This is a genomic window from Martinezella dioscoreae (assembly GCF_009176305.1).
GTDB lineage: Bacteria > Pseudomonadota > Alphaproteobacteria > Rhizobiales > Rhizobiaceae > Rhizobium > Rhizobium dioscoreae.
The window spans coordinates 461374-574976 of record NZ_BLAJ01000004.1 but is presented as its reverse complement, the minus strand read 5'-3'; the positions used below and the strand labels follow the sequence as shown (position 1 = coordinate 574976).

Genomic DNA, 113603 nt, shown 5'->3' with positions numbered 1-113603 from the left:
CGGCATTTCTTTCGTTAGCTCGTCAAAAGACGGCTTCCGCCCTTTTGCGGCCATCAGCAGGTCAAGTTCGATCGAGGATGGACCGAAGCGGATGAAGAGATCTTCGGCGCTGCGGTCGTCGAGGTCATACTTTTTCTGAAAATCGGTGAGCGTATATGCTGAGCCTCTTAACGGTCGACGTCGCTCGAAGCGCCGTTGCTTTTCCATATGCGCGGTCTCCTTAGTTGCGTTGTAGATCAAATCGATCTGGATGCAGAAGGTTCCCGCGCGGAGAAGATATTGCGAAGAGCAAGCAGGAATTGATCGTGCCGCCCCTTCCAAGCTTTTGAAATTGGATTGCTTTAGCGCGGGCTGCGTGTCCGGGAACAAATGATCAATAAGCACGGTTTGTTCGCACCGCGACCGACAAGATGCGCGGTCCGGTTCTGCAGGAGGCAGTCATGAGCGGCTATCAGATGGACGACAAAAGCTCTGTCGTCGAACCTTCAAAACCACGTCTGTTGGAAATCCTGGGACCAGGCTTGGTCACCGGCGCCTCGGACGACGACCCAAGCGGGATCGCGACTTACTCACAGGCCGGAGCGCAGTTCGGCTACGTCGCGAGTTGGACGCTGGTGTTCACCTATCCGCTAATGGTGGCGGTGCAGATGATCAGTGCCCGCATCGGCCGAACGACGGGCCGAGGTTTGGCGGGCAGCATGGCGAAATGTTATCCGCGCTGGGTGGGCGTCAGTGTCACCGTTCCGCTCCTGATTGCCAATGTCATCAATCTCGGCGCCGATCTCGGCGCGATGGGGGATGCGGCACATTTGCTGTTGAATGGCAATTCGCTCATTTACGTCGCGGCTTTCGGTGTGATCTGCATCCTTCTCCAGGTCCTCCTGAAGTATAAACGTTACGTCGCCGTCCTGAAATGGTTGAGCCTGGCGCTCTTGTCATACATTGCGACCCTCTTTGTGGTGCGTGTCGACTGGTTGGCCTTTAGCCGCGGTCTCCTGCTCCCAACCATCAAGGCGGATCCGAATTACTGGTCAATGATCGTCGCGATCTTCGGAACCACCATCAGCCCCTATCTCTTCTTCTGGCAAGCATCTCAAGAAGCCGAGGACCTCAAGGAGAAGCCTCGTGAAGAACCTCTCGTCAAGCATCCGGCGGAGGCGGAGAAGGCAAATACACGGATCACACTGGATACGCTCGTTGGCATGGCCGCTTCCAATATCGTCGCACTCGCGATCATCACGACGACCGCCGCGACCCTTAACACAGCAGGCTCAACGAATATCGAAAGCTCCGTCGACGCGGCGAAAGCGATCGAACCACTGGCCGGACCGTTTGCCAAGATCATCTTTGCAATAGGCATTATGGGGACCGGTCTTTTGGCAGTGCCCGTTCTTGCAGGTTCAGCTGCGTATGCGATTGGCGAGGCGGCTCGTTGGAAGGTCGGCCTATCTCGCGACCCCAGCGAGGCCAAGGCTTTCTACACGACCGTCGGTCTGGCGACTATCGTTGGCATGCTTTTGAACTTCACCCCCATCCCGCCGATGAAGGCCTTGTTCTGGAGTGCGGTGATCAACGGCGTGGTCGCCGTTCCCGTCATGGTGATCCTCATGCTGATCGCTTCCAATCGCGATGTCATGAAACAGTTCGTCATCGGCAAGGGCCTGCGTGCTGTCGGCTGGGCGGCGTGTCTAGCGATGTTCGTTGCCGTGATAGGAATGGCGGCAACTGCGTTTTTTTGATCGCTGCTGGGAACCAACATGTCCAAAGCCTGTTTGAAGCCGCGAGACCAATGAAGGTCTCGCAATCAAACAAGAGGAGAAACATCATGGCTTCCCAAGGTGGGTCCCACGAACAGCACGTCAAAGCCGGCCAGCAGAGCCACAAGAACGCCGACAAGGATACCAACACGAAGCACGCTTCGTCTCGTAACGAGCAGTCGGGCGGCACCCGTGGCGGTAGCCACGAACAGCATGTGAAGGCTGGCCAGCAAAGCCACAAGAATTCCTGATAGAGCTCGCTAGGGAGGTCCGCATGGCGGACTTCCTTTCAATCCTTATTCGATGGAGGACATCCATGGCATCCGAAAAGACACTCAACGACCTCTTTCTGGAAACGCTGAAAGACATCTATTACGCGGAAAAGCAAATCCTCAAGGCCCTGCCGAAGATGGCGCGCGCAGCGCAAGCGCAGGAAGGCAAGGACGGCTTTCTCCACCATCGCGATGAGACCCAAGGTCACGTCGAACGCCTGGAACAGGTATTCGAGCTCCTTGGAAAGCCAGCGCGCGGCAAGACCTGCGAAGCGATCCAGGGCATCATCGCGGAAGCTGACGAAATCATCGAAGAGTTCAAGGGAACTCCGGCACTCGATGCAGGTCTGATCTCCTCGGCGCAGGCCGTCGAGCATTACGAGATCGCCCGCTATGGCACTTTGATCGAATGGGCCAAGCAGCTCGGCCTGAAGGATGCGGTACCTCTTCTCCAGCAGACGCTCGCGGAAGAAAAGGCGACGGATCAGAAGTTGACGAAGCTGGCGGAAACAGCGGCCAATGCAAAAGCCAAAAAGGCGGCATAGGACTACAGCCGGCACTTCTTCTTCGGTGCGTTGCCCCCTGGCAGCGCACCGCCTGAGGTCGAACATGACGAACTTTTATTTCGCAACGAAAGATCGCGAGACAGTGCTTGATGATGACGAAGGCCAAGATCTCCCGGATCTCATATCAGCCGTTGATGAGGCGAAGCGAATACTGGCGGAGATGGCGTTGGATGGTATCCCGAACAAGAACGGCGAATGCCTTGCTGTCGAAGTCGCCAGGAGTGACAAGATTCCGGTAGTGCGGCTCACTCTGACAATGGAGATCACGTACCTGGCTCTCAAGGATGAGGGAACCTGACTATATACGGGCGAGCCGCTGGTCGCCAGTTGTTGCAATCAGATTATTTCAACCCCGCCGTGCATCGCGAGGAGCAATCGCGCCGCTCTTTGCCTGAAATCCATCTCCCACTGAATTGCGGGAACAATGGGCCCTTCGCGTGGTTCGCATCGGCAGTAACGAAAGGTTTGAACATGAACAAGCTTATCAGCATCACATTTGTCGCGATGGCTTTTGCGACGGGATCGTTCGCGCAAAGTGAGAAACCAACCACATCGCAGACAACGCCCGCCGTCAACACTGACCGCAATCCCGGGGCTCCGATCGCCGGCAAAAACAGCTTCAGTCAGAAGCAGGCGAAATCGCGCTTCGAAAACGCCGGATACAGGAATATTCGTGATCTGAAGCTCGATAGCCAGGGCGTCTGGCGTGCAAGCGCCGACAAGGATGGCAGACCAGTCGGCATCTCCCTGGATTTCCAGGGTAACGTGACAATGGCGAAATAACCCACAACAAAGCGAGAAGCATCCAATGCAAACGGTTACTGGACTTTATGACAGCTATGATAATGCCCGCACGGCCGTAAAGGCCCTTGAGGATGCCGGTGTCGCGTCTGACGAGATCAGCATCATCACGAACAAGGCCGATGGCGTCGATGTCGAAGGGCAAGGCAGCTACGGCGCGGAAGGCGCCGGCACCGGTGCGGGCATCGGTGCCGTTGCAGGTGGCGCCGGGGGCCTGCTCGCCGGCCTCGGCATGATCGCCATCCCCGGAGTGGGACCGGTCGTTGCAGCCGGTTGGCTTGCTGCGACGGCCGCCGGTGCAATAGCGGGCGCTGTGGCCGGTGGAGCGGTGGGGGGGATTATTGGCGCGATGATCACGGAAGGCATTCCCGAAGAGGATGCGCATTTCTATGCAGAGGGTATTCGTCGCGGCGGATCGCTGGTCGCTGCTCATGTCGAAGACAGTCGCGTAGCGCAGGCTCAATCGATCCTTGCCGCGTCTCGTCCGGTCGACATTGCACAACGGCGCGCGAGCTATGTGGAGCAAGGATGGACCGGCTTTGACGAATCGGCACCTCCTTACACGTCGGAACAGATCCTGGCCGAGCGCGAGCGCAATCGCGCGCACCGCCTCTAGAGCAATTACAGGAAAAGTGTGTAGCGGTCTTTCGCCCGCAATTGCGTGAAAAGATAGGGCGGTTCAGGGATTCCGCGAAAAGCTGAACCGCTCTAGGAAGCTGATCAACGGGCGGTTCAAGCCTCTTCCGGCGGTCTCGTTCGGGGAAGAACATCGGCTGGAATTCGCAGTGTAATCTTCAATCCCGCCGGATCCCAATCACGACTGATTGCACCTTGGAGGGATGCAATCGTCGCGCGCTCGAGCTGGGAGCCGAAGCCGCCCGGCCCCTCGGGTTGGTTGACCGATGGACCACCTATTTCAGTCCAGGTCAAAACAAAATCCGGATCGTACCGCACTTCGATCTCAATACGGCCCGCCGGCGCGGAGAGCGCGCCGTATTTCACTGCATTCGTTGAGAATTCGTGGAGCAGAAGCGCGAGCGATGTCAGCGTCGTTCCGCAGACTGGCACATCCTGGCCGCGAATGGAGGCCCGTTCGATGTCGGCGCCTTGGTGGGCGGCGAAAAGGGCTTTAACGAGTGTAAATAGCGACGTCTCGCGAAACTGAACGGCGGTGAGGCCGATGTCTGGCAGCGTCAGTTCATAGGCGATCGCCAAGGTATTTACCCTTGCACGGATGTCGCTCGTTAGTTCCTTGACGGTTGTTGCCGTGCGCTCGCTTACTCCAATGACCGCACTCATGATGGCGAAGATATTCTTGATGCGGTGGCTCATTTCCCGCAGCAACAGCATCTGGCGTTGGGCCGCATGCTTGCGTTCGGAAATGTCGCGCGCGATTTTTGATGCACCGACAATGGCGCCGCTGCTGTCGCGAACGGGCGAAACCGTCAGGGAGATGTCGAGCGGACTTCCATCCTTGTGGCGACGGACGGTCTCATAGTGCTCTATTCGCTTTCCCTCGCGGATGCTGGCGAGAATCGTGTCTTCTTCATGCCGGCGATCTTCCGGGATGATGATGGTGATATGCTGTCCGACCGCCTCTTCTGCGCTGAAGCCGAAAAGCCGTTCGGCGCCGCTGTTCCAACTGGTAATGAAGCCATCAAGGGATTTGCTGACGATCGCGTCATCCGAACTTTCGACGATGGCTGCAAGCAGAGCTTGAGCTGAGGGAGTATCGCCGCCGCCCCGTGGAGTCGCAACAGCGGAGGGTATCGATATGGATATTCTTGGTGCTCTATAAGGGGTATCTGTTGACGGCGTGGACCGATCAGTCTTCCCAGGCATCTCCACCTCCCATTTTTCGGCAGAAAAGGTCACATGCCGTTGCCGATGCTCCTGTGGCGCCTATGTAGAAGTCATGCCAGCGAGATTTTATCTCGCAGATGATATTTGTGCTCCGCATTCCTGAGTCGATATCATTTAAGTAAAGCCTTCAGCTCTTCAGCCGAAGGGCGCTGCCGCATTTCAGGGACGGTAATAGCTACTGGCTTATAGGCGTCATCCAACGAGCGACCGCGTAGTGTAAAATAGGCCAAATTGCGAGCTTTGCCACAAAATCCGCTCTTCTGTCTGCTAGCGTACATTCCTTGTGACGCAGCTCCAAGAAGAGTAGCTTCTTTCATGTTGCCCGGCTGCAGCTCAGACGGCAAGGCGTGCATGCCATGCTCTTGCCTAACCAGGAGGAAGCGCTGTCATGCCAGCCCCCCACCAGTCCAATATGCAAAACAAACTGCTCTCCGTTCTTCCGTCGGCGGATTATGAACAGATTGCGCAAGAGCTTGAATATGTGGCGCTTCCGCGCGGCACGCTCATCGGAAAAGCCGGCCAGTCGATCGACTATGTTTATTTTCTGACATCCGGCATCGGATCAATCGTCGCCGTGACACCGGAAGGCCGCCGCGCCGAGGCGGGCGTGTTCGGCTTTGATGGCTATGTGCCGACATCGGCCGTTGCTGGCACCGAATTTAATGCTCATGATGTTATTGTGCAGCTCGAAGCGGAATCCTATCGGATGAACTATGGATCGTTTCGTCATTTCATGGATCGGAATCGAAATTTCAACAAACTTATAATCCGTTCCATCGAGGCCTTCGCCGTCCAATTGGCCTACACCGCTATTTCCAACGCTCTTCATGACGTGAACGAGAGATTGGCGCGATGGCTGCTGATGTGCCACGACCGAGTATCGGGCAACGAGATAGCGCTGACGCATGAATTCATATCCCTAATGCTTGCGGTGCGGCGACCAAGCGTCACCACCTCGCTGCATATTCTCGAAGGCAATCGCTTCATCACAGCGGAGCGCGGCAGCATCACCATTCGAAATCGAGCCGCTCTCGAGGAGTTTGCCCATGACGCTTACGGCAAGCCGGAAGAGGAATATCGGCGTTTGATGAAGGATCTCTTTTGATCGCGGCGGCAATGGCGCCAGTGGTGCTGGCGGTGGACAAGTGCTGAAGGAGCCTGCATGACACGCTACTTCTTTCATATTCGCCGAAATGGCGAAACCGTCCGCGATGGCGAAGGCGATGAATTTGCCACCATCGATGATGCGCGTTCGAGTGCAATAAAGGCAGTGCGGGAACTCGTCGCCGCGCGGATCAAGAATGGCCAGATGGTCCCCGATGAGCATATCGAGGTTCACGACGAGACCGGTAAGCTGCAGTTCTCGGTTTCATTTCATGCGGTCGTTCGCGACCATTTGAAATAGCGCTCCGTCAGAAATCACCGATAAGGCGACGATATTCCTCTTCCGGCTTGCCATAGGAGCCGCCAGTAAATTCTTCTAGTCCTCTTCTGTCGCGGATCGTAATGCGGCCACGCTCGGCCCTGATGAGCTTCCTTCCCTCAAGAACGTGCAGGGCCGTCGTGATGCTCGGCCTTCTGACACTCAGCATCGCGGCGATGAAGTCATGTGTTAAAGCAATCTCGTCGCCATCCACCCGGTCATGGCACATGAGCAGCCAGCGGGCGAGCCGTTCGTCTACCTGATAGTTTGCGTTGCAAAGGGCCGTATAGGAAATCTGTGTCGCAAAGGTCTGAATGAAACGCGCCAAAAGGTTGGAGAAAACCGGATTTTCCGGCAATGCTGCAAGGAGCGCATGCAGCGGCAACCGTACGCCCTGACCGTCCATTTGCATGAAGACCTCGTGGATGCTGATCGTCCCACCGACGCCGGCCGGCATCGGCAAAAAACCTTCGCGCCCCACCATGCCGGCTTCGGCGCGCTGGCCGTCAGGCGAAATGGCAACGACGGAGCTAATTCCACTCGAAAGGAAATAGACATCGTCGATCAGGCAATCGGCTCCGGCAATGTTGAAGCCGCGCTCGAGATCGATCTGCTCCAACTGCTTGCCGATGTTGCGAAATTCATCTGCGGGCAGGCGAGCGAGAAGCCGGTTCGTTGTCATTAAACGTTCTAGGTCGAGCATGGCTCTCGCGAAAGATCGAGCATGGGAATTGGGTCCTCGCCGGCCTGCCCTTAGCTTTGTGGGCGGATCATGATTCTATAGCACCCTGATGTTGGGGATGATTTTGCGTACGCTGGCGGACGTTCGTCGTGCACCAAGTTCCATGGCTGTTTCCGAGCGAGCGTTATCTTGGCGAATGAAGCGATCGGAGGAGGCTAGACCCTTAGGTTGGAAAGGGCGACCCTAGCGAGAATGGTGAAGGATGGCGCTGGACTGAATGACGAGTACGGCTACGATCCCGACACGTTGCTTGCCTTGCGTTTCTCCCACACTCATCGGGATGCATGCGTTCGCCGCGGCCAACGTTCGGTGACAGAAGTCATCGGCAAGTATCACGGCCAGCCCGGCGCATTTTTCGCAACCCTCGCCGCTCACGAAGTTTGTCGCATGAGGTGAACTCGTGATGGCTGCAGATGGTAGCCAAAGAGGAACATTCTGATGGCTGTGCAATTTTCCTTTCAGTTCACAAGAACTAAAATGCAAAGGAGAATGCTATGAGAACGAGACTCATCGTTTCAGCGGTTGCCGCCTTTGGCCTTCTCGCTGGTTCAGCCTTGGCGCAGTCTTCCACGGTCACTGGAGCCGCGGGCGGCGCGGCCACTGGAGCGGTTGTAGGGGGTCCTGTCGGTGCTGCAGTTGGCGGTGTTGCCGGAGCGATTGCCGGTACCGCGATCGATCCGCCGCCACAAAAAGTGATCACCTATGTTCAGGAGCAACCACTGCCTCCAACCGAGACTGTCGTGCAGGACCAGATTGTCGTCGGTCGAACTCTCCCAGAGACCGTTGCCATCACACCGGTTCCGGACAACCCGACATATGGCTACGCTGTCGTGAACCATGAACGCGTCATCGTCCAACCGAAGACGCGTAAGATTGTTCGCATCGTTGAATAATGCCGAGAGGGCCTCCGAAAGAGGCCCTTTTGGCTAAACCAGGCAAGTACATTGTCAAGTCTTGGCCGACACGGACTTGAATGTGACATGGCGCATAGCGCCCTTGTGATAAGCGGCAAACCACATCCAACTTCAGCGTTTGTGAACTCCTCCGCAGTTTGGCGATCATGGTCTCGCGCATTCCGCGGCGCAGTCGGAACATTTTTGTGGCGATATCGTTCGGCGGGGAAAAGGGAACACCCGCCATGATGCCGTTTCGAAGAATCTCGCACTGTCTCAGAATCGTCGCCATGGCCGCCGCTATCTTCTTAAAGGTGGCGGCTGAGCCATGCATGTCCTGAAGAGACTAGTGCTGGCTACATGATCGAACGGAGCGGTCCGCGTGAGGTTCAGACAGAAGGCACACCGCGGCCGTGTTGTTGTTCCGTCGCGCATTGTTGTGCGCTAGTTCCTGATTACTTTGCAGGCGGACTACTCATCAGGGAAGCCGACAATCTCGTGGCCCGAACGATCCAGCCGAGTCCTCTCCTCCTTATCAGGGCGTTGGATCCGCCGCCTCGATCTTCGTTTGGTTAAGAGAATCGAACCAAATCAGAAGGAGATCGACATGAATATCACCAGGAAGATCGCATTTGCAGCGGTCATCACCATGGCAGCCTTCGCGCTGAAACCTGCCGGCGCAGCGGCGCAGATCGCCTATCCGGAGACGTGTAAATCCGAGGAGATGCAGATGTCGTCGGCGGGCATGCAAATGCCTGGCGACATGACCGACTACCAGAAAGCGGCCATGGACGGAATGAAGAGCATGAATTCCAACATGATGCAGGGAATGATGAAGAAGGATGCGGACGTGTCCTTCCTTTGCGGCATGATCGCTCACCACATGGGTGCGATCAGCATGTCGCAGGTCGAACTCAAGTACGGCCATAATAAACTGGCGCGGCAAAAGGCTCGCAAGATCATTAACGATCAGACGAAGGAAATCAAACAGATGAGCGGCTTGCTCCACAGCGAAGCCAAGTAAGGAGGATGCCAATGCACCACGTTTCAGCCGAAATGAAGAGCTGCATCGAAGACTGCCTCGCGTGCTACGGCGAATGCCTGTCCACTGCGATGGGACACTGTCTCCAGGCTGGAGGAGAGCACACCAGTCCGCCGCATTTCAAGCTCATGATGGCCTGTAGCGAGATATGCCGGACGGCCGCGCATTTCATGCTGATAGGCTCTCAACATCATCGCCACGTCTGTCGTGAATGCGCGGAGATCTGCGCTCAATGCGCGGATGATTGCGAACGGATCGGTGACATGCAGGATTGCGTTAAAGCCTGCCGCCGCTGTGCGGACAGTTGCCATCGCATGGCGTCATAGAGAAGAAGGCCCTCGTACCATCTTCGCATCTGACAAGCGGGTCGACGTTGCATCTTTGCGCCGGCCCGCCGATTGAAGCGTCGCTGTGGTAGATGTGGGTCGGGCTCGCAACACCTCCATCCCATGATGCGGCTTCGTCAATTTCGCTAGAAAACGTCGATGCGATCAAGCTCTCCATTTAGTAGCGGAGTGATTTGAAATGCGAGCGGTAGCCGTTACCATTTCCGCAGCAGGATACGACATGACGGCGCAGATTATAGCGGAATGGGCAGCACAACGGTTTCGAGGTTCTCGATCCGTGGACGTATCGTCGGCCTATGTCACTGATATCGTCTACGATCGCCGTGCCTGATTATTGACGTCTGCTACGACATCTCAGATACCGGCATACCATTCGTAGCCACGATCTTCCCAGAACCCGCCGTTACCACCCCACAAATCATCAAACCGGTCACGGATTTCGATGCGCATGACGTATTTGGCGTGTTTGTAACCAAGATGACGCTCGACGCGCAGCCGCAAGGGAGCGCCGTGTTCGACTTCCAGATCCTTCCCGTTAAGGGAATAGGCGAGGATCGACTGCGGATGAAAGGCGTCGATGAGGTCAATACTCTCGTAGTAGCGACCGCTGCCATCGAGTGTTTGTTCCAGTTCATCTGCGCAATAAAAGACGGCGTAGCGAGCGCCTGGCCTCAAACCCGCAGTCTGCAGGATAAGCCCGAGAGGAACGCCCTGCCATTTCCCGATGGCGCTCCAGCCTTCGACACAGTCGTGGCGGGTGATCTGGGTGCGAGAAGGCAGCTTCTTTAGGTCGGCCAACGAAAATTCCATCGGCCTATTGACCATGCCATCGATCTTGAGCCGCCACTCGGCAAATTGAGTTTCGACCATCTGGATATATTCGGCGCTGTTTGGCTGAATTGATCCATTCGGATGAAAGCTCGGTGAAATATCTGCGTCGGTATATTCTCGAGCAAGCGTCTGCGGCGAAACTATGAGCCGCTGTGTGCCCATGGTCAGCCGTTCAGCCAGAGCGAGCACCTTCTGAACGTGCTGGTTCTGAGAAATGTCATCGCATCCCGTCAGGCCCACGGCGCCCAGACTGGCGGCCGAGCCAATGAGAAAACGGCGCCGGGTGAAGATGGAGCTCATCGGTCGGCCTCCTCGTTGATGATAGCGTAGCGGCCGGTCACCATCGAACGCATGTTGTTCCAAAGCCCGGAGAGAATGACCATCGCGATATGCACGACGACGAAGGCCACCAGGCTCCAGGCGGTGATGAAATGAATGGAGCGGGCCGATTGGCGACCACCCAAAATATCGAGCAGGAAGGGGTAACCGGCGTCTATCGCCGGTGACATGGTCAATCCTGAACCGATCATCAGCGGCAGCAGGATGAAGATTACGATGAGATAGGTCAGCTTTTGCAACGCATTATAGTGCCGCGCCTTTTCCCCCTGCGGGAAGCGCAATCGGGCATGATCCTTGATTTCATGCCAGATGTTCCCGGGCTTGATGTCTTGAATCGTCGGCGCCAGATCGCGGCGGAAATGACCGCCGATGAGGCTGTAGGTCATGTAAACGAGCCCATTGATGACAAACAGCCAGGCGAAGAAGAAATGCCAGCGTCGGCCAGCCGCAAGATCCTGGTAGCTCGGTATGGTTGCCCAGGCCGGAAATGCGCGCGGCATCATTTCGCCGTCGGCCGTGGAGGCACCGAGTATGCCGGTTGTGGTGATCGAGAGACGGCCGATGCGCACTGTTCCGGTGATGTTGTCGCCATCCTGATTGCTGGCGATTTCGAACCATGACGGATCTTCAACAGCTCCGTAGTTTCCCCAATGTAATTGTGGATCGGCATTGAAGATCTGCATGCCACTCATCAGCAGCAAGGTCAAACACAGCACATTGATCCAGTGCGTTATCCGCGTAAGAGCCGAATGACGGCGAATGAAGATCTTGGCCGGGGGCGGGGGCGGCGCTGTGCCGATCTGCTCGATGCTTGTCATGGGTAATTCTCCTGACGTGCCGCCAAAAGGCGGTGTCCGAAATCATATGCTGCAACGCTATCGCCGCTCATTGAGCTGCCCGGATGCGATCGGCAACCGGGCAGCCCCGTGGTGGCGGCATCGATGCGTCACATTGGCGGGATGACGCCGTTTATGCCGACCACGACACGGTCGGATTCAACCGTATTGTCTCCATCGGTTGTGCCGTTAATGATGACTCCTGCGCCGGGCTTGATGTCGTCCTTCGTCGCCTTACCGAAGGTGACGACCGGCGTGCCCGGCGGGATCGAGATCTTTTTCTCGCCGCCCTTATAGGTGAGCGACAGGGTGGGGCCGTTGACAGAGGTGACGGCGCTGGCAACCGTCGCATTGGTCATCGAGCTCTTCGGCTTCAGATCCCAGCCGTAATCGCCCTCGCCGGTGCCTTTCATCGCGGCCGGGAAGATCAGTACCTCGAGCGCCCCGTTGATGCCGCTGTCGGTCGGAACGGACGCGATGCCGACGAAATCCCCAGGCTTGATGTCTGTCACGGAGGCGTTGACGATGCCGTTGACGGCCCAGCCGGATTTCAGCTTGATCGTCACGTCCTTGCCTTCGCGCGATTTGACCATCAGCGTATCGCCGCTAAGGCTTTCCACGACGCCGCGAACGCGCGCCTTTTCGGCAGCCTGTGCGGATAGTGTGGTCGCGGCACCCAGCGCCAGCACCATACCCATGATCTTGAACTTCGTGAGCGACATTCTGCTCTCCATATCTCGCATCTTTTCGACATGATGCCCATCCAGCTATCTGGAGCGGGTAGGGCGATCGCTTTGGAAATGGGGCAAGGCGGCTATGGCATCCTACCGGCGACAACCGATCGTCCCTCAATTCCGCCCCTTCATTCGGCGCTTGTGCGAATGCGTTACAGCGATCACGCCGTTGTGATCGCAAGAAGGGCGACAAAAAATCCGGTTCGGGATGTAACAAATAGCGCCGATCAACGAATGACTGCACGCGAATGACGAAATCGGTATCGGAACAGGTCCTGAAAGGCTTGATGCTTCTCTCGCTTGACGGCGATGAGGCTGCGTACAGGCGCTTGCTCGTCATTTTGCGAGATCTGCTTCTGGCATTTTATCGAAGGAGGCTTGGATCGAATGCGGACCGTGATGGCGAGGATCTGGTCCAGGAGGTGCTTTTGGCGGTGCATAGCCGGCGCATTACCTATGATCGGGAACGGCCGTTCACCGCGTGGTTTTTCCAAATCGCGAAATACAAGCTAATCGACCATTTCAGGGTAAATGGCAGTAGAAGAGGCGTAGAAATTGCTTTGGGAGACGAGATCGCCGCTGAATTTCGAGAGGAGACACTCTTTGCTCACCTCGACATCGACCGTCTTCTCGACCAATTGCCTGCCAAACAAAGGGAGCTCCTGCGGCAGGTAAAGATTGCCGGAAAAACCACTGCCGAAGCCGCGAGCGAGAGCGGCCAGTCGGAAGCAATGGTTCGCGTCAGCATTCACCGAGGGATGCGCGCGATTGGACGCAAGCTGGGTTTTGCCAATGACGAAAAATGATGAATTGATCGAGGCTCTGGTAAGCGATCTCACTCCGGTTCGCCATCATGCGCTGCGAGTGAGGCTTGCGCTTACAATCATTGTCGGCGTGATCGGCGCGGCCATCGCACTGCTGATATCGCTCAGTTTTCGCCCGCATCTGCACCACGTGACGGTGGCGGCGTTTTGGGTGAAGTTCTTATATACTGCCGTACTACTGAGCGCGACGATCATGGCCCTTGAACGGGTTGCGCGCCCAGAGGGTTCGATTGGGAGTATGGCTCGGGTTCCGGTCGTGGCATTCGGCATCGTCGCGCTTCTGGCCATCGCTCAACTCGGGCTGTCGCCGGCTTCATCCTATCCGGGTTTGATCATCGGATATTCGGCGTCCTTTTGTCCTTTCCTGATCGTGGCTTTCGGCATTCCCGCTTTCTGCGCCAACATGTGGTTTCTCAGACGTGCAGCCCCCACGCGCCCGGCACTCGCCGGTTTCGTTGCAGGCGCTTGTGCCGGCGGCGTCGGCGGCTGGGTCTACTCCTGGGCCTGCGTCGAAAACGGCATTCCATTCATCGCGATATGGTACACGCTCGGCATCTTGCTGAGCGGGCTGGCCGGAAGCCTGGTCGGCAAATTCAGTCTACGTTGGTAGGTACGTTTTGACCTGCCGAGGTGCTGCAGGCATGCTGCCGATCTGAAGCCTTTCCCAATTTTTTGATGGTGATGGTCATCATGAGGGTGATCGGCGGGAGACGATCGGGCATTTTCGCGGTATGAATGGTAGTCATTGATCCTACCAATCAGACGCTGAGGTCCTTCATATGGCTTTGAACGTGCTTTTCATTGGCGGTACCGGCCAAATCTCATATCCCTGCGTCGAGCGTGCTGTTGGCGAGGGACATCGCGTCAGTGTCTACAACCGCGGCCTGAGAGGGGACCCGTTGCCTGCTGGCGTGACTTCGATCACCGGCGAGCTCGGATCGGCTGCCTATGCTAATCTGGCCAGAGCCAACTATGACGTCATATGCCAGTTTATCGCTTTCACGCCGGATCAGATCGCGCGAGACATCGAGGTGTTTGCAGGCAATTGCGGCCAGTACATTTTCATCTCTTCGGCTTCGGTTTATGAGAAACCGGCACGCCACTATGTCATCACCGAAAAAACGCCGGCCATCAATCCCTACTGGCCCTACAGTCAGGCCAAGATCGCCTGCGAGGAGCTGCTGATGGCGTCAAAGGGGCTGGCCTGGACGATCGTTCGCCCCAGTCACACCGTGCGCACGGGCCTGCCGATCATGATGGGCGACAGCGATATAATGGCGCGGCGCATGCTGGATGGCGAGCCCACGATCGTCGCGGGTGATGGCCACACGCCGTGGACATTGACGCGCTCGGTCGATTTCGCAGTGCCTTTCGTTGGGCTTTTCGGCAAGCAGGCAGCTTTAAGCGAAATCTTCCACATCACCTCCGATCGCGCCCATTTATGGGATGATATTCAGAAGGCGATCGCCAGATTGCTGGGTGTCGAGGCGAAAATCGTCCACGTACCGACGGATACGCTGATCAAGTATAATCCGGATTGGGTAGGCCCTTTGGTCGGCGACAAGGCCTGGACCGCGATCTTCGACAATTCGAAGGTCAAGCGCGTTGCCGGTGACTTCAGCTGCGCCGAGAACCTGGAAGAGATCCTCGCCGAACCGATCATGCATTTGAAGCATCGCTTCTCCAAAAATCGTCCCCCAAAGGGTGAGCTCGACGCTCTGATCGACAGGATTTGCACAGCACAAAGCGCTCTGCGATAGGACAGGCATCTCTCGAGCGACGCTTAGCGTATTGCCGGTTGATTATCAGCTGAAAATGACCCAGCTGCACATTTTACGATCACCTGCTGCATTCCCAACTTTTTGAAAGAATTGGTCTTTTGCTTCTGTAAGATCGGAGTGAAGTGTCAGACTGGGTCGATTCGAGGCAATATCAACACTGAGCCGAAACTCGGATTGACCGGCGGCTGGCGGCTTTGTAGATCCAGCCTTCAGGGGAAGGGCAGGCTTGGACCCCGGACAGTCAAACCTGGGTAGCTCCGCCGTCCACGCACAGTTCCGCCCCGGTCGTGAAGCTGCTTTCGCTGCTTGCGAGGAAGAGCGCCGCCGACGCCACTTCATCCGGTCTGCCGAGACGGCCCAGCGGGATCATCCCGGTAAGTGCCGCGCGAACTTCGTCTGTAGTCGCCGCCATCATGGCCGTGTCCGTAGGTCCAGGGCTAACAACATTGACGCGGATCCCTCTGGGGGCAAGTTCGTTTGCCCAGGTTCGGGTGAACGATCGAACCGCCGCCTTGCTCGCGCTGTAGACACCGTATCCTTTCGGACCGATCGCATCGGCTATGGATCCGATCAACACGATCGAACCGTTATCAGGGATGAGTTCCAAGGCGTTCTGTGCGGCAAAGAGGAGGGAGCGAACGTTTAGGTCGAATATACGATCGTATAGATCTTCCGAGATGCCGCCGAGTTCTGCGTATTCCGACATGCCCGCGTTCAAGACCAAGACGTCAATTCCGCCGCGTTCCTCGCGAACCCGGTCGTATAGCTGTTTCACATCGGAGGCGAGGCCGGCGTCTGCAACGACCGGGATTATCCGGCCTTGGTCAGGGGACACGAATGGCTTACGGCTGGTCGCGTAGACAATTGACCCTTCGGCCGCAAAGCGAGCCGCGATCGCGGCTCCGATACCGCTTCCACCACCAATAACCACTGAAATCTTGTCTTCGAGTCTCATCGTGAACTCCTTGCGATTGAACACGGGGAGTCAGATATAGTTCCTATATCTAGTGCGAAATACGCACCGTGTGTAAATCAGATATAGGAAAGTATATCAGTGCCAAGTTCTATCGATACGAGAACCGCAACCGCGGGGCGAACCCAAAAGTCGACAAAGAAGTTGATCGACGAGGCAATGATCGATGCAAGAAGGGCGAGGCCGGTGCTCGAGCAAGTCGCAAATAAGTGGTCGCTCCTGATCCTAAGCGTACTCTGCACGAAACCGTCCCGTTTCAACGAGATCATGCGTCGTCTCGACGGTATAACGCACAAGGCCCTCGCGGATGCGCTCAAGCGTCTCGAGAGAAACGGACTCGTTCGAAGGCATGTTTTGCCGACAGCCCCGGTGGGCGTCGAGTACTCCATCACGCCAATGGCCGAGTCTCTTCGCGAGCCCTTCGCAGCGCTCTACCAATGGGCGATGGCGAACGGCGCGGCCATGGAACAGTATCAAGAGGAGTATGACCGCAAGACCTCGACTTCAACCGGGGAAACGTTATGATGGAAAGCTGGGCGGCCGACGCTCTCGACACGGTCTGGCATGTTCGACGCGCATCATCTTCAGCTTGCCAGCAAGCCATTCTGGAAAGATGCAGAAGATGATCGTGGCGAGCGCGTGCGCGATCGTGCTGCTGTTCGGGCGACACTTTGCCCTTGAAGATGAAGTAGATACACGGCGCTTATGTTCCATAATACATCTTACGTGCGAAAACCATGTAGCCGGGTACATTCTATTTCCAAGTGCGACATGCCAATGATTTCAATGGCTTCACTTTGGAGATTTTGGCATGTCCCGATGCTATACGCAATTGACCCTCGCCGATCGCAAGGCGCCGATTAACGAGAGGGCCCGTCAGCTCGGCCGTCACCGGTAAATGATCTATCGCGAGATCAGACGTAACATGTTCTAGGATCGCGAGTTTCCGCGATATAGCGGCTACTTCTCTATGCTTACCGATGATATCGCCAAGGAACGCTGGCGCTTGAGGAAACTACGCCGCCATCCAGATTTGCGTCACATGGTCATTGAGAAGCAGATCGCCGGCCGTCTGCTGGCCGATGGTGTCAGCCTAGTCCTCAACTGTGCTAGGCTCCTTTCAACAGGAAACCTCTCTCTCTATCTCGCATCCGCCGTAGAGCGATCTCAGCTTAGCTCGCTGAGTGCTTGACATTGTCTGGGAAAAGTCGCTCAATGCCCAGAACAGCGCGATCTTTTCCAGCTGGGTCGGATTGACTATTCCACATCGAAACAGGTCGATCAGCGCGACGGCAAAGCCTTCACGGCTGTATTCAGCGTCATCGAACCAGCTCTGCGTCGTAGCTAAGTCGAACACCCGCTTTATGACTTCGAGCTCGCTTTGCGACAAAGCGCCTTTTGCGAGGCGTTTCAACCTTTCCATCATCATCTCCACCGCGAGACTGCTGGCAACCCCACGTATGCCGGCCGAGTTCTCCTAGGTTCTTTCCGCCATTGACCGTGCCCATAAAGCTTGGGGGTGGACCAGCACACTTGGCGGTATCAAGCAGCATGAGATTGCGACAGCGATAGGCACTATCAACGATTGTCTCGCCGGCGTGATCGGGGTCGCCTCGCGATCCCTATTCTCAGCCTTGGATCAGAGCCAGTTCAGCGAACGGCAGATATTGTAGGCAATCGCAAGCCATGCAGCGATGATTGCTCCAAATATTAAGAACGCAACCCTCATATTCCCTTCTTTGAAATCCGCGACGATGCCTGCCGTATCGGTGGAGCTTACTTTTCTCACGGACCATCCCACCTTGGTTAGTATTCGTCTCAGCAAACTGGATCTCTCGAAGTTTCCGTGTGTCAGCGCGACATCAATCGTTGATAAGAGAAAGACCAGAGCCTGCTAACAGTGACCATGTGCGTCGCCGACAAGCTCGTTTAGATGCTCGCCGGACAGCATCGGGAACTCGGTTTCCAAAAGCGAAAGAAGAGCAGCTTGTGCTGCTTTTATAAGGAATACGGCCTGCGATGCGTTCAGCTCACTTGCGACGCCTCCGGCATATTGCATCATTTTTGCAAGCGCCAAAATCTCTCCCTGGCGTTCCTGTCTTTCAAAATCAGTCACTTTTAAGCCCCAACAAATGATTTCGTTGGGGTAGATTGGCATATTTCGATCGACACGGTGCGTTGCAAAAGCGTTGCACACGCAGTGCCTGTATTTTGGAATAAATTATATACGGTAAAATTGTGGGAAAAGTTTGCGCCACAGCGGAGTTGCATTGAATGACCAGTCCGTTATAGGTGCCAGCAACGGTGCCTCGGCAATGGCGCGTATAAGAGCTATGGCATCGTCGCGCTTTTGATCAGTCCATGCTTTTGCGACGAGAGCCCTCACCTGCCCTATGTCCATATCGGCGGTTTCAGCAAGACGTCTCCAGGTCCGATCCTTGAAGAACAGGCGTCGTGCCGCCCGGGAGAGCCGCAGAGCCTCTTCCTTGCCGATAATGGTCTGGTCAATCGCAGTCTCTAGTGTCGCATCGACATTGACCAACGGCACCGACAAAGGGGGATAGCTCAATTCCGCTGGACCATGAAGGAGAGCGACATCCGCATCCTCCTCCCGGAGCCCGGAGGCATAGTCACCGAATATCCTCCCGATGCCGACCATGCCGTAGGCCTGGCACTCCATCGCGCGGAGCGCTCCCATGCTGGCTGCTCCGAACACGGGAACGCCCTGGGATAGGGCAAAGAGCAGCTCCTTGTGCCAGACTGGCGCGACGAACTCGAACTGGCCGTCGACAAGACCGATAGCGGTCGCGCCATTCTCAAGTGCTCTGACAACGTCGCCCTGGGATGCCGGCGGCCGTATGACCATTGTGTCATCGGCGAAGGTTTCTGCATCGGGGAGGCTCGGACCCACGAAGATCACTTTCATAGGAAACCCTTTGACAATGCGCGGCTGCCGAGACGAATGCGGCGATCCCCGTCTGGATGCTCAAGTTGCGGCGCGAAAACCTTTGCGACCGATGCCGGTAGCCATTCAGGTGCCAGCTCGATGGCATAAAGCTGGTCAACTCCGCATTCCAAAAGCGTCTCGACAAGCTGGTCGAGCGCATCTTGCGCCGACGTGGCCGACATCGTCGGCAGTTCGTTCAGGTTCGTCGTGCATCGCGCCTGAAACGACTGCAGATGGTCGGGATCGGCGCGGCGTGAGAACAGCTCCGGGACAAGATCATCTCTGGCACCGGCGATGAAGGTCATCCGCGACTGCACGGCCTCGGAAATGGCTCGGGCTGCTGCCACATCGGGGGACAAGGATGCCCCTGCCCCCATGGTCAAGTCGACATATCTGAGCGAGCCGTCATCGCCTTTCGGCCGCAGCAACGCGACGATGGAGGCAACGGCCAGATCGCTCGTCACATCGAAAAGGGCGAGATCGAAGTCGGCCGAGAAAATCTTCTCCAGCATCTCGCGAATACCCTCATCTTCAATGCTATGCGGATCGATCCGGCGCGCATGCCGGCACGCCGGATCGCCAATATTCCAGAGGACGCAAGCATCCCGCTCTACCCGCTCCAGCAACCCGTGCAGGACTGCCTCGTGCCAAGTATTCCCCGATGCCAGTCCATCCGATGATACCCAAAATCGCGGGCTGACATGCGTCCGGTCAAGATGAATGGCCTCGAAAGGTACGAATATCGAGGCGTTCTTTGCCAGATCGTGGGCTTGAGACCATCTGATCTGTTCCATGGTCTCTATCGGTTGCGCGCCGATCGCCAGCAGATCTTCCAGGCAATCTGTGGCATGGCCACTTGCGGCAAGCTCATTCTGGCTTGCCATGAGCGCTGAACAATAGGGTTGGGTCGCGACCGATCGTTCGATCGCTTCCATCACCGCGGATGTCTTCGCGGAGACGTCGTCCAGACCTTTTCCCTGAGCGATGACGATCGCCCTCGAATTCGGGGCATAGGCGCACCAAACGGGAATACCTATGCGATCGAGCTCGGTCTGGCGGCCAACACGGGTTATGCCAAGTCGTCCCAGATAGGGCCAAACCCTCGACAAGGTTTCGCCAGGCGGGAGTGCTCTAAAGTTGCTTGACACCGATCGACGAGTGCCTAGCCTTCAAGGAGGCCTGACGCCGCGACGCTTGCCGACGTCAGCGCCACAGCGAAATCGACATCTTTCTCAACTCTGACCCCTTTGGCCCGCCAAGCTTCAGCCTTCGCCAGATCGCCCGACAACCGCCGCGTATATCGAACGACAGTCCCCTTTTCGAGGTCAGCCAGCCAAAGCCCCTTTTCACCCTTGATTCCAATCAGAACTACACCTGCCATAATCTCTTCCCCTCAAAAACCGGCCTTCTGCAGGCCTTCCCTGTAATGATCTGTCTGCCACTTTTCCTTGAGTGGAACCATGGCGAGCCATGCCTCAAGATCGAAATTCGGATTGTCGCGCAGAGCGCGCAGTCGATGGGTCTTAGCCTTGGCAGGATCGCCAAGCATTGCCCAGCTTGCCGCAGCAAGCCTGCTTGCCGGTACCGGATCTCTCATCCTATCCAGATAGGTTAATGCTTCTGTATACTCCCCAAGGAGATAACTCGCTCCTGCTGCGGTCCAGTAATAGTAGTCCGGAGCAAGCGGATTAAGATCGAGAGCGGTTACGACCTTCTCCAATGCCGCTTTCGGATTGGCGCCATGGGTGAGACTGTCGGCGTGGCTGCAAATGACATCGGCATAGTGCGGGCTTAGGTTCTCGGCATTCGACAAGGCCTCGAGGCTGCCGTCGATATTTCCGCGGTAGAGCCGGGCGACGCCGATTTCCTTGAAGCCTCCGGCAAACTGGTTGTCATCCCGGATTGCATCGGCCGCCATTTTTTCCGCTTGATGCAATAGATCGCCATCGCCGCGCGCCGTCAGAACCCATTCCATCGTCAAGGTTCTGGCAATGCCCGCAAGTGCCGCTGCAAAACCCCGCTCGTGCTCGAGCGCCTCCTTAAAATGCTTGCGCGCGCGACGGACATTCTGAAGGCTCAGGCGGGACAGACATTGTACGCCCTCGAGATAGGCAAAATAGGCTTCCGGCTTGCAGCTAAAGTCAGAAACGATGTGGTGGAAGGCTCCCACACGCTCGATGATGGAATGCTGGATCGCAGTGGCAATCGCGTTGCGCTGTTCTGTTATGGCCGCATTGTCCAGCTGAACGCGCGTCGCCCAGACAATCTCGTCGCGCGGCATGAAAATCAGCTGCGCGAAAAGGCTGTCGCCCGTTCTCTTGGTATCGAGCGCGTAGACAACATTATGTTGCTTGAGAAGTCCGGCCTTGTCGCTTGAGGAGCGAATCTGCTCAGCGGTATAGGGCGCGACTACGGATACGCTTCGATCGACACAAAGACTGATCGTCAGGTCTTCGATGACAGCATTGGCGACCGATCCGGCACGCTCCGAATCCTCCAGGGTCTCGGGAGGAAGGAGAGCGATACGTGGCACTGCGTTGTCGGTGATCGCAATCGTATCCTGAGCCGACGGGCCGGGATTCGGATCTCTCGTTACGCTAATCAACTGACTGTAGGAGGTGATTTTTTCACCGAGCGCGACCCTGACTTCATCATCGGTCTGGTCCCAGTCCAGCAGAAGCATGGCTGCACGCTTCAATTCGCCGCGATTTTGAGACAAGGAAGGTTGGCTCATCGCCTTGAAGAATTCTGCTCGCAGCTCCCGTGCAAACCGTGCCCGAACATCGCGTACCCAGGCAGCCACAGCTCCGGAGCCATTGCCGTAAGCCGGTAGAAACGTCTTGGCGACGGCATCGGCGAGCACGCTAAGCTTGGCAAGGCCGGACGCATTTTCGATGCTATCCAGATCGCACCGCAACGCGTTGAAGTTCAACGTAATGTCCGTCGTGACACCGCCGATCAGCGGCTGGGGGGATTTGGACGTCGCAGTCGCCAAACGCAGCAGGGTCGACCTCAAATTGGCGCCGGCGGCCTGAAGATTGCTGGACCAAAGAAAAGCCGCCAAATCTTTCCGCGGCATCGGCTGCCGACGGTCGTAGAGATAGGCCAGCATGAGCAGAGCCTGCTTCGGCACGTTCACGCGATCGCCCATCTCATCATAAAGGGCGCAGCTGCCGAGTGTCGTTAAATGAAATGTCATCTTGCCAGGTCAGCGCTCGTTGTCGGGTTCGGATGATTGCACGAAAGCGAGGATCTTCGCCCGCAAACGCTTGTCCTCGATCCCGGACAAGGCCGTGCGCAGAACGGCCTTATGATGCTTCGCAAGTCGAAAATCGGCCAGCGCCTCCTTGGAGGGAAAGGCGTCGTCCGATGCACTTTCGAAGAAAAACATGACCGGTACAGCGAGGAGTTCTGAAATGCGCAGAAGGCGGCCAGCGCTGATTTTTTCGATGCCGCGTTCGCATCTGTCGAGCTGTAGAGGGCTTATGCGAAGCTTCTCGGCCAATGCATCCTGCGCGATTGACAATTCCTCCCGACGCAATCGGATACGTAATCCAACCTCGACATCGATCGCATCGGTTTTTTTGTCCATGAGGGAACCGCCAGAAGAGAAACTGCTTTCATGTTCGCAGGTTTCCCTTGAATTCACAATCTTCCAACAAGACACTCAAAGTCAATTTTACACAGCGGCAGGGCGTTTCCGATCATCGTATCAAGACAATGGCGAAATCGTTCTTGGCGGTTGCAGCCGCCTCGGCGATATCTTATCGCAGCAGTTCCCGGCTGCCGTACAATGTCAGGCGTTGGCGAAAACATCGGTGCCGAGAATTCTCTTCAGCGATCCGATGGCCGAGGCTGGGGTATAGGAGCCGGTCACACCGCCAAGCGACTGCGAACTCACCGAAATATCCCATTCAAGACCCCTGCCGGAAACCGCTATATGGTGCTGCATCGTTTTCGTATCGGGATCGGCGACAACGATGCTGCGGGTACGGTCGAAACCGATCCCCGCAAAGGCAACGGCGGCATGGACATTGACGTTGCGCGGAAACCGCATGCAGGCTTCGCGGGTCGAGCCATCGAAGAGCGTTCCCCTGGCATCGGCCGGCTGACCGAGGCTCGCGCCGCTTTTCGTCGTGGTTATCACTACTTCTTCGATCTGCTCACGACCATCGCGCAGACCATCGAGACCGAGAACGGCGCCGTGGGGAACGAAGAAGCGTCGTCCGCTCCTGCTGGCTGCCGCATGCATCGCCGCCTCCACGGTGTGATCCGCCAACGCGGAGCAACTGAATCCGCAAAGGTCCGAATGGGCAAGGATGTCCGGCCCCAGCGTACCCAGAAGAGCCGGCGTCGCGCATTCGAGCACAAGGTCCGCCTTCCGGTCGAGCGCATATTCGGCATCATCCGTGACGAGCGTAGCCATGGCGGCGTTCCGCGCGTATTTATCCTTGTCGGATACGAGAATATAAACGACCTCGACCCCATCCAGACTGCTGACATAGTCGAACAGGCTCCTGCCGATCACGCCTGCGCCGATAATTCCTATAGTTCTATATCTCATCATTTCCCCTACATGGATTTCAAGTTTTGGAGATCCCTTCACAGGCCTCGACAAACGCGCGAATGGCCGCAATCCGTGGGCCGGAATTCGCCCACAGCACTCCCATATTGCGAAGCTCGCCATCTTCCATGCGATGTTTTTGCAGGCGCAGTCCCTCCGGCCACGGCGGAGCCCAGTCGGGAACGAGCGCGACGCCCAGTCTGCGATCGACCAATGCCGCAATGGCATCCAGCGCGTCCAGTTCCGCCCATTCGCGCACGCTGATGGCATGGCGGCGCAGATAACGATCGACGATCTGGCCTCCCCACTGATTGCGGTCATAACGAATGAAGGGCTGCTGCGTAAGCGCCAGATGAAAATCGTGAATTTCCAGGTCCGCGGGCGCCAGCAAGACCAAAGGTTCGCGCCGGATGGTCGACCAGCCGAATGCTTTCGGAATGGGAAATTGCGGCTCGATGATGAGAGCGGCGTCCAGCTCACCTGACAAAACCGCATGATAGAGGTTCACAGACGAACCCGGCTGGAGGAAATAGTCGATCTGCCGAAATCGCTCGCTGAGGGCTGCGGTAATCTGGGGAATGAGACCCGTCATGGCCGTCGCCGTCGCACCGAGGCGAAGCTGCCCGCTCGGGAGATCGCCCGCAGCTATTGCTCGCAGGTCCCTTGCCATGCGCACAAGCGCCGGTCCGTGGCGCTGCACGGCAAGTCCCGCCGCAGTGGGTCGGACCGTGCGCCCCACGCGAGAAACCAATGCCTGCCCGAGCTCCGTCTCCAGCGCCCTTATGCGCTGAGCGACCGCCGCCGGCGTCATATTCAAGCGCCGCGCGGCTTCGGCGACCGATCCGCATTCGGCGACGATGAGGAAGCTTTCGAGGAATTTCGTGTCCATAAGATATATTTTCTATCTTCTGAAGAAACTGGCAAGCATATTTTATTGCTTTAAATCCAGGCTATCCTGGCTTTCCAGTCTTACGCCCTCGCCGACAAAAGGAGTTTCAATGACCACTCAAGCCAAGTTCGAGCGCATGGGCACCGACGCCGCGCCAGGCCAGGAAGTGCGCCAGCAGGTCGAAGGTATCGAAGCGCTGCTGCGGGGTGAACGGATGGCGGGACGTGAGGTCGATTTTTCCCATGGTGACGTCGATGCGTTTACGCCGACACCAGGCTCTTTCGAAGTCTTCACCGCTGGGGTGGAGGCTGGCGGCAAGCAGGCCTATACCGAATACCGCGGTGATCTCTCGATCCGCGAGCAGCTTGCGCCTAGTCTTGAGAGCTTCACGGGCGCCCCGGTCGACCCAGCCGATGGCATGATACTGACGCCCGGCACGCAGGGCGCACTGTTCCTCGCCGTCGCCTCCACCGTCGCCCATGGCGACAAGGTCGCGGTGGTGCAGCCGGATTATTTTGCCAACCGCAAGCTGGTGGAATTCTGCGAGGGCCATATGATGCCCATTCAGATGGACTACCTGAATGTCGAGGGGCGCGCGGGTCTCGACCTCGGCCAGCTGGAAGATGCCTTCGCGGCCGGGGCGAAAGTTTTCCTGTTTTCCAATCCGAACAACCCGGCCGGCGTCGTTTATTCGCGCGAAGAAATCAAGACGATCGCATCGCTGGCCAGCCGTTATGGCGCGACCATCATCGTAGACCAGCTTTATTCGCGGCTGCTCTATTCCGGCGTCGATTATGCGCATTTGCGCGCGGAAGCCGTCGACGCGGAAAACGTGATCACCATCATGGGGCCCTCGAAGACAGAGTCGCTGAGCGGTTACCGTTTGGGCGTCGCCTTCGGCTCGAAGGCGATCATCAACCGGATGGAAAAGCTGCAGGCGATCGTATCGTTGCGCGCCGGCGGCTATAGTCAGGCGGTTTTCCGTACTTGGTTCAACGAACCGCAAGGCTGGATGGATCGGCGCGTGCGCGAACATGAGGCCATTCGGGACGATCTCCTCGGGCTATTTCGCGCGGGCAAGGATATCAAGGTTCGCATCACCGAGGCAGGAAGCTATATATTCCCGCAATTGCCTCCCCTTGCCGTCGGCGGCAAGGATTTCGTGCGGATCCTCCGGTTGCAGGCAAGCGTCATCGTGACGCCCGGCACCGAGTTCAGCCCTTTCTGCGATAGCAGTGTGCGCCTGAACTTCTCGCAGGACCACGCCGCCGCGGTAGCCGCGGTGGAGCGGCTCGTTTCGCTTGTCGATCGATATCGCGCATGAAACAGAGCTCCGCAATATAGCATGAAGGCTCCCTGCTCGCGGATATCGAGGCGACAACACGCGTCATGAGCTCCGTGCGGAGGTCAAATCCGACCGCGCAGCTTTTAAATCGATTTTAAAAAAGCGAGATACGAAGCTAATCGATTTTAATTTGCGTATTAAAAAATTCTTGTTGCGGCGCGAAGAAAATCACCCCTAATTGCCTCAGGCTGTTCTGTCAGTTCTCAGGAAACGCGCAATGACGATTTCATTTCCGCTTACAGACAAACGTACTGTCGATGAGCTGCTGAAGCACCTGAACGCGCATAAGCTGTTCTGTCCAGGAAACTGCGCCATCACCGTCAAACCCCTCGCCGCGCACGTTTCGTCGTGCCTTTCATATGCGCTCAGCACCGCCCGGACCGCGTGGTAGATCTGATCGTTCCTCCATTAAGCCTGTTTCGAGTGTGGAGATCCGAAGCTTGACCTCGGCGCAGGCCGCGTTGGCATCCGCCGGGCACTGCTTGATTCCGTAACGATACACTTCCGCAGGAGAAAGACATTGATGACGACATTCGAAGCCTATCTCGATGCCCATAAGGGAACATTGTTGAATGAGGACATGGTCGCCATCCTTCGCAATATTGCCGAGGCTACCCGGCAGATTTCGGGCAAGCTTAGAAGCTCGTCATTGTCAGGCCTGACAGGCGCGACCGATGCTGTCAACGTTCAGGGTGAGACGCAGAAACCGTTCGATATACTTTCCAACGAGATCATGCTCGAGGCATGCCGTAAATCGCCGGCGGTCGCATTTGCCGTATCGGAAGAACTCGATGCCGAAGTGCTCATTCATCCCACTGGCAGATATGCGATGATCTTCGATCCGCTCGATGGATCCTCCAATCTCGATGTCAACGTAACGGTCGGAACGATCTTTTCCATCGTCGAGGCTAGCTCCCCGGCTGAGATCCTGAAAAGCGGCCGCAGTCAGTTGGCTGCGGGGTACGCGGCTTACGGGCCGCAAACCAATCTCGTGCTTGCGATCGGAGATGGCGTACAGATTTTCACGCTCGACCAATACGACGTCTACGTGATGACGACCGCGAATGCCGAGATCGTTCCGGAAACCAAGGAGTTTGCGATTAACGCGGCACGTCGCCCGTCCTGGGACGACGTCATTACCGAATATGTCGACAGGTCCATTGGAACTCCTGGGTACAATATGCGCTGGGTCGGTTCGATGGTTGCCGACACGCATCGCATCTTCAACCGCGGCGGAATCTTTCTCTATCCCGCTGATCGAAGCAAGCCTGCCTCCGGCGGCCGCCTGCGTCTGCTTTATGAGGCAAATCCGATCGGCTTTCTGGTCGAAGCCGCGGGCGGTTCCGCCATTGCCGGGAAGACCGCGATCCTCGACATCGAACCAACCTCCTTGCACCAGCGGGTTCCGGTGATTTTTGGCTCGCGCCAGGAGGTCGAGAAGATCAGTCGGGCGTATTGTGTCGAGCGGACCGTCGAGACGGTGTAGCAACCGAACGGAATTCTGCTTGAACGGGCGAGGACCCGCTCCCCTTCTACGCCTTTGTCGCGATGCTCGGATTATGAAAAGCGCGCGCGTCGATCGTTGCACCGTCGAGAAGTATCATGAGGATCGAAGCAACGCGCGCAGCGGCGGCTTCCGGTAAAAGCGCCTTAAGCATGTCGGCCATCAATGCCGTCATGGTCTTCTTGCATCGAATGGCGAGGGCACAGATGTTTGGATAATCGGCTCCGAACGAGATTTTGCGCGAACACGCAAAACGTTTGATCGCGCGCCCATTGCCACATTCTCCGGTTGCTCTATTTATCGCTCAAAGGCCATAGGCCTGAAAGTAGACAGTTCCCGTGAACCGGACGCCTTCGACCTTCATGTTCAATTTCTCAATACTCGACTTTCCCGAAAAAGATCGGTTTCATGCTTGGGTCAGCGACAACAACTGCGATTGTATATCGCGTGACGATGCTCCCATCGAGTTCGACGCAGAAGCAAGCAGCGCGGCGCTTGGTCCACTTATCCTGTCCACCAGGCGGTGGCTCAATCAGGTCCGACCTTCTGCCTATGCGGTTAATCCAACCGAACGACATATACGAAGCGATCGCCCGAGGTTTATCGATGCAAATCGGACTGCAGGTCCGCATTGGCCGATTTTCAGAAGGCGCTCGCATTGACGTCGGCCGATGATCCAAGCCGCACCAATATGCTGTTGGCAACAGAATCGGTGAAAAGATGAACTTAATCGCCAGCTTCGCCACGAACCGCGCCGCAGCACGGCACGTGGGGTCGGCCACGCGACTGTCCTAGCCCTGCCCCATAGATCTATCGTCGTATCATCAACAGAGGACGTTTTCGCTTTGTATAAGACAGCTTTCTACGCTTTTGCGTTCGCCACTATTTCTCTCGGCTCCGCCGCCGCCAGCCCATGCTCGCAACACTATCAAAGCACCGGCGTTCCGCTTGTAACCGGGGTGACGTATAAGACCTGGATGGAATTCCCGTCAATCAGCCCAGCCGTCGCCTTTGATAAGGTTTCGCGGGCGGTCCTGGCCGAAGGTTTTGTGGATGTGAATGTCGAGAAGCAGCTCGGCACGCTAACCGCGCAGCAGGAAACAACCGGTTCGGGTCGGCCTCAGACCCTGCGCGTCGTCGTCAGAAAGAGCGGCAAGGGCAGCCGGGTTGATGCGCTTTTCATGGTGCCGCAGGGCCAAGTCGCTCCCAACATGAGCGACAATCTCTGCCGTGTCGTGAACTCTGTAAGCGATTAAGTCTCTCGCGCTCCCGCCGAGCGTGCGTGTGTTTAATCTCACCACGCTTCGGCTGCTATTGGAGTTTGATTGCTGCTTGGGCCGGCCGCGACATGCGGCCGCGCTCTCCAATATCGACGGGTTCGACTTGATCCACTCGTGAACAACGGCTTCACGACCGTAGCTCAGTAGGAAATACGCCCATCGACGATGGGCGAGGAGCCAGATGAAAGCTGCTGCTTCAACACCTGCCTCGCATCATCGCTGACAATAGACATGGGAGCGGCGACCACAACTTTCGCTGCGGAGCCCGCCAGGTCCGCGGTTCGCACCGCCGCCATGCCGACCCGATCCGCAAGCGAGGTTTGCCCGGTGTCCAACGACTGTCCTGCCAACCGCCGTCCAAGCAATTGGACCATATCGCGATTGTCCGCAAACGTATTGTGGCCCAGCGCATCGTCGGGTTTAACGGAACTTGTATCGACCACCGTGATACCGAGCTTGGCCAAATCGGCTGCATAAGGTGTCGAATCGAAGCCGCCGACACGGTTGACGCCGCCGGAGAGCCATCGCGAGACCTGGAGAGCCTTGTCCCTTGTCGATGAAAAGATCGTGAAATGCGGGTGCTGCGGCCCCATTTCGATCATCTGCCGACGAAAGACGTCGATATCGATGTCGGGCGATGCCAGGATGACATTCTTTACCTTCGACGGAATTGTCTTGTTACGCATCGCGACGCCGCGCAGCGCCTCTGCGGTCAGCCAGGATCCCATGGAATGGGCAAGAATGGTCACCTCCCCGACGTCAGGGCTTCTGGCAGATTGCAGGATCAGATCCTCCAATGCCCGGCGGGAGAAATTCGTGCTCTCCTTGTCGTAGAGATAGTCGAAGACATTGCCGCGCGAGGGCCAGGTGAAGAGGATCGGCGCGGCGTCGGTTCCCGAATCATGAATGATCTGCGCGAAGCGAAAGACCGCGTCGGAATAGGTATTGTTGAAGCCGTGCACGAAGATGACGACCTGGCGCTTGGCATTGCGGTTCTTGCTGAACCACTCGAAAATATTGCGCTCGGACGCCACCCTTCCGACCTTGAGGACAGCGAACTCTTTTTCGGGATTGGCCGGCGCATGCGATGGCCATTGCACTTCGCCGATCTTGCGATTTCGATCGGGAGGAATGGAGACGACGATATCGTTGAGAGAAATCGCCGTTCCACGTTCGCCGGAGTAAAGCTCGCCTGGCTTGTCGGTCGGCTGGCGTGTCGTCGCCACCATCATGTCCACGGTGCTGGTGCCCGGTCCCGCCGTGGCGACCGGCTGGAGAACATTCTCCAGCCGCCCCGCGCATCCGGCCAATACCGATAGGGCCATCAGGACAGAAAGACATGGCCGCCTAGCAGCACAGGTCGCCTTTCGAACGCCAGACATCAAATCACCTCGTGCTGCGCGCCATCACGGGGAATGCGAAACCAGGCGACGTACAAGGCGGGAAGGAAAAGCAACGTCAAAGCCGTGCCGACGACGATGCCGCCCATCATCGCATAGGCCATCGGACCCCAGAATATCTCCCTGGAGATCGGGATTAGCGCAAGCGTTGCCGCAGCGGCCGTCAGCATGATGGGCCGCATTCGATGCTCCGTCGCCTCGATGACGGCTTGCCAGGCCGGCACGCCCTCGCTTCGAAGGTGCTCGATCTGCACGACGAGGATCACCGAATTGCGGATCAGGATCCCTATGAGAGCAAGCACGCCAAGGATTGCGACGAACCCCATCGGCGCGTTGCTGAAGAGAAGTGCGATAACGACACCGATAAGTGCTGTGGGAGCGACAGCGAACACCAGAAAGAGCCTGCTGAAACTTTGCAGCTGGATCATCAGGATCGTCGCCATGATGAAGAGCATCAGCGGCGCCACCGCCACGATCGGCCCTTGCGCTTTGGCGCTTTCCTCGACCGAGCCGCCATCCACGATATGGTAGCCGCTTGGAAGCGTCTTGCGGAATTCGTCGACTTTCGGCTGCAGTTCGTTGACGATCGTCGCCGGCTGCGTCGATCCGACGACTGCGGCCTTGATGGTGATGGTCGGTATGCGCGTCCGCCGCCAGATCGTCGGCTGCTCCAGTTCGTAATGGAAATTCGCAACCGCCGAGAGGGGCACGGATTTGCCGTTCGAGCCGGCCAGTAGAAGGTTCTGCAGCGTCTCGATCGAGCCGCGCTCGGCCGTCTGGGCTCTGCCGATCACATCGATCAGATAGATGTCGTCGCGAATATTCGTTGCGGCCGTTCCCTCGACGATGCCGTTGAGAGCCGTTGCGATATCTTGGGACGAGACGCCCAATTGCCGCGCCTTGTCCTGCAGAACGTCGACCTTGACGACGCGCGAAGGTTCGTTCCAGTCGAAGGTCATGTTGGACAGCAGCGGATGCTGACCGACGATGCCCGCAAATTGCTGGGCGATGTCCCGGACCTTCTGGACATCGGGTCCGCTGATCCGGTACTGCACCGGTTTGCCGACCGGAGGACCGATGTCGAGCAGCTTCACGAAAGCGTCGGTTCCTGGGAAGGTCTTCGTCAGATAATCCTGCAATTCGGCTTTGACCTTGTCGCGAACGTCAAGACCCTTGGTGACGATCACGGTCTGACCGAACGAGACGTCGGGTGTTTGCACATCGAAGGACAGGATGAAGCGAGGAGCGCCTTGCCCGACATAGCTCGTCCAATGATCAATATCCTTGTTGTTCGCCAGCATCTCGCGTTCGAACCTGGCCATCTGCTTGTTCGTCTCGGAAATCGAACTGTTCTGCGGCAGGTTCCAGTCGACGATCAGTTCAGGTCTGTCGGAGGAAGGGAAGAATTGTTGTTGTACCAGGCTCATTCCGCCGATGGAGAGGGCAAACGCGGCCACGGTCGCGCCGATGGTTATCCAGCGCCAACGCAGGGCAAGGCTCAGGAGCCAGGCAAAGACGCGCGCAAAGCGGCCTTTCTGCTCATGGTGGGATTTCATGGTCTTCGGAAGGATCGTCACGCCCAGAAGCGGCGTGAACAACACCGCGACGACCCATGAAACCAGGAGCGAAACGGCGATGACCACGAAGAGAGTGAAGGTGAATTCCCCGGCGGCACTGGTGTTGAGGCCGACGGGGATGAAGCCCGCCACCGTCACGAGCGTGCCTGTCAACATCGGGAAGGCTGTCGAGGTGTAGACGTAGGTCGCCGCCTTTCTGAGGTCGTCGCCCACTTCTAGCCGGGCTACCATCATCTCGACGGCGATCATGGCATCGTCAACAAGAAGGCCAAGGGCGATGATCAGCGCTCCAAGCGAAATACGCTGCATGGAAATGCCGGTATAGGCCATAACGAGAAAGGTAATCGCCAGCACGAGCGGAATGGAGATGGCGACCACGAGCCCCGCCCGGACGCCAAGGCTGATGAAGCTGATCGCAAGCACGATGACGATCGCCTCGAACAGCGCGCGCGTGAAGCCCGATACAGCCTCGTCGACGACGGCGGGCTGATCGGACACGCGCTGAACGTCGACGCCGATGGGAAGATCGGCCGTGACCTGCTCGATTTCCTTGTCGAGCGCCTTGCCGAACTCAAGCAGATTTGCCCCGGTCTTCATGCCTATGGCAAGCCCGATGGCCGGCTGCCCGTTAAATCTGAATAGGGATGAAGGAGGATCGACATAGCCGCGTTTGATCGTCGCCACGTCGGTCAGCGGAAAGAAGCGATCGTTGACGCGAAGATTGATCGATCTGAGGCTATCCTCGGATGTGAACTGTCCGCTCACCCGCAAGGCGATGCGCTCAGGACCGGCGTCGACGAAACCGGACTGGGTGACGGCGTTCTGCGCCTGAAGCGTGTCGATGACGGATTGCTGGTTAAGGCCGAGAGCGGCGATCTTTCGCGTGGAAAATTCGAGATAGATGGCCTCGTCCTGCGCGCCGATGATATCGACCTTGCCGACATTGGGAACCGTCAGCACCTTCGCGCGCGCATCCTCGACCAGATCCCGAAGCTGGCGCTGCGTCAGCCCATCACCGGTGAAGGCATAGATATTGCCATAGACGTCGCCGAAGTTATCGTTGAAAAACGGCCCGACGACGCCGCTTGGAAAATCTCCCTTGATGTCGCCCACCATGTTGCGGACCCGCATCCAGATGGCATTGACATCCTTGGCCTTGGTCGTCGGCAGAAGCTCAACGAAAATGGTCGTCTGGCCGGCAACCGTCTCGCTCTTCGTATAGTCGAGCGAATCCAGCTCCTCCAGCTTCTTTTCTATGCGGTCGGTGACCTGTTTGGTCACCTCCTCGGCCGATGCGCCAGGCCATTGGGCCTGAATGATCATGGTCTTGATGGTGAAGGCGGGATCTTCTTCGCGACCAAGACCGATATAGGAAAACGCGCCGGCCAGAATGAAGACGATCATGAAGTACCAGACGAGCGAACGATGTTCGAGCGCCCAGTCGGACAGATTGAATTTTTTCACGAGGATCTTTCCTTAATCTACCCTGACGGCCTGGCCGTCCGTGAGCTTGTGAACTCCGGCAATGACGATGCGTTCGCCGGGGCTGATGCCTTCGGCGATCCTCACCGAACCGCCTTCGACGAGGTCCCCCTCGATCTTGATCGCGCGAATGGAGACCTTGCGAGCCTCGGTATCGACCACCCAGACGTTTGGCTTTCCGTCTTTCACCAGCACGGATGAGGACGGCAGCAGGATCATCGGATCCGCGATAACAGTCGCGGTCGCGGTAACGACGGAGCCAAGGCGAAATGCTGCCGGCGGATTGATGAGCGTGATTTTCGTGCGCCGCGTGCGGGTGGTAGCTTCGGCTTCCGGAGCAATCTCTCGGACCACACCGCTCGCGCGGATGGTCGGGTCGAGCTGGAGCGCCACTTCAAACGGCGAGCCCACCTTGAGACCGTCGAAGCTTGCCACCGGTATGTCGATGATGGCATCGCGCTGGTCGGGACGCGCGACGGTTGCGATGCTCTGGCCGGCCGAGACGACTTGGCCCACTTCGGCGGAAGTTGCGGTCACGACGCCATCGAATTCCGCGCGCAGCTGCGCATAGCCCAGCTGCTCCTCGGCCTTGTCCAGATTGGCCTGCGCCTTGGCAACCGCCGCACTCGCGCTCTTGCGGCCAAGTTCGGCTTCTTCGTAGGCCGCCTCGCTTCCTGATCGGCTCTCGAGCAGGGACCGTTGGCGTTCTTCCGTGGATGCGGCATTTACCAGCTGTGCCTGGGCATTCGAAAGCTCGGACTGAGAGCTCTTGACCGCAAGCTCGAGCGAAAGCGGATCGATGGCGGCAACGACATCGCCTTTCCTGACGATGTCGCCGACGCTGACCTTGCGCGCAATGACCCGTCCCAGGACCCGAAATGCCAGCTGGGTCTCGATCTTGGCCTCGACCGTTCCCGGCAGGGTCAGCGCCGAAGCCGCCGTGGACTTGGCGACAACGGAAAGCACGGGACGCGGCGGCTCGTAATGGGCTTCATCCTGTTTTTCGCAAGAAGCCAGCAGCAATGACCCGAGGATCGCCAGGCCAGTCGTGATGCGGATATTCATTTTGCAGCTCCGTTGTCATATGTGACGGCCTGGCCCGATCGCAGGAATTTCGCACCGTCAGCGACAACGATCTCGCCCGGCGACACTCCCGCCCGCACGGCAAAGCGACCGGTTTCATAGCTGAAGACTTCGACCTGGCGAAGAGAGACGCTCGACGAGGCGGGATCGACAATCCAGACGGCCGGCTTACCGCTCTTCGACGCCATCGCCGACCACGGCAGCTCGATTGCGTCCCGCGCCGCGGACCGAAACAGCCCGACCACCGGAGCGCCGAGCGGCATGTCCGGCGCCCCCTCGAGCGCCACCTTGATCCTGATCGTCCCGGTCGACGAGTCAATCGTGGGCGAGATTTCACGGACGGAGGCTTCTATCCTGTGAGACGGCGCCGAAAGGAGGCTGACAGCGACCTTGTTTTCAAGATTGCGGCCCAGATAAAGGGATTCAAAGACGTTGAAGACCGCGTCGCGCGGACCGTCATGCGCAAGGGTGAAGACAAGTTGCGCTGCTTGCGCGACCTGGCCGACCTCGGCGTTTCTGGCGGTGATCACACCGTCGGCATCAGCGCGCAGCTCCGTATAAGAAAGCGCGTCCTGTGCGGTGTCGAGCTGCGCTTGCGCGGATTTCACGCTCCCCTGGGCCGTCAGGAGGGTTTCCTGGGCCTGATCAAGCGCGGCGCGGGTCGTAACCTGCGTCTTGAAGAGGTTCTGCTGCCGGTCGAAGGCGAGCTGAGCCTGTGTCTGCTGGGCAAGCGCCGATTGCAGGTTCGCCGTGGCGACCCCCAGATCGGCCTTCTGTTCTTCCGCATCCATGCGCGCAAGCACCTGTCCCGCCTTCACCGACGAGCCGACATCGACGAGGCGTTCGACAATGCGCCCACTGACCCTGAAGGAAAGATCGCTCTCCACCCGGGCACTGACTTCGCCGGTGATGCTGTTGTTTTCGACGACCGGCGTCACCTTGGCGACGACGGTCTCCACATTCTTCGGCTTGGCCTCGCTCGCGCTTTGCTCTTCGCATGAGGCAAGCGCGACGGCGCTGACACCGAGCCAGGCGACGACAAGGACAGTTTTCATGAATTTGACCTCTTGCATCCGTTCGGCAGACGAATATTATTGACTGACTAGGAAGTCAATGGAAATTGTCTTGACGCCAAACGACGAATAACGCTCAAGGTGCGATATGCCCGATACGAAAAAGCTGACGCGCGCGGAGCAGAAAGCCCGCCGCCCCGTTCAGATCCTGGATGCTGCGTTTGAGGAGTTCGTCGAACGTGGTTACGTCGCGACGCGCGTCGAAGATATAGCCACCAGGATTGGAGTTACGAAGGGAACCATCTACGTCTACTTCGAGACGAAGGAGCAGCTTTTCGAAGCAATGATCCGGCACATTTCGACGCCCCTCGAAGATCTATTGATAAGCGGAAATGAGCTGAAGGGGACCGCTACGGAGCGGCTTCGGAAAAATATCGAGCTGATCTACGATCTCATAATCAATGATCGCAAATTGCGCGAATTGATGAGGTTCGTCATTGCCGAAGGTTCGCGGTTTCCACATATCGTCGACAGGCACCACGACATATTCATCGATCCTCTCGAACGGCAGATGCAATCCCTTATCGACGAAGGGGTAAAGCTTGGGGAGTTCCGTCAAGCACCAGCGGCGTTCTGCGACGCGGTCGTCGCTCCTGCCATTGCCTTTCTATTCTTCAAGCTTCTTTTCGACGAGCGGCGAACTCTGGACAAGGCAAGCTATGTGAAAGCACATATGGATCTCGTCCTGCATGGGCTGCTTGACCGGCGTTGAACGTGCAATGCTCTTTATGGCCTTGCCGGCCATGGTGCGTCTCGGAACTCAATGCGCCCCTTTCGGCTCTCTGATCTGCTTGGTGGAATCGTTCGTCCGAACAAAAAGCAGACCACTCGTGAGATATTGAGCAGAAAGCTAACCGATGAAACAGCGTATGGCCAAAACTTACGGCGGCAGGCTGGGACGATTATAGCCTTATCGACTGACACATGGAGGACGATATGTCGCCGAATGATTTCGGAAATGTCGGAGGCGCCTATCAGAGATATTCGGAGGGGATACGCGGCAGAATACGACACGAACTGGTGTTCCAGGTGGTTGCTGAACTGACAGCTGCGGGAGGAACGGTTCTGGATATGGGATGTGGCGATGGTGAAATAGCCGTGCGTCTATGCGAGGCGGGTTTCAATGTTCTTGGTGTCGATGCATCGCCCGAAATGCTGCGTCGAGCATATTTGCGTAAGGATCAATTGTCGGAGCGAGCCCGCAATCGACTAGATTTTGCAGTCGGCACTATCGAAAATTTCAAGCCAAAGCAGACATTCGACGCGGTCTGCTGCCACGGAGTGTTGATGTACTTGGATGACAGCGGCGCTGCCATTCAAACATTAGCAAACCATGTCAGTCCCGGCGGCCTGCTTAGTATTCTAACCAAGAATGCACTCTCCAACGGTTTTCGCGAAGCACTCCGAGGAGACTATGAGTTGGCTCGGCAGTTGATCGAGACCGGCGCGGCGAGCCGCATCGGCAATCTCGGCATCAGCACGCGCGGCGACGATCCTTCAACAATTGTTGACTGCATGAAGCAATGTGGTTTCAACGACTGTCAGTGGAGGGGAATCCGCATTTTCTCAGATCACCTCGATGCGGACAGCTTTGACGACAGTATGGCTGATGCACTCATTGCGCTGGAGCAGGCAACCTCGCTGCGCGATCCATATAGGCTAATGGCCCGGCTGTTCCACGCGACGGGTCGAAAAAATCAATAGGTTTGCCACTGAGCTGGTCAAGAGCGAAACGCTGGCGTTATCGTCGCGCCGTTACCTTCCCCGAAAGTCATCGCGCGTCGCCATGCCCGCTTACCGCAACGTGCCGATCGTTGCCGCACAGCTCGGGCGCCATGCCGGCTTGATCGGTGCGGCCAGCCTCATCTTCGATGCCTAGCTGCTGGCAGATAGCTCGTTGTTCGAGAAATAGCTCATCGGGTCTTTGGTGCGGCCACTCGTTCGAGCCGTCCGCACCGTGCACTTTCTATCGGCTGGCCAATGCAACAACGCGATCGGCCGCCGCTGAAAAGCCTTGCAGAGACACCTGGAATCCAAGGGCATTGCCGCCATCGGCAACAACCTTGAGGTTCAAGCGGGAACCGGTTCGCAATTTGGCAAGTGTCGGAGCGTCTATCGGAAGCAAGGCTATACAGCCGTTCGGCAGGCAGGTACGAAAACGCACCGGCTTCAGGGGCGGCTGATCGTCGATATTTGGTGTGACGCCCGAGTCGAGGACAATTCCGAAGGGCAACAGCAGCGTTGCGAGCGCACTACCATCGGGACGCATCTGCATTTCAACGGCGAGCAGTCTTTGACCATTCTGCTGGGTTTGATCCTGCGAGAGCGCACAAGACGCAGCCTTGTCGCGCTGATTGCACGCAACATGCCAATCTTGATAGGTCTCTTGCAGGCTGGACGCGCCGTTCGGCAGAGCCGATTGGGCAAAGGCCAAAGGTGCGGGCGTCAGAGCAAAGCCCGCGGAGATGAAGACGAGTACCGCATAGGATATGCGGCCGATGGTCCGAGATGAAACGAATGTGGAATTTGACAAGGGATAAAATCTCTCAGCTTGAAATATGACCTTGTGCAATCGGTTGCGCAAAAGGCCAAGATAACGGGCTAGCGGCGGCCGCCTTTCAACGGGAGCTGGCGCGCCCAACGGCGGTCACGCTCGAAAGCGTTCAGGTACATACCCACTCCCGCACGCTGCAGCGGGAGCCGGAGCGTTCACATGCCTTAAGCGCGAGGTCTTCGGCTTCGCGACGCGTCGGTGCCGAATTCGCACTCCATGGCGTAACGCGCTTGCCGCCTTCCTTGCCGATGGCAAGGGCGCCGCAATGATTGTAGGGAAAGCCGGTCTTGTCGTCGTCGTCCCAATGCCGATGATTGCGAAATACGCTGACAACGACGCAGCTGTTGCCCTTATCCCGCTCGCAATGCTTGAGGGCGATATCCATGGCTTCCTGGCGCTTGTCGGCTCCCCAGAAGAAGCCGTATTTTTCATCCGGTGCCGAATAGGCGATGGCTGCCCATATGCCGCGCTCTTCAGGCGGGGGAGCCGGCGGCTGCTCTGTAGTGAAGAGATCGGCGGCCCACGGATGGACGGCGGAGACAAGCAGCATGCCTATCGCGGCAATCCCGGATTTCAACCTCATTTTGCGCTCCCTTGGTTTCCTGCTGCCGAAGCCACGGAAATGACGACGCAGCCGCTTCCTGTCGGCAAAAGCATCGCGTCACCGCCATCGTTGCCGAGCTGGTAGACACCGACCTGGTCGAGATTGTTGACGAGCTTGCTTCCATTCGGGAACTTGGCCGAAACTTCCGGGCAAGACATCGTGAACGGTGCAACGCGAACCATTGATCCTTCACAGCCGGATGCGACGGGCGCTGCGAATACGATGCCGGCGGCCGGACCGTTATAGCCCTGTGTGGCATAGTTCATGCCGACAAGCGCTTGTACGGCATGCTTGTCGGCTGCCTCTTTGTTCCACACCGATTGGACATTGTACTGCGTGCCATTGGTCAACAGCTGCCCGAGAACCGGGAAAATCGTCGAGCAGGAATGCAGTCCGGCCTGCTTGGCGTGCTGCAGGAATGGCGTATCGGGCAGCGCCTGATTGGCATCGTTCGCGGCCGCGACCGCCGGCTGGGAGAGAAGATTACCCAAGACATCATATCGTAAGGCGGCATAGCCGCCAGCGGCGACGATTGCGATCGCTAGCACCGAAAGGGCGGCGGTCTTTCGCCAGCTTCGCTTCGGCTTGACTTGCTCGACGGCCAGGTTCTGAATTGCGGCGTCCTTGGTGTTTCGCGACATGATGCGATCGTGAATCGATTGCTGGGTCATTGAAATCCATCCATCACTTTATCGCCTTCACGGCTGTGGAAAGGCCTTTGAGATTTGCGGTCACGCTGATCGTTCTCCCGTCCGCGGTCGGATAGGAAACCGTTGGCGCGGTATTCTTGGAAATCTGCTCGCGCAGTAGGGGTCCGACCGGCAGCATGCCGACGCATACCGTGTTGTTGCAGCCGTTGAACCGGACCTGTATCGGCTCCTTGCGGCCCTCGAATTGCAACAGGATACCGCCGTCGTTTTTGGCAATCGGGGCCGCACGCAAGATCATGTAGGGATCGCCCTTTTTCGTCGCGGCGAGTGACCAGCTGAATGCGACCTGCCCCGCCTCGTTCTCGATGATCTGGGTAACGTTGCAGACCCGCTGGCGAATTTTGAGATTTTCGTCGCAGATCAGCGTCCAGTTTTCGAAGGGACGAATGGTTCGCTGATAATCGCCAGGCCTTACTTCCGGAGGAACAACGACCTCAGACGGCTTTATGCGATACGCGGGAGTGGCAGTCTCCTGTCCGGCTGCAATCGGGCCGAACAAGAGCATGCACATCAGGAAAGTCGGGACGCCGAGAAGCGCTCCTTTGACCATGACAGGCTCAATTCAGAGTGAAGCTGAGGCCAGCGCCGACACCCACCTGGCCGCCGGCTGCCGTACCGGACAAATTCGCCCGGACCCTCCCGTTCTCGCTGGTGTAGCCGGCACCGAAGGCCAAGGCGCCCTCGCCTCTCCACACACCGCCGCCAACTGCTACGCTCACCTTGCCGGGGCGATCGTCATAGCGAAGCGATGCCGCGGCAAGTCCAATCGCGGCTGCCTGTCTCGCTTCCGACCGTACGTCTCCGAGTTCTCGGTTCAATTGCCCGAACTTCTGGTCTGTATAGTTGTTCGCGGAAGCCAGCGTAGTGGCGGCGGCCGTGTCCGCGTAGGATTTGACCTGAGTGATGCTGTCACCCAATTGAGCGACGTTGACGGCATCCGTCGGGGCGACACCCTTGCCGACATTGGAAATGACCACCGGCGCATTCACGTCACCACCCTGCAGCGTGATGCTGTTCTTCTTGCTGCCATCGGGATTGAGATCATAGGTGACGGCGTTCTTGGTGATCGTTCCGACACCCGTCTGCAGGCTGTCGATCGCCTGATTGGTCGCATAAAGCTGCGATCCGTTGATGGCATCGGTGCTGTCGGAAGAAATGCGGCCGGCAGCGACGTTCGTGATGGTTCTTTCAGCCCCTTGGGAACCCACACTCACCGTTCCGACAGGCGTGGTACCGGCGAAATCGTAGTGCTGACCCTGAATATCCGTGCCCGACGTGCCGACAGCAGCCTGTGTTGTGGAACCGGAGCCCAACGCCACATCATTTGCATTGTTGGCCTGCGCCCCCTGGCCGAGGGCAACCGCCCCCTCCCCTGTCGCCGTAGATCCAAGTCCTGCCGCCAGGCTGCTCACGCCGCTGGCGACACTCTGTGGACCGATCGCAACGCTATCGGTGCCGCTGGCGCTGGAATCCGCTAGCGTCGAGTTGGCGTGGAAATACTTGATGCCGCCGCCACTCGTGATGTTGGTCAGCGTGTTATCGACCGCACCGAAGGCATCATAGACCGTATTGTAGTTGTTGCCCTGGATGTTGTAGGTGGGACCGGTGATCGACCCATCCGGGTTTACCGTCGTGCCGCCGCCGATCAGGGTGGTGATGTTGGTGCCGAGGCCCTTGAGCTGGCTGACATTCACTGCATCCGTATTTGCCGAACCGGCAGCAACATTGGTCAGCTTGCGTTCCGAGCCGGCCGAGCCGATCGATACTTCGCCGACGGAGGTTTGCGGGCCAGTAAGGGCAAAGCCGGTGTAGCCGGTTTGAGCGCCCACGGTCGTCACGGATTGTGCGCCGAGAGCGACGCTATTGATGTTGTTGGCTTGCGCGCCGGCGCCGAGCGCCACCGATTGCACGCCCGCAGCCAGCGAGTTCGTGCCGAGGGCCACGCCATCAGCCAGCATGACATGGGCATTCTGGCCGATGGCCGTGCCGCCAGGGGCAACCTGGTCGACGACTGCGCCATTGCCGATGCCGATGCCATTGTCGCCGTTGACGACGGTCGTCGGGCCGACTGCTACCGACTCTGCGCCAACAGCAAGCGAGTCACCCGCCGCTGAATTGGCATGGAAGTATTTGCTTGGTGTCGTCGCCACCGAAGCGATGGCGCCCTGGAGCTGACGAACGGTGACGGCGTCCTGCGCGTTGGTGCCATCAGCCACATTGATGATCTGTCGATAGGCCGTGCTCGAACCGACCGAAACGGCGCCCAGCAGGGTCTTGTCCGTCGTATTGTATTGGATGAAGTTCGTCGGCCCGGCCGCGATCTGGCCCGTGGCCGGTGCGAGGGCGCGATCGGAAACCGAGTCGGAACCGAGGGCAACTCCGCCGACGATGGTGGCTTGGCTTTGTCTTCCAAGTGCCAGGGCATCGCCTGCCGTAGCGGTCGCGTTATAGCCGACCGCCGTGGAGCCGACACCCTGAGCCGAGGAGTCGCTGACGGCAAGCGTGCTGTCATTGGTGCGCACATATCGGATGCCCTTACCGTTTGCATCGGTATAGGTCGTCGATGTGTCACCGGCAAGATTGTTGATCGTATTGCCGAGATTGGTCAGGTTGCCGTTGATGGTGGTGACAGTCGTGCCGAGAGCATCGACCGCCTGGTTGGTGGCGAAGAGCTGCGAACCGTTGATGGCGTCGGTGGACGAGCCGCTGATCCGGCCCGCCGCCACATTGGTGATGGTGCGCTCGGCGCCAACTGCGCCGACGCTGACCGTCGAAGCCGGATTGGTGCCCTGGAAGGCGTAGGTCGTGCCGTTGATCACCGTACTGGCGGTGCCGACGGCGACGTCCGTCACCGAGCCAGAGCCGAGCGCTACGTCGCCTGCGTTGCCGGCGGTAGCACTGGCACCCAGGGCAAGCGCATTCGCGCCACCGGCATTGGCGTTGACGCCCACAGCGGTTGCCTGAACGGCGGTTGCAAACGCGTTCTGGCCGATCGCGGTTGTGGATGTGGCCGTCGCATTGGCATCAGCGCCCATGGCGGTACTAAAATCACCCGTCGCCTTGGCTATGTATCCAAACGCCGAAGAGTCGAGACCTGAGGCACCCGAAGCGTTGCCGGCGGCGATGGCATTCGCCCCGGACGCGACCGAGAGAGGTCCGATCGCGACCGATTCCGCACCCGTAGCAGATGAGTCCGTCCCCGCCGAATTGGCGTGGAAATACTTGATGCCGCCGCCCGTGGTGATGTTGTTGACCGTCGTGCCGATGGCATCGACCGCCTGGTTGGTGGCAAAAAGCTGCGAACCGTTGACGGCGTCGGTGGACGAATTGCTGATCCGGCCCGCCGCCACATTGGTGATGGTGCGCTCGGCACCAACGGCGCCGACGCTGACCGTCGAAGTCGGGTTGGTGCCCTGATAGGCGTAGGTCGTGCCGTTGACCACCCCACTGGCCGTGCCGACCGCCGTGGAGGTCGAGGAGCCCGAGCCCAAGGCCACGTCGCCGGAACTCGCCGCCGCCGTTGCGCCGTTACCCAAGGCGACGTTGCCGACGAAGCCAGATGCCCCCGCCGTGGAGCCGTTGCCGAGCGCAACCGAGCCCTGGCCGATTGCCTTGTTGTTGTTGCCGATCGCGACCGCGCCGGCGGCCTGGTTGGCGGCAGTGGCAGTTGCCGTGCCATCGCTGTTGGCAATATTGTTGGCGCCGCCGGTGAAGGCGCCGGTGCCGCTCGCATAGCTCGGATCGCCGATCGCAACGGCGCCATCGCCGTAAGCGGAATTGCCGTAGCCGATTGCGACGGCTTGACCGCCATCGGCGATCGCGCCCGTGCCGATGGCGACGGAATCGTCGGAGAGCGAGCCGGCGGCGGTGCCGATGGCGATCCCGTTCACGCCTTGTGACACCGCGCCCGAACCGAGTGCAGTCGAGGCTGCTGCTGTCGCGACAGCCGACGTGCCAATGGCGGTCGAGTCATCCCCTCCGGCATTGGCGATACGGCCAGCGGCGAACGCGCGATTACCGGTGGCCTTGGCCGCCGATCCGATCGCTGTCGCATAGTCGGCTCCCCCGTTCGCGTTAATGCCCAAAGCGACCGACTGAAGCCCGCTGGAGACCGACCCGCCGCCGATTGCCGTGCTGCTCACACCACTGGCGGTGGAGGACTCGCCTAAAGCAAGGGTGTTTGACTGGCTCGCGTTCGCGTTCGGGCCTAATGCAACTGCATTGATGGCGGTAGCCTGTGCTACATAACCTATGGATACGGCCCCAGTGCCTGAGGCATTCGCACCGGCACCAACCGCAGCGGATAAATTGGACGCGGAGTTTGCGTTGTTGCCGAGAGCGATGCCGGAGGTCGCACCGTTTGCGACGACTGCGCCCGAACCTATCGCAACGGCACCGCCGGCAGCGATTGCTTGTGCCTGGTTACCTAAGGCAACCCCGAAGGCTCCCGACGCGACGGTAGTAGGACCGATGGCGAGCGAATTGGTTCCGGAGGCGGCGGCTGACGTGCCAAGGGCGATGGTATCGGTGTTCGAGGCGGCGGCGAGATAACCCATGGACGAGCCTCTCAAGCCGGAAGCGGTCGCCCCATTTCCGACTGCGGTGGACTGGTTGGCCGACGCGGTCGCTGACGTGCCGAAGGCACTGGCTCCAGTCCCCGTAGCCGATGAGCTGGAACCAACCGCATTCGCCCACGCTCCCGTGGCCGTCGCGGCGGAGCCTAACGCAACAGACTCGAACGTGAAGCCGGAAGGAGCAGTGCCGCTTGCATTGGCATTGGTGCCGATGGCAATCGGAGAGCCGCCGCCTGTTCCAGCGTTAGCCTTGGACCCGACGCCCATGGCGATGGCGGCACCGTTTGACGATGAGGCGTTGGAGGACAATCCAACCGCTATCGAGGCGCCTCCGGAAGCGCTCGCAGTCGAGCCGAGGGCGACGGCGTTCGCTCCATTTGCCGTGGTGTTGACACCAAAGGCCGAAGCGCCGTCCTTCAATGCGCGGGCATTTCCACCCACGGCAAGAGCATTGACGCCGGTGGCGTTCGCGAAAACACCCATGCCTATGGCATTGAGGCCATTGACACCCATCGAATAGCCGATGGCGATCGAAGCATCCCCCGTCGCACTATTGGAGGTACCCAACGCGATGCTGTTCGGATTATTCGCTACGGTACCGTTACCGATAGCGACGGCGTTGCCGCCGGTCGCCGTGCCGCCGCCGGCGGCATACTGCGCCAGAGCCGGCGTGGCGATGCCCCCGAATACGATCGCTCCCAGTGCCGCCACTCCACCAACACCCAGCATCCCGTGCCCCAGACGGCTCCGCTTGAAGCCGAGCACGCGAGATGCCATCCGCAGCACCGCCATCAGCCGACGGCGAACCAGGCGATTGCCATCACCGCCCGAAATCCAGCTTCGTGCAAATCCGACACGCGATTTAGTCTGCAGATGTTCCCCAACGCACTCGCTCATGCTGCTTTCTCCTCGCTGCTATCTGGACGACCGAGCGCGCGTGAACCCGCATCTGCGGCTGTGTCGTCATTGAAATTGTGCGCTTCCTGAAGCGCACGACCCATTTTGGCGGCCTGACTTTCGAGCTGTTCGCGCACGGTGTCGGCCCATGGCTGCGTCAGTTCCGGAACGGAATACAACGCAGCGTCAGCCCGATCGGGCGGAAGCTTCATCGTCACCAGGGCGCGGCAGACATCGAAATGGAATAATGGTTCTCCTTCCCCATAGGCCGGAGAGGTCAAACCAAAGACAAGGCAGGCGAATAGATAATCGACTTCCGGGCCGGTCAGGCGGCTGGCATATCGTTCTTGCAAGGCAGTCCAGGCTACCTCGATTTTCGGAGCAAAGATTTCAAATTCAGGGAATTGAATGTCCATGAAGCACCGGATGGTTACCAGCACGAACATGGCCTTATTTCAGCACAACGGTATTTTAGAAAATTCCGGATTTTTTTTAGGAAATTACGGTTTTTTGCTTAGCCGGTTGCAGGTGTAACCGCTTTGCCACACTTAACCTAAAGCTGTTCCGCATGAAGAGGCGAATCGCCTGATGATCGGCGCCAAACGATTCTTTTCATTCCGAAAATCTCTTCTGCCGCGTGAGCAGAAAAACCCCATGCCACATACGCCTCTCGGTCAGCCCCCGGAAAAACATGGGTTACGGAATATTCGAATTGGCTTGGAACGAATCCGGGGGTTGCCTACAAAACCCGCGCGGTTATCGCATGTATCGAAGCTCCGTCGGCGTCCGTCCACGGTATCTCTTCATCGTGGTCGCCAGGTGGCTTTGATCCGAAAACCCTGTCATGTAGGCGATTTCCACAATCGCGATCTCGCCTTCGGCGAGCAGCTTTTCCGCAAGATCCAAGCGCAGATTTATCAGATACCGGTGTGGAGGCATGCCAAAGGTCTTGGCGAACCTCACGATGAAATGGTTGGGCGAAATGCCAGCGACCGCCGCAAGTTCAGCGACGTGAACCTTTTCGGTGAAATGTTCGCGAAGATACTCTTCCACGCGTCGAGCGCTTTTCGCGGAGAGCCCTCCCCTGGGCGACGGAAGCTGTCTCATATTGTTCGCATAGGTACGGAGAAGATGGGTACTAAACAGCGTAACCAATGAATCCAGATAGAGTTCATTCGGAGTTGCTTTCCCGGTTAGCTCGACGGAAATCCTCTGCGCTATGCCGAGGGCGACAGGATCGACGGTTCCAAATGCTGGAGGTTCGAGTTCTACGTCGGCAAGGTCAAACTCCTGGAGCGCCAGCTCGGACAAAATTTGGGGAGGAATCGCGACCACCAGATTTTCCCTGGTTTCCGACCAGGCAAGAGTGCTGTCCACGCCGGCGGGATTGATGATGAGGCAGCCAACAGGCGCGTCATACTGGGTGATCTTGTCGCTGCCGAGAGACGCTCGCAAGCCACGCATGGGAGCCAATACGATTCCCATCGCATGTTCTTTGGCCAGGAACGTTTGTGATCCAGGCTCGCGAACGGAGCTGATGACGCTCCCCCGCATGGTGGCCTTTCTCGGACCCGCGCTTTCGGGAATTATGTCGAACACATATCGATCGGTACGTTCCCGCACCTCACCCGCATAGTCCATTCTTCATCGCCCCGCCCGAACGAAATCATGCAATTGCTAGCAAGCAGCCGAGATCCCAATATCAGCCGAGATCTCATTATTCCCAACACTGCCCGCCGGATACCGCCGTAAACCAGCTTATAGCGCAAGATTAAATAGTATAATTCACTGAGTTTGGAAGGGGGGATACGCATATGGTAAAGAAAGAATGACGCGGTAAAAACACGTCAATCTTTAGCGCGGACAAATATATCCACGCACTTCGATAGATGGTTGCAGTCGGACTAAACCTTTGTTCACGTCGAAGTAGAAAAAACGATTGTGGGGCGGCTGTGACCGCTAAAGATCGCCTCGGCGCTTTTCATATAAGTCCCAAGCGACATCCACCATCGCTAGAAGAACATCCTTCTGATTCCATCCAGCGGCAGCCGCGGCCCGAACGATTTCACTAACTATAGGCTGCAATTGGCGCTGGCACTCGTTTGAAATGTCATCGGCCCCGTTTCCTACAGGTGGTTCACTAAATTTGAATTCTGCCATTCGCGCTCTCGCAGCCTTAATATATGTCAGCTATCACATTCCCAACATAAAATAAATCCGTAAGGACGCCCCGAGATTTTCATAGCCCCGGACCTAGTCACACTATCGCTATGCTGTAATCAAGCCAAACTTCATTACAACCATTAACTCTATATCATTGGGCAACTCGCACAGTGAGCAGCAAGTGATACAAGAAGAACGGAAGTTATTCTGCCGCCCCGACGAAAGAGCTGAAAGACGCGGCGGCAAATCTCCAAAGCCGATCGTCAGGCCGAAATCCTCAACGAAGGGGTCTGTGCCTTCGAAATCGCGAACATTGCGTACCATGACACTCAAACCGTGAACGAGCGCAGACGGGCCTTCTGGATTTCGCGCAGATGGCAGGCGCACCCGCAACGGGTTAATGCGGCCCGGGTCTTCGGATTGTGGTGCCGGAGAGCTAGCCTATCGCCCGCTATTGGACCTCATGCACATAGCGATGGCTTCTGGTCGTCGCACGATGTTTTGCGACGAGAACCGGAACCGCGGATTGATCATAGGCCACTTCGTCGATCGTCAGCACGGCGCTGGGCATGCTCAACTGCAACAGCCGGCAATCCTCCTCCGTCGCCATGTCGGCGGCAATCTGCTCTCTGACGGCGGAAATGCGAATCCCGTAGCGATCGAGAAGGAAGAGATAAAGAAGGGAGGGAATCTCCTCCTTCTTATCGGGAAACTCCGGCAGCATGCTCGCCGAAAGTGCCATGACTTCATGCATGACCGGCTTGCCTCCGACGCTGCGCAGCCGGTGAATCGAGATGACTTCAGCCGCATCGTCAAGCCGCAGTCCGGCCCGCTCTTCTTCGTTCGCCCCACGGCGTTTCAGCGAAAGAATGTCGGATGTTGAGTTTTGCAGCGAACCGTCGAGCCCGTGCAGACGAAAATACTGGAAGAAAAAGCGAAGGCTGTGCTGCGGCGTGCGACCGGTGACCACCGTCCCCGTCTTGCGCCGGCGGCTGAGCAAGCCCTCATTGGTCAGGTCCTGCAGGGCACGCCTGATCGTGCCGACAGCAACTCCAAACTTTTGCGACAGCGCGATCTCGCTCGGCAGCACGGTCCCGGCCGGCCATTTGCCCATCATGATTGCTTCCGTGATCTGACGTTTCACGACTTCGTAGAGCGGAACGGAGAGCTCGGATGCACGCGGTACATCTGCTGAAAATTTGGGCATTTCGCGCAATTATTTGCCTCTTATTTGGAGTTGACTCGAAGCGTGAGCGGCAGCATCATTACTATATAGTTTATATAAATACGAGTGCGGAACCTCCATGTGTTTCTGCGCGTCTTTTCGGAATTCGAGCATGCGCGATCAAATCTTGTCATCTTTCGAGGAGCCATTTGCAAGCGCCTTGAAAATCATTGAAGAGACCGTCGAAAGCGCTGTCAGCGACCTCGCGCGGATGGTGGCGATCGATACCTCTTTTCCGCCCGGAGACGGCTATCCCGCTTTTGCGGCGCTGATGTCGGGCCTGCTGGAACCCATGGGCTTTCATTGCCGGGAGGTTACCGTGCCGGAAGAGCTATGGCGGGTCAGCAATGGCCCTGCCCAAGGGCCGCGGGTTAATCTCATTGCCGAGCGATCCGGCAGCAAGCCGATTTGCGGGTTGTACTACCACGTCGACACGGTTCCGGCCGCCCCTGCCTGGCAACAGGATCCGCTCTGTCTTCGCCGCGAAGGCCAACGCCTCTTCGGGCTTGGAGCGGCGGACATGAAAGGCACCATCGCGGCGACCCTCCTTGCGCTGCGTGCCGCCGATGCGTGTGGGGTCGAGCTTGCCTACGATCCGATGCTGCTCCTCTGCACCGATGAGGAAGGCGGCCTCTATCCGGGAATCCGATATCTCGCCGAGCAGGGCATGCTCAAGGGACATATCGTCAATTTCAACGGTTCGGCGGCACCACGCATCTGGGCGGGCTGCTTCGGCGTCTTCAATCTTCAGATCACTATTCGCGGCCATGCGGTTCACGCGGGCGAAGGCAACCGCACCGGCTCGGGCATCAATGCCATCGACGGAGCCCTTCCGCTTCTGAATGCCTTGCACGCCTTGAAGCCGCAGGTGGCTGCCTTCGCATCCGCCTTGCCAGCGCCGCCGCATGCGAGCGGACCGCTGCGGCCACAGCTTTCCATCGCCGCCATCAATGGCGGTACGTCGGGAGGACAGGTTCCCGCGGAGCTGAAGATCCTCGTCAGCCGCCGTTACGCACCCGAGGAAAGTTACGAAACGGCAAGGGCTGAGATCGAAGAGCTCGTGCGCACCGTCATGGCAAAATCGCCCGAGCTGCGCGTCGAGATCGATCTTGTCGGCCATCTTATTCCGACCTCAGACCCGGACGGTCCGCATTGGCCGCGCTGGCAGAAGGCGCTCAGCCTCGGCTTCGGCTATCAGGATTCCGATTTCAGCAAATGGGGTGCCGCCAGCTGCTCCGATTTCGGCTACGTGCAGCAAACGGGTGCGATGCAGGAAGTCCTGCTCGGCGGCCTTGGACGTCCGGAGAGCTGCATCCATAGCGCCGACGAACATACGACGACCACGGATATCGTCGCGCTGGCGCAGAGCATCCTTGCCTATCTCGCCCGCGACTTTGAGACCGGCCTTATTCCAGAACACGCACCATCAAAATAAGGGAACATCGCAATGCTGAAGCTGAATCGACGTCATTTCCTGGCGAGCACCGCCGCCATTCTGGCAACGCCCGCCATCGGCTTTGCTCAGGCCACCGTTCCAGCCAAGGGCGGCACATTGCGCATTTCCGTCGATCAGGCCGCAAGCGTGATCCATCCGCTGCTGACGCGCGTCAACCCGGAATACATGGTCACCGAGTTGCTCTACAGCAATCTGACCCGGCTGAAGGTCGATATGTCGGTCGAGCCGGATCTTGCCGAAAGCTGGAGCGCCAACGATGCGCTGACGGAATGGACCTTCAAGCTGCGTAGCGGCGTCAAGTTCCATGACGGATCGCCGCTGACCGCAAACGATGTCGTCCAGAGCTTCAAGGCAATCCTTGATCCGAAGAACGCTTCGCCGGCACTCAACAATGTCGGCCCGATCGCCGATGTGATCGCAGTCGATCCTCTGACCGCCGTCTTCAAGCTTTCGACCCCTTACGCTGACTTCCCAGTGGCGACAGCCTACACGGTCGCGCGCATCATCCCAGCCTCCATCGCCACAGGCGACTTCAAGAAGCTGTCGACCACGGCCGTCGGCACCGGCCCGTTCAAGCTTGTCTCCTACGAACCCGACCGTCTGATCGTCGTCGAGCGCAATCCCGATTATTACGATCCGAAGCGTCCCTATCTAGATCGCGTCGAAATCCAGGTCTTTCCGGATACCTCGGCGCAGACCTCGGCCCTGCTTGCCGGCGATATCGACATCATTTCGACCGTGCAGCCGACCGAATATCTGCGGATGAAGGACGCCCAAGGCGTCAATCCGCTGCGCGTGCCGTCGGGCCAGTTCTGCAACATCAATTTCGGCTGCGACACAAAGCCCTTCAACGATGCCCGCGTTCGTCGCGCGCTGGCGCTTACCGTCGACCGGCAGGCGATGGTCGACTTCGTCACCGAAGGCTTCGGCACGCCGGGTAACGATACCGCCCTCAATTCCTCCTATCGCTTCTATGCCGACCTGCCGCTGCGCCAGGCCAATATCGAGGAAGCCAAGAAGCTGCTGGCCGAGGCCGGTTATCCGAACGGCTTCGAGGCGACGCTGATTGCATCGGACAAGCCGAGCCAGCGCACCCAGCTCGCCGTCGCATTGCGCGAGATGGCGAAGGAAGCCGGCATCAACATCAACGTCCAGACGATGCCGCACGCGACCTATCTCGAACAGGTGTGGAAGAAGGGCAGTTTCTATGTCGGCTTCTACAACATGCAGCCGACGGCGGATGCGATCTTCAAGCTGCTCTACACCTCCGATGCCGCTTGGAATGAAACGCGCTGGAACAATGCCGCCTTCGACAAGGTCGTCAACCAAGCGCGCGGCATCACCGACGAAGCCAAGCGCAAGGAGCTTTATGCCGAGGCGCAGAAGCTGATGAATGAGGACGTTCCTTCCATCATTCCGGTCTTCTTCGATGTTCTCGCCGCCAAGCGGGATTGGGTCGCCGGTTTCGAGGTCCATCCGCGCGCTTCCGTCTTCCGTCTCGATTACGTCTCCTTGACGGACAAGGCGCCGAAGCGGAGCTGATAGCACCTGCGAGCTGAATGAGCGTCGCGAGGCCAACGACCTTCGCGACGCATCCCATAGCAAGAAGATCGGCGCTTATGTTGAAGCGACCGGTCGCTCCAACACCAGGAAATGGCCCTTGTCACCGAACTATCTCCTGAAGCGGCTTTTGATGATCGTTTACACGCTCTTCATCGTGTCGCTCGTCGTCTTCGCGATCACCCAGGTCCTGCCGGCGGATGCCGCCGTGATGATGCTTGGCGAGAACGCCACCGACCAGGCGCTTGAGGCACTGCGCCAGCATATGGGATTGAACGATCCCGTCTGGCTGCAATATCTGCATTGGCTGGGCGGCGTCCTGCATGGCGATTTCGGCCAGTCGCTGCGCACCGGCCAGCCGGTCGGGCCGGCCATGCTCCAGGCTCTCGGCCGCTCGCTTCTACTCGCCGTGCTCTCCATCGCCTTGATGCTCGCGCTTGCCATACCGCTCGGTGTCCTCGCAGCGATCCGCCGCGGCAAGCTCGCCGACATGATCGTCAGCCTCATCTCCTATGCCGGCGTATCGCTGCCGGAATTCGTGACGGCGACGCTCGCGGTGCTCTTCGTCTCCGATTGGGCGAAGCTTTTGCCACCGACAGGCTATGTGCCACTGACCGAGAATTTTGTCGACGGCCTTGCCCACCTGGTGCTGCCGGTTTGCGTGGTGTCGATCATCCTCATCGCGCATGTCTCTCGCATGGTGCGTTCCGAACTCGTCGATGTGCTGCATACCGATTACATCCGCGCGGCTCGGCTAAAGGGTCTTTCCACGTCAAGAGTGCTGTTCGGTCATGCGCTGCGCAACGCCCTGCTGCCGACCATCACCGTCGTCGCGCTCGATGTCGGCTATCTCCTCGGCGGCATCATCGTCGTAGAGGAAATCTTCGCACTTCCCGGCATCGGCAGGCAGTTGATCGTCGCCATCCAGACGCGCGACCTGCCGGCAATCCAGGCCGGCGTGCTGCTCATGGCGGCAACCTATTCCATCGTCAATTTCGCCGCCGACATTCGCTACGCATGGCTCGACAAGAGGATCCAGTATGATTGAGCTTCTCAAACGGCTGCTGCGCACGCCGCAGGGCGCGGTCGGCCTTGTCCTGGTCGTCCTCGTCTTCATCGTCGTCGTCTTCGGTCCCTGGCTTGCTCCACGCGATCCGGAAGCCATGTCGATCCTTGCCCGCTATAAGGGACCGAGCGCGAATTTCCTTCTCGGCACCGACCAATACGGCCGCGATATCTTGAGTCGCCTGCTGATCGGTGCGCGCTCGACCGTAACGATGGCGGTCTTCGCCACGCTTGCCGGCACGCTTGCCGGAGCCCTCATCGGAACGGTATCCGCCTTCCTGGGCGGCCGCGCCGACGAATTCATCATGCGCACCATCGATGCGATCATGGCAATCCCGAACCTTCTGTTCGCGCTGCTGATCGTCAATCTGCTCGGGTCCAGCAGCATCAATGCGCTTGTCGCCGTCGCCGTCGCCTTCGCGCCGGGCATGGCGCGCATCACTCGCAGCGTAGCCCTTGCCGTGCGCAAGCAGGACTATGTGAGCGCGGCGATCGCCCGCGGCGAAAGCTCGCGTTACATCATCCTGCGCGAAATGCTGCCGAATGTCGTCGCACCCATCGTGGTGGAAACGACGATCCGCGTTTCCTTCGCCGTCATGCTGTTCGCGACGCTGAGCTTCCTTGGTCTGGGCGCCCAGCCGCCCGCCACCGAATGGGGGCTGATGGTCTCGGAGGCGAGACAATACATGCACCTCAGCGCCGGCATCCTGATCTGGCCGAGTCTCGCCATCGCCATTGTCGCCATCGGCTTCAATCTTCTCGGCGACGGCCTGCGCGATGCGCTCAACCCGCGCACCGGAGGCTGAGATGACAGAAACGGCAAGCAATATCGTCCTACAGGTCTGCAATTATTCGCTCGACTATCTGACGGCGGGCGGCGTGTTTCATGCGCTCAAGAATATCGATCTCCAAGTCGGAGCCGGCGAGATTCTCGGCCTCGTCGGTGAGTCCGGCTCGGGCAAAACCTCGATGGCCTGGTCGATCATGCGCTATCTGCCGGCGAACGCTCGGGAGGTCGGTGGCGACATCCGGCTTCGCGGCGAGGATCTAACGGCGAAATCGCCAGCCGAGGTCAATCGCATGCGGGGCAAACGGATCAGCATGGTGTTCCAGGACCCCGGCACCTCGCTCAACCCGACGCTCTCGCTTGGCACGCAGCTCACGGAAACGCTGAGGCGCCATCGCGGCCTGACCGCAAGGCAGGCGTGGAACGAAGGCGAAGCCATGCTGGATCGCGTCGGCCTTAAAAGCCCCGCGGACATGATGAAGCGCATGCCGCACGAGGCATCCGGCGGCGAAAAGCAGCGCGTGGTTATCGCCACCGCCTTTGCCTGCAATCCGGAATGCATCATCTTCGACGAGCCCACGACGGCGCTCGATGTCATCACCTCCCGTCAGATCCTCGACCTCTTCCTCGACCTGCAGGCCGAGACGGGCGTCGCCTCGCTCTATATCTCGCATGATCTCGCCTTGCTGTCGCGCACCGCGAAACGGGTCGCCGTCATCCGGCGCGGCGAAATCGTCGAGCAGGGAGCGGTCGACTCGATCTTCCATGCGCCGCAGCATGATTATACGCGCCACCTGACCGCCGCGGTGCCGCGGCCGAGCGACCGCCGTACGCAGACACGCCCGTCCTATGAGGACCAGCCGTTGATGAAGGTCGAGAATGTCAGCGTGCATTACGGCCGCAAGCCGTTCCTGTCGACGCTGACCGGCCGGTCCTTCGAGCGCTTCGCGGGCAATCGTGCCGTCAGCCTCAGCGTGCAGCCGGGAGAGATCCTCGGCATCGTCGGGGAATCAGGCTCCGGCAAATCGACGCTTGCCAAGGCAATGACCGGGCTCAATCCCTTCGAGGGCCGGATGACTTTCGCCGGGCGGACGATTTCAGGCCTTGCCGACATGGACAAATCCTATCGCAAGAACGTCCAGATGATCTTCCAGCATCCGGACGCCTCGCTCAATCCGCGCCAGAAGATTCGCGAAATCCTGGCGCGGCCGCTGAAACTCTATGGCGAAGGCGAGAATGGGGCCATCGCCCAACGGATCGGCGACATGCTTGAGCAGGTGCGCCTGCCGCGTAGCCATGCTGATCGCTATCCACATCAGCTCTCCGGCGGCGAAAAGCAGCGCGTCGCCATCGCGCGCGCCTTCGCATCCAGACCGAAGCTGGTGATCTGCGATGAGATCACCTCGGCGCTCGACGTCTCGGTGCAGGCCTCCATCATCGAGCTGCTGCTGGAACTGCATCGCGAACATTCCACCGCCTTCCTCTTCATCACCCACGACCTCAACCTCATTTGTCAGATCGCGCACCGCATCGCGGTGATGTATCGCGGCGATCTCCTCGAAGTCGTGCCGGCGGAAGACATCACCAGCCCCGAGCGGGCCGACTATACGCGCCGGCTGCTTGCCGCGGTCCCGACGCCTGTCGGCGCCGCACCTACAGAACAAGACTTCTAAGGAGCATTACAAATGGACCCGAAATCGCTCATCGGAACAATCGATGAGAAGAGCTGCCTCGACTTCCTGTCGATGATGGTTCGCCAGAAGAGCCATTCCCAAACCGAAGGCGAACGCGAGCTCGCGCGCATCATGGCGCGCCAGATGGAGGCGATCGGACTTCGGTCCGAACTGCAACCCTTCGATAATGGCGAGCGCTTCAATGCTATCGGACGCCTGAAGGGAACCGGCGGTGGAAAGAGCCTGCTCTTCAACGGCCATCTCGATACAAACCCGGTTACCGAGGGCTGGACCGTCGATCCCTGGGGCGGCCTCGTCGACGATAAATTCATCTATGGCATCGGCGTATCCAACATGAAAGCGGGGGATGCCGCCTACTTCTGCGCGGTCAAGACCTTGCTCGACGCCGGCGTCAAGCTGAAGGGCGATGTGATCCTGACCTATGTCGTCGGCGAGCTTCAGGGCGGCGTGGGCACGCTTGCAGCCATCCGCAGCGGCGTTAAAGCCGACTATTTCATCAACAGCGAGCCGAGCGATCTTGCCGCCGTGACGATGCATGCCGCCGCGCTAAGCTTCGTGATCGAGCTGACTGGCGACACGCGGCACCTGTCCAAACGCGAACAATCGGTCGACGCCATCGCCGCCGCCTGCGATCTCATTCCGCGTATCAACGCCATGACCTTCAGCGGCGCGAGAAGCGAAGTGCACCGCTCGATCAATCGCGGCCATGTCGGTGTTATCCATGGTGCGCTCGGGCGTGAGCTGGAGGAATGGCGCCCGCCGCAGGTCGCCGATTTCGTCCGCATCCGAGGTTCGGCCCGCTATGCACCGGGCCAGACGCAGGAAGGTGTGCTTGCCGATCTCGCCGGGGAATTGGTCGCGCTCGAAAAGCGCTTTCCCGGACTGAAAGCCAAGCTGGTGCCTGAGATGATCGAAGGCCGTCCCCTGATGCCGCCTTTCGAAGTCTCGCCGACCTCGCGCATCGTGACCTCGATCAATGCCGCCTATGAGACCGTCCGCGGCGAGACGCAGCCGACGGGCGCCATTACGCCCACGCGCTTTTACGGAACGGACGCCGGCCATCTCTACCATGAGCTCGGCATGGAAGGCATCGTCTGCGGACCAGGCGGCCGGTACAACACCATGCCGGACGAACGCGTCGACATCGTCGACTATCTCGACATGATCCGGGTCTACATGCTCACCATTCTCGACATTTGCGAGGTTGCCTGAGGTCGCATGTTTCCTCGTGACGAATATGATTGGCGTATCGCCAAGGCACATGCCGCCATGGACGCCGCCGCTGTCGATCTGCTCCTGATCGACAGCGGTGAGCTCCTTGCTTGGCTTACCGGTTATACCGTTTCGGAAACCATGTACCGCGCCGCCTTTCTCCCGCGACACGGTGCGCCCTGGTTCGCCCTGCGCGAGCTCGACGAAGCGCCGTGCAGGGAAAAAACCTGGATTTCCGATATCATCGGGTTCGCCGATACGGCCAATCCGCACGAGGCGATCGCCAGCAGCATCCATGCTCGAGGTTTCGCCAGCGCCCGCATCGGCGCCGACTTCGCCTCCTATAGCTTCAGCTCCGATACGGCGGCCAAGCTTTGGGCGCACCTGCCCCAAGCGCAATTCGTCGCTCTTCCCGGCATCAGCGACAGTCTGCGATGGGTCAAATCGGCTCGCGAGATTACCGTTCTGACGCAAGCGGCCGGCATCGCCGACAGGGCCATGCTGGCGATAGCGCAGAATACGCGACCCGGCTCTTCGACCCGCACAGCTGCCGCAACCGCGGCCGCAACGTTCCTGCTTGAAGGTGCTGATAGTGGCGAGACCGGTCCGATCGTCAAGGCCAGCGGCGACCACCAATTCCTGCACGGCTCTTTCAAGAGTGAATTGCTTGACGCAGGCGATATTCTGCACGTGGAGCTTATTCCGCGCGTGGGTGGCTATGGTGCCCGTCTCATGCGGCCGATCGTCATCGGCAGTGTATCGGCAAGGCTTCAGGATATCGCCTCACGCATCATCGCGCTGCAGGACCGACAGATCGAAGCCATGAAGCCGGGCGTTCCTGCCTGCGAGGCGGATGCTATTGTCCGTCAGGGTCTCTTGTCGTCAGGCCTGAGACAGCGTTACGACAATGTAACGGCCTATACGCTTGGTCTCTATACCCGCACGCCGCGCACCAGCGATTTCTCCCGGGTCTTTCTGCCGGATGCAGATTGGCCGCTGGAGGAAGGCATGGTTTTCCATGTCTATACGACAGCCGCCAGGCTTGGATTCAGCGAGACGGTGGTCATTACGCCGGAGGGCGGAAGACGGCTGACGATGACGCCACGCCACCTGCTCGGTCTGGCTAAATAACATCTGGCCAACACGCGAAAGTCCTGCGCGCGGCGAGGTCGTGCCGCGATTTTAGCCGAGCGCCTGGCTAGCGAGAGCATATGTGACCGCCATACCGGCGCTGGCTTTGTTTCTATTGGAGGGATGGTTTCCAAGCGACATGGTCAGGACGGTATCGTAGACAAGCATCCCGCACTGCGACACGTAAGAGGCGAAATCGCCGCTCTCCATCTGCGTGTCGAGACGAAGAAATTGGCCGGCATGATGCGCCACGTGTGGCTCGACCACGACGATCGCATCGCCATCACTTGACGCAACCACAGGCCCGACGACATGGCCGCGTCCGAAAGGCCGGCACAAGGCGAAAGCCTGCAAATCCGCTCCCCGGAACAGACCGTAACCGATCGATTGCTCGTAGAGACGCCTGACCAGCTCCGAGCGATCGGCACCGAAGGCGATGGCATCGAGCCGCAGGATCGCGGCAAGATCGTCGGCGCCAAGCCGCCTTACCGTGCCGTCCGAAGGCAGCGGCGCGAAATCCTTCGCGATCCGCGCCTCCCCCTGGCATTGGTAGACCGTCTTTTCCGGCTTGAAATCCAGCGAAAGATACAGACGCCGCGCCGCCCGTGTCGCACTGAGGCTGAGGCGGCGTCCCGCAACCTTGTCGAGGATCCGGCTCATCAGCCATTGACCGGTGCCATTGGTCTGCAAACGCGGAGAGGTAATCACCATGCCGACGGTGGCAAACTCGTCTCCGTGCGGAAACCACATAGCAGATCCCATGACGCGACCGATCTCATCGAGTGCGACGATGCCGCTACCCGTCTGCCTCAGAAATTCCCAGTCTTCGGCTCGATGCGGCCAACGGACTGAGATCGACAGCGCGTGCAACTGATCGAGCTCCACGTCCTTGATGTCGCCGATATGCATGGAGAAAGCATCGACCCGCAAACTGTCAGATACCTTCACTGGACCACCTCGAAACCTGCTACCTATACCCATGCGCCAAAACAGACGCGCTCCCCGTCAGCAAGGATAGGCGACGCCCGCCGATACAATTAGCTCGAATTGCGTGTGCCTGCACAACAATCGACTGAAACACTTCGACATTCGGCATGCAATTATGAAAGCGGAGGCCAATGGTATTGGGAAATGTCAGCAAATACCGCAGCCGCCGAGGAGCATATGGACACGGTTGAAATCCTCGCCCGTCTTGTCGCCTTTCCGAGCGTCGTCGGCACGCCGAATGACGGGATCGTCGGCTGGATTCAGACGCATCTGCAAGGTCTCGGAATCCACGTCACCGAGCTTCCAGGACCTGAAGGCGACAGGTCCAACATCTTTGCCACGATCGGCCCCAGGGATGTCGCCGGTTATATTCTGTCCGGGCATATGGATGTCGTTCCCGCTGGAGAGCCGGGCTGGACCTCGGAACCTTTCGCGCTCAGAAAGGAGGCAGATCGACTCTACGGGCGCGGTACGACCGACATGAAAGGGTTCCTTGCCGCAGCGCTTGCCGCAGCGCCGGGCCTTGCCAGGGCAAATCTTGCCCGCCCCATTCATCTCGCATTCTCCTATGACGAAGAAGCGGGATGCCGGGGCGTGCCGCATCTACTGGCGCGGATGAAGGAACTCTGCGCACCCCCGCAAGGCGCTATCATCGGCGAGCCCAGCCGCATGCAGGCCGTGCGCGCCCATAAGGGGAAAGCGGCGGCTCGCGTCACCGTCGGCGGACGGGCGGGCCATTCGTCTCGTCCAGACCTGGCGCTCAACGCCATCCATGCCATGTCGCGGGTGCTCAATTCGGCGGTCGATGAAGCTCGGAGGCTGACGCTCGGCCCGTTCGACCCCGTATTCGAGCCGCCGTACTCGACGCTTCAGGCCGGCATTGTGTCCGGCGGACTGGCGCTGAACATCGTCCCCGACAACTGCCTGCTCGACCTCGAGGCACGTGCTATCGCCGACGTGGCCCCTGAGGAATTGCTGGCCCCGATCCGCCATTGCGCTGACATGCTCAAGGAACAGGGCTTTTCCGTCGATTGGACCCCGCTCAGCGCCTATCCCGCACTGTCGCTTGCGAAGGACGCGCCACTTGCAGCCTTGTTGGAAGAAATGACCGGCAGGCCCTCGCTTGCAGCGGTCAGCTACGGGACCGAGGCTGGCCTATATCAGGCAGCCGGGATCGATGCGATCATCTGTGGGCCTGGCGACATAGAGCGCGCCCACAAGCCCGACGAATACATTCTAGAGGACGAACTCGAGGAATGCCGCCAAATGATATTGGCCCTGGCTGCGCGATGCGTGCGGTCTTGAGGGAGCAATCGCCATGACATTTCTCTTCAATTCGGATGCCAAGCGCGGAGCGATCTTCGCTCGGGCCTTCGCCAAGGAACTTCCGGATCTGGCATTTTCCACGGATGCGGCGAGCGTCGATCCTGATGAGGTTCGGTTCCTCATCACTTGGACGGTGCCAGACGACCTCGCCCGCTATCGCAATCTGGAAATCCTGTTTTCGATCGGTGCCGGCGTCGACCAGTTCAAGACGGATCTCGTGCCCGAGCATGTGAAGATCGTCCGCATGGTCGAGGATGGCATCATCAGGATGATGCAGGAATATGTGACGCTTGCCGTGCTCGCGCTGCATCGCGACCTCCTCTCCTATCTTGCGCAGCAGCGCGTCGGGGAATGGCGCGGCCTGCCTCAGCGTCAGGCACATGAAAGACGGATCGGAGTTCTGGGATTGGGGGTTCTCGGAACAGCCGTGCTCGAGCGGTTGAAGCCCTTCGGCTTTCCGCTCGCCGGCTGGAGCAGATCGCCCCGGACGATCGAGGGTGTCGAGTGCCATCATGGTGAAACCGGCCTCAGAACCATGGTGGCGGCGACAGATATTCTCATTTGCCTGCTGCCTCTGACGCCGGAGACCACGGGGTTTCTGAACGACACGCTTCTTGGCGGCCTTCCGGCGGGGGCGATGCTCGTGCATGCCGGTCGCGGCCCGCAGCTCGATGCGCACGCGCTGATCGAAGCGCTCGATAGCGGCCGTCTGGCAGCGGCGGTGATCGATGTGACCGACCCAGAACCCCTGCCCTCGGGTCACCCTTTATGGCGACACCCGAAAATCATGCTCACTCCGCATATCGCCAGCGTTACACAGCCCGATACCGCCGCACGCGCGGTGATCGACAACATCCGTCGTTATCGCGCAGGCCAGGATCCCATCGGGCTCGTCGACCGGCGGCGCGGATATTGAACCCATAGCAATGACAGGCTCGCCATGACCTTCCTTAAGACCGTCGTAACCAATCCCGGTACGGCCCCGCGTGAATCCAAAGCCTTGCCGGAAAGACTGATTGCCGGCGATCCCTCGTTCAAGACCTGGGCGCAGGATGAGGCGAAGGACGGCGCCGTGCGCACTGGTGTCTGGGAGGCGACGCCAGGCGAGACCCGGTCGATCAAGGGCGAGACCTTCGAATTCTGCCACATCCTCGCGGGTGTCGTCGAAATCACTCCCGATGACGGCGAACCAGTGATCTACCGGGCCGGCGACAGCTTTGTGATGAAGCCGGGCTTCGTGGGCAGATGGAAGACGATCGAGACCGTTCGCAAGATCTATGTGACGGTGGGATGAAGGCCGCTGGCCGCCGCAACAGAAATCACTGTTCGCCCCGGCCGAAACGCAAGATTCGTCGGCCCGCGCGCCGGCATACGGAGCAAGCTGCTCGTAAGCCGGCGCTAGGCTCTGGCAAAGCCTTAAGAAAGAGCTTCCCATGAGCTTGAGCTTCGATCCTGACACCTTGCCATTGCCGATCGGCCATTTCATCGGCGGGGAGCTCATTGAAGCTCCCGGCGAGATCGACATGAAAAGGCCCTCCGACGGCAAGCCTTATGCAGGTTGCCCGATTGCGAGCCACGAGATGGTGGACCGCGCCGTCGAATCGGCCAAGGCGGCATTGAAGGCGAGCAACTGGAGCGGCCTGCGGCCGCGCGAACGTGTCCGCGTAATGCATGCCTGGGCGGACCTGATTGAAGCGGAGACGGAGACGTTGGCTCGAATAGAGGCTCTGTCCTCCACCCGATTGATCAGTCAATTGCCGGCCGGCGACATAGCGGTCACCGCGGAGCAGATTCGTTTCTTTGCCGAATTCGCCGACAAGGAGGGCAGCGATGTCGTGCCGACCGATGACAAAACGTTCGGCATGATCCTCAGCGAACCCTACGGGGTCGTCGGCGCGATAACGCCCTGGAACTTTCCGGTCTCCATGGCCGGCTGGAAGCTCGGTCCGGCGCTTGCCGCAGGCAATGCCGTCGTCCTCAAACCCTCGGAAATGACGCCATTTTCGACTGTTTACCTGGCCAAGCTCGCCGTGAGGGCCGGATTGCCCGCCGGCCTCTTCAACGTCGTTCTCGGCGACGGGCTCGCCACCGGTACGGCGCTCACCGACCATCCCGATATCGCCAAGGTCAGCTTCACTGGCTCCACCCGAGCGGGATCCGCGATCATGGAGAATATCGCCCGGTCTGGCATCAAGCCGATGACCCTGGAGCTTGGCGGCAAGAGCCCGCAGATCGTCTTCAAGGACGCCGATCTTTCGAAAGCGGCCGATGCGATCGTCGGCAGCATTCTCTTCAATGCCGGCCAGGCTTGCGTCGCCGCGACGCGCGTGATCGTGGAGGCAAGCGTTGCCGGCCAATTCACGGAAGCCCTCATCGCGCGGATGGCGGATATCGGTCCTGGCCCCACCTGGGATGAGGCGACACGCTATTCGCCGATCATTTCCGAGCGCCAGCGCGACCGGATCGACGCGATCGTCGCTGCCGCGATCAGCGAAGGCGGCCGCTGTATCGCCGGCGGCAAGCCGATGGACAGGCCGGGCTACTTCTACGAACCGACGCTTTTGACCGATCTCGATCCGTCTTCTCCCGCCATTCTCGAGGAAATCTTCGGGCCGGTCCTGACGCTGCAGACTTTCGAGAACGAAGACGAAGCGATGGTGCTTGCCGATCACCCCTCCTATGGTCTTGCCGCGGGCCTGTTTACATCCGACCTGTCGCGTACCATCCGCCTCAGCCGACAGATCCAGGCAGGTACGGTCTGGGTCAATCGCTACAGCCGCTCGCGGGATCATATCTTACCGACCGGCGGCTATAAGCGCTCCGGCATCGGCAAGGACCTGGGACGCGAGGCTTATCTTGCCAATCGCAAAACGAAGAGCGTGCTCATCAGCCTTTGAGGGACCTATACCATGAAGACCTACTCGATAGCTCTGATCCCTGGTGACGGCATCGGCAAGGACGTGACAGACGCCGCATGGTCGGTGCTGCAAGTTGCTGCCAAGACTGGCGGCTTTGCACTGAATAGCACCGAATTTCCGTGGTCCTGCCAATTCTACAAGCAGACGGGGCGGATGATGCCGGAAGACGGGATCGAGATGCTAAGGTCGTTCGATGCGATCCAACTCGGGGCCGTCGGCTGGCCGGCCGAAGTGCCCGATGCGGTCTCGCTGCACGGCCTGTTGCTGCCGATCCGCAAGGCCTTCGTGCAATATGCCAATATCCGACCGCACCGGCTGCTGCCGGGGGTCCAGGGACCGCTGCGGGCGGAGACATTCGACATTCTCTGCATCCGCGAAAACACCGAGGGTGAATATTCGGGCGCCGGCGGTCGCGTCCATCAGGGCACGAGTGATGAAGTCGCGGTGGAGACGTCGATCTTTACCCGCGCGGGCGTCGAGCGCATCCTGCGTTTCGGCTTCGAGCAGGCGCGTGTCCGGCGCGGCAAGCTTGCCTCCGTCACCAAGTCCAATGCCCAGAAATATTCCATGGTGTTCTGGGATGAAATCACGGCCAGGCTTTCGGCGGAATATCCCGATGTCGAAGTCACGAGCTATCACATCGACGCGATGGCGGCCCGCATGGTGATGGCGCCGGAAAGCCTCGACGTCGTCGTCGCCTCCAATCTGTTCGGCGATATCCTGACCGATCTTGGCGCGGCCATTCAGGGCGGCCTTGGATTTGCGGCTTCAGCCAACATCAACCCGCAGCGCGACGCCCCATCGATGTTCGAGCCGGTTCACGGTTCAGCCCCGGACATTGCGAGCCGCGGCATCGCCAACCCGATCGCCGCCATCTGGTCGGGAGCGATGATGCTCGATCATCTGGGCGAGAGGGATGCTGCCACCCGCATCATCGCGGCGATGGAGGCAGTAACCGCGCGCGGCATCGGCACACTTCCGGGCAAGGATCGAACGGAAACCATTACCGCCGGCATCATCGCCGCGCTCTCCTGATTGCAGAGGACCTCATGTTGGATTTGAAAGACAAGCAGCTTTTTCGTGACAAAGGATTGATCGATGGAGCCTGGGTCGCGGCGGCCTCAGGCGCGGCGGTGGATGTTCAAGACCCCGCCAGACAGGCTACCATCGGCACGGTGCCCGACATGGGTTCTAGGGAGACGCGCAACGCGATCGCGGCTGCCGAGCGCGCGCAGCGCAGCTGGAGGCGCAAGACGAATGCGGAACGTGCCGCCCTTCTCGAAGCCTGGCACGATCTCATGCTTGAGAATGTCGACGATCTCGCCCTCATTCTGACAACGGAGCAAGGCAAACCGCTCGATGAAGCCCGTGGGGAAATCCGCTATGGCGCCTCCTTCGTGAAATGGTTCGCCGAGGAAGCCCGCCGCATCAACGGCCACACGATACCGTCTCCCACACCCGATCGCCGCATCATCGTGCTCAAGGAGCCGGTCGGCGTCTGCGGCATCATCACGCCCTGGAATTTTCCCAATGCGATGATTACGCGCAAGGTCGCGCCCGCCCTTGCCGCAGGCTGCACCGTTGTCATCAAGCCCTCGGAATTCACCCCCTATTCCGCTCTCGTCCTCGGAGTCCTCGCCGAGCGCGCCGGCATCCCGGCCGGCGTCATCAATATCGTCACCGGCATGCCGGCCGAGATCGGCAACGAGATCATGGGCAACGAAACCGTGCGCAAGATCTCCTTCACCGGCTCGACGAGGGTTGGCGCGCTGCTGATGCGCGGTGCCGCCGGCAGCATCAAGCGGCTCAGCCTCGAACTCGGCGGTAACGCGCCCTTCATCATCTTCGACGACGCCGATCTCGATCTGGCCGTCGAAGGCGCGCTTGCCTCCAAGTTCCGCAATGGCGGCCAGACCTGCGTCTGCGCCAACCGGCTCCTTGTGCAATCGAGCGTCTATGACACCTTCGCAGCGAAACTAAAAGCGAAGGTCGATGCCATGAAGGTCGGGCCGGGCACGGAGGCCGGCGTGTCGATCGGCCCGATGATCAACCAGGCGGCAATCGAGAAAATCGACCGGCATGTCCGCGACGCGCTGGCAAAGGGCGCAACGATCATCACAGCCGCCCGGCAGCTACCCGACGGCGGACAATATACGGCTCCGATCGTCCTGACCGGGGCAACGACAGAGATGGAGCTTGCCGGCGAAGAGACCTTCGGACCGGTGGCGCCGCTCTTTCGCTTCGAGACCGAAGAGGAGGCGATCGCGATCGCCAACGGCACGCCCTTTGGCCTGGCGTCCTATTTCTATACCGACAATCTCAAGCGCGCCTGGCGCGTTGGCGAGGCCTTGGAATTCGGCATGGTCGGGCTCAATACCGGCTCGGTGTCGATGGAAGTTGTCCCCTTCGGCGGCGTCAAGCAATCCGGGATCGGCCGTGAGGGCGCGCAAGCTGGTATCGAGGAATATCTCGAGATGAAAAGCTTTCACATGGGCGGGCTGGGCTAGATCAGAATCCAGTACCATAGCGGGTCACTCTGTTCGCGATCGGCCCGCCATGGTCCCGGCAACTGTCGTTACTGGAACTTGTCCAGCGCCTTATAGTAGAGGCCCACCAACGGCAGGAACCATGGTTTGCCGAAATGACCCGGCACGGCCGGCCAATCGACATCCCTCATGGGATTGCGATCCTCGCGGCCGAGCATGGCATCGGCCATGATCATGCCGAGATGCGTCGACAGTTGAGCACCATGGCCGGAATAGCCCATCGCATACCAGCTTCCATCATGATAGCCGGCGCGCGGATAGCGATCCTTGGTCATATCGACGAGACCGCCCCAGCAATAATCGACATCGACTCCGGCAAGCTGGGGAAATATCTCGGCCAAACCCGCTCTCAGAATTGCGCCGCTCTTGGCGTCGGAACGATGGTCGGAGGTCGCGGAAAATCGTGCCCGGCCGCCGAATAGCAACCGGTTGTCGGGGGAGAGGCGGAAATAGTTGCCGATGTTCATCGAGGTGACGCAGGTGCGGTTTCCCGGCATGACCGATGCGATCTCATCCGCCGTCAGCGGTCGGGTTGCGATCAGGAAGCTGCCGACCGAGATGATCCGCCGGCGGAAATAGCTGAAATTCGGGGTCGTGTAGGCGCCGGTCGCCACCAGCACATTGTCGGCCGTGATCTCGCCGCGCGGTGTCACCAACCGATGCCTGCCCTTTTCCCGCAGCCTGTTCGTCACCGGCGCCGCCTCATAAATTGCCGCGCCATGGCGAACCGCTGCATCCGCGAGGCCGGCAGCGTAGCGGCCCATATGCATCATCGCGCTTTTCTTGAAGAGCATGGCTCCATGGAAAGGCGAGCCGATTTCCTGTTTGAGATCGTCCGGCGTAAGCAGCGCCGTATCCGGATCGACTTCGGCATGAACCTCTTCGAAATTGCGGGCGATCGATCCGAAATGCTGCGGCTTCGATGCCAGCTTCAGCTTTCCGGCCCGGCGAAAATTGCAGTCGATGCCCTCTTCGGCGACAAGCGCCTCGATCGTATCGATGGAGGCGTCGAGCGCCTTATAGAGCGCGATCGCCCTCTCCCTGCCGAGTTCGGCTTTGGCGGCTGGATAACTGTGGGCAAGACCGTTGTTCAGATGACCGCCGTTACGGCCCGAGGCGCCCCAGCCGACACGCTCGGCTTCGAGAACGACGACCCTCGCACCGGCCTTGGCCAGTTGCCGGGCCGCGGACAGTCCGGTGAAACCGGCTCCTATGACACAGGCGTCGTAATGCCCTTCGACGTGGCCTTGCCGGCCTCCGGCAAAGGCCGGCGCCGTGTCATGCCAATAGGAGACGAATTTCATGAATCTGCCTTTCCCTTAAAGTCCGACGACGCCGGGCAGGCCGGATATGTCCGCGATCTCGACATAGCCGTAATAGGGATTTGCCGGCTCATGACCACGGTTGACCCAGACCTTGTTCTTGATGCCGAGATCATGCGCCGACATCAGATCATAGCGGAAAGAGGACGAGCAATGCAGGATGTCCTCCGGCCCACAGCCCAGCATGTCGAACATATATTCGAACGCCTTGAAGCGCGGCTTGTAGGCATTGGCCTGCTCTGCCGTATAGACGGCATGGAAAGGCGCGCCGAGTTTCTCGACATTCGACATGATCTGGCTGTTCATCGCGTTGGACAGGATGACCAGAGGGATTTCCTTGGCAACCTTCGCCAGTCCGGCCGGCACGTCGGGATGCGGCCCCCAGCCGGGCACGCGTTCATAGATCGCTTTGGCGTCTTCCGCGCGGAACTTGACGCCATTCGCGCGGCAGGTCCGCTCGACCGCATTGTGAACGACGTTGGCATATGGCTTCCAATCACCGAGAACCTCGTCCAGCCGATAGGCGGCGAAATTCTTGATGAATTGCAGCATCCTCGCCTCATCGAGCTCGGCGCCATAGATGTCGCGAGCCGCTTCGGCCATCTCGAAATTGATGAGCGTGCCATAGCAATCGAAGGTGATGTATTTCGGCCGGAAAGGCGCCATGTCCGTTCGTCCTCTATCTAAAGGGCATCTGCGTTCTTTATGAGACGATCATAGGCTGAAGTCCCACGACGGACGTGATCGAATTGGCGTGTCCGCAAAGCATATTGTTTCGTATGCGCGGCGTCCTTTGGCAGAGTGTTGCAGCGGATATGCGTCGCGACGTTGTTTTTGGACCATTGCGGAGCGACCGAAAAAGGATCTTCAGCATAAGATGCGGCCAAGCGCGCCCGCTACGGCGAAAGATATCACGACGAACCATGCCTTCAGATAATCTGCCATGCGGGGATCGCCGAGACTTGGGGCAAGGAAAGGATGCCCCATGCGAACCGACAGCATAAATTTGGTCAGCTTCACACCGGAGCATATAGACGGCGCCCTCGCCCTCTCACGTCAAGCCAAATGGCCTCATCGTGCCGAGGACTGGCGTCTGGCCTTGCGTTTGAGCCAAGGCGCAGCAGCCGTGGACGAGACGGGTCGCGTCGTAGGCACCATCCTGATGACTCCCTATGGAGAAGATTGCGCGACGATCAACATGGTGATCGTCGACGAAAACCTGCGCGGCCGCGGGCTTGGCCGCAAGCTCATGGATGCGGCAATGGCGCTGGCTGGCCACCGCCCTCTGAGGCTCATTGCAACCACGGACGGACTGCCGCTGTATCGCAAGCTCGGCTTTGTCGCCGAGGGCGAGATCTTTCAGCATCAGGGCCATCTTTCCGACCTTGCGCAGGCTGGGGATGTCGAGGCCGCGACCACCGATGATTTTTCCGCGATCAAAGCGCTCGACCGCGCAGCTTTCGGTGCGGATCGCTGCACGTTGATCGACGCGCTCACAGATGTCGCGCAGGTAGTCGTCATTCGGCGACGCGGCCGTATCGAGGCATTCGGCGCGCTGCGCGCCTTTGGGCGCGGCGATGTGATCGGGCCTGTCGTCGCATCGAATGCCGAGGATGCGAAATCGTTGATAACTGCGCTTGCCCTTCGCAAGCCGAGCGAATTCCTGCGCGTCGATACGAACGAAAGCTCGGGGCTGACCGGCTGGCTGGCGCAGATCGGCCTTAGCCATGTGGGCGGCGGTATCGCGATGCGGCGCCCGGGCGGCGCTGGAGCCCTCGGCCGGGACGCGAGAATATTTGCATTGGCCAATCAGGCTCTTGGATAATTTGGAGATCATCATGCTCGCCAACTCGCTCATCGAACTTGATCGCGCGCACCTCATCCATCCTGTCTCATCTTATCGCGGCCATGAAAAACTGGGCGTGCGGGTGTTGCGATCCGCAAAAGGCGCAACCGTCACCGACGCATCGGGCCATCAGCTTGTCGACGGCTTTGCCGGTCTCTGGTGTGTGAACGCGGGCTACGGGCATGAGAGCATCGTTGAAGCAGCAGCCCGCCAGATGCGTGAACTGCCCTATGCGACGGGTTACTTCGATATCGGTTGCGAGGCGGCCATTCGCCTTGCCGCCGAACTCGCCGACCGGGCGCCCGGCGATCTCAATCATATCTTCTTCACGCTCGGCGGATCGGATGCCGTCGACAGCACGGTGCGTTTCGTCCGCTACTATTGGCATGCCAAGGGCAAGCCGGAGCGCGACCAGTTCATCTCGATCGAGCAGGGTTACCACGGGTCCTCGACCGTTGGAGCCGGCCTCACGGCGCTACCCGGCTTCCATGCCGGCTTCGGCGTCCCCTTCGACTGGCAGCACAAGATCCCCTCCCCCTATCCGTACCGCAATCCGGCCGGCGAAGCGGCGGATGCGATCATTGCCGCCTCGATCGCGGACCTCAAATCAAAGATCGAAGCGATCGGCGCCGAGCGCGTGGCGGCATTTTATGCCGAACCTATCCAGGGATCAGGCGGCGTCATCGTGCCGCCGAAAGGCTGGCTCAAGGCGATCCGCGATCTCTGCAGCCAATATGACATTCTCTTCATCGCCGACGAGGTCATCACCGGCTTCGGCAGGACCGGTCCGCTGTTCGCCTGCTCGTATGACGAAATCGTCCCTGACTTCATGACGACGGCCAAGGGCCTGACCTCCGGCTACGTGCCCATGGGCGCCGTGTTCATGTCCGATCGCGTCTATGATGTCATCGCTGACAGCGCCGGTAGTGCGGCGGTCGGCCATGGCTACACCTATTCGGCCCATCCCGTCAGCGCGGCAGTCGGGCTCGAAGTGCTGAAGCTCTATGAGGGCGGCCTTCTCGAAAACGGCATAAAGGCCGGTGCGCGCCTGATGGAGGGGCTGGAAAGCCTGCGAGACCATCCGCTGGTCGGCGACGTCCGCGGCCGCGGGATGCTGGCAGCCATCGAACTGGTCGTCGACAAGGCCAGGAAGACACCATTGCCAAGTGCCGCCGCGCCGGCGCGCAGGATCTTCGATCGCGCCTGGAACAATGGCCTCGTCATCCGCGCGTTCGCCCATGGCGTGCTTGGATACGCCCCACCGCTCTGCTGCACGGACGATGATATCGACGCGATCCTGGAGCGCACACGAAAGACCCTCGACCAGACTTTGGAAGATCCGGACGTTCGGGACGCCATGCGTTGAAGCGGCATATGCCGTTCTTCGTTGGCGAAATGTCGGACAGAGCCGGAAATTCGGAATTTTGTGCCGCGATACACTATCGATTCGGCGACTTCGCCGTTCAGGAACTGCCAAACTGCTTCCTAGAACGGCTGAAAGCCGGCTTTTCCGGGCCTTCGCAGGACGATTTCCGCCCTTTGGGTCAGAATTTTATGCTGCAGCGGCTTGTCCGCAGCGGATCATGAAGGAGAGCATGACTTGGCCAAAGACTTTCAGGACTTCAAATATCTTACCTTCGATGTCGTCGGCACCCTCATCGACTTCGAAGGTGGCATAAAGACCTGCCTCGCCGAGATTGCGGCTGAAGCTGGCACCTCCATCGATGGCGAAGAGGCGCTGAGGCTCTATCGCCAGGCGCGCTACAGCGAGGACGCGGAACTCTTTCCGGATGATCTCTCACGGGTCTACATGGTCATTGCGCCCGCCCTTGGCCTGCCGAAAGATCGATATGCGCAGCGACTGCGTGATTCCGTCGCCAACTGGAACGCGTTCGACGATAGCGCGGCAGCACTTGCCGAGCTCAAGAAAACGCATCGCCTCGTCGCCATGACAAACGCTCGCCGCTGGGCGCTCGATCACTTCGAAAAAAAGCTCGGCTCGCCGTTCTTCGCGAGCTTCACGACCGACGACACCGGCACGGAAAAGCCAGATCCCGCCTTCTTCGAACAGGTATTCGAATTCGTCGGCGGCAAAGGAGCGAGCAAGAACGACATTCTGCATGTCGCTCAAAGCCAGTACCACGATATCGGCATTTCGCGAAAGCTTGGGCTGACCAATTGCTGGATCGAGCGCCGTCATGCGCAGGACGGCTATGGCGGCACGATAGAGCCAGAGAGATTCACTCAACCCGACTACCACTTCACGTCGATGGCGGCCTTCGCCTCGGCGGTCAAGGAAAGGCTGACCGAAAGACAGTGACCCAACCCGGGAGAGCTTGCGACCAAGACGGGCATCCCATCAATCAATAGAAAAAGGGGAATGAGATGACTGACGGAATTACGAACTGGACCACCGCCGACGACGCGATGGTGGAGAACGCCATCCGGCGCGGTGCAACGCGGCGCGACCTCCTGAAACTGATGCTGGCGGGAGGTGTTGCGATATCATCGGCGGGCATCATTCTCGGCCGCGCCACGCAGGCCGTCGCAGCAGCGCCGGTTTCCGGCGGCGCTTTCAAGGGGGCCGGCTGGTCGTCCTCGACCGCCGACACGCTGGATCCCGCAAAGGCATCCCTGTCGACGGACTATGTGCGCTGCTGCTCGCTCTACAATCGCCTGACCTTCATCGACAAGGCCGGCGTGACACAAATGGAGCTTGCCGAGAGCATCGAAAGCAAGGACGCCAAGACCTGGACGATCAAGCTGCGCAAGGGCGTAACCTTCCATGACGGCAAGGAACTGACGGCCGACGATGTCGTCTTCTCGCTGAAACGCCATCTCGACCCGGGCGTCGGCTCCAAGGTCGCCAAGATCGCCGCCCAGATGACCGGCTTCAAGGCCATCGACAAGTCGACGGTCGAAATCACGCTTGCCGACCCGAATGCCGACCTGCCGACCATTCTGGCCCTGCATCATTTCATGATCGTCGCCAATGGCACGACGGACTTTTCGAAAGGCAACGGCACCGGCGCCTTCGTTCTCGAAACCTTCGACCCGGGTAATCGGTCAGTCGTCGTCAAGAACAAGAACTACTGGAAGTCCGGCCAGCCCTATCTCGATTCCTTCGAGTTCTTCGCGATCAGCGATGACAATGCCCGCGTGAATGCCCTGCTCTCGGGCGACATCCATCTTGCCGCCGCCATCAATCCCCGCGCCGTGAAGCTGGTCGATGGCCAGTCCGGCTTCGCACTTTCGAAAACGACAAGCGGCAACTACACCAACCTCAACATGCGCCTCGACATGACGCCGGGGAACAAGAAGGACTTCGTCGACGGGATGAAGTCCCTGGTCAATCGCGAGCAGATCGTCAAATCGGCACTGCGCGGTTTTGGCGAAGTGGCCAACGATCAGCCCGTTTCCCCGGCGAACATCTACCATAACAATGACTTGAAGCCGAAAGCCTTCGATCCGGACAAGGCCAAGTTCCATTTCCAGAAGGCGGGCGTGCTCGGACAGTCCATTCCGGTGATCGCATCCGACGCGGCAGGCTCGTCGATCGATATGGCAATGATCATCCAGGCCGCGGGCGCGAATATCGGCATGAAGCTCGATGTCCAGCGCGTTCCGTCTGACGGCTATTGGGATAATTACTGGCTGAAGGCGCCGATCCATTTCGGCAACATCAATCCGCGCCCGACGCCCGACATCCTGTTCTCGCTCCTCTATGCCTCCAACGCGCCATGGAACGAGAGCCAGTATAAGTCGGAGAAATTCGACAAGATGCTGATCGAAGCTCGCGGCTTGCTCGATCAGACCAAGCGCAAGCAGATCTACGACGAAATGCAGGTGATGATCGCCGACGAGGCGGGCACCATCATCCCTGCCTATATCTCGAATGTGGATGCCATTTCGAGCAAGGTACACGGATTGGAAGCCAATCCGCTCGGTGGCATGATGGGCTACGCGATGGCGGAATATCTCTGGCTCCAGGCCTGACCCCTGCTGGACATCTCTCCCGGGGACGGTCGCGGCCGCCACCGGGAGCCGTCCCGCGAACGCCATTCGTTTCGTAGAACGCCGCAGGAGCGATTTGTTTGAGATCCGAGGTTTCCATTCTTGTCCTGAACCGGCTTTTAATTGCGATCATCTCCTTGTTGATCGTGTCGTTCGCCGTCTTTTTTGCAACCAGCATGCTGCCGGGAGACACCGCCTCGATCCTGCTCGGCCAGGCGGCTACGCCCGAGGCGGTTGCGGGCTTGCGCAAGGCCATGCACCTCGACGAGCCAGCGATCCTGCGATTCATGGGATGGCTTTTGGGTCTGATGAGAGGCGACCTCGGCATTTCCTACGCGAATAACATGCCTGTCGCGCAGTTGATCGGCGGCCGCCTGGTCGCGACGTTGGAGCTTGCCGCCATAACGACGCTCGTCTCGGTGCCGCTCGCGCTGCTGCTCGGCATCACATCCGCCATGCTTCGCGGCTCCTATTATGATCGGCTCGTAACCGTCATCTCGATCGGCGTCATATCAGTGCCCGAATTCATGGTCGCGACGCTCGCTGTGTTGCTGTTTGCCGTCTATCTGCGCTGGCTGCCGGCATTGTCGTCGACGAGCGAGGCGCATACGCTCTTCGACCTCATGAAAATCTATGCCATGCCGGTCATCACGCTCACCTTCGTCACCTCCGCGCAAATGATCCGCATGACCCGGGCAGCGCTTATTGAGACGCTGAAGACCCCCTATGTCGAAATGGCGCTGCTCAAAGGCGCCTCACGCAGCCGCATGGTGTTCAGGCACGCATTGCCCAATGCTCTCGGGCCGATCGTCAATGCCATCGCGCTTTCGCTTTCCTATCTCGTCGGCGGCGTCATCATCGTCGAGACGATCTTCAACTATCCAGGCATCGCCAAGCTGATGGTGGACGCGGTCGCGACCCGCGATCTGCCGCTGATCCAGAGCTGCGCGATGATCTTTTGCCTTGGTTATCTCCTGTTGATCACCGCCGCCGACATCATTGCCATCCTGTCGAATCCGAGGCTGCGATGACCACGAAAAGCTTGGCTCCCCGCACTCCATCCCTGTTTGGCTACAGGGTCAACCCCGTTGGCGTCGTCGCCTTCGCCATCATTCTCGGCTGGACGACCGTCGCCCTGTTCGCGCCCTATATCATCCCCTACTCCGTCGGTGACATCGTCGATACGGACTATTTCGGTCCGATAAGCGATCAATTATGGCTCGGCTCGGACTATCTCGGCCGAGACATGCTTTCGCGCGTCCTGATGGGCGCGCGCTACACGGTCGGCATTTCCTTGGCTGCGGTGGCGCTCTGCTGTCTTTGCGGCGTGGCGCTTGGCATGACGGCCGCGGTCATCGGTGGGTGGTTCGACACGATCCTGAGCCGGTTTCTCGATGCCCTGAACTCGATTCCAAGCAAGCTTTTCGGCCTGGTGGTCGTTGCCGCCGTTGGCTCTTCCATTCCCGTCCTGATCATTACGCTCGCCGTCATCTACACGCCCGGCGCCTATCGCTTTGCTCGCGCGCTCGCTGTCAATATCAATACGATGGACTTCATCACCGTTGCGCGTATCCGCGGCGAGAAGGTCGGCTATATCATCGCCTCCGAAATCCTGCCGAACATTATCCGGCCGGTCCTGGCGGACTTCGGCCTGCGCTTCGTCTTTGTCGTGCTCCTGCTCTCGGGCCTTTCCTTTCTCGGCCTCGGCCTGCAGCCGCCCCATGCCGATTGGGGAGCCCTGGTCCGCGAGAACATCGGCGGCCTGCCCTTCGCCGCCCCTGCCGTGATCGTGCCTTCCTTCGCCATTGCCAGCCTCACCATCAGCGTCAACCTGCTGATCGACAACCTGCCACGCAGGATCAGGGACAGGAGCGCATGATGATGACCAACCTCGTTGAAATCAGGAATTTGAAAGTCGAGGCCAGGACAGATTCCGGCCGCGTCATCGAGATTATCAAGGATGTCAGCTTCGACATAGCGAAGGGCGAAATCATCGCCCTCATCGGCGAAAGCGGCTCGGGCAAGACGACGATCGCGCTGACGCTCATGGGACATGCGCGGGAGGGCTGCCGCATCTCCGGCGGCGAGATTTACGTGGATGGTCAGGACATGGCCGCGCTTTCCGAAAGCGAGCGCGCAAATGTTCGTGGCACGACGGTTGCCTATATCCCGCAAAGCGCGGCCGCCGCCTTCAACCCGGCCACGAAGATCATGGAACAGGTGATCGAGGTTACCCGCATTCACCGGCTGATGCCTCCCGAACAGGCCCGTCATCGCGCGATCGAGCTCTTCCGGGCGCTGTCGCTGCCAAATCCCGAGACGATCGGCGAACGATATCCGCATCAGGTCTCCGGCGGCCAGTTGCAGAGACTGGCAGCGGCCATGGCCCTGATCGGCGAACCCAAGCTCGTTATCTTTGACGAACCGACCACCGCGCTCGATGTGACGACGCAGATCGACGTGCTTAAAGCATTCAAATCCGTCATTCGCGCCGATAATATTGCTGGAGTCTATGTGTCACATGATCTGGCGGTCGTCGCCCAGATCGCCGATCGCATCGCCGTGCTCAAGGGCGGCGAAATCCAGGAACTTGCGAAGACCGAAGCGATCCTGACGCGACCAAGCCATCCCTATACGCGCGAGTTGTTGGCCGCCTTCGAGCCGAAGCAGGCCATCCGGGATAGCAAGACAAGCGGGTCGATTGCGCCCGTATTGAGGATCGACAGCCTGGTTGCCGGCTATGGCGATCTCCAACCCAACGGCCTGCCGGCGGTCTGCGCGGTTCAGTCCGTGAGTCTCGAGGTGGAGAAAGGCAGGAATCTCGGCATCATCGGCGAATCCGGATGTGGAAAGTCGACGCTGGCGCGTGCGATCGCCGGAATACTGCCGGCCGTGTCGGGCACCATCGGCTTCAATGGCAGCGATATCGATCGCGCCGCCAAATCGCGTACGCGCGATCAATTGCGGGAGATGCAGATCGTCTTTCAATATGCCGACACCGCACTCAATCCGGCGAAGTCGATCGCCGACATTCTCGAGCGGCCCCTGGCATTTTATCACGGAATGGATCGCGCGGCGCGGGCGGCGAGGGTCGATCAACTGCTTGACATGGTGCGATTGCCCCGCACGCTTCGCTATCGCTATCCGTCGGAATTGTCAGGCGGACAGAAGCAGCGCGTGAATTTCGCCCGCGCCCTTGCCGCCGAACCACGCCTGATCATCTGCGATGAGATCACCTCCGCTCTCGACACCGTCGTTGCCGCCGCGATCATCGATCTCCTCAAGGAACTGCAGCGTGAGTTGCATCTGTCCTACATCTTCATCAGTCACGATCTTTCGGTCGTCGAGGCAATCTGCGACGAGATCGTCGTGATGTATGGCGGCAAGAAGGTGGAGCAAATCACGCGCGAGACCGCGAATGCGCCCCGCCACCCCTATTCGCAGCTGCTGTTCGGGTCGGTTCCGAAGCTCGATCCGACCTGGCTCGACAATCTCGTCCAGGACCCGGAGCTCAAGCGCGAATATGGGCACGGCTAGAGCGTGATGCCGAAAAGTGTCAGGGGATTTCGGACGACATCACGCTCTACTTCTTTGATTCTAGAGCGGATTCAGATTTTAGGTCGACTCGATCTAAAATCATCCGGCTCAAGCCGCCGATCTGGCCTTGAAAGGTCGTTACATGGGAAACAGGCTGGTCAGCGGCATATGCGACTTGACGATCGGTGATTTCAGCACGACGAAGCTGAAATATTTGTCGATCCCGATATCCATATCGGTCAGCCGTTCCATGATGGTCTGGTATTCGCCGATCCCGGCGGTGACGAACTTGATGAGATAGTCGTAGCCACCCGATACGAGATGGCACTCGATCACCTGGTCGATTTTCTCGACCACGTTGAGGAAGCGCGCAAAATCGATCTGCCGGTGGTTCTTCAGGGTGATTTCGGTAAAGACGGTCAGCGTCTGGCCGAGCTTGGCGAGGTTGATCTGGGCCGAATAGCCTTCGATATATCCTTCCGCTTGCAGCCGTTTGACTCGCATCAGGCATGGGCTGGGTGAAAGAGCCACCAGTTCCGCCAGCTCGACATTGGTGATGCGGCCGTTTCTCTGAAGCTCATAGAGGATTTTGATATCGATCCGATCCAGTTTCATCAGAGGTCCGCCATTGAAAGAGCGCCGGGAGAAGACGGCACAAAATGCTGTTATCACGCAAAGCAGAGCCTAGCATATTGCCCGGTTATGTCTATCGGGAAGACAAATCTCCTTTGAAGCACAATAGTTTATAGACTGCATCAATCACGGCATAAAATTTTGTGGATCCACCATCTCCGGCAACGTCTGGCGAAGCAATGGGGTAGATTTGGTTCGAACCTGGAGATCGCGCATGCCTGCACCGCTTTGCCTTGTCGAAAGCTCGCCGATATTGCCGAAGTCAGCCGATGTCGTCGTGATCGGCGGAGGAATTGTCGGCGTTTTCGCCGCATACTATCTCGCACGGTCGGGCCTGCGCGTCGCCCTTGTCGAAAAAGGCCGGGTCGGGGCAGAGCAATCCAGCCGCAATTGGGGATGGTGCCGGCAGCAGAACCGCGATGGGCGGGAACTGCCGATCGCGACGAAAAGCCTCGATCTTTGGGAGCGATTTGCCGCCGATAGCGGCGAGGACACAGGCTTCCGCCGCTGTGGCCTGTTCTATCTCAGCAATGACGAACAGGAGATCGCCGGTTGGGCGCGCTGGCACGACTTTGCGAGAACCGTCGGTGTCACGACGCATATGCTCGACAGCGCTGCAGCGAGCGAACGTGGCCGCGCCACGGGGCGCATCTGGAAAGGTGGAGTTTTCTCGCCGACGGACGGGGTTGCCGATCCGGCCAATGCGGCGCCGGCGGTGGCACGCGCGATCATGAAGCTAGGCGGCACGGTCCATCAGAATTGCGCTGCCCGAGGTCTGGAAACGGAAGCGGGGCGCGTCAGCGGCGTGATCACCGAAAACGGCGCGATCCGCACCAAGACCGCGATTCTCGCCGGTGGCGCCTGGTCGTCATCCTTCTGCCGACAGCTGGGCATTCGCTTTCCTCAAGCCTCCGTTCGTTCATCCATTCTGGCCGTTTCGGCCGGTGCCGAAGGATTGCCGGATGCCTTGCACACCAGCGGCGTATCGGTCACGCGACGTGGCGACGGCGGCTATACGCTGGCCATCAGCGGTCGCGGCCGGGTTGACGTGACGCCTCAGCAATTGAGGTTCTCGTCGCAATTCATTCCCATGTTCCTCAAGCGGCGAAAAAGCCTGTCGCCCGGCGGCCTCGAAGGCTTTCGCTCCGGTCATGAATCGCTGAAGCGCTGGCGGCTCGACCGAACGACGCCGATGGAGCATATGCGCATTCTCGATCCAAGACCGGACCATGCCACGATCGAACTGACGCATGCGAGAGCCCTGGAACTCCTGCCGGAGCTTCACAAGACGAGGATCACGGCCGCCTGGGCCGGCTATATCGACAGCACGCCGGACGGTGTTCCCGGCATTGGGGAAATCCAGGGCCTTCCCGGCTTCATCCTCGCCGCCGGATTTTCCGGCCATGGTTTCGGGATCGGACCCGGCGCCGGCCATTTGATCGCCGACATCGTGACCGGTGCTGCGCCTGTCGTCGATCCGACGCCCTATCATCCAAGCCGCTTCGCCTCATCCGTTTGGGGCAAGGTCGCCGATTTCTGAGGCACAAAAACACTGGTCTTCTGATTATTGACCAAGCTCCGCAGACGGATGTTATCATCGGCAAGGGCAGCCGCCCTGGAAAGACGATGAACATGCCTCTGCGCATCAAACGAATTTACGAACCCGCTGATGACGGCGACGGCAAGCGTATCCTCGTCGACCGTCTATGGCCTCGCGGCATCAGCAAAAACGACGCTCATATTGACGCCTGGCTGAAGGACATCGCCCCAAGCGCCGAGCTGCGACGCTGGTTCGATCATGATCCAAAAAAATGGGATGAATTTCGCCGGCGTTACCAGGATGAGCTCAAGAAGAACTCGAAGGCCGTGGAAGAGCTTAGGGAGCAGATCGGGCCATCGACTGCCACGCTTCTTTATGGTGCGAGAGACGCCGAGCACAATAACGCTGTCGTGCTCATGGACTTCCTCACCAATCGGTAGATCATTGACCGGCATTGTCATCGCTCGAAGATGGAAGTATGTCGAAACCTCCGCGCGGATTTCAGGCGACGGCCTGAGCCGGGGCATCGCGGGGCGGCAGAAGTCGCGCCATCGCGCTCAACAAATCCGTCTGCGATATCAGACCAAGAACGCGCCGATCGGCATCAATGACGATGACCGCGTGTGTGCGTCCGTCCGTCAGAACAGGCAGGAGCGAAAGAGCAGGATCGGTCGCATCGGCGACAGCCGGTTTCGATATGGCGTGCGCGATGGCGTCGAGGCCGCCGGAGAGCTCACGCAAACCGACCGTACCGATCAGGCGGCCCTCTCGATCCTTGACCGGCAATGTTCGAATATTGTGCTTCAGCAGAAGATGTCTCGCGTGATCCGGCTTAGCATCCTCGCCAATGGCGATGACATCGCGCGACATGATGTCGGCGCAGCTTATATCTCCATGCGATCGCACCGCTGCCTGCAGTTCGACCTGCCGCAAGAGGCGGCTGAGGTCGGCGCGATCGATATCGAAGGTCTCGTCCAGCACGCCCAAGGCGGCATCGACATCTTCTTCTCGAAAGCCCACCCGCAAGGGCGGCGGAAGATCACGTGTCTGATGGATATTCTCGGCAGGCTTTGCGGCGACATGCGGATAATTGCGCCTGGAAAGCTTGTGAAACATAAGTCCGAGGCCGACGAGTATGCAGGAGTTCAAGGCAACCGGCACGAACGGAAACAGGAAGCCCCAGCCTGCGACGACCGGACCGCCGAGAACGGCGGTCAAGGCGGCAGCACCGCCTGGCGGATGCAGGCATCGCGTAAATGACATCGCTCCGATCGCAAGCGAGACGCCGACCCCGATCGCGATGATCGGATCATGGATGAGATAGGCGGCGATGATACCCATCATGGCTGAAATGGTGTTGCCGCCAATGATCGACCAAGGCTGGGCAAGCGGACTTGCTGGAACCGCGAAAAGCAGCACCGCGGATGCTCCCATCGGCGCGACGATGAGCGGAAGATGCGGCCCCTGACCGAAGAGATAGCCGCTGATCACGCCGGTAAGGCCGATGCCGATCAAGGCACCAAGGCACGCGATCAGCCGTTCGCGCAAGGTGGCTCCGGCCAGGATCGGGGAAAACAAGCGGAACCGGCTGGATCCCGCCTTATGGGATTCTGGATGCTGCATGATGAAACCAGTTTTAGAGAAGGGCTTTCCTTGGATGAACGGCGGGACGCCGGCTAGTTCGACGGTAGCGGCAGGCCCTTGCCCCTGGTGGCGCCGAGGACCTCTTGAAACGCATCGAGCGAACTCGGACGACCATTCTTGCGCGAGATAAGGATCGTGTCGACCATGGCGAGCTGGTGCGTCACCGATGTCGCCGGCCAGTGCATGAGATCGAGAACCGATCTTGGCATGACACCGGCTGCGTTGCCGGTCGCCACACTGGCCAGAATCGCATGATAGGAGCCAAGTTCGGTCGTTGGCAGAGAGCTCGACCTGCGCGCCCAGCCTTCTGCAATCCCGCGATAAGTGCATCCGGGCTCAAGGGCAGCAATCGAACCAACGCGCAAATCGGCAGCCGACCGGATCGGCGGATGCCCGGATGGCAGCAGGAGCAGCAGATCCTCGACAAATACCGGTTCGGCTTCGAGCTGCTTGAGTTCAGCCGCGAAACTTGGATCTTCATCCAGCATTGCCTTTGGCGGCCGGGCGATCAGCGCGCAGTCCAGAACATCGCGCAGAACATCTTGAGCAAGGTCGCGGGAGGCGCCAAGCGTCAGCTTGAGCGATACATCCGGCCACATTTGGTTGAACCGGCTGAGCGCCGCGGGCAGCCGGCTTGCCGCCGTGCTTTCCATCGTCCCCAGACGCAATGTGCCCGTTGGGCGCTGGGGCCTGACCGCCTGACGCGCCTCGAGCGCAAGCGCGGCGAGCCGATTGGCATAGCGGTGAAATGTCTCGCCTTCTTTCGTCAGGGTCATCTTCTTGCCGTCGCGGCTGAAGAGCAGGACGCCCAGATCGTCTTCCAACTGCTGGATACGCGTCGTCACGTTCGACGGCACGCGCCCCACGGCCTTCGCGGCCTTCGTCACGCTGCGGTCATTGGCCACGGCAAGGAAGATCTCGATTGATGAGAGGTCCAATTAAAAGATCTCGATTCAGGAATTAAGTTACCTTATTATTCCCTATATAAAAATCATTGTCGCAGCTCAAGCATGTTTCGGTATCGAGCCAGGAAATGGAGTTCTGACGGGCGGATGGCAAAACCAGATCAACGTGAAACCGACGAGGCAATCCGCGAATACGCATCGCCTGCCTGCATGTTGCACGAGGTCGACCGAGCCTATAGCGGCATTTCACCCGATGAAGACCGGGCTTCGGATATTTTCGCGTGGCGAAGGATTGAGCGGCAAAGGCTGATCGGCGAGCGAAAGGCGCTGCCAATCGCAAAGCGTGAAGAATATGCAGGCGCGATCGCCACCTATCTCGATCAGATTGTCACCGATATAGACGGCAAACATATCAGCCTGTTCTGGCCCTTCTCGGGAGAGCCGGACTTGAGAGGATGGATGGCGGCCTTGACGGCACAAGGCGCGGATTGCCTGTTGCCGGTCGTTGTCGCCAAGGCAGAACCCTTGATATTCCGATCATGGAAAACAGGAGAGCGGCTCGAACGCGGGGTATGGAACATTCCCGTGCCGGCAGAGGGCAGGCAAGCGGTTCCCGATATCGTCATCGCGCCCCTGGTCGGCTTCGATCCAGCCTGCTACCGTCTTGGTTATGGAGGCGGATTTTTCGACAGAACCCTTGCGGCCCTCGAGCGCAAGCCTTTGGTCATCGGCGTCGGCTTCGAATCGCAGAGGATCGATACCATCCGTCCGCTCGCTCATGACATTCCGATGGACGTGATCGTCACGCAAGCGGGACCGCGCTATCGATGAACTCAAAGCCCCTTTCCTGCCCGGCATTAAGCCTGCCAATTCCGACGGATGCTGAACGGAGCGGCAGATCGCCGCACAAACGGGCAGCAGTCTACACCTGAGCTCCGATATACCCGGCCGGATTAACGCCTGCGCCTATTGGCACATGAATTGCGTCTTTACGATTGATCCATCGGAAGAGACGATATTCATGCTGTCCATTCTCCTGCCGCTACTTTTGAGCATTTCCCTCGGCTTGAGCTGGAACAGGTTTCTGCTGACCTTCGCAAGCCGCGGTGACAGCCTTCAAAACCAGATGCCGGTTACGATGGTCGCGGCGGCAGTCAGCCTGACGGCCCTTGCATTGTCCTTTGCCGATAAGGGGCCGTTACTGGGAAGTGCCATCGTCTTGCTCGGCCTGCTGCTCGCGGCCATCAGCAAGAGCCTTTCCCACCCCGCTGCCATTGTGGCGCTTTCCGCCGTCAGCCTTGCGGCTTATCTCCAGTTTACGGGGTACCACTGAGCCACCGATATCTGCACGGTATTCGAAGCATACATAGAGTCCGACGTTGAAATCGGAGATTTCCGCGACATCAGGCCTAGCGTCGGGGGCTGGGCGCGGATCATCGGCCACAATACGATCTTCGTCGACGATCGAGATCCTTTGGCCTATGGTTTCCAGATCAAATAGAAGAGGTCTGTCCGTCGAGGCATTGCATGAAATCCGTCAAACAAGAAGCTAAGCACGATCCCTTGAAGGTCGGATTCATCCTCGCGCGATCATTTACGCTTTCCGCCTTCGCCCTGTTCGTGGATACGCTGAGATTGGCGAGCGACGAAGCCGATAAATCCGGCAGGGTGCTGGCCGACTGGCAGGTATTGGGTAGCACCCGGCATCTCATCACATCGAGCTGCGGTGTTCAGGTCGCACCGACGTCGGACTTTATCGACCCAAAGGAATTCCATTACATTGTCGTCGTCGGCGGACTCTTGAATGCCGACATCACGATCGATCAGCAGACTTCCGATTATCTGAAGAAGGCCGCGGCTCAGAAGATCCCGCTGATCGGGGTCTGCACCGGCACGTTCATCTTGGCACGCCTTGGCTTGATGAAAACACACCAGACCTGCGTCAGCTGGCTGCATTATCAGGCCTATCGGGAGCAATTCCCCGAGAACCCCGTTCGCTCTGATCGCCTGTTCAATCTCGACCGGAGCCGCGGATCATGCGCCGGCGGAAGCAGCGCCGCCGATATGGCCGCCTTTCTCGTCAGACGACACATCAGCCGGGACGCCGAGCGAAACGCGCTTGAAGTGCTGCAGATTGAGCGCGCTCGATCCGGGCTGGATATCCAACCGCGCAAGCCGCTCGCGATCGAATGTCAGGACCCACGCCTGAAGGCCGTGCTGATTACCATGGAAAGCCATATCGAGGACGTGGTGCCGACCGAAGATCTTGCCGCATCGGTCGGACTGTCCCGACGGCAGCTTGAACGTCTGTTCACCGAGGAAATGAAAACCTCTCCCGGCGTCGTCTACACCCGTATTCGCATGGAACGGGCCAAGCAGCTGGTTCTCCAGACAGAGGCTCCGCTCATTGAAATCGCACTGGAGGTCGGCTTCGATAGCGCGTCTCATTTTGCTAGGCTCTTTCGCCGGCTCTACGGACAATCTCCCAAGGAGTTGCGTCGCGCGCATGCCTGAAGCAGCCGTCGAAACGTGACGTGACAATGGCTGCCGGCATCCACCAAGGATGCTCCCGATGAGGAGCGAGCCGCGCCTCAGGCAGGCGATCTTGGCGACATGGTGCGCATATGCGGATCATGCGCGCAGCGGTATCATTCAACGTCCAGATCAAAGAAATGCTGGGTCGCCAGAGCTGCGGCGCCCCGCGCCCAGGAGCCTGGCACCCAGTCAGGAAGTAATTCCGGCGTATTCAAGAAGACATATTTTGCCATCGAACGGCGGATCGGCTCAAGAATCGCCTCGCCAAACTGCATGGCTTCGCCGCCCGCGATGAGGACCTCGGGATCGAACAGGTTCACCAGATCGGCCAGATGGCGCCCGATCAGCTCCCCCGCCTCTGCCATGACCTGGAGAGCCGCCGGATCGCGGCTATCAATCGCGGCTGCGAATTCATCGCGATTGGCCTTTGCGCCTCTTTGTCGGCCCCAGTCTTCGATCATCGCGGCCTCGGCTGTGTGCGCCTGAAGGCAGCCCCTTCTCCCGCATTCGCAAAGACGTCCGCCGGGAACAGTGATGATGTGGCCGAGCTTTCCGGCCAGGCCATGGCTTCCGTGATAGATTTCCCCACCCATAACGAGTGATGACCCGACGCCGGTGCCAACGGCGATCGTCGCGAAATTGCTGTAATTGCGGCCCGCGCCGAAGAGCCGCTGCGCGACGGTGAAGGCGCTGATATCGTCGTCGATCCAGACCGGAACATGGACCCGCTCACGCAGCAGTTCGGGAAAAGCAAGATTGCGCCAACCGAAGCGCGGGCTCTGGACGCAGATGCCGTTGACCGCGTCCACCTCGCCGGGGATGGAAACGCCGACCCCCATGACCGGCAAACCGGTGCGGCCAGCATCGGCAAGAAGCTTCGGGATGGCCGTCGCAATCGCCTCGACCATTGTTTCCGGTCGCGTATCCGGCACAGGCATATCGAAGGAGGCGATCGGCGTCGTGGCGAGATCGGTCAGGACACAATCGATGCTGTCGTGGCGAAGCTTGAAGCCGACAGCCAGATGACCATCATAATTAATATCGACCGGCACAGGCCGCCGACCCGTGGCACCTGTCTGCGCTTTTCCCTCGATGACAAGCCCCTCCTCGACCAGCTCCGTGACCACGAAAGTCACGGCCGCCGGGCTGAGGCCCGTCACGGTGGCGATTTCGGCGCGCGGCATCGCTCCGCGATTACGCAGCAGGTTCAGGATGAGCCGCCGGTTGAGGGCTCGGGAGGTACTAGGGTTGCCGCGCACGGTGATCCTTTAAATTTATTTTGTAAATTAACTATTGTTGCTTCCTGGAAGATACGGTATGCAATAGCGCATGGCAATGGAGGAATGTCTGCTTGTATCAGCACAAGCGGAATTGCCGGTTTATTGCGTAGTTTCTGAAGGTTAGTGGCTGCTCACGTCGGTGGGCGGGCCTGGAATTTGATGTGCCTCGGGAGGAAAAAGATGGCGTCGAAGAACGAACTTTCACTCGTCAATGCAATCAGGGCGTCTCGGCGCCAGTTCATGATCGGCACGGGCGCTGCCCTGGCCGCCACGGCGCTTTATCGGCCGGCAATTGCCAATGGCGGCGAGGTGACGATCATTTCGGATATCGGCAATGCCGATCAGCGCGCCGTCCTTGACCGCATCGCGGCCGATTTTACCAAGAAGACGGGGACGAAAGTCACCATCAACAATATGGATCACGAGGCTCACAAGACGGCCATCCGCAGTTACCTCGTCGTCGGCGCCCCGGATATCTGCTTCTGGTTCTCCGGCAATCGCATGAAGGCATTTGTCGATCGCGGACTGTTCGACGACATTTCCGACCTGTTTGCCAAGGAAGGCTATAGCGATAAGCTCGGCGCTACCATGACGGCCGTCACCGTCAACGGCAAGCAGTACGGTCTGCCGCTTGGCGGCATTCTCTGGGGACTTTTCTATCGCAAGGATGTTTTCGCCGAGAAGGGCTGGACGGCGCCCAAGAACTGGGACGAATTCTTGAAATTCGGCGAGGCGGCGAAATCCGCCGGCATGACCCCGATCAGCATGGGTACGAAGGAACTCTGGCCGACCGGAGGCTGGTTCGATCACATGAACCTGCGCATCAACGGTCTCGACAAGCACCTTGCGCTGATGGAAGGCAAGATCGCCTATACCGACCCGATGCTGAAGCCGGTCTTCGACAAATGGGAAGAGCTTATCAGGGCCAATTTCTTCTCCGCCAACGCGCCGTCCTTCGGCTGGGAACAGGCAGGCGCGGCCCTGGCGCAGAAGAAGGCCGCGATGATGGACCTTGGAGGCTTCATCAAGTCCGCCTTCCCGGCAGGCGACGAGGGCCAGATCGCCTTCGCTCCCTTCCCGGAAATCGTCTCCGGTGTCGAACGCTACGAGGATTTCTCGGTCAACTCCGTGCATATCCCGGCCAAGGCGAAGAACCGGCAGGGTGCGCGTGATTTCCTTGCTTACTTTTATCAGCCTGACAATCTCAGCGCATTCCTCGAAGCCGAAGGCACCATTCCGCCGCGCAACGATTGCCCACCCAGCAAGGACCCCTTGGTCAACATCGCCGTGGAGTCGCTCAGGAGCGTGAAGGGAACGGCGCAATATTATGACCGTGACACCGACCCGGACATGGCGCAGGACGGCATGAAGGGCTTCCAGGAATTCACGGTCAAGCCCGAGCGTCGCGACCAGATCCTGGCGCGGCTCGAAAAGACGCGCGCGCGCATTTTCAAATAGTCCTCCCGGACCAAGGCGCGGCGGGCATCGGCTTTAAGCCCTCACCCCGCCGCGCGTGCCTTGAATTATCGAACCAAAAAGTCTGAGCCATGTGGAAAAAACACAGGAACTGGCTGACGCCTGTCCTCTTCATCGTGCCGGGATGCATCCTATTCGGAACGATCATCATCGCTTCCTCGATCCAATCGATCTGGATTTCCTTCTTCGATTGGGACGGCGTCGGACAGAAGAGCTGGGTGGGATTGGCAAACTATTCCGAGCTTTTTGCCGACCCGCAATTCTACGTCTCGCTGAAGAACAACATCATCTGGCTCGTCATGTTCATGGCGGCGCCGCCGCTTGGGCTGGCGCTGGCACTGCTCGCCAACCAGCAGATCGCCGGCATGCGGATCTTGAAGTCGCTCTTCTTCATTCCGCTCGTACTCGCCACGGTCACCGTCGGTGTCGTATTCGGCTGGGTCTATGATCCGAATTACGGGCTTCTTGCGCTGATCTTCAATCTCTTCGGCGCGACGGCGCCTGCCCTGCTCGCCGATGAGCATTTCGTCACCTTCGCCGTGGTTGCCGCCGCGCTCTGGCCACAGATCGCCTTTTGCATGGTGCTCTTTCTCGCCGGCCTCAACAATCTGAGTTCCGATATCATCGGGGCCGGACGTGTCGATGGTGCGCGCGGCTGGAACATGCTCTGGCACGTCGTCCTGCCGCAATTGCGCCAGGTGGGTTTCATCGCTCTTGCCGTGACCGTTGTCGGCGCCTTGCGATCCTTCGACATGATCGCGGTAATGACATCAGGCGGGCCCTTCGGCTCGTCGGAGGTGCTGGCCTATCAGATGTACGAGCAGTCGATCTTCTCCTATCGTTTTGGCTACGGCGCGGCGATCGCCACCGTCCTCTTTGCAATCATGATCGTTTTCATCAGCTGGTATCTGCGCGTCATGGTGCGCATGGAACGGGAGACACGCTGATGTATCCTCGCCCCATCCCCGAAGAAAAGCCCGTACTTCGCGGCCTTTATGCCGGCTTCGTCGGCCTGATCCTGATCCTCTGGCTGCTGCCCCTCTTCGCGGTCATGTTGACCGCATCCAAGACGGCCGATGAAATCATGGCCGGCAAATACTGGACATGGCCCGAGCACGTCAATCTCGTCGAGAATTTCCAGGCGGTCTTCCAGCAGACGAACATGTGGGGCTATTTCATCAATAGCCTCATCATCACGCTGCCTTCGGTGCTGCTGGTTCTCCTATTCTCGACGCTGACCGGCTATGTGCTCGCGCGCTATAATTTTCGCGGCAACGCCCTGCTCTTCTCGCTCTTCGTTGGCGGCAACTTCCTGCCCGCGCAGATCATGATGATCCCGGTGCGCGATCTCATGGTCTCGGTTGGCCTCTACGACACCTATTTCGCATTGATCATCTTCCATGTCGCCTTCCAGACCGGCTTTGCCACCCTGTTCATGCGCAATTTCATAGCGGCTCTGCCCGACGAATTGTTTCAGGCCGCGCGCGCGGAAGGCGCGTCCCCCTGGCAGACGATGCGCCATGTCGTCATACCGCTGATGCGGCCGGCGCTGGCAGCCCTTGCGATCCTGATCTTCACCTTCGTCTGGAACGATTACTTCTGGGCGATCGTGCTCACCCAGAGCGATGTCGTGAAACCGGTAACGGCGGGCCTGAACAATCTCAGAGGCGAGTGGACCTCCGCCTGGAATATCGTGGCGGCGGCAACCTTGTTCGTCGCCGTCCCACCGGTCCTGATGTTCTTCCTGATGCAGAAACATTTCATCGCGGGCCTGACCATGGGCGCCGTCAAGGGCTGACATGTCCCATACCGCGCGAACAGATTTGGAGTATCACTCATGAGCCATGTAAAGCTGATCGACATCGACAAACATTATGGCGGCTATCACGCCCTGCGTTCGGTCAATCTTTCCGTCGACAAGGGCGAGTTCATCGTCATGGTCGGCCCGTCGGGCTGCGGCAAGTCCACCACGCTGAAGACGATCGCGGGGCTCGAAAACATCAGCTCCGGCGAGATTTGGATCAACGGTCGCGACGTGACGCGCGAGGAGCCGGGCGATCGCGGCATTGCCATGGTCTTCCAGTCCTATGCGCTTTATCCGCATATGACGGTCGCCGAGAACATGGGCTTCGGCCTGAAGATGGCGAAGCGCCCGCAAAGCGAGATCGATGCGGCCGTCAAACGCGCGGCCGAAATCCTCAGAATATCCGACCAGCTCGACAAGCGCCCGAAGCAGCTTTCGGGCGGCCAGCGCCAGCGCGTCGCCATCGGCCGCGCCATCACCCGCTCGCCGGAAGTCTTCCTCTTCGACGAACCGCTCTCCAATCTCGATGCCGCGCTGCGCACGCAAATGCGCGTCGAGCTTTCAACGCTGCACCAGCAGCTTGGCTCGACGATGATCTATGTGACGCACGATCAGGTCGAGGCGATGACCATGGCGAGCCGCATCGTGGTGTTCAACAAGGGTATCATCGAGCAGGAAGGCGCGCCGCTCAATCTCTATCACAATCCGGCAAACCAATTCGTCGCTGGCTTTTTGGGCGCACCGCGTATCAACTTCGTCAATGCGAAGCTCGTTTCCCTCAGCGACGGTATTGCTGAAGTCGCGCTGGAAGGCGGCGACACGACGGTCCATGTTCCGGTGGCCGATGTCGGCGATCTTAAGGCGCAAGCCAGCCTGACGCTGGGAATTCGGCCGGAATCGTTGAAGATGGGCGCCCTCAACGAAGACACAGCCATTTCATTCAACGGCAAGGTCGGGTTGGTCGAGCAGCTCGGCCGTGAAACCATTCTCTATGTCGATGCGGGTCCGCTCGCAACGATCGGATCTGAAAGCGGCACGCGCAATTTCACCGTTCAGCTCGGCAATGCCGCCGGCTTTTCGGCCGGCGAGCAGATCAAGCTATCCGCCTCGACATCGTCCCTCTATCTCTTCGGTCCCGATGGCAGAACGCTCAGCCGGCCGAAGTCAATCATTGCCTCTCTGTAAAGAAAGCTTGTGACCTCATGAAAGTTTTGGAAAGAAAGCCGCTATCCGTCTGGCGGACGCTCAATCTCGACGGCTTCTTGGTCGGCGTGCCGCATTATCCCGAACATGTCGACGAGAGTTATTGGGACCGCGATGCGGAACGCATGGCGACCGCCGGTTTCAACACCGTTCGCATGGCGGAATTCGCCTGGCATATCATGGAGCCGCATGAGGACCATTTCGACTTCTCGCTCTTCGACAAGGCAATCGCCGGCCTGGCCAAGCACGGCATCAAGACCATTCTCTGCACGCCGACGGCAACGCCGCCGCGCTGGCTGACTGCGAAGTACCCCGAAGTCCTGCGCGTCGATGCCAATGGCCGGCAGGCAAGCCATGGATCGCGCCAGCATTGCGACACGACGAGCCCGGTGCTGCGCCGGCACAGCCAACGGATTACCCGTGCGATGGCCGAGCACTACCGGGACAATCCTCACGTCATCGGCTGGCAGACGGATAACGAGCTGAACACGACGACTTCCGAGAGCTATTCGCCCTCGGCACTCATCGAGTTCCAGAAGTTCTGCCGCGCGAAATATGGAACGATCGACGCGCTGAATTTTGCCTGGGGCGGCGACTTCTGGGCAACGGCGTACCAGACCTTCGACCAGATCGTCTTCCCACAGCCGATGAACCCGTCCTTCTCCAGCCCTGGTCACGTGCAGGACTATCATCGCTTTCTCGCCTTCGCGACGGCCCTCTTCCAGCACGATCAGGTCGAAATCCTGCGGGCGACCAATCCCGCATGGTTCATCTTCCACAATCTCGGCGGCCTTGTAGATATCGATTTCCGCGGCCAGTTCGGCCAGGATCTCGATTTCATCGGCTTCGATATCTATCCGTTCCTCTATGACGAAATGCGTCGCGGCGGCGGTCATGCGATTACACAGGCCTTCCATCTCGACCAATGCCGCGCCTATTCCGGCAATTTCATCGTCCCGGAACAGGCCTCCGGCCTCGGCAGCCAGCCCGGCTTTTCCTCCTCCGTGCCGGAGCCGGGCGAGATGCGCCGCATGGCGATGACCTCGGTATCGCGCGGCGCGGACGGCCTGATGTTCTTCCGTTGGCGGCCGGCGCATTTCGGCGCCGAGATCTACTGGAACGGCATTATCGACCATGACGACGTTGCGCGCCGTCGCTACGAGGAAGCCAAGCAATTCGCATCCGACATCCGCAAGATCGAGGACAAGCTGCTCGGCACGACCGTCCGCATGGATATTGCCATCGCCGGAGCGGATTTCGATAATCAGGAAGCCTACAAGACCTACGCGATCGGCCTGCCAAGCCCGATGCAGGATGCAGCCCATCTGCACCGCGCATGCTATGAGGCCGGCATTGCCTGCGGCTTCATCCATCCGGAAGATGATCTCTCGCGCATCAAGGCCCTCTATGTTCCCCATTGGGTCATGTGGAAGGAGGAGTGGTCGAAAGCCGTGGAGAAGTTCGTCGCCGATGGCGGTACGCTCATCCTGTCGGCGATGACCGGAACTCGCGACGACAACAATCACATCATCCGTACCCAGGCACCGGGCAAGGCGCTCGCGGAGCTTTCCGGCGTGCGTGTCCATGAATTCGGTCCTGTCTCCGCTCCAGGAGCGGATGGACTGTTCACCGGTTTCCGCGAGGGCGGCATCGGCAGCCACCAACCGTCGCCACGTCCGGCCGCAACCTCGGCCTCGCGCAAATATGCCTATACGATCGGCAATCGTCAGCTGGAAGCCGGACACCTTTACGAGAAGCTGGAGACATCCGCCGACACCGAGATCATCGGCCGCTGGTCCGACCGTTTCCTGGAAGGCACGCCGATGCTGACGCGCAGCCGGCATGGCAATGGTCAGGTCTACTACCTCGGCACCTATCTCACCGCGCCGCTCGCGGAGGTCATTCGCGAGCTTCTCGTCAGCAACGATGTTGCCGCGCCGCTGGTGCAGGATATGCCTAATGGCGTCGAAGTGTCACTGCGCGAAGGTGGCGGCAGGAAGCTGCTGTTCGTGCTCAATACCGAGCATGAAACGAAGATCGTCAATCTGCCGGCGGGTACCGACCTGCTGACGGGCAAAGCCATATCAGGCGCGACCGAGCTTGCCGGCTACGGCGTATTGGTGATCGAGCAACCGGTCTGATATCACTTGTGACGTCTCCGGCGCAGAGGATGAAACTTCGGCGCCGGAGTTTTGGGATCGAGGCTCTTCGATTATTGGTCGGCGTTTAGGCGCGCAGCGAATTGAAGTGCTGCATCATACGCTCGGCCGCCGGACGGATGCCGGTGAAGAGTTCGAAAGCCTTCACCGCCTGGAATACCGCCATGCCGCCGCCGTCGAGAACACGGCACCCTGTCTGTCGGGCGCGTTTCACCAGCGCGGTCTCGATCGGGAAATAGACGATTTCCGCGACCCAGAGACGATCGGATAGAAGTTGCGCATCGAGCGGCAGCCCAGGATGGGCGGCCATGCCGGTTGGTGTTGCATGAACCAGACCATCGGCGACATCCAGTGCCGTGGCAAGATCATGACCGACCGAGAAACGGCAAGCGGCATGTGCCGCCTGAAGCTGGTCGACGAGGGCCCGCGCACGCGAAGGGTCGAGATCGAATATCTCCACGGAATGCGCGCCCATTTCAGCTATTGCATGCGCAACGGCAACGCCGGCGCCGCCCGCGCCCAGCTGCACGACATGGTCGAGTGAACCCCCGGCCAGCCCGCGCCGAAAGCTTTCGGCAAATCCCCACCAATCGGTATTGTGGCCGATCCTGCGCCGCCCATCAAAAACGATCGTGTTGATGGAGCGCAGCGTCTGGGCATCGGGCGAAAGCTCGTCCACCAGCGCGACGGCCGCCTGCTTGCAAGGATGGGTGATATTGAGGCCGGCAAACCCCATCGCCTCGGCCTCATCGATGAGAGCCGGCAGGTCCGATACGGAGAGACCACGGACGTCGAGGTCGATGAGATCGTAGCGATAGGACAGGCCGCAATGCTCGCCTTCGCGCATATGCATGGCTGGCGTCAACGATCGGCCGATCCCGGCGCCGATCAATCCGACATGAAGTTGACGAGGAACAATGGCGGCTTGAGTATTCAATCTTTCCTCCCGAGCAGCAAAACAAGGCCACGCCGCAGGCTTGTTCGCAAAATGTACGAACTAGTACGTAAAGTCAATAAGGCGTGATGGAGCGCCGCCGGAAAACGCCAAAGCCAATCAAATCACCCCGGGCCTCGTCAGACCATTTCGGAGGAAGGATGTCTCAGAAATGCAAGGATCGCATCGACGATTAGCGACTTGTGCCGCTTCTTCAAGGCTTCGGACGACAGGTCACGCTCGAAGATCGCCCCAAAGGTATGGCGATTGGAAACGCGAAAGAAGCATTGGGCGCTGATCATCATATGCAGATCGACGGGGTCTACCCTGCGCACGAAGCTGCCGTCCGCGTAGCCCCGTTCAAGGATTTCCGTGATGATATCGATGACGGCGATATTCATCTGCGACAGGACGACCGAACGTTTCATATGTTCGGCGCGATGAATGTTCTCGATGCTGACCAGCCGTACAAAATCCGGATTCTGGTCGTCATGATCGAAGGTGCTTGCGATCAATTGCGCCATCGCCTGAACGGGCGGCATGTTTTCGAGATCGAGTTCGCTCTCCAGCGTACGAATCTTCGTATAGGCCTGCTCGAGAACGGCGAGATAGAGCCCTTCCTTGCTGCCAAAATAATAGTAGATCATGCGCTTGGACGTCTTGGTGCGCTCGGCGATCTCATCGACGCGCGCACCGGAAAAACCGGCTGCGACGAATTCCTCGGTGGCGATCTTGAGAATGTTTTCCTTGGTCGCGTCTGGATCGTTCTTTCGCGTAAGACGCTCGATCTTGGCCGCTTGCGCTTTGGTCATGCCTTGCCCGTCTTCCTGGGTCTGTCCCTGCCCAACATTGAAGATCAAAGCTTTAACACAGGCTTCACGCCAATGGGGAGGGCCTAAAGTTTCGGCAGACCAATCGGTCGCAGATGCCGCCTCAGCGCCGCAATGCGAAAAATGGCATTCGCCGCGCCATACCCACGATAGCCGCTGCGCTGAACGATTTCGAAGAAGAAGCCTTCGCCGTAAGTGGGGCTGTAAAGCTGGAAATATTCGCCGTGATCGTCGCGGTCATAGAGGATGTTGTGCGCCTTCAGGCGATCCGTGAAAGCCGGCTCCAGGCCGAATCTCGCTTCCAGATCGTCGTAGTAGTTGGGCGAGATCATCAAGGTGGCAAAACCGTTGTCCGACAGAGCGGCCGCGGCGGCAAAGATATCATCGGTCGCAAAGGCAAGATGCTGGATGCCGGAGCCAAAAGTTTCGGCGATGAAATGCCCGGCGAGCGTGTTGCGATTTTCCGCACCGTTCAGCGTGATGCGCAAGCTGCCCGGCTCGTTTTCGACGACCTGGCTGCGAACGACCCCGGCGGGATCGATAATGTCGACCATCGGCGTCTTATGCGCATTCAATATCGCGGTATAAAAGAGCAGCCAGGTCAGCAGCTCTTCGTATTTCATCGTTTGCGCGACATGGTCTATGCCCGTCAACCCAACAGGCCGCCAATCGGTATCATCATGGACCGGATCGAATTCGATCTCCCATATGCGGCTAAGCGCGCTCCTGCGATCGAGGAAATACAGGATGCCGCCGCCAACGCCCCTGACACCAGGCATTTCAATCTCGCCGGGATCCAATGGTTGTTCGAAGCGTTCGGCGCCCAGGGCCACGGCCCGCGCAACCGCGGCTTCCGCATCATCCATCCATAATCCCATCGCATAGGCCGACTGCCCGTGCAAAGCGTAAGAAGCGCCCGCAAACCCGTCCGGATCGGTATTGACGACAAGATTAATGTCGCCTTGCCGGAAGACATCGACACGCTTGCTCTTATGGCGCCCGACATGGCGAAAGCCCAGCGCACGCAGCCGATCAGAAAGGACAGACGCCTCGGCTTCGTCGACGGTAAACTCGACAAAGGCAACGCCGTCCACTTCGGCACGCGGCGGCATCGGGGGCAAGGTGAGACCGCTGTTCTCCGCGCGACGAACCTGGTCGCCAAGATAGATGAGCGAGCGCCGGCCATCGACGGCGATGGCGGTCGGCGAGCCGCCGCGGAACTGGTCGTTGAAAATCTCCAGCGACAGATAGCCGTCATAGCCCGTCGCGGCGACGGCCTTCATGAATTCGAGTACGGGAAGATCGCCCTCCCCTGGCATGTTGCGGAAATGGCGGCTCCAATAGAGCAGATCCATGTCGATCAGCGGCGCGTCGGCAAGCTGGATGATGAAGATCTTCTCTTTCGGGATCGACCGGATCGAATTGACGTCGATCTTGCGAGAAAGCGTGTGGAAGCTGTCGAGAATGAGGCCGATATTTGGATGATCGGCACGGCGGACGATTTCCCAGGCATCGCGGTGGTCGTTAATGTGTCGTCCCCAGGCGAGCGCCTCATATCCAACGCGCAAGCCGCGTTTGGCCGCTCTCTCGCCGAGCTCGAAGAAGTCGGCGGCGGCACGATCAATCCCGCCCAGCGCCACGGACGAGACGTTCGAACAAACAAGAACGAGATCGGTCCCCATCTCCTGCATTAGATCGAACTTGCGTTCTGCGCGATCGAAGGTCCGGCTGCGGAAGGGTTCAGGCATGCCTTCAAAGTCCCGGAAGGGCTGAAAGAGTGTAATCTCCAGCCCATGATCCCTCACGATCTGACCCACCTGGCGCGGTGATTCATCGAAAGCGAGAAAGTCGTTCTCGAAGATTTCGACGCCATCGAAACCTGCCTTGGCGATGGCCTGAAGCTTTTCCTTAAGGTCACCGCTGATCGAAACGGTCGCAATCGAGGTTTTCATTGTTTCATCCCGTTACTTGACGATTTTCAACAAACTCATCCGCGATCGCGACACGTTATCGCCATCAAGGTCAGACGCGACGACTAGACAATGCGATCGGCGTGGCGAACGGCAGCTGCCAAGCGTCGTTCATCCCTGCCAAGCTGATCGATCGGCGTCCGGTAGGTCTCCGTCGCGGTAGCCGCGGAAATGGCGGCAATCAAGGCTGTGATGGAGGTAAAGACCGCGACTGGCACCCAACCCATCGGTCCGGTGCCCATAACCGCCGCGCTGATTGTTGGCGCGAAGCCGCCGAGCGCGAAACCGATCTGGGTTCCGACGGCCATGCCGGACAGACGCACGCGGGTATCGAACATTTCGGCATAGAGGGCCGGCCAGATGCCGTTCGATGCACTATAGACCACGCCCGAAAGCAGGATGCCGAGGACGAAGACGAGCATGAGGTTGTTCTGGCTGATGGCCCAGATGTAGGGCCAGATCAGCACCGCGCAGCCGACGGCTCCAAAGATGAACACGGGTTTGCGGCCGATGCGGTCTGCTAGAATGGCCCATGCGGGAATCGCGCCCAGCGCCGCGATATTGGCAAGCACCAGAACGGTCAGCATCATCGAACGATCGATATGCATGGTATTGACCGCATAGGATAGCGTGAAGACGCTGAAGATCGTGCTGACGACGGAAATCAGCGCCGCGAAGATGATGCGCACGACATCCGCCCAATAATTGGTGAGCAGCGAGACGAGCGGCAGCTTTACGATCTCGCCCTTCTTGGTTTCCTCCAGAAAGGCCGGGGTTTCGGCAAGCGTGCGGCGAACCCAGAATCCGACGATGACCACCACGAAGCTCAGGAAGAACGGGATACGCCAACCCCATGACATCAACTCGGCTTCATCGAGCTTTCCAAGCGGAATGAAGACCAATGTTGCAAGGATCAGTCCGGCCTGTGTTCCGCTCAGCGTGAAGCTGGTAAAGAAGGCCCGTCTATTTTCTGGCGCGTGCTCAAGCGTCATGGAGCTGGCGCCGGCCTGTTCGCCGGCGGCCGAAATGCCTTGCAGCACGCGCGCCAGAACCAGAAGAATGGGCGCCAGGATGCCGGCCTGATTATAGGTGGGCAGGCAGCCGATGATGAAAGTCGAAAAACCCATGAGAAGCAGGGTGAAGGTCAGCACCTTCTTGCGGCCGAACTTGTCGCCGACGTGACCCAGGACGACCGCCCCCAGCGGCCGCATGATATAGGCAACGCCAAAGGTCGCGAATGAGGCGATGGCCGCCGTTTGCGGGTCTTCCGCCGAAAAGAATATCTTCGGGAAAATGAGCGCTGCTGCCGTACCGTAGACGAAGAAATCGTAATATTCGACGGCGCTTCCCAACCAGCTCGCAAGAGCCGCGCGCTTGGGTGTTTTATGTTCGATTTGTCTTTTCATGGTCGTTCCTCCCCAGAGCATTCGAATGTCGAGGACATATCGCAACCGTGCGCATATGGCCTCCGCCTGCACCCGTTTGCAAGGACATCCGAGATCATCCTGACAATCTTCGATGCTGCACGATGCGGCACCATCACTCCTCATCAACAATAATGTACGAACTAGTTCGTTTTGTAAAGCGCCAGCAACCTGTCACCCCGCAGCGCCTCGGCGGGAGCAATAGAAACAATGCATTGAAGCAGCTTGTTACGTCACAGCCTGAAGGCGGCGAACGCCTTGCGGTCGGGTTGAGCGCGCCTGCAGAGGCCCCATCATTATTCGTTGAAAATCTTGAAGATCAGGCAATATCAGCCGGGCCAAGGACAGTTCCCTCTCGCCTAGTGCATGTCAATGATCGGCGGCACGCCCTCGATCATCCCGCGACCCACGGCTTACCGGCCGGCCTCGTTGCCATCTGCCAGCGGCACGAACAAACCAAGCTTGACGTCACGCAGCACCACATTCGTGTGCATACGCCGGATCTGCGGATTTTCCGCCATGATCACGGCGGCGATGTCGTCATAATGCTCGACATCCCTGGCGGTGACGATCGCAATAAGATCGACCGCGCCCGTGACGTAATAGACCTGCTGGATATGATCCTGCTTTTCCGCCCAAAGGCGGAACTTGGCGAGCGCATCGTAATTGTCCCGCTCGATTTCCATGCCGACAATGAACACCATTGGAGTTCCGGTCGCCTTGCGGTCGACGACCGCGATTTCCGCCTTGATGATACCGTCCTCGCGCAACCGTTTCAGGCGCCGTTGCACAGCCGAAGTCGAAAGGCCGACCTCCTCCGCGATCGCTTCGGCAGTGAGCTGGCAATTGCGCTGGACGATATCGAGAATATCGCGATCAAAGCGATCCAGATTTTCCATTCCCGCTCCTTTCGGCGTCGATGAACTTAGGCGACGACATCTCTGTTCCATCATAAAAGATGCACAAGAAATACATTTTTGCTTTTTATATGCAAAATAATCGGAAATTGCGCGCAAATTCCGCTCTCCTTCGCGATATTCTCCGCAAATTGTTTTTCATCGGAATTCTATATGACAGAGCTGCCCTCCCAGGCTCTTCGCGTGGAAGATCTCCACAAGAGCTTTGGGTCACATCAGGTCCTCAAGGGCGTTTCAACGACCGCCCATCAAGGGGACGTGATTTCCATCATCGGCTCGTCCGGTTCCGGGAAAAGCACGTTCCTGCGCTGCATAAACCTGCTTGAAATGCCCGATCGCGGCCGCATCGTCGTCAACGGCGAGGAAGTCGCGCTGAGGCAGGGACGCCATGGACAGATGCAGCCGAAAAGCTGGCGGCAGATCGAACGGATGCGCAGCGGATTGGGCATGGTATTTCAGAGCTTCAATCTCTGGGCGCACATGACCGTTCTCGAAAACATCATCGAGGCTCCGGTGCATGTCCTCGGCGTCCCCCGTCGCGAGGCAATCGAGAAGGCAGAGGTTCTTCTCAACAAAGTCGGGCTTTACGACAAGCGCGACGCCTATCCGGCCTTTCTCTCCGGGGGACAGCAGCAAAGAGCGGCGATCGCTCGCGCGCTTTGCATCGACCCGGCCGTGATGCTCTTCGACGAGCCGACATCGGCGCTCGATCCCGAACTGGTCGGCGAGGTCCTCAAGGTCATCCGCGATCTCGCGGAAGAGGGCCGAACCATGCTGCTGGTCACCCACGAGATGCGCTTTGCCCGCGATGTCTCGAACCACGTTCTCTTCCTGCATCAGGGACGGATCGAGGAGGAAGGGCCGCCAAAGCAGATCTTCGACGCCCCGATCAGCAGCCGATGCCGGGAATTTACCGGCATGCTGACGTCCTGATCCACATCCCATTCGCAGACAACACCATTAGGAGAATCCCTTATATGAGAATGGCTTCCACTCTGTTCGCCGCGCTTGCCTTCGCTCTCTCTTCGATGACGGCGCAGGCCGAGGTTCGCTTCGGCATCATGAACGAATCCTACCCGCCCTTCTTCGCCAAGGATGCCTCCGGCAAATGGCAGGGCTGGGAAATCGATATGATGGACGCCGTTTGCGAGCAGATGAAAGAGAAATGCTCGATCATCGAGCTTTCCTGGGACGGCCTCATTCCGGCGCTTCAGAGCAAGAAGTTCGATGTGATCTGGTCGTCGATGTCGAACACGGCGGAGCGTTCGAAGATCATCGATTTCACCGACAAATATTATAACACGCCCAGCACGCTGATCGGCCCGAAGGACCAGAAGACCGGAGCGACGGCAGACGATGTCAAGGGCAAGACCATCGGCATCCAGGTGTCGACGATCCAGTCGGAATATTACAAGAAGTACTTCGCCAAGGTTGCAGACGAAAAGACCTACCAAACGCTCGACGAGGCGTTTCAGGACCTCGCTGCAGGCCGCATCGACTACGTCTTCGGCGATTCCCTTGCGCTTGATGCCTTCCTCAAGAGCGACAGCGGCAAGGATTGCTGCGCCAAGATGGGCGATGTCGCCGACGACAAGGAAATTCTCGGAGCCGGCGTTTCGGGCGGTTTGCGCAAGGAAGACACCGAGCTCAAGGCTAAGCTCAACGCAGCGATCGCCGCGGTACGCGCCAGCGGCAAATACGACGAGATCACGAAGAAGTATTTCAGCTTCGATATCTACGGCGCCAAGTAAACGATCGCGACGATGGCGACCTCTCCTCAGGGCATTCTGGACCTGCTCTCCCCCTATCCTCCGGGCTGGGGTGGAGTACTCTTGACCGGGGCCGCCTCCACGGTCGCCATCTCGTCCGGCGCTTTTCTGATCGGCCTTCTGCTCGGTACGGGCGGCGCGCTCGGCAAGCTCTCCGGCATCAGGCCGCTCCGGCTGCTGCTTGAACTCTATACGACCGCCGTCCGCGCGGTCCCCGAGCTGATCCTGATCGTCGGGCTCTATTACGCAGGGATGGACGGCCTCAATCGGCTCCTCATTGCGCTCAATCTGCCGGCATTCGAATTGAATGGCTTCGCTATCGCGGTCGCCGTGCTTGGCTTCGTGCAGGGCGCCTATATGACGGAAGTGCTGCGCGGCGCGATCCTGGCGATCCCCGTCGGCCAGATCGAGGCGGCAAAGGCCTTCGGCATGGGCGCACGCCTGCGTTTCCGTCGCATCATCTTACCCGCCCTGCTGCCGAATGCCCTTCCCGGTCTTGCCAATCTATGGATGTCGGTCACCAAGGACAGCGCTCTCGTCGCCGTCGTCGGCTACCAGGAACTGGCTCTCGCCACGCGGCTCGCTGGCGCTAGCACCAAGCACTATTTCATCTTTTTCCTGGCTTCCGCCGTCATTTATCTCGCTCTCACGCTCGTCTCGAACGCCCTCTTCGACCTGCTGGAGCGGCGTGTGCGCCGCGGCCAGCCGAAGCTTGCCTGAGGAGTGTTGGCATGACCTTCTCATGGATATCCGCCTATTGGCCGCTTCTGTTGACGGGAGCCGTGCAAACGCTGTCGCTGCTTGTGATTTCCGTCATCTTCGGCTTCGTCATCGCGATCGGCCTCGCCTTTTCCCAGGTCAGCGGCGGCCCAATCCTGCGAAGCCTTGCGCGTGGCTACTGCACCTTCTTCCGGGGCACGCCGCTGCTGATACAGCTCTGGCTGCTCTACTACGGCGTCGGCTCTCTCTTGCCGATGATCCCGGGAATCCGCCAAAGCCTGTTCTGGCCGATCCTACGTGAAGGTTTCTTCTTCGCGGCCGTCAGCTTCACGCTGAATTACGCGGCCTATGAGGCGGAGGTTTTGCGCGGTGCATTGCTGGCCGTTCCGAAAGGCGAGCTGGAAGCCGGCCGCGCCTTCGGCATGCGCCCCCTGACGCTGACGCGGCGCATCTGGCTGCCGCGGGCCATTCGCATCGCATTGCCGACGATCGGAGGCGAAATCGTCATGCAGTTGAAGGCAACGCCACTCGCCTTCACCGTCACCGTGATGGACCTCTATGCCGTTGCCACCAAGGTTCGTCAGGACACCCTGCTGGTCTACGAGCCTCTGATCGTCGTCACCGTCTTCTATCTCGTCATCACAGCCATCATCGCGCGAAGCTTCCGGTTCCTGGAAGCGCAGGTGCCGGTGCGGCGCTAACCTCGGCATGAAGGAGAGATCAAACCTCTCCGCAGATCCGATCCATTCTGGAGATCCCATTCATGAGCAAACCCTTGATCCTCGACGGCGGCATGAGCCGCGAACTGCTGCGTCTCGGCGCGGAACTGAAGCAGCCGGAATGGTCGGCGCTCGCGCTGGTCGATTCACCGGAGATTGTCCGGCAGGTGCATGACGAATTCATCGCTGCCGGTTCGGATGTCGTTACGACCAACAGCTACGCGCTCGTGCCCTTCCACATTGGCGAGGAACGGTTCTGGAAGGAAGGGGCTGATCTCATCACCCTTTCCGGACGGCTGGCGCGCGACGCCGCTAACGCCTGCAAGGATCGAAAAATCCTGGTCGCAGGCTCCCTGCCTCCGATCTTCGGCTCCTACGAACCACAGAATTTCGATCCGTTACGCGTTCAGGACTATCTCAAGGTTCTGGTCGAAAACCTCGACCCTTACGTCGATGTCTGGCTCGGGGAAACCCTCAGCTTGATCGCGGAGGGAGAGGCGGTTCGGACGGCGGTCGCTGAAACCGGCAAACCGTTCTGGATCTCCTTCACGCTTGCGGATGACGCCGCGCAAAGGAATGGCGCCTCGCCTAAGCTCCGCTCCGGCGAACTTGTCGAGGATGCGGCTCGGTGGGCAGCGTCATCTGAAGCGGACGCGTTCCTGTTCAACTGCAGCAAACCGGAAGTCATGCGCAAGGCCGTCGATGCGGCAGCGGAGGTTTTCAAGCAGGGCGGCAATAATCTGCGGATCGGCGTCTATGCCAATGCTTTCGAGGGAGAACAAGGCGAGTCGGCCGCCAACGAGGGCCTTCACGCGACCCGTCAGGATCTGAATGACGACGCCTATTCGCGCTTCGCCTGTTCATGGGTCGATGCCGGCGCGACGATGGTCGGTGGTTGCTGCGGGATCGGCGCCGGGCATATTCATAGGCTGAGGAAGGCTCTCCTTCATCCTCAAGGAGCATAGGAGAGCCTTGCGCAAGCATCGATCCGGGCAGGATCAAAATAGGCTGTATCGGAACGATCAGGCAGCCTTGAAGGGAGCGCTTGCGGCCCTGTAGGCAATCAGATCCTCGATCGTCACGAGATGGAGGCCATGCCGCTCGGCAAAGACCTCAAGCTCTGGAAGGCGCGCCATCGTGCCGTCGTCGTTCGCCACTTCGCAGATGACGCCGGCCGGCGAAAGGCCGGCAAGCCGGGCCAGATCCACGGCTGCTTCCGTGTGCCCAGGACGCGACAGGACGCCGTTTGGATGCGCGCGAAGCGGAAAGATATGACCGGGCCGGGCAAATTCCTCCGGACGCGATCCGTCCCTGACGAGGGCTTGAACGGTTGCCGCCCTGTCGGCGGCGGATATTCCGGTCGTGGTTTCCGGAATGTAGTCGACGGAAACGGTGAAGGCGGTCTTGAGGACTTCCGTGTTGCGCGGCACCATCAACGGAATATCGAGCTCGTCGAGCCTCTCGCCCTCCATCGGAACGCAGATGAGACCACGGGCATGGTTCATCATGAACGCGATCGCCTGCGGTGTGACCGCTTCCGCGGCGATCACCAGATCGCCTTCGTTTTCGCGGTCACGATCATCGACAACCACGATGATCTCGCCCCGCGCAATCGCAGCGATCGCATCTTCAATTTTCGAAATTGCCATTTTCCTGCCTTTCAAGGGTTGCCGTTCGAAACGGCGTGCATGGCCGGTCAAAGCCACCATTTTCCCTTGGGCGAACAAGCATGTGAACGCCGCCACGACGCGGCGTCTCCTGCGTTGCTCTCTTCCATCCGGACTATACCGTCGGCTCCGGCATCTCACCGGATCTGCTGACCCTTCCGAAAGCTCGGAAGGCGCTCGCGGGCTCGAGGAAACTCCCCATACCGCCGGTGGGGAATTACACCCCGCCCTGAGAACAATTGAAAGATAAGGGATCAATGCCTCATTCCGCAAGAGGCTTTGATCGCCAAAACGTCGAGAATCCGATCCGCCCAACGAACGCACCGTTCCTCATTGTCGAACTACGACATGATCAAGCCGCCATCGACATTGATCGTCTGGCCCGTGATATAGGCCGCATCGTCGCTGGCCAGGAAAGTGACGAGACCGGCGACATCTTCGCCCGATCCGGCCCGTTTCATCGGAATGCCCTGGACCCATTCCTTCATGAGTTCGCCGGGGCCGTAATTGCCCAAAAGCTTCCCCCAAGCCTGGTCGTTATAGGCCCACATGTCGGTTTCGATGATGCCTGGGCAAAAAGCGTTCACTGTGATGCCTTCGGTCGCGACTTCCTTGGCAAGGCTCTGGGTAATGCCGACGACGCCCATCTTCGATGCCGCATAATGCGGCGTGTAGATGAAGCCGTCCCGCGCCTGGCCGGAAGCGGTATTGATGATGCGGCCGCCGCGGCCATGTTTGCGCATGCGGGCAATCGCCTCCTGGGCGCAGAGGAAGACACCTTTGGTATTGACCGCCATGACCTTGTCCCATTCGCCCTCGGTCATGTCCTCGACGCGGGCGATGGTGATGACACCGGCATTCTGGATGGAAACATCGACGGCACCGAAGGCCACCTCAGCCGCCTCGTAGAGCCCCTTCACACTGGCCTTATCGGTCACGTCACCGACGAAGGAAATCGCCTTCCCGCCATCAGCCTTGATCGCATCGGCGACCGCATGGACGGAATCCTCATTGGCCGAGACTACGAGATTGGCGCCCTCACGCGCGAACCGTCTGGCGATCGCGGCCCCGATGCCGCGGCTCGCGCCGGTGATGACCACGGTCTTGTTTTCGAAACGCTGCATTTCCTATTCCTTTCGCGGTGACAGCCACGCCAGGCGCCGGCTCAAGGGGCCGAGCGCCCGCCTGTTGCTGGCGACTTCAAACGGCGGCCGAGATAATCCCGGCAAACTCCGATGCCTTCAGGGATGCGCCCCCGACCAGGGCACCATCGACGTTGCGAACGCCGAAGATTGCCCTTGCGTTCGATGCTTTGACCGAACCGCCATAGAGGATCCTGACATCCCTCCCCTCTTCTCCCAGCCGCTTTTCAAGCGCCTGGCGGATGGACGAATGCATCTCCTCGATCTGCTCCAGGGTCGGAACTAGCCCTGTTCCGATCGCCCACACTGGTTCATAGGCGATCACCGTGTTCGAACTGGTTGCGGTGTTGGGAATTGATGCTTCTAGCTGGGCACGAACCACTTCGATCGCCCTGCCCTCGTCCCGTTCCGCACGTGTCTCCCCGACGCAAATGATGCTCGTCAGCCTGGTCTCATGGACCGCGACAGCCTTGGCCGCAACTGCGCCGTCCGTCTCCCTATAGGCCGAGCGCCGCTCGGAATGTCCCAGAATGACGAAACGAGCGCCGATTTCGGCGAGCATCTCGGCGGAAACATCTCCGGTATAGGCGCCTGAGGTCCGCGCGTGACAATCCTGTGCCCCAATGGCAATCCCTGATCCTCGCACCCGTTCGACCGCTTTCTCGACCAGCGTTAAGGGCGGGCAGACGACGATGTCACACGCCGCGTGGTCCGTTATTCCCTTCAGCGCCTCGATCTCGGCCAGGGAGGACGCGAGACCGTTCATTTTCCAGTTGCCGGCAATCAGTTTCCTCATCGCATCACCAGCAGCAAAACCCGCCATCGACGAGCAGATCGACGCCCGTCACGAAGCTTGCGGCATTCGACAGCAGGAAGACGGCGGGGCCGACCATCTCATCGACCGTTGCCATGCGCTGCATCGGCGTCTGCTCTTCGAAAAGTTTGGTCTGATGAACCATTTCCGGACGCGTGTTCATCGGCGTCGCCGTGTATCCCGGCGAGATGGTGTTGACGCGGACGCCGCGACCGACCCACTCCATCGCGAGCGACTTCGACATGTGGATCACACCGGCTTTGGAGGCGTTGTAATGAGCCTGGCTCAGGCCGCGATTGACGATAACGCCGGACATAGAGGCGATATTGACGATCGATCCGCGCCCGTTCTTCAGCATCGCGCGTGCTTCCGCCTGGCAGGACAGAAAAACGCCCTTTAGGTTGATGTCCATCAGCGTCTGGTACTGTTCTTCTTCCATCTCTTCCGCGGGATTGGCGTTGGCGATACCGGCGGCATTGACTGCAAGCGTCAAGGCCCCAAGTTCCGCCTCGGTGCGCGCAACCGCCTCCCCGAGAGAGGACTTGCTGGTCACATCGGCTGCAATCTGGATGGAACGGCGACCGGCAGCTTCGATATGCGAAGCCGTGTTCGCTAGACCATCGTCGGATCGACGGTCCAGAAGCGCGACGTTGGCGCCGCACTGCGCAAGACCGATGGCGATACGCTGCCCAATCCCGCTTCCAGCGCCGGTCACAAGCGCGACCTGTCCCTCAAGATCGAAAAGCTTCGGGGCGTTCAGAGTGATGTCGTACACCGCTCTTCCTTTCTGTTTGTCTAGATTGTCGCAAGTTCCATGACAGAGACGTCATTGGCCTCGTCACGATTGAGAATGCCTGCCTGCTTGCCCTGTGCAAGCACGAGAATCCGGTTGGAGACACCAAGAACCTCCTCGAGATCGGAGCTGACGACGATGACGGCCACCCCCTGCTTTGCGAGGTTGACGATGATGTCGTAAATGCTGGCTCGCGCGCCGACATCGATGCCACGGGTCGGCTCATCGAGGACGACGACCTTGGGGTCACGCATCAGCCACTTTGCGATGACGACCTTTTGCTGGTTGCCGCCCGACAGGTCCGAGGCATATTGCTCGGCCCGGCCTTTGACGCCGAATTTCGCCACAGCCTTTTCGGCGAAAGCACGTTTGACACGTGATGTGATCCAGCGTCCACCGAGCTTGTCGAGGTTGGCATAGATGATGTTTTCACTGATGCGATGGCCGACGACGAGACCCTGCTCCTTGCGATCCTCGGGCACCATCACGATGCCCTTGGCGATCGCATCGGCCGGATTGCGAAGCTTGAGCTCCTCACCCTCCAGCTTGATCGAGCCGGCGATGATCGGATCAGCGCCAGAAACGGCACGGACGAGTTCGGTGCGGCCGGCACCAACCAGCCCGGCAATGCCGAGGATCTCCCCGGCGCGAACTTCGAACGTCACGTCCTCGAAGGACCCGTCAGGCGAACTCAATCCGCTGACCTGCAAAACAGGGCGATCCGTCGGTTCGGGAAGAGCCGGGAACATCCGGTCCAGCGAACGGCCGACCATGCTTTCGACGATGGTACGAACAGGTGTGGCGCTGTCGGCGAACTCCTGAACCCGCTCGCCATCGCGCAGGACGACGATGCGATCGGTGATCTGCTTGATCTCCTCCATGCGGTGGGAGATGTAGATGATGCCGACACCTTCAGACCGAAGCTTTCTCACCTGCTCGAAAAGCGCTTCCGTCTCCGCGCCACCAAGCGCTGCGGTCGGCTCATCGAGAATCAGCAGCTTGGCATTGAGCGCCAGCGCCTTGGCGATCTCGATGAGCTGCTGATTGGCAGTCGACAGGCCCGCGACCTTGCGTGTCGCTGGAATATGTAGGTTCAGGCGTGCGAGCTGTTCCTGGGCGCGCCGGACCATCTGAGGGCGATCGACAGCCCCGTTCTTCATCGGCCATCGCCCGATGAAGACATTTTCGGCGATCGAAAGATGCGGCAGGAGCTGCAATTCCTGATGGATCAGGACGACGCCCTTGTCGATCGCCTCGCGCGGCGTGGCGGGGGCATAGGGCTGCCCCAGCCATGTCATCGTTCCCTCGGAAGGCGTGCGTGATCCGGCGATGATGCCCGACAAGGTCGATTTGCCGGCGCCGTTTTCACCGAGAAGCGCGACCACTTCACCCGGATAGACATCAAGGCTGACATTCTTCAGCACCTGAAGCGGTCCGTAGCGCTTGGATATGCCCCTCAGGGAAAGAACGGGCTCAGTCACGGCACACCTCCTCAAGATTTCAGGACGATTACGGGTGGTTGGCGATGAAGCCGGCCACGTTTTCCTTGGTCGTCAGCGTGGCGTCCATGAGCTGCACCGCGGGCACCTTCTCGCCGGCGACGAGCTTGACGGCATTGGCGACCGCGTCGCGGCCCATCTTCTGCGTCTGCTGCGTCGCGGTCACATCGAAGACACCCTTGCTGAGCGCTTCCAGAGCCGCCGTATCGCCGTCGAAGCCGCCGACAACGATCTTCTGGGACGGGTTTGCAACCTTGATCGCCTGCGCGGCGCCGAGGGCAAGCGCGTCGGCCTGAGCAAACACGATCGATACGTCGGGATTTGCCTGCAGCATGTTCTGCATGATCTGGAAGCCCTCGTCCTGGGCCCACATGTTGGAATATTGCTCGGCAACCACCTTCACGCCGGGGTTTGCCTTCAGCGATTCGGCGCAACCCTTGCTGCGGTCGACTTCAGGCGTCGTGCCCTTCTGGCCGTGGATGATCACCATCTTGCCCTTGCCGCCGGCCTGCCTGAGGATGTAGTCGCAAACGGCCTTGGCCGACGCGACGGAATCCGTTGCAAGGAAAGTGTCGCCCGGCGCGCCGTCGGCATTGCGGTCGACGTTGACGACAGGAATACCGGCATTCTTGGCGAGCTTTACCGGAACACTCGCGGCAGCGGCACCGGCCGGAATATAGATCAAGGCGTCGATATTCTGGGTGAGCAGATCCTGAATCTGGTTGATCTGCGTCGGACCATCGCCCTTGGCATCCACGGTGACGACCTGAATGCCACGCTTCTTGGCCTCATCCTCGACGGACTGCTTGATCTGGTTGAAGAAGTTTGCCTGCAGGTTCGCGACCGCCAGACCGATCTTCTTGGTGTCTTTTGCCTGAACAGAGCCCAACGACATCGCCAGCACGGCGGCCGAGGCCAGAAGTATGCGCGCAAGTTTCATTTCATTTCCTCCTTTTTTAGTGAACCCTTGGGCATATCCTCCCCTCGGGCAAATGATCCGCTCCAAACCTTTCGGAGAGGAAATCGCTGGGATCCGCCGGACGCGGACCAGAATGTCAGGCCCGCCGCCTGCGGATCGTTTCCGCACCGACCGCGAGTACGATGACGATGCCAATGATGACCTGCTGCAGGAATGGCGAGACGTTGAGCAGATTGAGACCGTTGCGCAGGACACCGATGATCAGGACGCCGATCAGCGTACCGCCGATACCGCCGGACCCACCGGAGAGCGAAGTGCCACCAATGACGACGGCCGCAATCGTGTCGAGTTCGTATCCAAAGCCGCTGGATGGCTGAACCGAATCGAGACGAGCCGCCAGTACGATACCGGCAAGACCGGCAAGTACCGCGCTTGCGACATAGACCGCAATCGTCACGAGCTGGACATTGATGCCGGCGAGACGAGCCACTTCCGGATTGCCGCCCACGGCATAGAGCATGCGCCCCTCGGAGCGGAAGTGAAGGAACACCCAGGCCACGGCGACGACCGCCAGCATCAGGAAGACCGTTGCCGTCAGCACGCCGAAATGGCGATCGATCGCGAGCATCATGAACCAGTCGGGAAATCCGACGATCTGCTGGCCATCCGTGATCATGTTCGCGACGCCCCGCGCGGCCGACATCATAGCCAAAGTTGCGATAAAGGCCGGAACCCTGAAAAGAGTGACGAGAAGCCCGACGATCAGTCCGCTCACCGCGGAGGAGGCAAGTGCAACCACGATGCCGGCGGCAAGCGGCAGGCCGGCGATATTTGCCGTCCAGCCCATGACCATCATGGACAGCGCAAGAACCGAACCGACGGAAAGGTCGATGCCGCCGATCAGGATGACGAAAGTCATGCCGACGGCCATGATTCCGAGCACGGTGATCTGATCGAGAATGTTGAGGCCGTTGCGGAGCGAAAGAAACGCATCGGTGCTGAGGCTCAAGAAAACGCAAAGAGCGAGCAATCCGACAAGCGGTCCGGTAGCACCGGTGAGCTTTCTCAGCCATGCCACGGACGGACGGCTCTGTTCATTAACGTCGATCGCCACCATCATTCCTCCCAGGGACCTGAGGCTAGCGGCCATGTCTGGCGGCTAGAACTTCAAGCTAGAATATTTATTCACATATGCTGGAAAATTCATTACCAACTCACTTTGGCGCTGTCAACCGGGTCTTATCTGCCTGTTTTACTGACAATGGATATATGGGGGCTTGACTAACGGCCCTCGTGTGCAAAAATATAAACTAATGAATATTTATTCACACGAGGAAATAATGGAGCCTTCCGAACTTGAACGTGTTGCTCGCCAGATACGTCTGCGAGACCTCCAGGCAGTCTACGAGGCAGGGGCCGGACATATTGGCGGCGAGATGTCCGTGATCGACCTTCTGACCGCGTTGTATTTCCGCGTGCTGCGCGTCTGGCCGGATCAGCCGAAACATCCCGATCGGGACAGGTTTGTGCTGTCGAAGGGACATACGGCGTGCGCGCTCTACGTCACTCTGGCGAAACGCGGCTTCATCCCGGAAGACGAGATTTCGACGTTCCTGAAGCCGCATTCGCGGCTCAATGGACACCCCAATTGCAACAAGGTGCCGGGCGTCGAAACCAATACTGGTCCTCTCGGACACGGCCTGCCGGTCGCGGTTGGCATGGCCAAGGCGGCGAAATTATCTGGGGCCGGCTACCATACCTACGTGATCACCGGCGATGGCGAGATGCAGGAAGGCTCCAACTGGGAGGCGATCATGGCCGCGGCGCAGTTCCGGCTTGATAACCTCACCCTGATCGTCGACCACAACCGTTTCCAGCAGGGTGCCGCGCTTTCGGATACGAACGACATAGCACCTCTTCGCCCGAAGCTCGAAGCCTTTGGCTGGGACGTCAGCGAAATCGACGGCAACAACATGCACGAGGTCGTCCCGGCGCTCGAGCGCCGAAGCGAGCGCCCCCACTGCATCGTGGCCCACACCAACAAGGGGCACGGAATCTCTTTCATGCAGGACCGTGTCGACTGGCACCACAAGGTTCCGAACAAGGAACAGTACGAAGTCGCATTGGCAGAATTGTCGGAGGCACTTTAATGAACGCGCCCGTGAACGCACCCAAGCTCCATGATTGCCGAGACGCTTTCGCAGCGACGCTCGAACGCCTTGCCGCCGAGAACGAAACGATCGTCGCAGTCTGCAACGATTCGGTCGGCTCTTCGAAGCTCGGCGGCTTCAAGTCCAAATTCCCCGATCGGCTGGTCAATGTCGGCATCGCCGAGCAGAACATGGTCGGCGTGGGCGCGGGCCTCGCCAATGGCGGACGCCTCCCCTATGTCTGCGGCGCGTCACCGTTCCTCACAGGTCGATCGCTTGAGCAGATCAAGGCCGACATCTCCTACTCGAACGCTAACGTCAAGCTCGTCGGCATTTCCTCCGGCATGGCCTATGGGGAGCTCGGCCCGACCCATCACTCGATAGAGGATTTCGCCTGGACCCGAGTTCTGCCCAACCTCCCCGTGATCGCGCCTTGCGACCGCATAGAGACGGCGGCGGCGGTGGAATGGGCGGCAAATTACAATGGCCCTTGCTTCCTGCGCCTGTCTCGGGTCGGCGTGCCCGACCTGCTGCCGGAGGACTACAAGTTCGAGCTTGGAAAGGCCAATCTCTTGCGTGAAGGTTCCGATGTTACGCTCATTGCGAACGGAACGTTGACCCATCGCATGGTGAAGGCCGCCGATATCCTAGCGCGACGCGGCATAGAGGCCAGGGTGATCAATCTCGCCACGGTTCGTCCGATCGACGAGGATGCCATCATTGCCGCCGCCAAGGAAACCGGCGCGATCGTGACGGCGGAAGAACATTCGATCTTTGGCGGGTTGGGATCGGCCGTGGCCGAGGTTGTCGTCGACAACGCCCCCGTGCCGATGACGCGCCTCGGCGTTCCCGGCATCTACGCGCCGACCGGTTCTGCCGAATTCCTGCTCGATGAATTCGGCATGGCCCCACCAGCTATTGCCGACGCCGCGCAAGCGCTTATCAAGCGCAAGTAGACAAACAGACGCATTGGAACCGAGGCGGATTGCCGTCGGTTCCAGTAATTGGAGGCGGATGATTTTAGCTGGAATAGAGCCAAAGTCTGAATCCGCTTTGAAATCAAAGAAATAGAGCATGATGTCGTTCGAGAACCGCTCACACTTTTCGGTACCATGCTCGGGTGGAGGATATGATGCGGGCCATTCTGGCAATCGACCAGGGAACCACCAATTCCAAGGCGGTACTGGTCTCCGAGAGCGGAGACATCATTGCCAGAGGCTCGGCTCCGGTAGGCATCTCCTATCCGCGGCCCGGCTGGGTCGAGCAGGATCCCGATCGGATTTACGCATCCGTCTGTGAAGCGATCGCACTATGCCTGCGAAGCGCGCCCGTCGCGACAATCGAAGCGATAGCGATCTCCAATCAGCGGGAATCCGTCACCATTTGGGATGCCGAAACTGGCAAGGCGCTCGGACCGGTCTTGAGCTGGCAATGCCGGCGCACCGCGTCGGATTGCGAGCGTCTTATCGCGGACGGACATCTCAAGCGCGTCGAGGCGCTGACCGGCCTCCCCCTTGATCCGATGTTTCCTGGTCCGAAATTCCGATGGCTTCTCGATCGGGTCGCGCATGGGAAAAAGGCCCGCATCGGAACGATCGACAGCTGGCTCGTTCACTGCCTTACCGGCGGTCGCAAGCATGTCTGCGACGCCTCGAACGCCGCGCGAAGCCAGTTGTTCGACCTTGAGGCCCAAACCTGGAGCAGGGAATTGGGTGCGATTTTCGGAGTCGATATCCGGCTCCTTCCGGAGGTACTCGACAGTTCCGCGGACTTCGGAACAACGCACGGCCTTGCCGGCGTTCCGGACGGCACGCCGATCAGATCGGCCATCGGGGACAGCCATGCGGCCCTGTTCGGACACGGGGCCTTCAAGCCGGGCGACAGCAAGGCGACCTTCGGAACAGGGTCTTCCGTCATGACCACTCTTCCGCGCTTCATCGCGCCGCGCAACGGCATCACCACGACGGTCGCCTGGCGCATCGCCGGACAACCGACCTTCGCATTCGAAGGCAATATCCTCGTGTGCGCCGCGAGCCTGCCCTGGATGGCCGGCATCCTGGGCCTTCCGGATGTTGGCTCCCTTATCGACCTAGCGGCGACCGCTGAGCCTGATGGCCCGGGCTTCGTGCCCGCCTTCGTCGGTTTGGGCGCCCCTTACTGGAATTCCGACGCCCGTGCCCTTTTCTCACAGATCAACTTCAGCACAACCCGCGCGCAGATGGCGCGCTCGGTTACTGACTCGATCGCTTTCCAGGTTCATGACGTGATTACGGCCATGCGGGCGCAGAGCGGTGACGATCTCGGCACGCTTTATGTCGACGGCGGCCCGAGCCAGAACCACTTTCTCATGCAGTGCGTATCAAACCTGGTGAGGCACGCCATCATCCAGTGCGAGGCACCGGAAGCCTCCGCTCTAGGGGCAGCCTATCTCGCAGGTCTCTCGATAGGCCTGTGGCCGGATCTCGTCGCCATCGCGGCGCTTCCGAGAAACAATAAGATCATCGAGCCGGAGAACATCGACAGTACAGGCCTCCTGAACAGGTGGAATGATGCGCTGGCCCGCTCGACGTTGCGCGCAACTCCGGTTAAAGGTGAATAAAAATTCACCCCGGGATCAACGATGGCTCGCCTTAACGAACTCCGCCTCATCTCAAGAGTTGCCCAGATGTACCATATAGAGGGCAAGCGGCAGGCGGATATCGCGCAGCACCTTCGCCTGTCGCAGGCGACGGTGTCGCGAATGCTGAAACGGGCCGAGGCGGAAGATATCGTTCGCACGAGCGTCATTCCGCCCGTCGGCACCTACAGCGAACTCGAAGGAGCGCTGCGCGAGAAGTACGGTCTCCCCGAGGCAATCGTCGTCGAATGCACGGAGGACCGCGACGGCGCCATCATGGCCCGGATCGGCGAAGCCGCCGCGCATCTTTTGGAGGTGACGCTTGCACCCGGCGAAATCATCGGCGTGTCGAGCTGGAGCCAGACGATCTTCAGGATGGTGGAAAACATTCATCCGCAAAAGAGCGCCCAGGCCAAGTACGTCGTTCAGACGCTGGGCGGCATGGGCGACCCGTCGGTCCAGACTCATGCCACCCAGCTGACCACCCGCCTCGCTCGACTGACCGGCGCCGAACCGAAGCTTCTTCCAGTACAGGGTGTTACGACCTCGCGCGAGGCTAAACTCCTGATGCAGGCGGATCCGTTCGTGCGGGAGACCATGGATCTTTTCGGCAGCATCACGCTCGCCATCGTCGGCATCGGCGCCGTGGAGCCGTCGGAACTGCTGGCGAGATCCGGCAATATCTTCTCGTCGCGGGAGCTCGCCGATCTTGCCGAGGCCGGTGCGGTCGGCGATATATCGCTGCGGTTCTTCAACAAGGACGGCAAGCCTGTCAAAACGCCGCTCGATGAGCGCGTGATCGGCTTCCCGCTAGAAGATCTCGAACGGGTCGATCGGGTCATCGCGCTTGCCGGCGGAGCGAAGAAGACAGCGGCAATCGCCGGCGCCCTGAGGATCGGAGTTATAGATACGCTGATAACGGACAAGTTCAGCGCCGAGCGCCTCATGGAATCATAGGCGGCCACGGCGGCGACAATCTGTTGTCAATGGAATCGCCGCCTATGTGGTGACCGTAGAGAGTTGCGCCACTTTCGTGGGCGCTTGTGGGCGCCGTTTCGTTCCGGCCCACTCCAGCAAGCAAAAAGGCTTTCACCGCATCCGTTCAGGCCCGATGCATTGCATCAGATGGTGTCTTCCTTCAGCGGCGGCACATCCGGCGCTTTGTCCAGCAAGCCTGTCAGCGCACCGCGCTTCGTCGTACCTGCACGCGCTTTCAGGAATTCGCTGGCCGTCTCAACGGCCCCGATCTTCTGCGCGACCGCAGAAATAATCCACTGATTGAGGGACACGCCGTCTTCTTGTGCCAGACGCGCCGCCGTCTCCTTGAGCGACTGCGGCAGTTGCAGCGGGTATTTATAGCGTTGGGTCTGCGTCATGTGTTCAGTCTCCTGACAATCTCTCCCGGTGTTATCACGGTCACGCCCAATCCAAGCGCCGGACGGAAATCCTTGACGTTATACGTCACGATGGCCTCAGCCTGTCCGTTTAAGGCAGCTTCCAACACCATTTCGTCGGCGACATCGGAGAGCATCGGTCGCGTCCGAAACGAGATATCGACGCCCTCGGCAATGGCGGCAAGCGCGCTCATCACCGAAGCGACATCCTCAAGGCTGTGTCCGGTCGCCTGTCGGGTTTCCTCGCGGCTCAACACCGCCTCATACTCCAGAAACACCGCCGTCGAACAAAGCGGCGTCACCATGCCCCGATCAGCAAAGCGCAGAAGCAGGTTGCTTGCGCCATTCCGGCTGCGGAACGCCGCTACGATCACATTGGTATCCAGAACCAGCCTCATGGCAGAGAATTTATAGACATCCCATAGGATGTCAATGTTTTGAATGGTGGATCCCATTATCCATTGTCATCCTCTGCGCTGTCTTCGCTTCTGCCCCGATTGTCACTGGCAGCCCGCAACGCTTCGAAGTGTTCCCGCGCCATCTGCCTGCCGATCAACCGGGCAATGGACAGCACAATCGCGTTCAGCCGCTCGGAAGCCTCGGCCTTGCCTGCTCCCTCCTGTCCATCAGGCGGTTGATTGTCATTCGCCAGCTCCTCTCTGTCATTGAGCTTTCTATCATCGGCCATCATCGCGCTTTCCCTTCGGCCGCCGCCATGCGACGGGGTTTGCGATCCAGCGGTTGATCTCGGATTCATGCCATCCCGCGCCGTTGACGCTGATCCTGATCTGCGCGGGAAACGTACCCTCGGCGATCTTGCGGTAGATGGTGGAGCGGGAAAGACCTGTGC

General features: G+C 59.2%; 112 protein-coding genes, 2 pseudogenes and 1 riboswitch (2 of these 115 only partly in view). Of the genes and pseudogenes, 61 read left to right on the top strand and 53 right to left on the bottom strand.

The window, feature by feature from the left end:
• Window positions 1-207, bottom strand: partial view of a hypothetical protein gene (locus GDN47_RS19905; RefSeq protein WP_069614249.1) — the 5' portion only. It extends 9 nt beyond the left edge of the window; the window shows 207 of its 216 coding nt (coding positions 1-207); it begins with the start codon at window positions 205-207; its stop codon lies off the left edge, out of view.
• A gap of 233 nt (window positions 208-440) precedes the next feature.
• On the opposite strand from GDN47_RS19905, the gene GDN47_RS19900 reads away from it, so the two are divergent.
• From GDN47_RS19900 to GDN47_RS19875, 6 genes are all read left to right on the top strand, one after another.
• Complete coding sequence (locus GDN47_RS19900) at window positions 441-1739, top strand: NRAMP family divalent metal transporter (protein ID WP_233790012.1); 1299 nt, start codon at window positions 441-443, stop codon at window positions 1737-1739.
• Between the two features lie 86 nt (window positions 1740-1825).
• Window positions 1826-2008: a hypothetical protein gene (locus GDN47_RS19895; RefSeq protein ID WP_113353112.1), complete on the top strand. Its 183-nt coding sequence runs from the start codon at window positions 1826-1828 to the stop codon at window positions 2006-2008.
• Window positions 2009-2073: 65 nt separating this feature from the next.
• The gene (locus GDN47_RS19890) at window positions 2074-2574 is read left to right on the top strand and encodes a YciE/YciF ferroxidase family protein (protein ID WP_113388654.1); all 501 of its coding nucleotides are present in this window, start codon (window positions 2074-2076) and stop codon (window positions 2572-2574) included.
• Between the two features lie 64 nt (window positions 2575-2638).
• Entirely contained in the window at window positions 2639-2893 is a 255-nt protein-coding gene (locus tag GDN47_RS19885; RefSeq protein WP_113353114.1) for a DUF6894 family protein, read from the top strand.
• A gap of 32 nt (window positions 2894-2925) precedes the next feature.
• Window positions 2926-3378 (top strand): hypothetical protein, encoded by a 453-nt coding sequence (locus tag GDN47_RS19880; RefSeq protein ID WP_308936548.1) that lies wholly within the window; start codon window positions 2926-2928, stop codon window positions 3376-3378.
• Between the two features lie 25 nt (window positions 3379-3403).
• The gene (locus GDN47_RS19875; RefSeq protein WP_113353116.1) at window positions 3404-4012 is read left to right on the top strand and encodes a general stress protein; all 609 of its coding nucleotides are present in this window, start codon (window positions 3404-3406) and stop codon (window positions 4010-4012) included.
• Window positions 4013-4128: 116 nt separating this feature from the next.
• Here GDN47_RS19875 and GDN47_RS19870 read toward each other — a convergent pair whose 3' ends face one another.
• Both GDN47_RS19870 and GDN47_RS19865 read right to left on the bottom strand, forming a co-directional pair.
• Window positions 4129-5238, bottom strand: a complete 1110-nt coding sequence (locus GDN47_RS19870) for a PAS domain S-box protein (protein ID WP_113353117.1) — start codon at window positions 5236-5238, stop codon at window positions 4129-4131.
• A gap of 131 nt (window positions 5239-5369) precedes the next feature.
• Window positions 5370-5612, bottom strand: coding sequence for a hypothetical protein (locus GDN47_RS19865; protein WP_145324640.1), 243 nt, complete (start codon window positions 5610-5612; stop codon window positions 5370-5372).
• A 35-nt stretch (window positions 5613-5647) separates the two neighbouring features.
• Between GDN47_RS19865 and GDN47_RS19860 the strand changes: the two genes are divergently transcribed.
• Together GDN47_RS19860 and GDN47_RS19855 are read left to right on the top strand one after the other, a co-directional pair.
• The gene (locus tag GDN47_RS19860) at window positions 5648-6364 is read left to right on the top strand and encodes a Crp/Fnr family transcriptional regulator (protein ID WP_113388657.1); all 717 of its coding nucleotides are present in this window, start codon (window positions 5648-5650) and stop codon (window positions 6362-6364) included.
• A gap of 57 nt (window positions 6365-6421) precedes the next feature.
• Window positions 6422-6664: a DUF6894 family protein gene (locus GDN47_RS19855; protein ID WP_113353119.1), complete on the top strand. Its 243-nt coding sequence runs from the start codon at window positions 6422-6424 to the stop codon at window positions 6662-6664.
• Window positions 6665-6671: 7 nt separating this feature from the next.
• On the opposite strand, the gene GDN47_RS19850 is transcribed toward GDN47_RS19855, so the two are convergent.
• The gene (locus GDN47_RS19850; protein ID WP_233790010.1) at window positions 6672-7364 is read right to left on the bottom strand and encodes a Crp/Fnr family transcriptional regulator; all 693 of its coding nucleotides are present in this window, start codon (window positions 7362-7364) and stop codon (window positions 6672-6674) included.
• 554 nt (window positions 7365-7918) lie between these two features.
• On the opposite strand from GDN47_RS19850, the gene GDN47_RS19845 reads away from it, so the two are divergent.
• The 3 genes from GDN47_RS19845 to GDN47_RS32390 all read left to right on the top strand — a co-directional run bounded on the left by GDN47_RS19845 (window position 7919) and on the right by GDN47_RS32390 (window position 9685).
• On the top strand, window positions 7919-8317 hold the full coding sequence (locus tag GDN47_RS19845) for a DUF1236 domain-containing protein (protein ID WP_113353122.1): 399 nt from the start codon (window positions 7919-7921) through the stop codon (window positions 8315-8317).
• A gap of 607 nt (window positions 8318-8924) precedes the next feature.
• On the top strand, window positions 8925-9341 hold the full coding sequence (locus GDN47_RS19840) for a DUF305 domain-containing protein (RefSeq protein ID WP_113353123.1): 417 nt from the start codon (window positions 8925-8927) through the stop codon (window positions 9339-9341).
• An 11-nt stretch (window positions 9342-9352) separates the two neighbouring features.
• Window positions 9353-9685, top strand: coding sequence for a four-helix bundle copper-binding protein (locus GDN47_RS32390; RefSeq protein ID WP_113396557.1), 333 nt, complete (start codon window positions 9353-9355; stop codon window positions 9683-9685).
• 375 nt (window positions 9686-10060) lie between these two features.
• Here GDN47_RS32390 and GDN47_RS19830 read toward each other — a convergent pair whose 3' ends face one another.
• The 3 genes from GDN47_RS19830 to GDN47_RS19820 form a co-directional block, all read right to left on the bottom strand.
• Window positions 10061-10837 (bottom strand): molybdopterin-dependent oxidoreductase, encoded by a 777-nt coding sequence (locus tag GDN47_RS19830; protein WP_152094069.1) that lies wholly within the window; start codon window positions 10835-10837, stop codon window positions 10061-10063.
• Window positions 10834-11694, bottom strand: a complete 861-nt coding sequence (locus GDN47_RS19825; protein WP_152094068.1) for a cytochrome b/b6 domain-containing protein — start codon at window positions 11692-11694, stop codon at window positions 10834-10836. The genes GDN47_RS19830 and GDN47_RS19825 overlap by 4 nt, the downstream gene beginning before the upstream one ends.
• 128 nt (window positions 11695-11822) lie before the next feature.
• Window positions 11823-12434 (bottom strand): hypothetical protein, encoded by a 612-nt coding sequence (locus GDN47_RS19820; protein ID WP_113421053.1) that lies wholly within the window; start codon window positions 12432-12434, stop codon window positions 11823-11825.
• A gap of 260 nt (window positions 12435-12694) precedes the next feature.
• Between GDN47_RS19820 and GDN47_RS19815 the strand changes: the two genes are divergently transcribed.
• From GDN47_RS19815 to GDN47_RS19805, 3 genes are all read left to right on the top strand, one after another.
• Window positions 12695-13252 (top strand): sigma-70 family RNA polymerase sigma factor, encoded by a 558-nt coding sequence (locus GDN47_RS19815; RefSeq protein ID WP_113421052.1) that lies wholly within the window; start codon window positions 12695-12697, stop codon window positions 13250-13252.
• Window positions 13215-13880, top strand: coding sequence for an NrsF family protein (locus GDN47_RS19810; protein WP_233790008.1), 666 nt, complete (start codon window positions 13215-13217; stop codon window positions 13878-13880). Before GDN47_RS19815 ends, GDN47_RS19810 begins: the two co-directional genes overlap by 38 nt.
• Window positions 13881-14049: 169 nt before the next feature.
• On the top strand, window positions 14050-15030 hold the full coding sequence (locus GDN47_RS19805) for an SDR family oxidoreductase (RefSeq protein ID WP_152094067.1): 981 nt from the start codon (window positions 14050-14052) through the stop codon (window positions 15028-15030).
• Between the two features lie 262 nt (window positions 15031-15292).
• On the opposite strand, the gene GDN47_RS19800 is transcribed toward GDN47_RS19805, so the two are convergent.
• Window positions 15293-16006, bottom strand: coding sequence for an SDR family NAD(P)-dependent oxidoreductase (locus tag GDN47_RS19800; RefSeq protein ID WP_152094066.1), 714 nt, complete (start codon window positions 16004-16006; stop codon window positions 15293-15295).
• A 177-nt stretch (window positions 16007-16183) separates the two neighbouring features.
• Here GDN47_RS19800 and GDN47_RS19795 point away from each other — a divergent pair, with 177 nt between their 5' ends.
• Window positions 16184-16549: a winged helix-turn-helix transcriptional regulator gene (locus GDN47_RS19795; RefSeq protein WP_152094158.1), complete on the top strand. Its 366-nt coding sequence runs from the start codon at window positions 16184-16186 to the stop codon at window positions 16547-16549.
• 286 nt (window positions 16550-16835) lie between these two features.
• Window positions 16836-17132, top strand: a pseudogene (locus GDN47_RS32385) (IS30 family transposase); the annotation flags it as partial.
• A 12-nt stretch (window positions 17133-17144) separates the two neighbouring features.
• Here GDN47_RS32385 and GDN47_RS32075 read toward each other — a convergent pair.
• The 9 genes from GDN47_RS32075 to GDN47_RS19750 all read right to left on the bottom strand — a co-directional run bounded on the left by GDN47_RS32075 (window position 17145) and on the right by GDN47_RS19750 (window position 24424).
• Window positions 17145-17447: a hypothetical protein gene (locus GDN47_RS32075; RefSeq protein WP_113420860.1), complete on the bottom strand. Its 303-nt coding sequence runs from the start codon at window positions 17445-17447 to the stop codon at window positions 17145-17147.
• A 471-nt stretch (window positions 17448-17918) separates the two neighbouring features.
• Window positions 17919-18182, bottom strand: a complete 264-nt coding sequence (locus tag GDN47_RS19785) for a hypothetical protein (protein ID WP_210296314.1) — start codon at window positions 18180-18182, stop codon at window positions 17919-17921.
• A 63-nt stretch (window positions 18183-18245) separates the two neighbouring features.
• On the bottom strand, window positions 18246-18950 hold the full coding sequence (locus GDN47_RS19780; RefSeq protein ID WP_145321615.1) for a TfuA-like protein: 705 nt from the start codon (window positions 18948-18950) through the stop codon (window positions 18246-18248).
• Complete coding sequence (locus tag GDN47_RS19775; protein ID WP_233790006.1) at window positions 18947-20080, bottom strand: YcaO-like family protein; 1134 nt, start codon at window positions 20078-20080, stop codon at window positions 18947-18949. The genes GDN47_RS19780 and GDN47_RS19775 overlap by 4 nt, the downstream gene beginning before the upstream one ends.
• Window positions 20081-20133: 53 nt before the next feature.
• A complete protein-coding gene (locus GDN47_RS19770; protein ID WP_145321611.1) occupies window positions 20134-20352 on the bottom strand; it encodes a hypothetical protein in 219 nt (72 codons plus the stop codon).
• A 12-nt stretch (window positions 20353-20364) separates the two neighbouring features.
• A complete protein-coding gene (locus tag GDN47_RS19765) occupies window positions 20365-22170 on the bottom strand; it encodes a hypothetical protein (RefSeq protein WP_145321609.1) in 1806 nt (601 codons plus the stop codon).
• A gap of 9 nt (window positions 22171-22179) precedes the next feature.
• A complete protein-coding gene (locus tag GDN47_RS19760) occupies window positions 22180-22563 on the bottom strand; it encodes a helix-turn-helix domain-containing protein (RefSeq protein ID WP_113353141.1) in 384 nt (127 codons plus the stop codon).
• Window positions 22564-22767: 204 nt separating this feature from the next.
• Window positions 22768-23535 (bottom strand): aspartate dehydrogenase domain-containing protein, encoded by a 768-nt coding sequence (locus GDN47_RS19755; RefSeq protein ID WP_233790004.1) that lies wholly within the window; start codon window positions 23533-23535, stop codon window positions 22768-22770.
• Between the two features lie 19 nt (window positions 23536-23554).
• The gene (locus GDN47_RS19750; RefSeq protein ID WP_152094063.1) at window positions 23555-24424 is read right to left on the bottom strand and encodes a LysR family transcriptional regulator; all 870 of its coding nucleotides are present in this window, start codon (window positions 24422-24424) and stop codon (window positions 23555-23557) included.
• A 109-nt stretch (window positions 24425-24533) separates the two neighbouring features.
• On the opposite strand from GDN47_RS19750, the gene GDN47_RS19745 reads away from it, so the two are divergent.
• Complete coding sequence (locus GDN47_RS19745; RefSeq protein WP_152094062.1) at window positions 24534-25748, top strand: pyridoxal phosphate-dependent aminotransferase; 1215 nt, start codon at window positions 24534-24536, stop codon at window positions 25746-25748.
• Between the two features lie 544 nt (window positions 25749-26292).
• A complete protein-coding gene (locus GDN47_RS19740) occupies window positions 26293-27255 on the top strand; it encodes a class 1 fructose-bisphosphatase (protein WP_152094061.1) in 963 nt (320 codons plus the stop codon).
• A gap of 46 nt (window positions 27256-27301) precedes the next feature.
• Here GDN47_RS19740 and GDN47_RS32600 read toward each other — a convergent pair whose 3' ends face one another.
• Entirely contained in the window at window positions 27302-27436 is a 135-nt protein-coding gene (locus tag GDN47_RS32600) for a hypothetical protein (protein WP_267903955.1), read from the bottom strand.
• 682 nt (window positions 27437-28118) lie between these two features.
• Between GDN47_RS32600 and GDN47_RS19735 the strand changes: the two genes are divergently transcribed.
• Complete coding sequence (locus tag GDN47_RS19735; protein WP_210296312.1) at window positions 28119-28529, top strand: hypothetical protein; 411 nt, start codon at window positions 28119-28121, stop codon at window positions 28527-28529.
• Between the two features lie 164 nt (window positions 28530-28693).
• Here GDN47_RS19735 and GDN47_RS19730 read toward each other — a convergent pair whose 3' ends face one another.
• Genes GDN47_RS19730 through GDN47_RS19715 form a run of 4 tightly spaced genes read right to left on the bottom strand, consistent with a single transcriptional unit; the run spans window position 28694 to window position 35150 of the window.
• Window positions 28694-29935: an alpha/beta hydrolase gene (locus GDN47_RS19730; protein WP_233790002.1), complete on the bottom strand. Its 1242-nt coding sequence runs from the start codon at window positions 29933-29935 to the stop codon at window positions 28694-28696.
• Window positions 29935-32994, bottom strand: a complete 3060-nt coding sequence (locus GDN47_RS19725) for an efflux RND transporter permease subunit (RefSeq protein WP_152094060.1) — start codon at window positions 32992-32994, stop codon at window positions 29935-29937. Before GDN47_RS19725 ends, GDN47_RS19730 begins: the two co-directional genes overlap by 1 nt.
• 12 nt (window positions 32995-33006) lie before the next feature.
• Window positions 33007-34077, bottom strand: a complete 1071-nt coding sequence (locus GDN47_RS19720; RefSeq protein ID WP_152094059.1) for an efflux RND transporter periplasmic adaptor subunit — start codon at window positions 34075-34077, stop codon at window positions 33007-33009.
• Window positions 34074-35150 carry an efflux RND transporter periplasmic adaptor subunit gene (locus tag GDN47_RS19715; protein WP_113331293.1) on the bottom strand — a complete coding sequence of 359 codons (1077 nt, stop codon included), beginning with the start codon at window positions 35148-35150 and terminating at the stop codon, window positions 34074-34076. The genes GDN47_RS19720 and GDN47_RS19715 overlap by 4 nt, the downstream gene beginning before the upstream one ends.
• Window positions 35151-35256: 106 nt before the next feature.
• On the opposite strand from GDN47_RS19715, the gene GDN47_RS19710 reads away from it, so the two are divergent.
• Entirely contained in the window at window positions 35257-35880 is a 624-nt protein-coding gene (locus GDN47_RS19710; RefSeq protein WP_113353148.1) for a TetR/AcrR family transcriptional regulator, read from the top strand.
• A gap of 224 nt (window positions 35881-36104) precedes the next feature.
• Complete coding sequence (locus tag GDN47_RS19705) at window positions 36105-36872, top strand: methyltransferase (RefSeq protein ID WP_173002528.1); 768 nt, start codon at window positions 36105-36107, stop codon at window positions 36870-36872.
• Between the two features lie 262 nt (window positions 36873-37134).
• Here GDN47_RS19705 and GDN47_RS19700 read toward each other — a convergent pair whose 3' ends face one another.
• The 8 genes from GDN47_RS19700 to GDN47_RS19660 all read right to left on the bottom strand — a co-directional run bounded on the left by GDN47_RS19700 (window position 37135) and on the right by GDN47_RS19660 (window position 47877).
• On the bottom strand, window positions 37135-37701 hold the full coding sequence (locus GDN47_RS19700; protein ID WP_152094057.1) for an invasion associated locus B family protein: 567 nt from the start codon (window positions 37699-37701) through the stop codon (window positions 37135-37137).
• A 130-nt stretch (window positions 37702-37831) separates the two neighbouring features.
• Window positions 37832-38305, bottom strand: a complete 474-nt coding sequence (locus tag GDN47_RS19695) for a DUF4189 domain-containing protein (RefSeq protein WP_152094056.1) — start codon at window positions 38303-38305, stop codon at window positions 37832-37834.
• Window positions 38302-38997, bottom strand: a complete 696-nt coding sequence (locus GDN47_RS19690; protein WP_113353152.1) for a hypothetical protein — start codon at window positions 38995-38997, stop codon at window positions 38302-38304. The genes GDN47_RS19695 and GDN47_RS19690 overlap by 4 nt, the downstream gene beginning before the upstream one ends.
• 13 nt (window positions 38998-39010) lie before the next feature.
• Entirely contained in the window at window positions 39011-39586 is a 576-nt protein-coding gene (locus tag GDN47_RS19685; protein WP_145634560.1) for an invasion associated locus B family protein, read from the bottom strand.
• 7 nt (window positions 39587-39593) lie between these two features.
• The gene (locus tag GDN47_RS32825) at window positions 39594-44507 is read right to left on the bottom strand and encodes a beta strand repeat-containing protein (protein WP_152094055.1); all 4914 of its coding nucleotides are present in this window, start codon (window positions 44505-44507) and stop codon (window positions 39594-39596) included.
• A complete protein-coding gene (locus tag GDN47_RS19675) occupies window positions 44504-44953 on the bottom strand; it encodes a hypothetical protein (protein WP_233788509.1) in 450 nt (149 codons plus the stop codon). The genes GDN47_RS32825 and GDN47_RS19675 overlap by 4 nt, the downstream gene beginning before the upstream one ends.
• Window positions 44954-45263: 310 nt before the next feature.
• A complete protein-coding gene (locus GDN47_RS19670) occupies window positions 45264-46148 on the bottom strand; it encodes a helix-turn-helix domain-containing protein (protein ID WP_152094054.1) in 885 nt (294 codons plus the stop codon).
• A gap of 973 nt (window positions 46149-47121) precedes the next feature.
• Window positions 47122-47877 (bottom strand): GntR family transcriptional regulator, encoded by a 756-nt coding sequence (locus tag GDN47_RS19660; protein WP_113331023.1) that lies wholly within the window; start codon window positions 47875-47877, stop codon window positions 47122-47124.
• Window positions 47878-48007: 130 nt separating this feature from the next.
• Here GDN47_RS19660 and GDN47_RS19655 point away from each other — a divergent pair, with 130 nt between their 5' ends.
• The 7 genes from GDN47_RS19655 (at window position 48008) to GDN47_RS19625 (ending at window position 56800) form a co-directional block, all read left to right on the top strand.
• Window positions 48008-49330 carry a M20 family metallopeptidase gene (locus GDN47_RS19655; RefSeq protein ID WP_145321585.1) on the top strand — a complete coding sequence of 441 codons (1323 nt, stop codon included), beginning with the start codon at window positions 48008-48010 and terminating at the stop codon, window positions 49328-49330.
• A gap of 12 nt (window positions 49331-49342) precedes the next feature.
• A complete protein-coding gene (locus GDN47_RS19650; protein ID WP_145321583.1) occupies window positions 49343-50893 on the top strand; it encodes an ABC transporter substrate-binding protein in 1551 nt (516 codons plus the stop codon).
• 118 nt (window positions 50894-51011) lie between these two features.
• The gene (locus GDN47_RS19645; protein WP_152094053.1) at window positions 51012-51959 is read left to right on the top strand and encodes an ABC transporter permease; all 948 of its coding nucleotides are present in this window, start codon (window positions 51012-51014) and stop codon (window positions 51957-51959) included.
• A complete protein-coding gene (locus GDN47_RS19640) occupies window positions 51952-52782 on the top strand; it encodes an ABC transporter permease (RefSeq protein ID WP_069614362.1) in 831 nt (276 codons plus the stop codon). Before GDN47_RS19645 ends, GDN47_RS19640 begins: the two co-directional genes overlap by 8 nt.
• Window position 52783: 1 nt before the next feature.
• Window positions 52784-54436 (top strand): dipeptide ABC transporter ATP-binding protein, encoded by a 1653-nt coding sequence (locus GDN47_RS19635; protein WP_152094052.1) that lies wholly within the window; start codon window positions 52784-52786, stop codon window positions 54434-54436.
• Between the two features lie 12 nt (window positions 54437-54448).
• Window positions 54449-55669 (top strand): M20 family metallopeptidase, encoded by a 1221-nt coding sequence (locus tag GDN47_RS19630; protein ID WP_152094051.1) that lies wholly within the window; start codon window positions 54449-54451, stop codon window positions 55667-55669.
• Window positions 55670-55675: 6 nt separating this feature from the next.
• On the top strand, window positions 55676-56800 hold the full coding sequence (locus GDN47_RS19625) for a M24 family metallopeptidase (protein WP_152094050.1): 1125 nt from the start codon (window positions 55676-55678) through the stop codon (window positions 56798-56800).
• Between the two features lie 51 nt (window positions 56801-56851).
• Here GDN47_RS19625 and GDN47_RS19620 read toward each other — a convergent pair whose 3' ends face one another.
• Window positions 56852-57781 (bottom strand): GNAT family N-acetyltransferase, encoded by a 930-nt coding sequence (locus GDN47_RS19620; protein WP_152094049.1) that lies wholly within the window; start codon window positions 57779-57781, stop codon window positions 56852-56854.
• Window positions 57782-57964: 183 nt separating this feature from the next.
• On the opposite strand from GDN47_RS19620, the gene argE reads away from it, so the two are divergent.
• The 6 genes from argE (at window position 57965) to GDN47_RS19590 (ending at window position 64538) form a co-directional block, all read left to right on the top strand.
• On the top strand, window positions 57965-59092 hold the full coding sequence (gene argE / locus GDN47_RS19615) for an acetylornithine deacetylase (protein ID WP_152094156.1): 1128 nt from the start codon (window positions 57965-57967) through the stop codon (window positions 59090-59092).
• A gap of 13 nt (window positions 59093-59105) precedes the next feature.
• A complete protein-coding gene (locus GDN47_RS19610) occupies window positions 59106-60029 on the top strand; it encodes a 2-hydroxyacid dehydrogenase (protein WP_152094048.1) in 924 nt (307 codons plus the stop codon).
• Between the two features lie 24 nt (window positions 60030-60053).
• Window positions 60054-60407, top strand: a complete 354-nt coding sequence (locus GDN47_RS19605; RefSeq protein WP_113331033.1) for a cupin domain-containing protein — start codon at window positions 60054-60056, stop codon at window positions 60405-60407.
• A gap of 139 nt (window positions 60408-60546) precedes the next feature.
• On the top strand, window positions 60547-62010 hold the full coding sequence (locus GDN47_RS19600) for an aldehyde dehydrogenase family protein (RefSeq protein ID WP_152094047.1): 1464 nt from the start codon (window positions 60547-60549) through the stop codon (window positions 62008-62010).
• 12 nt (window positions 62011-62022) lie between these two features.
• Window positions 62023-63066, top strand: coding sequence for a tartrate dehydrogenase (locus GDN47_RS19595; protein ID WP_152094046.1), 1044 nt, complete (start codon window positions 62023-62025; stop codon window positions 63064-63066).
• Window positions 63067-63080: 14 nt separating this feature from the next.
• On the top strand, window positions 63081-64538 hold the full coding sequence (locus GDN47_RS19590; RefSeq protein ID WP_152094045.1) for an NAD-dependent succinate-semialdehyde dehydrogenase: 1458 nt from the start codon (window positions 63081-63083) through the stop codon (window positions 64536-64538).
• A 68-nt stretch (window positions 64539-64606) separates the two neighbouring features.
• On the opposite strand, the gene GDN47_RS19585 is transcribed toward GDN47_RS19590, so the two are convergent.
• Window positions 64607-65881: an NAD(P)/FAD-dependent oxidoreductase gene (locus GDN47_RS19585; RefSeq protein WP_152094044.1), complete on the bottom strand. Its 1275-nt coding sequence runs from the start codon at window positions 65879-65881 to the stop codon at window positions 64607-64609.
• Between the two features lie 15 nt (window positions 65882-65896).
• Window positions 65897-66565 carry a haloacid dehalogenase type II gene (locus GDN47_RS19580; protein WP_113353169.1) on the bottom strand — a complete coding sequence of 223 codons (669 nt, stop codon included), beginning with the start codon at window positions 66563-66565 and terminating at the stop codon, window positions 65897-65899.
• Between the two features lie 319 nt (window positions 66566-66884).
• Here GDN47_RS19580 and GDN47_RS19575 point away from each other — a divergent pair, with 319 nt between their 5' ends.
• From GDN47_RS19575 to GDN47_RS19545, 7 genes are all read left to right on the top strand, one after another.
• Window positions 66885-67724, top strand: a complete 840-nt coding sequence (locus GDN47_RS19575; protein ID WP_152094043.1) for a GNAT family N-acetyltransferase — start codon at window positions 66885-66887, stop codon at window positions 67722-67724.
• A gap of 13 nt (window positions 67725-67737) precedes the next feature.
• Complete coding sequence (locus GDN47_RS19570) at window positions 67738-69111, top strand: aspartate aminotransferase family protein (RefSeq protein WP_152094042.1); 1374 nt, start codon at window positions 67738-67740, stop codon at window positions 69109-69111.
• A gap of 234 nt (window positions 69112-69345) precedes the next feature.
• Window positions 69346-70065, top strand: a complete 720-nt coding sequence (locus tag GDN47_RS19565) for an HAD-IA family hydrolase (RefSeq protein ID WP_152094041.1) — start codon at window positions 69346-69348, stop codon at window positions 70063-70065.
• A 65-nt stretch (window positions 70066-70130) separates the two neighbouring features.
• A complete protein-coding gene (locus tag GDN47_RS19560) occupies window positions 70131-71741 on the top strand; it encodes an ABC transporter substrate-binding protein (RefSeq protein WP_113420816.1) in 1611 nt (536 codons plus the stop codon).
• 98 nt (window positions 71742-71839) lie between these two features.
• A complete protein-coding gene (locus tag GDN47_RS19555) occupies window positions 71840-72790 on the top strand; it encodes an ABC transporter permease (protein WP_145321546.1) in 951 nt (316 codons plus the stop codon).
• Window positions 72787-73638 carry an ABC transporter permease gene (locus GDN47_RS19550; RefSeq protein WP_145321543.1) on the top strand — a complete coding sequence of 284 codons (852 nt, stop codon included), beginning with the start codon at window positions 72787-72789 and terminating at the stop codon, window positions 73636-73638. Before GDN47_RS19555 ends, GDN47_RS19550 begins: the two co-directional genes overlap by 4 nt.
• A gap of 2 nt (window positions 73639-73640) precedes the next feature.
• Window positions 73641-75296: an ABC transporter ATP-binding protein gene (locus GDN47_RS19545; RefSeq protein WP_152094155.1), complete on the top strand. Its 1656-nt coding sequence runs from the start codon at window positions 73641-73643 to the stop codon at window positions 75294-75296.
• Window positions 75297-75434: 138 nt separating this feature from the next.
• Here GDN47_RS19545 and GDN47_RS19540 read toward each other — a convergent pair whose 3' ends face one another.
• Window positions 75435-75911 (bottom strand): Lrp/AsnC family transcriptional regulator, encoded by a 477-nt coding sequence (locus GDN47_RS19540; RefSeq protein ID WP_092713673.1) that lies wholly within the window; start codon window positions 75909-75911, stop codon window positions 75435-75437.
• Between the two features lie 232 nt (window positions 75912-76143).
• On the opposite strand from GDN47_RS19540, the gene GDN47_RS19535 reads away from it, so the two are divergent.
• Both GDN47_RS19535 and GDN47_RS19530 read left to right on the top strand, forming a co-directional pair.
• Entirely contained in the window at window positions 76144-77469 is a 1326-nt protein-coding gene (locus GDN47_RS19535; RefSeq protein ID WP_113388722.1) for an NAD(P)/FAD-dependent oxidoreductase, read from the top strand.
• 92 nt (window positions 77470-77561) lie between these two features.
• Complete coding sequence (locus GDN47_RS19530; protein WP_113388855.1) at window positions 77562-77909, top strand: DUF488 domain-containing protein; 348 nt, start codon at window positions 77562-77564, stop codon at window positions 77907-77909.
• 61 nt (window positions 77910-77970) lie between these two features.
• Here the strand turns inward: GDN47_RS19530 and GDN47_RS19525 are convergent, their stop codons facing one another.
• Window positions 77971-79092 carry an HPP family protein gene (locus tag GDN47_RS19525; RefSeq protein ID WP_152094040.1) on the bottom strand — a complete coding sequence of 374 codons (1122 nt, stop codon included), beginning with the start codon at window positions 79090-79092 and terminating at the stop codon, window positions 77971-77973.
• 53 nt (window positions 79093-79145) lie between these two features.
• Entirely contained in the window at window positions 79146-80051 is a 906-nt protein-coding gene (locus GDN47_RS19520) for a LysR substrate-binding domain-containing protein (RefSeq protein ID WP_152094039.1), read from the bottom strand.
• 114 nt (window positions 80052-80165) lie between these two features.
• Between GDN47_RS19520 and GDN47_RS19515 the strand changes: the two genes are divergently transcribed.
• The 4 genes and pseudogenes from GDN47_RS19515 (at window position 80166) to GDN47_RS19500 (ending at window position 82532) form a co-directional block, all read left to right on the top strand.
• Entirely contained in the window at window positions 80166-80849 is a 684-nt protein-coding gene (locus GDN47_RS19515) for a 5-formyltetrahydrofolate cyclo-ligase (protein ID WP_152094038.1), read from the top strand.
• A 190-nt stretch (window positions 80850-81039) separates the two neighbouring features.
• Complete coding sequence (locus GDN47_RS19510; protein ID WP_069614447.1) at window positions 81040-81351, top strand: hypothetical protein; 312 nt, start codon at window positions 81040-81042, stop codon at window positions 81349-81351.
• 9 nt (window positions 81352-81360) lie between these two features.
• Window positions 81361-81519: pseudogene (locus GDN47_RS19505) on the top strand (proline racemase family protein); the annotation flags it as partial.
• A 26-nt stretch (window positions 81520-81545) separates the two neighbouring features.
• Complete coding sequence (locus GDN47_RS19500) at window positions 81546-82532, top strand: GlxA family transcriptional regulator (RefSeq protein WP_152094037.1); 987 nt, start codon at window positions 81546-81548, stop codon at window positions 82530-82532.
• Between the two features lie 134 nt (window positions 82533-82666).
• Here GDN47_RS19500 and GDN47_RS19495 read toward each other — a convergent pair whose 3' ends face one another.
• On the bottom strand, window positions 82667-83812 hold the full coding sequence (locus tag GDN47_RS19495) for an ROK family transcriptional regulator (protein ID WP_113331049.1): 1146 nt from the start codon (window positions 83810-83812) through the stop codon (window positions 82667-82669).
• Window positions 83813-84013: 201 nt separating this feature from the next.
• On the opposite strand from GDN47_RS19495, the gene GDN47_RS19490 reads away from it, so the two are divergent.
• From GDN47_RS19490 to GDN47_RS19470, 5 genes are all read left to right on the top strand, one after another.
• Window positions 84014-85291: an ABC transporter substrate-binding protein gene (locus tag GDN47_RS19490; protein WP_152094036.1), complete on the top strand. Its 1278-nt coding sequence runs from the start codon at window positions 84014-84016 to the stop codon at window positions 85289-85291.
• Between the two features lie 89 nt (window positions 85292-85380).
• Window positions 85381-86256, top strand: a complete 876-nt coding sequence (locus GDN47_RS19485; RefSeq protein WP_152094035.1) for a carbohydrate ABC transporter permease — start codon at window positions 85381-85383, stop codon at window positions 86254-86256.
• Window positions 86256-87107, top strand: coding sequence for a carbohydrate ABC transporter permease (locus GDN47_RS19480; RefSeq protein WP_113388728.1), 852 nt, complete (start codon window positions 86256-86258; stop codon window positions 87105-87107). The genes GDN47_RS19485 and GDN47_RS19480 overlap by 1 nt, the downstream gene beginning before the upstream one ends.
• 39 nt (window positions 87108-87146) lie before the next feature.
• On the top strand, window positions 87147-88298 hold the full coding sequence (locus tag GDN47_RS19475; RefSeq protein WP_152094034.1) for an ABC transporter ATP-binding protein: 1152 nt from the start codon (window positions 87147-87149) through the stop codon (window positions 88296-88298).
• A gap of 17 nt (window positions 88299-88315) precedes the next feature.
• Window positions 88316-90457 carry a beta-galactosidase gene (locus GDN47_RS19470; protein WP_152094033.1) on the top strand — a complete coding sequence of 714 codons (2142 nt, stop codon included), beginning with the start codon at window positions 88316-88318 and terminating at the stop codon, window positions 90455-90457.
• An 85-nt stretch (window positions 90458-90542) separates the two neighbouring features.
• On the opposite strand, the gene GDN47_RS19465 is transcribed toward GDN47_RS19470, so the two are convergent.
• From GDN47_RS19465 to GDN47_RS19445, 5 genes are all read right to left on the bottom strand, one after another.
• Window positions 90543-91412, bottom strand: a complete 870-nt coding sequence (locus GDN47_RS19465; RefSeq protein WP_152094032.1) for a shikimate dehydrogenase — start codon at window positions 91410-91412, stop codon at window positions 90543-90545.
• A gap of 137 nt (window positions 91413-91549) precedes the next feature.
• Window positions 91550-92221: a TetR/AcrR family transcriptional regulator gene (locus GDN47_RS19460; RefSeq protein WP_113388732.1), complete on the bottom strand. Its 672-nt coding sequence runs from the start codon at window positions 92219-92221 to the stop codon at window positions 91550-91552.
• An 83-nt stretch (window positions 92222-92304) separates the two neighbouring features.
• The gene (locus GDN47_RS19455; protein ID WP_152094031.1) at window positions 92305-94191 is read right to left on the bottom strand and encodes a bifunctional sugar phosphate isomerase/epimerase/4-hydroxyphenylpyruvate dioxygenase family protein; all 1887 of its coding nucleotides are present in this window, start codon (window positions 94189-94191) and stop codon (window positions 92305-92307) included.
• 83 nt (window positions 94192-94274) lie between these two features.
• The gene (locus GDN47_RS19450) at window positions 94275-95615 is read right to left on the bottom strand and encodes an MFS transporter (protein WP_152094030.1); all 1341 of its coding nucleotides are present in this window, start codon (window positions 95613-95615) and stop codon (window positions 94275-94277) included.
• 431 nt (window positions 95616-96046) lie between these two features.
• Complete coding sequence (locus GDN47_RS19445) at window positions 96047-96532, bottom strand: Lrp/AsnC family transcriptional regulator (protein ID WP_095438161.1); 486 nt, start codon at window positions 96530-96532, stop codon at window positions 96047-96049.
• 171 nt (window positions 96533-96703) lie between these two features.
• Here GDN47_RS19445 and GDN47_RS19440 point away from each other — a divergent pair, with 171 nt between their 5' ends.
• The 5 genes from GDN47_RS19440 (at window position 96704) to GDN47_RS19420 (ending at window position 100723) form a co-directional block, all read left to right on the top strand.
• Entirely contained in the window at window positions 96704-97483 is a 780-nt protein-coding gene (locus GDN47_RS19440) for an ABC transporter ATP-binding protein (RefSeq protein WP_152094029.1), read from the top strand.
• A 44-nt stretch (window positions 97484-97527) separates the two neighbouring features.
• Window positions 97528-98301, top strand: coding sequence for a transporter substrate-binding domain-containing protein (locus GDN47_RS19435; protein ID WP_113353188.1), 774 nt, complete (start codon window positions 97528-97530; stop codon window positions 98299-98301).
• Window positions 98302-98313: 12 nt separating this feature from the next.
• Window positions 98314-99039, top strand: coding sequence for an ABC transporter permease (locus GDN47_RS19430; protein ID WP_152094028.1), 726 nt, complete (start codon window positions 98314-98316; stop codon window positions 99037-99039).
• 11 nt (window positions 99040-99050) lie between these two features.
• Window positions 99051-99740 carry an ABC transporter permease gene (locus GDN47_RS19425; RefSeq protein ID WP_152094027.1) on the top strand — a complete coding sequence of 230 codons (690 nt, stop codon included), beginning with the start codon at window positions 99051-99053 and terminating at the stop codon, window positions 99738-99740.
• A gap of 62 nt (window positions 99741-99802) precedes the next feature.
• Window positions 99803-100723: a homocysteine S-methyltransferase family protein gene (locus tag GDN47_RS19420; RefSeq protein ID WP_152094026.1), complete on the top strand. Its 921-nt coding sequence runs from the start codon at window positions 99803-99805 to the stop codon at window positions 100721-100723.
• Between the two features lie 57 nt (window positions 100724-100780).
• On the opposite strand, the gene ribB is transcribed toward GDN47_RS19420, so the two are convergent.
• From ribB to GDN47_RS19385, 7 genes are all read right to left on the bottom strand, one after another.
• The gene (ribB, locus tag GDN47_RS19415; protein WP_113353554.1) at window positions 100781-101407 is read right to left on the bottom strand and encodes a 3,4-dihydroxy-2-butanone-4-phosphate synthase; all 627 of its coding nucleotides are present in this window, start codon (window positions 101405-101407) and stop codon (window positions 100781-100783) included.
• A 112-nt stretch (window positions 101408-101519) separates the two neighbouring features.
• A riboswitch (FMN riboswitch) is annotated at window positions 101520-101666 on the bottom strand.
• 100 nt (window positions 101667-101766) lie between these two features.
• Window positions 101767-102549: a glucose 1-dehydrogenase gene (locus GDN47_RS19410; RefSeq protein WP_113331064.1), complete on the bottom strand. Its 783-nt coding sequence runs from the start codon at window positions 102547-102549 to the stop codon at window positions 101767-101769.
• Between the two features lie 76 nt (window positions 102550-102625).
• A complete protein-coding gene (gene tpiA / locus GDN47_RS19405) occupies window positions 102626-103363 on the bottom strand; it encodes a triose-phosphate isomerase (RefSeq protein WP_113353555.1) in 738 nt (245 codons plus the stop codon).
• Between the two features lie 4 nt (window positions 103364-103367).
• Window positions 103368-104156, bottom strand: a complete 789-nt coding sequence (locus GDN47_RS19400; protein WP_152094025.1) for an SDR family oxidoreductase — start codon at window positions 104154-104156, stop codon at window positions 103368-103370.
• Between the two features lie 20 nt (window positions 104157-104176).
• The gene (locus tag GDN47_RS19395; protein WP_152094024.1) at window positions 104177-105655 is read right to left on the bottom strand and encodes a sugar ABC transporter ATP-binding protein; all 1479 of its coding nucleotides are present in this window, start codon (window positions 105653-105655) and stop codon (window positions 104177-104179) included.
• Between the two features lie 28 nt (window positions 105656-105683).
• On the bottom strand, window positions 105684-106613 hold the full coding sequence (locus tag GDN47_RS19390) for a sugar ABC transporter substrate-binding protein (protein ID WP_152094023.1): 930 nt from the start codon (window positions 106611-106613) through the stop codon (window positions 105684-105686).
• Window positions 106614-106728: 115 nt separating this feature from the next.
• A complete protein-coding gene (locus tag GDN47_RS19385; RefSeq protein WP_152094022.1) occupies window positions 106729-107709 on the bottom strand; it encodes an ABC transporter permease in 981 nt (326 codons plus the stop codon).
• Between the two features lie 223 nt (window positions 107710-107932).
• On the opposite strand from GDN47_RS19385, the gene GDN47_RS19380 reads away from it, so the two are divergent.
• The 4 genes from GDN47_RS19380 (at window position 107933) to GDN47_RS19365 (ending at window position 112316) form a co-directional block, all read left to right on the top strand.
• Entirely contained in the window at window positions 107933-108742 is an 810-nt protein-coding gene (locus GDN47_RS19380) for a transketolase (protein WP_113331069.1), read from the top strand.
• On the top strand, window positions 108742-109698 hold the full coding sequence (locus GDN47_RS19375) for a transketolase family protein (protein WP_113353196.1): 957 nt from the start codon (window positions 108742-108744) through the stop codon (window positions 109696-109698). Before GDN47_RS19380 ends, GDN47_RS19375 begins: the two co-directional genes overlap by 1 nt.
• A gap of 176 nt (window positions 109699-109874) precedes the next feature.
• Window positions 109875-111341 carry an FGGY family carbohydrate kinase gene (locus GDN47_RS19370; RefSeq protein ID WP_113420792.1) on the top strand — a complete coding sequence of 489 codons (1467 nt, stop codon included), beginning with the start codon at window positions 109875-109877 and terminating at the stop codon, window positions 111339-111341.
• Between the two features lie 21 nt (window positions 111342-111362).
• A complete protein-coding gene (locus GDN47_RS19365; protein ID WP_152094021.1) occupies window positions 111363-112316 on the top strand; it encodes a sugar-binding transcriptional regulator in 954 nt (317 codons plus the stop codon).
• A 164-nt stretch (window positions 112317-112480) separates the two neighbouring features.
• Here the strand turns inward: GDN47_RS19365 and GDN47_RS19360 are convergent, their stop codons facing one another.
• The 4 genes in view from GDN47_RS19360 to GDN47_RS19345 are tightly spaced (each overlapping or abutting the next) and all read right to left on the bottom strand, a layout consistent with a single transcriptional unit that may run on beyond the window.
• Window positions 112481-112735, bottom strand: a complete 255-nt coding sequence (locus tag GDN47_RS19360; RefSeq protein ID WP_037155628.1) for a toxin-antitoxin system HicB family antitoxin — start codon at window positions 112733-112735, stop codon at window positions 112481-112483.
• A complete protein-coding gene (locus tag GDN47_RS19355) occupies window positions 112732-113208 on the bottom strand; it encodes a putative toxin-antitoxin system toxin component, PIN family (RefSeq protein ID WP_233788508.1) in 477 nt (158 codons plus the stop codon). Before GDN47_RS19355 ends, GDN47_RS19360 begins: the two co-directional genes overlap by 4 nt.
• Window positions 113208-113444 carry a hypothetical protein gene (locus tag GDN47_RS19350; RefSeq protein ID WP_145321508.1) on the bottom strand — a complete coding sequence of 79 codons (237 nt, stop codon included), beginning with the start codon at window positions 113442-113444 and terminating at the stop codon, window positions 113208-113210. The genes GDN47_RS19355 and GDN47_RS19350 overlap by 1 nt, the downstream gene beginning before the upstream one ends.
• Window positions 113431-113603, bottom strand: the 3' portion of a protein-coding gene (locus GDN47_RS19345; RefSeq protein WP_113353199.1) for a helix-turn-helix transcriptional regulator. Its footprint extends 46 nt past the window's final position; only the last 173 of its 219 coding nucleotides appear in the window; the start codon falls outside the window, past its right edge; it ends in the stop codon at window positions 113431-113433. Before GDN47_RS19345 ends, GDN47_RS19350 begins: the two co-directional genes overlap by 14 nt.

Bases quoted from the DNA above. Each gene is read 5' to 3' on its own strand.
- GDN47_RS19900 (WP_233790012.1), top strand. From the start codon at position 441: ATGAGCGGCTATCAGATGGACGACAAAAGCTCTGTCGTCGAACCTTCA.
- GDN47_RS19895 (WP_113353112.1), top strand. From the start codon at position 1,826: ATGGCTTCCCAAGGTGGGTCCCACGAACAGCACGTCAAAGCCGGCCAG.
- GDN47_RS19890 (WP_113388654.1), top strand. From the start codon at position 2,074: ATGGCATCCGAAAAGACACTCAACGACCTCTTTCTGGAAACGCTGAAA.
- GDN47_RS19885 (WP_113353114.1), top strand. From the start codon at position 2,639: ATGACGAACTTTTATTTCGCAACGAAAGATCGCGAGACAGTGCTTGAT.
- GDN47_RS19875 (WP_113353116.1), top strand. From the start codon at position 3,404: ATGCAAACGGTTACTGGACTTTATGACAGCTATGATAATGCCCGCACG.
- GDN47_RS19870 (WP_113353117.1), bottom strand. From the start codon at position 5,238: ATGCCTGGGAAGACTGATCGGTCCACGCCGTCAACAGATACCCCTTAT.
- GDN47_RS19865 (WP_145324640.1), bottom strand. From the start codon at position 5,612: ATGCACGCCTTGCCGTCTGAGCTGCAGCCGGGCAACATGAAAGAAGCT.
- GDN47_RS19860 (WP_113388657.1), top strand. From the start codon at position 5,648: ATGCCAGCCCCCCACCAGTCCAATATGCAAAACAAACTGCTCTCCGTT.
- GDN47_RS19855 (WP_113353119.1), top strand. From the start codon at position 6,422: ATGACACGCTACTTCTTTCATATTCGCCGAAATGGCGAAACCGTCCGC.
- GDN47_RS19850 (WP_233790010.1), bottom strand. From the start codon at position 7,364: ATGACAACGAACCGGCTTCTCGCTCGCCTGCCCGCAGATGAATTTCGC.
- GDN47_RS19845 (WP_113353122.1), top strand. From the start codon at position 7,919: ATGAGAACGAGACTCATCGTTTCAGCGGTTGCCGCCTTTGGCCTTCTC.
- GDN47_RS19840 (WP_113353123.1), top strand. From the start codon at position 8,925: ATGAATATCACCAGGAAGATCGCATTTGCAGCGGTCATCACCATGGCA.
- GDN47_RS32390 (WP_113396557.1), top strand. From the start codon at position 9,353: ATGCACCACGTTTCAGCCGAAATGAAGAGCTGCATCGAAGACTGCCTC.
- GDN47_RS19830 (WP_152094069.1), bottom strand. From the start codon at position 10,837: ATGAGCTCCATCTTCACCCGGCGCCGTTTTCTCATTGGCTCGGCCGCC.
- GDN47_RS19825 (WP_152094068.1), bottom strand. From the start codon at position 11,694: ATGACAAGCATCGAGCAGATCGGCACAGCGCCGCCCCCGCCCCCGGCC.
- GDN47_RS19820 (WP_113421053.1), bottom strand. From the start codon at position 12,434: ATGTCGCTCACGAAGTTCAAGATCATGGGTATGGTGCTGGCGCTGGGT.
- GDN47_RS19815 (WP_113421052.1), top strand. From the start codon at position 12,695: ATGACGAAATCGGTATCGGAACAGGTCCTGAAAGGCTTGATGCTTCTC.
- GDN47_RS19805 (WP_152094067.1), top strand. From the start codon at position 14,050: ATGGCTTTGAACGTGCTTTTCATTGGCGGTACCGGCCAAATCTCATAT.
- GDN47_RS19800 (WP_152094066.1), bottom strand. From the start codon at position 16,006: ATGAGACTCGAAGACAAGATTTCAGTGGTTATTGGTGGTGGAAGCGGT.
- GDN47_RS19795 (WP_152094158.1), top strand. From the start codon at position 16,184: ATGATCGATGCAAGAAGGGCGAGGCCGGTGCTCGAGCAAGTCGCAAAT.
- GDN47_RS32075 (WP_113420860.1), bottom strand. From the start codon at position 17,447: ATGGAAAGGTTGAAACGCCTCGCAAAAGGCGCTTTGTCGCAAAGCGAG.
- GDN47_RS19785 (WP_210296314.1), bottom strand. From the start codon at position 18,182: ATGCCAATCTACCCCAACGAAATCATTTGTTGGGGCTTAAAAGTGACT.
- GDN47_RS19780 (WP_145321615.1), bottom strand. From the start codon at position 18,950: ATGAAAGTGATCTTCGTGGGTCCGAGCCTCCCCGATGCAGAAACCTTC.
- GDN47_RS19770 (WP_145321611.1), bottom strand. From the start codon at position 20,352: ATGGCAGGTGTAGTTCTGATTGGAATCAAGGGTGAAAAGGGGCTTTGG.
- GDN47_RS19765 (WP_145321609.1), bottom strand. From the start codon at position 22,170: ATGACATTTCATTTAACGACACTCGGCAGCTGCGCCCTTTATGATGAG.
- GDN47_RS19760 (WP_113353141.1), bottom strand. From the start codon at position 22,563: ATGGACAAAAAAACCGATGCGATCGATGTCGAGGTTGGATTACGTATC.
- GDN47_RS19755 (WP_233790004.1), bottom strand. From the start codon at position 23,535: ATGAGATATAGAACTATAGGAATTATCGGCGCAGGCGTGATCGGCAGG.
- GDN47_RS19750 (WP_152094063.1), bottom strand. From the start codon at position 24,424: ATGGACACGAAATTCCTCGAAAGCTTCCTCATCGTCGCCGAATGCGGA.
- GDN47_RS19745 (WP_152094062.1), top strand. From the start codon at position 24,534: ATGACCACTCAAGCCAAGTTCGAGCGCATGGGCACCGACGCCGCGCCA.
- GDN47_RS19740 (WP_152094061.1), top strand. From the start codon at position 26,293: ATGACGACATTCGAAGCCTATCTCGATGCCCATAAGGGAACATTGTTG.
- GDN47_RS32600 (WP_267903955.1), bottom strand. From the start codon at position 27,436: ATGGCCGACATGCTTAAGGCGCTTTTACCGGAAGCCGCCGCTGCGCGC.
- GDN47_RS19730 (WP_233790002.1), bottom strand. From the start codon at position 29,935: ATGTCTGGCGTTCGAAAGGCGACCTGTGCTGCTAGGCGGCCATGTCTT.
- GDN47_RS19720 (WP_152094059.1), bottom strand. From the start codon at position 34,077: ATGAATATCCGCATCACGACTGGCCTGGCGATCCTCGGGTCATTGCTG.
- GDN47_RS19715 (WP_113331293.1), bottom strand. From the start codon at position 35,150: ATGAAAACTGTCCTTGTCGTCGCCTGGCTCGGTGTCAGCGCCGTCGCG.
- GDN47_RS19710 (WP_113353148.1), top strand. From the start codon at position 35,257: ATGCCCGATACGAAAAAGCTGACGCGCGCGGAGCAGAAAGCCCGCCGC.
- GDN47_RS19705 (WP_173002528.1), top strand. From the start codon at position 36,105: ATGTCGCCGAATGATTTCGGAAATGTCGGAGGCGCCTATCAGAGATAT.
- GDN47_RS19695 (WP_152094056.1), bottom strand. From the start codon at position 38,305: ATGAGGTTGAAATCCGGGATTGCCGCGATAGGCATGCTGCTTGTCTCC.
- GDN47_RS19690 (WP_113353152.1), bottom strand. From the start codon at position 38,997: ATGACCCAGCAATCGATTCACGATCGCATCATGTCGCGAAACACCAAG.
- GDN47_RS19685 (WP_145634560.1), bottom strand. From the start codon at position 39,586: ATGGTCAAAGGAGCGCTTCTCGGCGTCCCGACTTTCCTGATGTGCATG.
- GDN47_RS32825 (WP_152094055.1), bottom strand. From the start codon at position 44,507: ATGAGCGAGTGCGTTGGGGAACATCTGCAGACTAAATCGCGTGTCGGA.
- GDN47_RS19675 (WP_233788509.1), bottom strand. From the start codon at position 44,953: ATGTTCGTGCTGGTAACCATCCGGTGCTTCATGGACATTCAATTCCCT.
- GDN47_RS19670 (WP_152094054.1), bottom strand. From the start codon at position 46,148: ATGGACTATGCGGGTGAGGTGCGGGAACGTACCGATCGATATGTGTTC.
- GDN47_RS19660 (WP_113331023.1), bottom strand. From the start codon at position 47,877: ATGCCCAAATTTTCAGCAGATGTACCGCGTGCATCCGAGCTCTCCGTT.
- GDN47_RS19655 (WP_145321585.1), top strand. From the start codon at position 48,008: ATGCGCGATCAAATCTTGTCATCTTTCGAGGAGCCATTTGCAAGCGCC.
- GDN47_RS19650 (WP_145321583.1), top strand. From the start codon at position 49,343: ATGCTGAAGCTGAATCGACGTCATTTCCTGGCGAGCACCGCCGCCATT.
- GDN47_RS19640 (WP_069614362.1), top strand. From the start codon at position 51,952: ATGATTGAGCTTCTCAAACGGCTGCTGCGCACGCCGCAGGGCGCGGTC.
- GDN47_RS19635 (WP_152094052.1), top strand. From the start codon at position 52,784: ATGACAGAAACGGCAAGCAATATCGTCCTACAGGTCTGCAATTATTCG.
- GDN47_RS19630 (WP_152094051.1), top strand. From the start codon at position 54,449: ATGGACCCGAAATCGCTCATCGGAACAATCGATGAGAAGAGCTGCCTC.
- GDN47_RS19625 (WP_152094050.1), top strand. From the start codon at position 55,676: ATGTTTCCTCGTGACGAATATGATTGGCGTATCGCCAAGGCACATGCC.
- GDN47_RS19620 (WP_152094049.1), bottom strand. From the start codon at position 57,781: ATGGGTATAGGTAGCAGGTTTCGAGGTGGTCCAGTGAAGGTATCTGAC.
- argE (WP_152094156.1), top strand. From the start codon at position 57,965: ATGGACACGGTTGAAATCCTCGCCCGTCTTGTCGCCTTTCCGAGCGTC.
- GDN47_RS19610 (WP_152094048.1), top strand. From the start codon at position 59,106: ATGACATTTCTCTTCAATTCGGATGCCAAGCGCGGAGCGATCTTCGCT.
- GDN47_RS19605 (WP_113331033.1), top strand. From the start codon at position 60,054: ATGACCTTCCTTAAGACCGTCGTAACCAATCCCGGTACGGCCCCGCGT.
- GDN47_RS19600 (WP_152094047.1), top strand. From the start codon at position 60,547: ATGAGCTTGAGCTTCGATCCTGACACCTTGCCATTGCCGATCGGCCAT.
- GDN47_RS19595 (WP_152094046.1), top strand. From the start codon at position 62,023: ATGAAGACCTACTCGATAGCTCTGATCCCTGGTGACGGCATCGGCAAG.
- GDN47_RS19590 (WP_152094045.1), top strand. From the start codon at position 63,081: ATGTTGGATTTGAAAGACAAGCAGCTTTTTCGTGACAAAGGATTGATC.
- GDN47_RS19585 (WP_152094044.1), bottom strand. From the start codon at position 65,881: ATGAAATTCGTCTCCTATTGGCATGACACGGCGCCGGCCTTTGCCGGA.
- GDN47_RS19580 (WP_113353169.1), bottom strand. From the start codon at position 66,565: ATGGCGCCTTTCCGGCCGAAATACATCACCTTCGATTGCTATGGCACG.
- GDN47_RS19575 (WP_152094043.1), top strand. From the start codon at position 66,885: ATGCGAACCGACAGCATAAATTTGGTCAGCTTCACACCGGAGCATATA.
- GDN47_RS19570 (WP_152094042.1), top strand. From the start codon at position 67,738: ATGCTCGCCAACTCGCTCATCGAACTTGATCGCGCGCACCTCATCCAT.
- GDN47_RS19560 (WP_113420816.1), top strand. From the start codon at position 70,131: ATGACTGACGGAATTACGAACTGGACCACCGCCGACGACGCGATGGTG.
- GDN47_RS19550 (WP_145321543.1), top strand. From the start codon at position 72,787: ATGACCACGAAAAGCTTGGCTCCCCGCACTCCATCCCTGTTTGGCTAC.
- GDN47_RS19545 (WP_152094155.1), top strand. From the start codon at position 73,641: ATGACCAACCTCGTTGAAATCAGGAATTTGAAAGTCGAGGCCAGGACA.
- GDN47_RS19540 (WP_092713673.1), bottom strand. From the start codon at position 75,911: ATGAAACTGGATCGGATCGATATCAAAATCCTCTATGAGCTTCAGAGA.
- GDN47_RS19535 (WP_113388722.1), top strand. From the start codon at position 76,144: ATGCCTGCACCGCTTTGCCTTGTCGAAAGCTCGCCGATATTGCCGAAG.
- GDN47_RS19530 (WP_113388855.1), top strand. From the start codon at position 77,562: ATGCCTCTGCGCATCAAACGAATTTACGAACCCGCTGATGACGGCGAC.
- GDN47_RS19525 (WP_152094040.1), bottom strand. From the start codon at position 79,092: ATGCAGCATCCAGAATCCCATAAGGCGGGATCCAGCCGGTTCCGCTTG.
- GDN47_RS19515 (WP_152094038.1), top strand. From the start codon at position 80,166: ATGGCAAAACCAGATCAACGTGAAACCGACGAGGCAATCCGCGAATAC.
- GDN47_RS19510 (WP_069614447.1), top strand. From the start codon at position 81,040: ATGCTGTCCATTCTCCTGCCGCTACTTTTGAGCATTTCCCTCGGCTTG.
- GDN47_RS19500 (WP_152094037.1), top strand. From the start codon at position 81,546: ATGAAATCCGTCAAACAAGAAGCTAAGCACGATCCCTTGAAGGTCGGA.
- GDN47_RS19490 (WP_152094036.1), top strand. From the start codon at position 84,014: ATGGCGTCGAAGAACGAACTTTCACTCGTCAATGCAATCAGGGCGTCT.
- GDN47_RS19485 (WP_152094035.1), top strand. From the start codon at position 85,381: ATGTGGAAAAAACACAGGAACTGGCTGACGCCTGTCCTCTTCATCGTG.
- GDN47_RS19480 (WP_113388728.1), top strand. From the start codon at position 86,256: ATGTATCCTCGCCCCATCCCCGAAGAAAAGCCCGTACTTCGCGGCCTT.
- GDN47_RS19475 (WP_152094034.1), top strand. From the start codon at position 87,147: ATGAGCCATGTAAAGCTGATCGACATCGACAAACATTATGGCGGCTAT.
- GDN47_RS19470 (WP_152094033.1), top strand. From the start codon at position 88,316: ATGAAAGTTTTGGAAAGAAAGCCGCTATCCGTCTGGCGGACGCTCAAT.
- GDN47_RS19460 (WP_113388732.1), bottom strand. From the start codon at position 92,221: ATGACCAAAGCGCAAGCGGCCAAGATCGAGCGTCTTACGCGAAAGAAC.
- GDN47_RS19455 (WP_152094031.1), bottom strand. From the start codon at position 94,191: ATGAAAACCTCGATTGCGACCGTTTCGATCAGCGGTGACCTTAAGGAA.
- GDN47_RS19450 (WP_152094030.1), bottom strand. From the start codon at position 95,615: ATGAAAAGACAAATCGAACATAAAACACCCAAGCGCGCGGCTCTTGCG.
- GDN47_RS19445 (WP_095438161.1), bottom strand. From the start codon at position 96,532: ATGGAAAATCTGGATCGCTTTGATCGCGATATTCTCGATATCGTCCAG.
- GDN47_RS19440 (WP_152094029.1), top strand. From the start codon at position 96,704: ATGACAGAGCTGCCCTCCCAGGCTCTTCGCGTGGAAGATCTCCACAAG.
- GDN47_RS19435 (WP_113353188.1), top strand. From the start codon at position 97,528: ATGAGAATGGCTTCCACTCTGTTCGCCGCGCTTGCCTTCGCTCTCTCT.
- GDN47_RS19430 (WP_152094028.1), top strand. From the start codon at position 98,314: ATGGCGACCTCTCCTCAGGGCATTCTGGACCTGCTCTCCCCCTATCCT.
- GDN47_RS19425 (WP_152094027.1), top strand. From the start codon at position 99,051: ATGACCTTCTCATGGATATCCGCCTATTGGCCGCTTCTGTTGACGGGA.
- GDN47_RS19420 (WP_152094026.1), top strand. From the start codon at position 99,803: ATGAGCAAACCCTTGATCCTCGACGGCGGCATGAGCCGCGAACTGCTG.
- ribB (WP_113353554.1), bottom strand. From the start codon at position 101,407: ATGGCAATTTCGAAAATTGAAGATGCGATCGCTGCGATTGCGCGGGGC.
- GDN47_RS19410 (WP_113331064.1), bottom strand. From the start codon at position 102,549: ATGCAGCGTTTCGAAAACAAGACCGTGGTCATCACCGGCGCGAGCCGC.
- tpiA (WP_113353555.1), bottom strand. From the start codon at position 103,363: ATGAGGAAACTGATTGCCGGCAACTGGAAAATGAACGGTCTCGCGTCC.
- GDN47_RS19390 (WP_152094023.1), bottom strand. From the start codon at position 106,613: ATGAAACTTGCGCGCATACTTCTGGCCTCGGCCGCCGTGCTGGCGATG.
- GDN47_RS19385 (WP_152094022.1), bottom strand. From the start codon at position 107,709: ATGGTGGCGATCGACGTTAATGAACAGAGCCGTCCGTCCGTGGCATGG.
- GDN47_RS19380 (WP_113331069.1), top strand. From the start codon at position 107,933: ATGGAGCCTTCCGAACTTGAACGTGTTGCTCGCCAGATACGTCTGCGA.
- GDN47_RS19375 (WP_113353196.1), top strand. From the start codon at position 108,742: ATGAACGCGCCCGTGAACGCACCCAAGCTCCATGATTGCCGAGACGCT.
- GDN47_RS19370 (WP_113420792.1), top strand. From the start codon at position 109,875: ATGCGGGCCATTCTGGCAATCGACCAGGGAACCACCAATTCCAAGGCG.
- GDN47_RS19365 (WP_152094021.1), top strand. From the start codon at position 111,363: ATGGCTCGCCTTAACGAACTCCGCCTCATCTCAAGAGTTGCCCAGATG.
- GDN47_RS19360 (WP_037155628.1), bottom strand. From the start codon at position 112,735: ATGACGCAGACCCAACGCTATAAATACCCGCTGCAACTGCCGCAGTCG.
- GDN47_RS19355 (WP_233788508.1), bottom strand. From the start codon at position 113,208: ATGGGATCCACCATTCAAAACATTGACATCCTATGGGATGTCTATAAA.
- GDN47_RS19350 (WP_145321508.1), bottom strand. From the start codon at position 113,444: ATGATGGCCGATGATAGAAAGCTCAATGACAGAGAGGAGCTGGCGAAT.